This is a genomic window from Chitinophaga sp. CF418 (assembly GCF_900142925.1).
Classification (GTDB): Bacteria; Bacteroidota; Bacteroidia; order Chitinophagales; family Chitinophagaceae; genus Chitinophaga.
Window position 1 is genome coordinate 1 of sequence record NZ_FRCN01000007.1, and the last position, 115,343, is coordinate 115,343.

At 45.8% G+C, this 115,343-nt stretch carries 96 protein-coding genes and 1 tRNA gene (1 of these 97 running past the window's edge); 44 read left to right on the forward strand and 53 right to left on the reverse strand.

The genetic code is table 11. The annotated features are described in order from the left end of the window. The 14 genes from F3I09_RS16065 to F3I09_RS16130 form a co-directional block, all read right to left on the reverse strand. Positions 1-267, reverse strand: a 267-nt coding sequence (locus tag F3I09_RS16065; RefSeq protein ID WP_223233259.1) for a transposase, incomplete at its 3' end; no start/stop codon positions are given. A gap of 42 nt (positions 268-309) precedes the next feature. Next, on the reverse strand, positions 310-801 hold the full coding sequence (locus F3I09_RS16070) for a hypothetical protein (RefSeq protein WP_149696060.1): 492 nt from the start codon (positions 799-801) through the stop codon (positions 310-312). A 246-nt stretch (positions 802-1,047) separates the two neighbouring features. Beyond that, positions 1,048-1,266, reverse strand: a complete 219-nt coding sequence (locus F3I09_RS16075; RefSeq protein ID WP_149696061.1) for a hypothetical protein — start codon at positions 1,264-1,266, stop codon at positions 1,048-1,050. Positions 1,267-1,465: 199 nt separating this feature from the next. Then, complete coding sequence (locus tag F3I09_RS16080; protein ID WP_223233260.1) at positions 1,466-1,687, reverse strand: dihydrofolate reductase family protein; 222 nt, start codon at positions 1,685-1,687, stop codon at positions 1,466-1,468. Between the two features lie 28 nt (positions 1,688-1,715). Further along, a complete protein-coding gene (eptA, locus tag F3I09_RS16085; protein WP_149696063.1) occupies positions 1,716-3,245 on the reverse strand; it encodes a phosphoethanolamine--lipid A transferase EptA in 1,530 nt (509 codons plus the stop codon). Positions 3,246-3,631: 386 nt separating this feature from the next. Then, a complete protein-coding gene (locus F3I09_RS16090) occupies positions 3,632-4,996 on the reverse strand; it encodes an alpha-L-fucosidase (RefSeq protein ID WP_149696064.1) in 1,365 nt (454 codons plus the stop codon). 25 nt (positions 4,997-5,021) lie between these two features. Next, positions 5,022-7,100: an alpha-N-acetylglucosaminidase gene (locus F3I09_RS16095; RefSeq protein WP_149696065.1), complete on the reverse strand. Its 2,079-nt coding sequence runs from the start codon at positions 7,098-7,100 to the stop codon at positions 5,022-5,024. 6 nt (positions 7,101-7,106) lie between these two features. Beyond that, the gene (locus tag F3I09_RS16100; RefSeq protein WP_149696066.1) at positions 7,107-8,249 is read right to left on the reverse strand and encodes a family 20 glycosylhydrolase; all 1,143 of its coding nucleotides are present in this window, start codon (positions 8,247-8,249) and stop codon (positions 7,107-7,109) included. Positions 8,250-8,356: 107 nt separating this feature from the next. After that, positions 8,357-9,556: a DUF4998 domain-containing protein gene (locus F3I09_RS16105; RefSeq protein WP_149696067.1), complete on the reverse strand. Its 1,200-nt coding sequence runs from the start codon at positions 9,554-9,556 to the stop codon at positions 8,357-8,359. Between the two features lie 18 nt (positions 9,557-9,574). Next, positions 9,575-10,759 carry a DUF5000 domain-containing lipoprotein gene (locus F3I09_RS16110; protein WP_188133832.1) on the reverse strand — a complete coding sequence of 395 codons (1,185 nt, stop codon included), beginning with the start codon at positions 10,757-10,759 and terminating at the stop codon, positions 9,575-9,577. Positions 10,760-10,789: 30 nt separating this feature from the next. After that, positions 10,790-12,655, reverse strand: coding sequence for a RagB/SusD family nutrient uptake outer membrane protein (locus tag F3I09_RS16115; protein WP_149696069.1), 1,866 nt, complete (start codon positions 12,653-12,655; stop codon positions 10,790-10,792). An 11-nt stretch (positions 12,656-12,666) separates the two neighbouring features. Beyond that, positions 12,667-16,161, reverse strand: coding sequence for a TonB-dependent receptor (locus tag F3I09_RS16120; protein ID WP_223233261.1), 3,495 nt, complete (start codon positions 16,159-16,161; stop codon positions 12,667-12,669). 96 nt (positions 16,162-16,257) lie between these two features. Further along, positions 16,258-17,424: a FecR family protein gene (locus F3I09_RS16125; protein ID WP_188133833.1), complete on the reverse strand. Its 1,167-nt coding sequence runs from the start codon at positions 17,422-17,424 to the stop codon at positions 16,258-16,260. 135 nt (positions 17,425-17,559) lie between these two features. Continuing rightward, entirely contained in the window at positions 17,560-18,087 is a 528-nt protein-coding gene (locus tag F3I09_RS16130; RefSeq protein WP_149696071.1) for an RNA polymerase sigma-70 factor, read from the reverse strand. Between the two features lie 322 nt (positions 18,088-18,409). Here F3I09_RS16130 and F3I09_RS34070 point away from each other — a divergent pair, with 322 nt between their 5' ends. Then, positions 18,410-18,556, forward strand: coding sequence for a hypothetical protein (locus tag F3I09_RS34070; protein WP_188133834.1), 147 nt, complete (start codon positions 18,410-18,412; stop codon positions 18,554-18,556). A gap of 75 nt (positions 18,557-18,631) precedes the next feature. On the opposite strand, the gene F3I09_RS16135 is transcribed toward F3I09_RS34070, so the two are convergent. Continuing rightward, the gene (locus F3I09_RS16135; protein WP_149696072.1) at positions 18,632-19,069 is read right to left on the reverse strand and encodes a MauE/DoxX family redox-associated membrane protein; all 438 of its coding nucleotides are present in this window, start codon (positions 19,067-19,069) and stop codon (positions 18,632-18,634) included. Between the two features lie 159 nt (positions 19,070-19,228). On the opposite strand from F3I09_RS16135, the gene F3I09_RS16140 reads away from it, so the two are divergent. After that, positions 19,229-19,660 (forward strand): hypothetical protein, encoded by a 432-nt coding sequence (locus F3I09_RS16140; RefSeq protein WP_149696073.1) that lies wholly within the window; start codon positions 19,229-19,231, stop codon positions 19,658-19,660. Here F3I09_RS16140 and F3I09_RS16145 read toward each other — a convergent pair. Together F3I09_RS16145 and F3I09_RS16150 are read right to left on the reverse strand one after the other, a co-directional pair. After that, positions 19,591-21,564 carry an SEL1-like repeat protein gene (locus F3I09_RS16145; RefSeq protein WP_149696074.1) on the reverse strand — a complete coding sequence of 658 codons (1,974 nt, stop codon included), beginning with the start codon at positions 21,562-21,564 and terminating at the stop codon, positions 19,591-19,593. The two genes, F3I09_RS16140 and F3I09_RS16145, sit on opposite strands and share 70 nt — an antisense overlap. Before the next feature lie 148 nt (positions 21,565-21,712). Then, the gene (locus F3I09_RS16150; protein ID WP_149696075.1) at positions 21,713-22,288 is read right to left on the reverse strand and encodes a hypothetical protein; all 576 of its coding nucleotides are present in this window, start codon (positions 22,286-22,288) and stop codon (positions 21,713-21,715) included. A 170-nt stretch (positions 22,289-22,458) separates the two neighbouring features. On the opposite strand from F3I09_RS16150, the gene F3I09_RS16155 reads away from it, so the two are divergent. Together F3I09_RS16155 and F3I09_RS16160 are read left to right on the forward strand one after the other, a co-directional pair. After that, positions 22,459-23,109, forward strand: coding sequence for a tetratricopeptide repeat protein (locus F3I09_RS16155; RefSeq protein WP_149696076.1), 651 nt, complete (start codon positions 22,459-22,461; stop codon positions 23,107-23,109). A 55-nt stretch (positions 23,110-23,164) separates the two neighbouring features. Then, on the forward strand, positions 23,165-23,515 hold the full coding sequence (locus tag F3I09_RS16160) for a hypothetical protein (RefSeq protein ID WP_149696077.1): 351 nt from the start codon (positions 23,165-23,167) through the stop codon (positions 23,513-23,515). 628 nt (positions 23,516-24,143) lie between these two features. Here F3I09_RS16160 and F3I09_RS16165 read toward each other — a convergent pair. The 9 genes from F3I09_RS16165 to F3I09_RS34770 form a co-directional block, all read right to left on the reverse strand. Beyond that, a complete protein-coding gene (locus F3I09_RS16165; protein ID WP_149696078.1) occupies positions 24,144-24,947 on the reverse strand; it encodes an adenylate/guanylate cyclase domain-containing protein in 804 nt (267 codons plus the stop codon). Between the two features lie 15 nt (positions 24,948-24,962). Beyond that, on the reverse strand, positions 24,963-25,979 hold the full coding sequence (locus F3I09_RS16170) for an adenylate/guanylate cyclase domain-containing protein (protein ID WP_149696079.1): 1,017 nt from the start codon (positions 25,977-25,979) through the stop codon (positions 24,963-24,965). 14 nt (positions 25,980-25,993) lie between these two features. After that, positions 25,994-27,001: an adenylate/guanylate cyclase domain-containing protein gene (locus tag F3I09_RS16175; RefSeq protein ID WP_149696080.1), complete on the reverse strand. Its 1,008-nt coding sequence runs from the start codon at positions 26,999-27,001 to the stop codon at positions 25,994-25,996. 3 nt (positions 27,002-27,004) lie between these two features. Continuing rightward, the gene (locus F3I09_RS16180; protein ID WP_149696081.1) at positions 27,005-27,799 is read right to left on the reverse strand and encodes an adenylate/guanylate cyclase domain-containing protein; all 795 of its coding nucleotides are present in this window, start codon (positions 27,797-27,799) and stop codon (positions 27,005-27,007) included. 1 nt (position 27,800) lies between these two features. Next, complete coding sequence (locus tag F3I09_RS16185; protein WP_149696082.1) at positions 27,801-28,463, reverse strand: Pycsar system effector family protein; 663 nt, start codon at positions 28,461-28,463, stop codon at positions 27,801-27,803. A gap of 529 nt (positions 28,464-28,992) precedes the next feature. Next, positions 28,993-29,184, reverse strand: coding sequence for a hypothetical protein (locus F3I09_RS16190; protein WP_149696083.1), 192 nt, complete (start codon positions 29,182-29,184; stop codon positions 28,993-28,995). Positions 29,185-29,481: 297 nt separating this feature from the next. Continuing rightward, a tRNA-Pro gene (locus tag F3I09_RS16195) sits at positions 29,482-29,555 on the reverse strand. 321 nt (positions 29,556-29,876) lie between these two features. Next, positions 29,877-30,206, reverse strand: a complete 330-nt coding sequence (locus F3I09_RS34765; RefSeq protein ID WP_370512659.1) for a helix-turn-helix domain-containing protein — start codon at positions 30,204-30,206, stop codon at positions 29,877-29,879. 294 nt (positions 30,207-30,500) lie between these two features. Beyond that, positions 30,501-30,803, reverse strand: a complete 303-nt coding sequence (locus tag F3I09_RS34770; RefSeq protein WP_370512660.1) for a hypothetical protein — start codon at positions 30,801-30,803, stop codon at positions 30,501-30,503. Positions 30,804-30,983: 180 nt separating this feature from the next. Here F3I09_RS34770 and F3I09_RS16205 point away from each other — a divergent pair, with 180 nt between their 5' ends. The 5 genes from F3I09_RS16205 to F3I09_RS16225 all read left to right on the forward strand — a co-directional run bounded on the left by F3I09_RS16205 (position 30,984) and on the right by F3I09_RS16225 (position 34,015). After that, positions 30,984-31,538 (forward strand): YceI family protein, encoded by a 555-nt coding sequence (locus F3I09_RS16205; RefSeq protein WP_149696084.1) that lies wholly within the window; start codon positions 30,984-30,986, stop codon positions 31,536-31,538. A 270-nt stretch (positions 31,539-31,808) separates the two neighbouring features. After that, on the forward strand, positions 31,809-32,081 hold the full coding sequence (locus F3I09_RS16210) for a hypothetical protein (RefSeq protein WP_149696085.1): 273 nt from the start codon (positions 31,809-31,811) through the stop codon (positions 32,079-32,081). 114 nt (positions 32,082-32,195) lie between these two features. Beyond that, the gene (locus F3I09_RS16215) at positions 32,196-32,642 is read left to right on the forward strand and encodes a nuclear transport factor 2 family protein (RefSeq protein ID WP_149696086.1); all 447 of its coding nucleotides are present in this window, start codon (positions 32,196-32,198) and stop codon (positions 32,640-32,642) included. Between the two features lie 92 nt (positions 32,643-32,734). Next, entirely contained in the window at positions 32,735-33,466 is a 732-nt protein-coding gene (locus tag F3I09_RS16220) for a carboxymuconolactone decarboxylase family protein (protein ID WP_149696087.1), read from the forward strand. A 33-nt stretch (positions 33,467-33,499) separates the two neighbouring features. Beyond that, the gene (locus tag F3I09_RS16225; protein WP_188133835.1) at positions 33,500-34,015 is read left to right on the forward strand and encodes a cupin domain-containing protein; all 516 of its coding nucleotides are present in this window, start codon (positions 33,500-33,502) and stop codon (positions 34,013-34,015) included. Positions 34,016-34,091: 76 nt separating this feature from the next. On the opposite strand, the gene F3I09_RS16230 is transcribed toward F3I09_RS16225, so the two are convergent. Continuing rightward, a complete protein-coding gene (locus F3I09_RS16230) occupies positions 34,092-36,278 on the reverse strand; it encodes a DUF3857 domain-containing protein (protein ID WP_149696088.1) in 2,187 nt (728 codons plus the stop codon). Positions 36,279-36,290: 12 nt separating this feature from the next. Continuing rightward, entirely contained in the window at positions 36,291-38,195 is a 1,905-nt protein-coding gene (locus F3I09_RS16235) for a transglutaminase domain-containing protein (RefSeq protein ID WP_149696089.1), read from the reverse strand. A gap of 187 nt (positions 38,196-38,382) precedes the next feature. Here F3I09_RS16235 and F3I09_RS16240 point away from each other — a divergent pair, with 187 nt between their 5' ends. Further along, the gene (locus tag F3I09_RS16240) at positions 38,383-39,087 is read left to right on the forward strand and encodes a membrane or secreted protein (RefSeq protein WP_149696090.1); all 705 of its coding nucleotides are present in this window, start codon (positions 38,383-38,385) and stop codon (positions 39,085-39,087) included. 181 nt (positions 39,088-39,268) lie between these two features. Here F3I09_RS16240 and F3I09_RS16245 read toward each other — a convergent pair whose 3' ends face one another. The 4 genes from F3I09_RS16245 to F3I09_RS16255 all read right to left on the reverse strand — a co-directional run bounded on the left by F3I09_RS16245 (position 39,269) and on the right by F3I09_RS16255 (position 43,662). Next, positions 39,269-41,065, reverse strand: a complete 1,797-nt coding sequence (locus F3I09_RS16245; RefSeq protein ID WP_149696091.1) for a hypothetical protein — start codon at positions 41,063-41,065, stop codon at positions 39,269-39,271. 243 nt (positions 41,066-41,308) lie between these two features. Further along, on the reverse strand, positions 41,309-41,446 hold the full coding sequence (locus F3I09_RS34075; RefSeq protein WP_188133836.1) for a hypothetical protein: 138 nt from the start codon (positions 41,444-41,446) through the stop codon (positions 41,309-41,311). A 92-nt stretch (positions 41,447-41,538) separates the two neighbouring features. Continuing rightward, positions 41,539-42,954, reverse strand: a complete 1,416-nt coding sequence (locus F3I09_RS16250; protein WP_149696092.1) for an alpha-L-fucosidase — start codon at positions 42,952-42,954, stop codon at positions 41,539-41,541. Between the two features lie 132 nt (positions 42,955-43,086). Continuing rightward, positions 43,087-43,662 carry a YceI family protein gene (locus F3I09_RS16255; protein WP_149696093.1) on the reverse strand — a complete coding sequence of 192 codons (576 nt, stop codon included), beginning with the start codon at positions 43,660-43,662 and terminating at the stop codon, positions 43,087-43,089. 199 nt (positions 43,663-43,861) lie between these two features. Between F3I09_RS16255 and F3I09_RS16260 the strand changes: the two genes are divergently transcribed. Further along, positions 43,862-45,145 (forward strand): amidohydrolase, encoded by a 1,284-nt coding sequence (locus tag F3I09_RS16260; RefSeq protein WP_149696094.1) that lies wholly within the window; start codon positions 43,862-43,864, stop codon positions 45,143-45,145. A 116-nt stretch (positions 45,146-45,261) separates the two neighbouring features. Here the strand turns inward: F3I09_RS16260 and F3I09_RS16265 are convergent, their stop codons facing one another. Next, on the reverse strand, positions 45,262-46,755 hold the full coding sequence (locus F3I09_RS16265) for a S8 family serine peptidase (protein WP_149696095.1): 1,494 nt from the start codon (positions 46,753-46,755) through the stop codon (positions 45,262-45,264). A 775-nt stretch (positions 46,756-47,530) separates the two neighbouring features. Between F3I09_RS16265 and F3I09_RS16270 the strand changes: the two genes are divergently transcribed. Then, on the forward strand, positions 47,531-48,424 hold the full coding sequence (locus F3I09_RS16270) for a PfkB family carbohydrate kinase (RefSeq protein WP_149696096.1): 894 nt from the start codon (positions 47,531-47,533) through the stop codon (positions 48,422-48,424). A 70-nt stretch (positions 48,425-48,494) separates the two neighbouring features. Here the strand turns inward: F3I09_RS16270 and F3I09_RS16275 are convergent, their stop codons facing one another. The 4 genes from F3I09_RS16275 to F3I09_RS16290 form a co-directional block, all read right to left on the reverse strand. Continuing rightward, positions 48,495-48,785 (reverse strand): helix-turn-helix domain-containing protein, encoded by a 291-nt coding sequence (locus F3I09_RS16275; protein ID WP_149696097.1) that lies wholly within the window; start codon positions 48,783-48,785, stop codon positions 48,495-48,497. Positions 48,786-48,789: 4 nt separating this feature from the next. Next, the gene (locus tag F3I09_RS16280) at positions 48,790-49,020 is read right to left on the reverse strand and encodes a hypothetical protein (RefSeq protein WP_149696098.1); all 231 of its coding nucleotides are present in this window, start codon (positions 49,018-49,020) and stop codon (positions 48,790-48,792) included. Next, positions 48,987-49,847, reverse strand: coding sequence for a hypothetical protein (locus F3I09_RS16285; RefSeq protein ID WP_149696099.1), 861 nt, complete (start codon positions 49,845-49,847; stop codon positions 48,987-48,989). The genes F3I09_RS16280 and F3I09_RS16285 overlap by 34 nt, the downstream gene beginning before the upstream one ends. Before the next feature lie 179 nt (positions 49,848-50,026). Next, positions 50,027-52,804, reverse strand: coding sequence for a substrate-binding domain-containing protein (locus tag F3I09_RS16290; RefSeq protein ID WP_149696100.1), 2,778 nt, complete (start codon positions 52,802-52,804; stop codon positions 50,027-50,029). A gap of 221 nt (positions 52,805-53,025) precedes the next feature. Between F3I09_RS16290 and F3I09_RS16295 the strand changes: the two genes are divergently transcribed. The 5 genes from F3I09_RS16295 to F3I09_RS16315 are packed head-to-tail and all read left to right on the forward strand — an operon-like array spanning position 53,026 to position 61,720. After that, positions 53,026-54,354, forward strand: coding sequence for a sugar porter family MFS transporter (locus F3I09_RS16295; RefSeq protein ID WP_149696101.1), 1,329 nt, complete (start codon positions 53,026-53,028; stop codon positions 54,352-54,354). A 28-nt stretch (positions 54,355-54,382) separates the two neighbouring features. Next, positions 54,383-55,300, forward strand: coding sequence for a carbohydrate kinase family protein (locus F3I09_RS16300; RefSeq protein WP_149696102.1), 918 nt, complete (start codon positions 54,383-54,385; stop codon positions 55,298-55,300). Between the two features lie 42 nt (positions 55,301-55,342). Continuing rightward, entirely contained in the window at positions 55,343-58,423 is a 3,081-nt protein-coding gene (locus tag F3I09_RS16305; RefSeq protein WP_149696103.1) for a TonB-dependent receptor, read from the forward strand. A gap of 21 nt (positions 58,424-58,444) precedes the next feature. Continuing rightward, positions 58,445-60,163: a RagB/SusD family nutrient uptake outer membrane protein gene (locus F3I09_RS16310; RefSeq protein WP_188133837.1), complete on the forward strand. Its 1,719-nt coding sequence runs from the start codon at positions 58,445-58,447 to the stop codon at positions 60,161-60,163. Positions 60,164-60,196: 33 nt separating this feature from the next. Then, positions 60,197-61,720: a glycoside hydrolase family 32 protein gene (locus F3I09_RS16315; protein ID WP_149696105.1), complete on the forward strand. Its 1,524-nt coding sequence runs from the start codon at positions 60,197-60,199 to the stop codon at positions 61,718-61,720. A 683-nt stretch (positions 61,721-62,403) separates the two neighbouring features. Here F3I09_RS16315 and F3I09_RS16320 read toward each other — a convergent pair. Continuing rightward, positions 62,404-66,456 (reverse strand): glycosyl hydrolase family 28-related protein, encoded by a 4,053-nt coding sequence (locus tag F3I09_RS16320; protein WP_149696106.1) that lies wholly within the window; start codon positions 66,454-66,456, stop codon positions 62,404-62,406. Between the two features lie 248 nt (positions 66,457-66,704). Further along, on the reverse strand, positions 66,705-67,616 hold the full coding sequence (locus F3I09_RS16325; protein WP_149696107.1) for a glycosyltransferase: 912 nt from the start codon (positions 67,614-67,616) through the stop codon (positions 66,705-66,707). Positions 67,617-68,156: 540 nt separating this feature from the next. Here F3I09_RS16325 and F3I09_RS16330 point away from each other — a divergent pair. Beyond that, positions 68,157-70,544 (forward strand): ABC transporter permease, encoded by a 2,388-nt coding sequence (locus F3I09_RS16330; protein WP_149696108.1) that lies wholly within the window; start codon positions 68,157-68,159, stop codon positions 70,542-70,544. 360 nt (positions 70,545-70,904) lie between these two features. Further along, the gene (gene lepB / locus F3I09_RS16335; protein WP_149696109.1) at positions 70,905-71,816 is read left to right on the forward strand and encodes a signal peptidase I; all 912 of its coding nucleotides are present in this window, start codon (positions 70,905-70,907) and stop codon (positions 71,814-71,816) included. Positions 71,817-71,998: 182 nt separating this feature from the next. Here lepB and F3I09_RS16340 read toward each other — a convergent pair whose 3' ends face one another. Then, positions 71,999-75,289: a hypothetical protein gene (locus F3I09_RS16340; RefSeq protein ID WP_149696110.1), complete on the reverse strand. Its 3,291-nt coding sequence runs from the start codon at positions 75,287-75,289 to the stop codon at positions 71,999-72,001. Positions 75,290-75,439: 150 nt separating this feature from the next. Between F3I09_RS16340 and F3I09_RS16345 the strand changes: the two genes are divergently transcribed. From F3I09_RS16345 to pepE, 5 genes are all read left to right on the forward strand, one after another. Then, positions 75,440-76,675 (forward strand): outer membrane protein assembly factor, encoded by a 1,236-nt coding sequence (locus F3I09_RS16345; RefSeq protein WP_223233262.1) that lies wholly within the window; start codon positions 75,440-75,442, stop codon positions 76,673-76,675. Between the two features lie 64 nt (positions 76,676-76,739). Continuing rightward, positions 76,740-77,318 carry a Crp/Fnr family transcriptional regulator gene (locus tag F3I09_RS16350; RefSeq protein WP_149696111.1) on the forward strand — a complete coding sequence of 193 codons (579 nt, stop codon included), beginning with the start codon at positions 76,740-76,742 and terminating at the stop codon, positions 77,316-77,318. Positions 77,319-77,469: 151 nt separating this feature from the next. After that, positions 77,470-78,066, forward strand: a complete 597-nt coding sequence (locus F3I09_RS16355; RefSeq protein WP_149696112.1) for an NADPH-dependent F420 reductase — start codon at positions 77,470-77,472, stop codon at positions 78,064-78,066. Positions 78,067-78,248: 182 nt separating this feature from the next. Then, the gene (locus tag F3I09_RS16360) at positions 78,249-78,995 is read left to right on the forward strand and encodes an SDR family oxidoreductase (RefSeq protein WP_149696113.1); all 747 of its coding nucleotides are present in this window, start codon (positions 78,249-78,251) and stop codon (positions 78,993-78,995) included. A gap of 66 nt (positions 78,996-79,061) precedes the next feature. Continuing rightward, the gene (pepE, locus tag F3I09_RS16365; RefSeq protein WP_149696114.1) at positions 79,062-79,763 is read left to right on the forward strand and encodes a dipeptidase PepE; all 702 of its coding nucleotides are present in this window, start codon (positions 79,062-79,064) and stop codon (positions 79,761-79,763) included. On the opposite strand, the gene F3I09_RS34080 is transcribed toward pepE, so the two are convergent. Beyond that, entirely contained in the window at positions 79,753-79,914 is a 162-nt protein-coding gene (locus F3I09_RS34080) for a hypothetical protein (protein ID WP_188133838.1), read from the reverse strand. The two genes, pepE and F3I09_RS34080, sit on opposite strands and share 11 nt — an antisense overlap. A gap of 70 nt (positions 79,915-79,984) precedes the next feature. Further along, positions 79,985-80,800, reverse strand: a complete 816-nt coding sequence (locus F3I09_RS16370; RefSeq protein ID WP_149696115.1) for an AraC family transcriptional regulator — start codon at positions 80,798-80,800, stop codon at positions 79,985-79,987. 120 nt (positions 80,801-80,920) lie between these two features. On the opposite strand from F3I09_RS16370, the gene F3I09_RS16375 reads away from it, so the two are divergent. The 3 genes from F3I09_RS16375 (at position 80,921) to F3I09_RS16385 (ending at position 85,408) form a co-directional block, all read left to right on the forward strand. Beyond that, positions 80,921-81,286, forward strand: coding sequence for a hypothetical protein (locus F3I09_RS16375; protein ID WP_149696116.1), 366 nt, complete (start codon positions 80,921-80,923; stop codon positions 81,284-81,286). A 170-nt stretch (positions 81,287-81,456) separates the two neighbouring features. Continuing rightward, a complete protein-coding gene (locus F3I09_RS16380) occupies positions 81,457-82,827 on the forward strand; it encodes a 3' terminal RNA ribose 2'-O-methyltransferase Hen1 (protein WP_149696117.1) in 1,371 nt (456 codons plus the stop codon). Positions 82,828-82,864: 37 nt separating this feature from the next. Then, positions 82,865-85,408 (forward strand): polynucleotide kinase-phosphatase, encoded by a 2,544-nt coding sequence (locus F3I09_RS16385; RefSeq protein WP_149696118.1) that lies wholly within the window; start codon positions 82,865-82,867, stop codon positions 85,406-85,408. A 246-nt stretch (positions 85,409-85,654) separates the two neighbouring features. On the opposite strand, the gene F3I09_RS16390 is transcribed toward F3I09_RS16385, so the two are convergent. The 3 genes from F3I09_RS16390 to F3I09_RS16400 all read right to left on the reverse strand — a co-directional run bounded on the left by F3I09_RS16390 (position 85,655) and on the right by F3I09_RS16400 (position 88,255). Continuing rightward, the gene (locus F3I09_RS16390) at positions 85,655-86,920 is read right to left on the reverse strand and encodes an NAD(P)/FAD-dependent oxidoreductase (protein WP_149696119.1); all 1,266 of its coding nucleotides are present in this window, start codon (positions 86,918-86,920) and stop codon (positions 85,655-85,657) included. A 133-nt stretch (positions 86,921-87,053) separates the two neighbouring features. Further along, positions 87,054-87,677 carry a hypothetical protein gene (locus F3I09_RS16395; RefSeq protein ID WP_149696120.1) on the reverse strand — a complete coding sequence of 208 codons (624 nt, stop codon included), beginning with the start codon at positions 87,675-87,677 and terminating at the stop codon, positions 87,054-87,056. Positions 87,678-87,787: 110 nt separating this feature from the next. After that, on the reverse strand, positions 87,788-88,255 hold the full coding sequence (locus tag F3I09_RS16400) for a hypothetical protein (protein ID WP_149696121.1): 468 nt from the start codon (positions 88,253-88,255) through the stop codon (positions 87,788-87,790). A gap of 222 nt (positions 88,256-88,477) precedes the next feature. On the opposite strand from F3I09_RS16400, the gene F3I09_RS16405 reads away from it, so the two are divergent. The 5 genes from F3I09_RS16405 (at position 88,478) to F3I09_RS16425 (ending at position 95,224) form a co-directional block, all read left to right on the forward strand. Further along, entirely contained in the window at positions 88,478-89,032 is a 555-nt protein-coding gene (locus F3I09_RS16405; protein WP_149696122.1) for a DUF1795 domain-containing protein, read from the forward strand. A gap of 143 nt (positions 89,033-89,175) precedes the next feature. Then, positions 89,176-90,582: an arylsulfatase gene (locus F3I09_RS16410; RefSeq protein WP_223233263.1), complete on the forward strand. Its 1,407-nt coding sequence runs from the start codon at positions 89,176-89,178 to the stop codon at positions 90,580-90,582. Positions 90,583-90,590: 8 nt separating this feature from the next. Then, positions 90,591-93,374 (forward strand): glycosyl hydrolase, encoded by a 2,784-nt coding sequence (locus tag F3I09_RS16415; RefSeq protein ID WP_149696124.1) that lies wholly within the window; start codon positions 90,591-90,593, stop codon positions 93,372-93,374. Between the two features lie 27 nt (positions 93,375-93,401). Beyond that, positions 93,402-94,310, forward strand: a complete 909-nt coding sequence (locus tag F3I09_RS16420; RefSeq protein WP_149696125.1) for an AraC family transcriptional regulator — start codon at positions 93,402-93,404, stop codon at positions 94,308-94,310. Positions 94,311-94,390: 80 nt separating this feature from the next. Then, positions 94,391-95,224: an SDR family NAD(P)-dependent oxidoreductase gene (locus tag F3I09_RS16425; protein WP_149696126.1), complete on the forward strand. Its 834-nt coding sequence runs from the start codon at positions 94,391-94,393 to the stop codon at positions 95,222-95,224. Between the two features lie 473 nt (positions 95,225-95,697). Here the strand turns inward: F3I09_RS16425 and F3I09_RS16430 are convergent, their stop codons facing one another. Continuing rightward, complete coding sequence (locus F3I09_RS16430; protein ID WP_149696127.1) at positions 95,698-96,279, reverse strand: TetR/AcrR family transcriptional regulator; 582 nt, start codon at positions 96,277-96,279, stop codon at positions 95,698-95,700. Between the two features lie 139 nt (positions 96,280-96,418). Here F3I09_RS16430 and F3I09_RS16435 point away from each other — a divergent pair, with 139 nt between their 5' ends. Next, a complete protein-coding gene (locus F3I09_RS16435) occupies positions 96,419-97,237 on the forward strand; it encodes an SDR family oxidoreductase (protein ID WP_149696128.1) in 819 nt (272 codons plus the stop codon). 43 nt (positions 97,238-97,280) lie between these two features. Here the strand turns inward: F3I09_RS16435 and F3I09_RS16440 are convergent, their stop codons facing one another. Continuing rightward, complete coding sequence (locus tag F3I09_RS16440; protein WP_149696129.1) at positions 97,281-98,096, reverse strand: DUF6597 domain-containing transcriptional factor; 816 nt, start codon at positions 98,094-98,096, stop codon at positions 97,281-97,283. Positions 98,097-98,472: 376 nt separating this feature from the next. Between F3I09_RS16440 and F3I09_RS16445 the strand changes: the two genes are divergently transcribed. Next, on the forward strand, positions 98,473-100,230 hold the full coding sequence (locus F3I09_RS16445) for an ABC transporter ATP-binding protein (protein WP_149696130.1): 1,758 nt from the start codon (positions 98,473-98,475) through the stop codon (positions 100,228-100,230). Further along, a complete protein-coding gene (locus F3I09_RS16450; protein ID WP_149696131.1) occupies positions 100,211-101,971 on the forward strand; it encodes an ABC transporter ATP-binding protein in 1,761 nt (586 codons plus the stop codon). The genes F3I09_RS16445 and F3I09_RS16450 overlap by 20 nt, the downstream gene beginning before the upstream one ends. A gap of 5 nt (positions 101,972-101,976) precedes the next feature. Here F3I09_RS16450 and F3I09_RS16455 read toward each other — a convergent pair whose 3' ends face one another. The 5 genes from F3I09_RS16455 to F3I09_RS16475 form a co-directional block, all read right to left on the reverse strand. Further along, positions 101,977-102,375 (reverse strand): DUF1634 domain-containing protein, encoded by a 399-nt coding sequence (locus F3I09_RS16455; protein ID WP_149696132.1) that lies wholly within the window; start codon positions 102,373-102,375, stop codon positions 101,977-101,979. Between the two features lie 4 nt (positions 102,376-102,379). Then, positions 102,380-103,216, reverse strand: coding sequence for a sulfite exporter TauE/SafE family protein (locus F3I09_RS16460; RefSeq protein ID WP_149696133.1), 837 nt, complete (start codon positions 103,214-103,216; stop codon positions 102,380-102,382). Between the two features lie 11 nt (positions 103,217-103,227). Continuing rightward, complete coding sequence (locus F3I09_RS16465) at positions 103,228-103,884, reverse strand: FadR/GntR family transcriptional regulator (protein ID WP_149696134.1); 657 nt, start codon at positions 103,882-103,884, stop codon at positions 103,228-103,230. Between the two features lie 767 nt (positions 103,885-104,651). Continuing rightward, complete coding sequence (locus tag F3I09_RS16470; protein ID WP_149696135.1) at positions 104,652-105,578, reverse strand: acyl-CoA desaturase; 927 nt, start codon at positions 105,576-105,578, stop codon at positions 104,652-104,654. A gap of 61 nt (positions 105,579-105,639) precedes the next feature. Continuing rightward, positions 105,640-107,184 (reverse strand): YgcG family protein, encoded by a 1,545-nt coding sequence (locus tag F3I09_RS16475; protein ID WP_149696411.1) that lies wholly within the window; start codon positions 107,182-107,184, stop codon positions 105,640-105,642. Between the two features lie 202 nt (positions 107,185-107,386). Here F3I09_RS16475 and F3I09_RS16480 point away from each other — a divergent pair, with 202 nt between their 5' ends. The 7 genes from F3I09_RS16480 to F3I09_RS16510 all read left to right on the forward strand — a co-directional run bounded on the left by F3I09_RS16480 (position 107,387) and on the right by F3I09_RS16510 (position 113,430). Next, the gene (locus F3I09_RS16480) at positions 107,387-108,172 is read left to right on the forward strand and encodes an ABC transporter permease (RefSeq protein WP_223233264.1); all 786 of its coding nucleotides are present in this window, start codon (positions 107,387-107,389) and stop codon (positions 108,170-108,172) included. 18 nt (positions 108,173-108,190) lie between these two features. After that, complete coding sequence (locus F3I09_RS16485; RefSeq protein ID WP_149696136.1) at positions 108,191-108,967, forward strand: ABC transporter ATP-binding protein; 777 nt, start codon at positions 108,191-108,193, stop codon at positions 108,965-108,967. Positions 108,968-108,973: 6 nt separating this feature from the next. Then, a complete protein-coding gene (locus F3I09_RS16490) occupies positions 108,974-109,756 on the forward strand; it encodes an MlaD family protein (RefSeq protein ID WP_149696137.1) in 783 nt (260 codons plus the stop codon). Positions 109,757-109,851: 95 nt separating this feature from the next. Further along, positions 109,852-110,868, forward strand: coding sequence for a zinc-binding alcohol dehydrogenase family protein (locus F3I09_RS16495; RefSeq protein ID WP_149696138.1), 1,017 nt, complete (start codon positions 109,852-109,854; stop codon positions 110,866-110,868). A gap of 62 nt (positions 110,869-110,930) precedes the next feature. Further along, complete coding sequence (locus F3I09_RS16500) at positions 110,931-111,476, forward strand: hypothetical protein (RefSeq protein ID WP_149696139.1); 546 nt, start codon at positions 110,931-110,933, stop codon at positions 111,474-111,476. Between the two features lie 88 nt (positions 111,477-111,564). Next, on the forward strand, positions 111,565-111,828 hold the full coding sequence (locus tag F3I09_RS16505; RefSeq protein ID WP_149696140.1) for a hypothetical protein: 264 nt from the start codon (positions 111,565-111,567) through the stop codon (positions 111,826-111,828). 45 nt (positions 111,829-111,873) lie between these two features. Further along, the gene (locus tag F3I09_RS16510) at positions 111,874-113,430 is read left to right on the forward strand and encodes a sulfatase (RefSeq protein ID WP_149696141.1); all 1,557 of its coding nucleotides are present in this window, start codon (positions 111,874-111,876) and stop codon (positions 113,428-113,430) included. Positions 113,431-113,440: 10 nt separating this feature from the next. Here F3I09_RS16510 and F3I09_RS16515 read toward each other — a convergent pair whose 3' ends face one another. Beyond that, entirely contained in the window at positions 113,441-114,775 is a 1,335-nt protein-coding gene (locus tag F3I09_RS16515; RefSeq protein ID WP_149696142.1) for a sensor histidine kinase KdpD, read from the reverse strand. A gap of 163 nt (positions 114,776-114,938) precedes the next feature. On the opposite strand from F3I09_RS16515, the gene F3I09_RS16520 reads away from it, so the two are divergent. Continuing rightward, a complete protein-coding gene (locus F3I09_RS16520; RefSeq protein WP_149696143.1) occupies positions 114,939-115,196 on the forward strand; it encodes a hypothetical protein in 258 nt (85 codons plus the stop codon). Between the two features lie 43 nt (positions 115,197-115,239). Beyond that, positions 115,240-115,343: the 5' end (the start) of an acyl-CoA dehydrogenase family protein gene (locus tag F3I09_RS16525; RefSeq protein WP_149696144.1), read on the forward strand. The gene runs 1,261 nt beyond the window's last position; only the first 104 of its 1,365 coding nucleotides appear in the window; its start codon is at positions 115,240-115,242; its stop codon lies off the right edge, out of view.

Below are 115,343 nucleotides of genomic sequence, written 5' to 3' on the forward strand. Positions count from 1 at the left end.
CCTAATCGTTATTCCTCCTGGTTTTTCAATTTCGACAAATGGCCACTCTTCAATCGGTTGAGTCTTAATTACACCGGAAATAAAGCTGGTCGTCACGTTTTCTGATTTCACAACTGTTCGCTTTTGCCAGTTATAATAGGTTGATGTCGTGATACCATGTGTTTTACAGAAGTCCTTAATAGATAATTTTTCGCTTTCTTTTTGCTCCAACAAATATCTTATCTCTTCTGTGCTGCGTTTGCCTGGACGTAAAATTTTGCGTTCCATATGTCATTTTTAGAATCGCAATACTATTTTGATTAAACCAGACTAGCAAGACGCTCTATCTCGGGTGCATACGGCGATGTAGCCATCCAGTTTACGCAGGGGCGAATCCAGATCAACATTGATGGTGTCCAATAACCAGGAAATACCTTGACCGAGTGTAGTGCCTACAAGGTGTCTTCTTACTGCGTCGATATGTGCTACCCATGCCGTTGAGTGCGCCCCCATCGTATTGCTGAATGGCGAAACGGTGCGGCCGCCGATGATCACGTCCTGTATCTCATACTCTGGTGTCTCCCATTCCCCGATAATTTTTGTAAGCGCCTGCCGCTGTACAACAGGACCCGTTTTGTCGGGTATTGTTTCCGATGACAAGTCATGCATTTGTATACTGATATCTGCCGTGGGAACCGCAGTGGCTTGCATTTTTTGTATGGAATTTACCGCGGGCCTGGATACACCGGCAGAGGAGGGGCCATTTGCAACGGCGCGGCTGGAAGGTTGAACAGCGGGTTTATGCTTATCAAAATGTGGCATGTGATCGGGCGTTGGAACCAACACTGTGGTTGAAGAGTAATATACAACTTTCTGTGATATTGCGCTGATCTGAGATACAAAAAGGCGGGAGATGATTTCTAAGTATTATTTCCCCCGGATTTAAAAACGCCATCAGTAGATTCATAGACTGTAAATGTACGTCCAACTGACAGCGAGAACTCCCGGTAAAGGGCTTTCTTGAGTTTGAATGTTGGTAGCAGGCATTCGCCTAAGGAAGTTATAATATCATTTCTTTTTAGGTTTAACTACCTTCTTCGCTTTTTCTACACGCTTTTTATCTGAAACCGATTTTACGATTGTCTGTCCGTTTATAATTTGTTTTTGATCTTTAACCTTTGCAAGAGAATTTGCGTAAGCTTCGTTTACAAGTTTCTTGATATATGCTTTTGGGAATTTCTTTTTGTCTGTTACAAGAATGTAGCGATACTGATTGCCTTGTCCCAAAAGTATTTTGTCTGAGTCTGAAATTTCGTTGCCCCAATAAAAGCCAAAGTGAACATTTTTACTTGAACGTCCAACTGCAATGGAACAGATGGTGTGTCCAACTCTGACATTATCTATTTATAATTATCGGTTACTATGTTCTTTGATAGCGGAAAGTTACTGGAATGCACTGTTAGCGGCTGGCATACTTGTTTCAATGTCATTGCTGTCTTGAGTAATATACTAAAACTGCACCGCAGGCAAACGGTTTACACTCTACAAGTTTTAACTCTAATTCGTTTTTTAATGGATTGAAGGTTTGTTGTCCGTTACCTAATGCGGCAGGGTTTGCAAGCACATAATACTCATCGATTAAATCATGTTGTATTAATGATGATACAAATGAACAGTATTTTGGAGAAGCGGACAGGTTATCGTCCACGTCAACCGGAATTCATGATAGTCGTCCGCTATTTGAAAATGTTCAATTCCTCATTATAAACAGGACTTTGTATGCCCAAAAAATTTAACACACTGTGAAATACATATTCTTGTGACAATGAATTTTCTGTCTTCAGTTGTTTTAAACTGTTATCAGATGTCCAAACTATAAAAGGAATGTCATATTGTTGTTTCGGCGCGAGGCTTAAAGGCATACCATGCATGTATAGATTTTTTTCTCCTAAAGATTCGCCATGGTCGGAAACAAAAATCATTGCACTTTTATATTCCTTTAATTGTTTTAAATCTTCAATTACATTGTATAAAATATAATCGGTATAACCAATCGTATTGTCATAAGCATTGACCAGTTCTGTAGTAGAACATTTTGCTAATTCAACGCTATTACAGACTGGCTTAAAAGTTTCGAACTGAGGCGGATATTTTTTGCTATACTCAGGTCCATGACTTGTACTTGTGTGCAATATTATCAATACCTTATTTTTTGTACTTGCTGCTATTTGCTCTTTCAGGTTATTCAAAAGAACTTCATCGTAATCGCATCCATCGCCTTTACAATCTTTCATCAGCGCGTCTTTGCCCAGGTAATTTTTTATATGAACGGGTGGTTCTCCCCAGTTTGTGGTTCTCCAGACAACCTCTACGCCATTTCTATATAAATAATTGGGCAAAATCTCATACAACTCGCCGGTATTTTTATGTTCTAAAATACACTTTACACCTGCAGTAGTGTAGGTGGCGCAAGAGGTAGCATTAAAATGATATATACCAGGGGTTTTTGAAAGAAGCGGATTTGTATTTTTACTGTACCCGTATAAAGAAAAATTTTCACTTCTGGCGGATTCTCCTATCACTAATACTACAACCGATTTCCGGTTATCTTTTATGGTAGCGTCTGGCAATAATATTTCTTTTTCATTTTCCTGGTGTTTATGTATATAAAACAGAGAAAGATTTACTGTGTAACTCCACGGCATTGCAAGCCCACCTAATACTGGCGAATTTTTATCAACCCACAACCAATTTTGGGCATTGGCAAATACTACAATTAACATAAATAATAAAGTAGCTGAAGCGATGCCTAAAAATCGCTTGAATGTTACATGTACTATTTTGGCTTTAATGATAATAATGCCGGGAATGACACCAAGCAGAATTACATAGAGTAGTAATTTTATGGAAAAAAAACCAGCAGCCTCAGTATAATTGGTATTTAGCACATTGCCGACCATACCTCCATCTATTATAACACCGTAGGTATTAATAAAGTAAACTGCAATTGCGTTGACAATAAAGGATAATACCAGGATAATTTTTCCTACGAAGCGTAATAGAAAGAGCAGCAAAAAAAAGGCAAAAGCATTTGCAATCAGCGCCAGGATAATAAAACAAATAATAATGGTAATGCCGTTAAAACTTTTATAGTCAACATTATTAAAAATAAATTTGAAAAAGGGAAAATGAAAGAATAAGAAGTTAAGACAACTTATTAATAAAGAAAAGTGAACGATTTTTATATTATCTTTTAATAAACGCATAGGCCATTTTATAGATCGGAACAATTAAGCAAATTAACACAAAATATAATATTGTCAAATTTTTGTCGATTATCTGGCTGATTAATAATCCTCTTAAATACTTATCAACATACACCTGGGGAATCTCCTACTGTTCCAAACTGTTTTCCAATGACTTTAAATGATGAGAGAGCATTGTTTCGTGGTTATTCGGTAATAAGAACTGTTCTGATTTAATTAACTGATCCGGATGTCTAACATGTATTTGTCTTATAGCAAGCGTATTTTGCAAATGCCGGGCGCGACAAAACAGGACTTAGGATATAGCAGTCATAATATATAGGCAAAAAAAATGCCCGCAGATGGATATCTGCAGGCAATGGAAAACTACTAGAGGGGATTTGTAATTAATTTAATACCAGCTCAATAACGGGTACCTCTACATTTGGCTTTTGAGCCGGCAATTTCAGGATAAGATCGTTACCAGCATCCGTTTTATCGCGCAGTATTTCAGAATTGTCATGTGTAAACTGGCAATATTTCACTTTGCTCTTATAACCCGGCAAGGTCAGCGTGCTTCCCGGATATTCCATTAAGTGGACATACAGGCGTTTTGTAAGCGGGTTATAGGTGAGCAGTGTGTTTGGCGGCGCCTTATATGTATCGGGCGCATAGGTACAGCCATAAATAGCACGGTTGTTGAATTTCATCCAGTTGCTGATATTAGTTAACGCGAGCTGCGCACGGTCGTCGAAAACACCACGTGCGGTGGGGCCAACGTTCAGTATCAGGTTACCACCCTGGCTAACGGAGGTTATTAGCAACGCGAGCAGATCGTGGGTGCTTTTCCAGGTATTCTCATCCCTGAAATAACCCCAGGAGCCGGAAAAGGTCTGACAGGTTTCCCAGGTTTGTCCCCTGAATTTTTCCAGTTCCTCCGGCTTTACCTGTTCCGGGGTCAGGAAATCTGCTCCGTCTTCATACGCTTCCAGCCCCAGGCGATTATCCACCAGTATGCCTGGCTGCAGCTTGCGAATGAGTTTCAGCAACTCTACTGAGCCCCAGTCTTCACTGCTTTTACCATGGCCGTTATTGCCGGGATAGGAAAAGTCAAGCCACATGATGTCTATCTTTCCGTACTTAGTCAGCAGCTCAGTGATCTGGTTCTTCATGTACTGCCTGTATTTGGCAATGTCCCTGCCTTTATTCAGGCGGGCATAGGCAGTATCTGCATCACCAGCCGGCTGTTGGGGATGATACGCGTCAATAGGAAAGTCAGGATGATGCCAGTCCAGCAGGGAATAGTAAAAACCTATTTTAATACCTTCCGCTCTGAACGCATCCACGAACTCTTTTACAAGGTCTCTTTTGGCAGCCGTATTGGAAGCCTTATAGTCTGTATATTTTGAATCAAAAAGGCAGAAGCCCTCATGGTGTTTGGTGGTCAGTACTGCGTATTTCATCCCCGCTGCTTTGGCTGACTTTGCCCAGGCTTTAGGATCGAACATATCCGGATTGAACATATCAAAATACGGCTGATACTGGTCATTTGTCAAACGTTCCCAGCGTTTTACCCATTCATGCCTGGCTGCCTGTGCATACAAGCCCCAGTGAATGAACATGCCGAAACGGTCGTGCGTCCACCATTCCATGCGTTTTTGTTTTTGAGCCGGTGTTTCATTGCCAATGCGTTTCTTTTCCTGGGCCTGTGCCTGTAACATCGTAATTGCCAGCATGAGAAGAACGCCAAATCGATACAAGTTTTTTTTCATGATAGGAGTTTAGTTGAGTATGTCATTATTTTATTCGCTCGTTTGTTTTTACCCAGTCACGTTCCCATGCGAAGTAATCTGGTGGGGGGACGGCGGCTCCTTTCATCAGCTTACGCAGATAGCCGAAATATATTTCCCAGCGTTTTTTGTAGAAAGTATCCATCATACCGCCCCATTCTTTGTAGGCATATTCATGAAGATAATCCTCTTTCCGGTTGTTAGCACCCCAGTAGGTGATCAGCATCATGGCATTATGCAGGTTGTTTTCTTTTTCTGCAGATGTATTGCCTGCGCGCCAGGCCTGTTGCTGGTATGTTGACAGCCTGTAAAATGGATGTATATTCAACAGGTTATTCAGCCGTGTACATAGTTGTAAGAAGCTGTTGGCCGCCACATCAAAAGATACGCTGTCTTTGCTGTTGTACGCTTTTACAAGTTCGGCAAATGCGTAGTCAGCCTGATTGGACAGCACCTGCCGGCTGAAGTTGATACGGTCAAGGAGGTAGGTTTCGCTGTTCCTGAACCGGGGAGCGGCTTCAGTAAACAGACGGACAGCGGCTGCAAAACTGGCCGTGTCATAGTTCTTCTTTAATGTACCCCAGCTGGATACGGATTTGATTTCCAGTGCAGGTCTTGCACACAGGATATTTTCAGGCGGGCCTTCCTGGTAACCGGGAACGCTGTTGTAAGCTGTTTGCAACAGCAATTGCCAGGCCTGCAACAGGTGTTCATCCGACTTTCCGTAACGGGATTTTACGTAAGTTTTGATCCATTCGTCCACATTCACATGTTCTTGATGCCAGGCCAGTTCCATGAGTAATTCATAGGAAACAGGGTTGTTGTCAATCCCTTCAGGCATAATACCCACGCCTTTCATGTATTGCCCGAAGGTACCTGTACGGGCTCTGTGGGTCTCGTCCGCATAGCGTTGTAACTTGCCATATAAGCCCGGTCTTTCTCCGAAATTATTTACCATGCACCAGATAAAGGGCGTGCCTTCATAGCCGTTCCTTTTTTCCCAGTTGTTGGTAGTTTCGCCAAACAGTTCCTGTACAAGGATGGTCGATTTATCTACCTGCGCCAGCATTTCCTTGCGAGGGTTATCCTGCCAGCCCTGCAATACCCAGATAGCGCCGGGGAAATACTGCTGCATACTTTTCTGAATATTCACACCGGCTTTGGCCAGGTCAACGCCGGTGGTAATGCCGCCTTCATGAAAGGGATCGCCTGAGAACAGGTGGATGTTGCTGCCATAGAGCTTTTTCGTTTCCTCATAGAAGATCCCTGCAATACGGCTGAATGCTGTATCTGTAGGATCCAGTATATCCGGCCGGGTAAAAGCACCCCAGTTGCCCTGGGGTATGATACGTGCGGATGTTTTGTTTTTCAGAGAGGAGGGAACCATACCATAAAAACCAGGCATTACCGGTGCGATGCCCAGCGACTGCATACGTGCGATCATTTCTTGCACCAGTACTTTCCGGCTGTCTATCTGACTTTGGGGCATGGGACCTCCCCAGCCCTCAATGTTTCCCATTAGCCACCAGGCATTGAAAGCAGGACCGGTGATGTAATCGTCAATCTCCTTTTGGGTGTAGCCTATCCGTCTCAATACATTCTGCCATACCGCTTCTTCTCCATTTGCTACCAGCATGGTATTTATGCCATTCAATGCCATCCAGTCCAGTTCATGCTCCCAGGCTTTCCAATCGTAGAAGCTCATGGTGTAATTGTAGGTACAGTAGTTGAGTGCGTACCGGTATTGGGATGATGCTTCCTTCCTGAGCGCTGTTTGTACAACAGGAAGTGGAGATACGGGCGAGAGGTTGTCTCCCATATGCGACAAAGAACGGTTACAGTAATATTTCAGGTACCAGTTCAGGCCTACCGCTGCAGCATTGGGACCGGTGGCGCTGATAACGAGTTTACCATTACGGGTCTGCAGCTCAAATACCTCCTTACCTGGGATACTTAATTTTTCAAATACGAGCTCCTGGCTTAACCAGGGCGTTCTGCGTTCGGCCAGGGCTTTTACGCCGTCAAAATCGCCGGCCCGTAGTTGGAGGGACAGCAGTATTAACCATAAAAAAGAGTATTTCCGCATTATTTACTATTTACTTTGCTCTACCTTTCTGATCTCCGCGAATAATTTTTTGAAAGCATTCACATTATCCACCGCCAGTTTGTAATCCGATTTTCCGTAATAGGCTTTTATAAAATCGCCGGGCCCCATCCAGGAGGTTTCAAACACTCCCTTCATTCTTTCTGCCAGGGTTAGTGAGAAGTCTTCCCTTGTACCGTTCTTTCTGGCGGCGTATACCTGGGTCACCTGATCGACCGCTACATCTGCTTTGTAGCAGGGACTGGCTAATACATTAAATCCCTTCATTGCAAAATAGGCGGGTGTAGGTGGCGCGTCCTCGTACTTCCAGTCGCAGATGACAATATCTTTTGGTATCCTGTCAATAGCCCTGTGTGTATCATTCATGCTGGCCTGCCATCCCAGCAGGTTTGTTGTTTTGCCATCCAGCAGACGGTCGCTCCACATCCACATTTCACAATTCTTTTCTTTCAGATGATCGTGCAGTTTTGTTACGTAATCAGCGAAGATTTCGGAGCGGTCGCCACCACCGCAACGGGGGCATTTATTGTAGGCAATGATCCAGGCTTCGTCCAATCCCACATGGAGTACATCTGCTTCGCAAACGGCTACCAGTTCATCGATCATAGGGAAGAGTACCTTAAACAGGTCGGGATGCGTCGGACAAAGGCACTTTGTATAGAAGTCGAATTGTCCACCGTCTTTCCAGGGAACAGGAGGATTATAATCCGGCGACTCATCGAATTGAGGATATTGCTTTAATAAGGGCCCTATTTCCGTTTTTTCTGATTGGTGGGCCAATAGGTTGACGGTGGGGACAAAGCGGATATTTGCGTCCTTACAGGCCTTTACGATGCTTTTGAGATCCTGCTCAGAGAGAGCGTTTTTCTCCGATAGCTCAGGAGTGTTTTTAAACTGGTAAGAATATTCGATCCGCAGGGCAAGTGTATTCACGCCTTCTTTAGGCAATGCATTGCGGATAAAGTCGCACAGTACCGGTACTTCGGCCGGTGTCGGCACACTTAAAAGGAGACCTTTGATGGGCAGCTTATTCCAGGGGAATTCTTTGTGTTTTTGCGCAGTAGTAATAGCTGGCACACATAACACGCCACACAGGAAGATGAAGACCGGGACGAATTTTTTACGAAACATATATTTTATTGCTTTACAGGAATTAATTCTGGCATTCTAAGGTACAGAACACCTATCTGGTTTTGTACTGCAATGATGGATAATTGCGACAGCTTCAGGATATGTGTCTATTTATATCTAATCAGGTTGACCCTGCTTACCCTGAGGGACTGATCGGATGGCGATATCATGGTAGCTACAAAGCCCAGCGTAACGGTGGTGGCCTGTGTTAAAGTAAAAGGCACAGTAGCCTGCTTATCGTTGTTATCTTTTAGTTTGTAATAGCCCGCTGCGGTAGCGATATTTTCTACATCAGGTAGTGAGCTGCCTTCCGCCACGGTTACATAAGTCGCTTCTAATGTAGCGTCGATATTGGATATTGTTGCGTTGAACCTGTATTCGCCTGCAGGCAGGGTAACCGTCTGGTATATTTTACCGTTGGTAAGGGTGCCATCCCAATAGATCCAGAGCGTTAGACAGGCATTAGCGGTGCCATTGATGGCGTCATACGTGTACCGCTGGCCTGCTGCCGCATTATAGCTCCAATCTGCCAGTTGGCCCCAGCGCCAGTCAGAGGGCTTGGAAGGATCCAGTAAAAAAGGGCCGCCAGGATTCCGCAGGTAAGCCAGGGTTATGTCTTCTTTCAACGTTTTGGTTTCCCAGTCGGTGTAAAACGTATCTATTGCCAGTGTATCCGGCCGGTACATGGTACGATACTGGAAAGGTGTGTTGGAGGGATAATTAGCCCAGATGCTCATTTGACTTTCCATGACCGCCGGTATCAGTGTATCATGCAGTTTGTTGTCTGCATCTGTATATTTTAACTCCATACCCAGTACACCAGTGGTTGAATCTATATCTGACCAGCTGATATGGGCTTCGTTGTCCGTCCATTCCGCATTGTTAATACTCCTGTTCAGCAGTGCAGACTCGTAGGTTCTTCCATAGACGGTGCCTATGGTATGTGCTTTCATAGAAGCGTGGCCCACTTTATCATAATTGATGATCTCAAAATCGTAGGTTCTTTCTGCGAGGTTGCTGATCAGCAGGCGAATAGTATCGATACCCGCCGTACGCTTGATAGTCACTTCGGTGGAGTCAGCGTGGTTATTCCAGTAAACTTTGGATCTGACGATAGTAGGGTCTGATATCAGCAACCAGTAGAGTTCCACCCGGTTGCGGCCGGGATGTACCTGGACTGAATCTGCCTTGCCGGTGTACAGTATCTCTCCACCGGTCAGGTAGCTTTTATAATCGTCCTGTTTGCGGCAGGATATGATGCCTGCCATGGCCAGCAGGAGCCAGATGGTATTTCTCAATACGTGCATAAGAGCTGTTTTATTCAATTATTGATCATTGCCCCAGAAGGACATTTCTGCAATATTGGCTGCATAGCCACCGTCTGTCCATGTTTTCAATATTTTCACCCGTATGTATCTGACACGGGGAGCCGTCAGCGGTATATCCATCTGCTCTCCGGCAGCGGCAGCATCCAGGTCTTCCTGGCTGACCTGCCCTATAGGAAGATTGGATGGTTTCACAACGGTATGTTCCGCCAGTTTGGTCCAGTTATTCCAACTGCCGTCAGCAGGAGGGTTTACAGCGCCCCATATCTCAAATTGCTTCAGATTATTCTGTGCATATAAATATCCTTCCTGCTGGCGTTGCCATAGTCCGATGCGGCTTAGCTGTGCTGTAACGCCCATGTCAAAGGTGATCCACATCGGCATGCCATCCAGTTTGTCTGCAGAATGCCACATATCATAACCGCTGAATATGCCATTCCATAAGTTAGGCATCGGCAGGCCCCAGCCATAACCGATATCGCCCGGCAGATCTACTTCCCTGAATTTGCTTTTGTCCATCAGTTTTTCATAAAGGGGAGTATATTCCCCTCTAAGCGTGTCTGATTGATTTCCCCAGCGGTCTTTTACAAAAAATCCGAAAGCTCTTTTAGTGGCTGTAAACCCGCGGAGAGAATAGGCCGATCCGGGCGACGATGTATAGTGGATGTCTGTTTGTCCGAATATATCCAGGGAATCGTCTGTAAGTGTTACAATGGCAATATCTGCCTTACTCTCGTTTTTGAAAGTAATATTCACGCCGCCAAAATCCTCGCGCACAACCAGGCTGCGGAACACCGTCATCACAGCAGGTTCCAGTGGTTTTACACTGATGGTTACCGGACGCGATGCACGTTCACTCCGGCTGACCACATATAGGTTGATGGTATGTGCCAGTGTATCGCCAAAGCCATCGACGACTAAAGAGTTATTATAGAAGGATGCTTTTATTTCCCTTTTGATGCCGGGCCTGTTTTCATAGTCGGCCCTTACGTATAGTATACCTGCATTATCGGGTAGCGTATAGGTGATCCTGGCGGCTCCCGGTAAAGCAGTAACGCTTATGTTCTTTAATGTGTCGGGTGTTGGTCCGTCGCCAGACAGGGGACTATGCACCTCTTTCTGACAGGCGACCTGGCCCAATGCCAGCAGGGCAGTGAAAAAAAGCAGTAGTTTATGTGGTTGCATCTGATGAATCGTTTTTAGCATATGAAAGAATTACCAACCCGGGTTTTGTACCAGTCTTTTATTACCCAGCAGATCCCATACATCGAGCGGCCACAGATAATCACGCGTCTGGAATACCTGCTTATACAGCATCTTCGGACGATAATAGTAAACCGGATCTGCCTGTTCTATATCCCATCCCATGACCTGTTTATTTAATTCCTCAAAAGCCCTTTTCCAACGGCGCAGGTCCCAGAAGCGGCTGCCTTCAAAAGCAAGTTCTATAAGGCGCTCCTGCTGAATGATCTGTCTTAGACCTTCTTTAGTCTGAAACTTTCCCGGTTGACGGGAATAGTTTGTCCAGGATGTTTGTACAGTGGGTAGTGCTGCACGCTGGCGTACCTGGTTAATATAAGTGAACGTTTCTTCAACCGGCCCCCTGGCTTCGTTCAGTGCTTCTGCATAGAGCAGGTATAGATCGGCCAGGCGCATTTCCGGCCAGGGATAAGATTCAATAGATAAGCCCAGCCCGTCTAGTATCACATACTTCCAGTTGACCAGCTTTTTTGTAAAGTAGCCTGTAGCAGAATAATTGTAGATGCCTTTACGGGATTGCCATTGACCAGATTTAGCTTGTACATTGAAAGTGCCGTTTTCCATAAACCAACGCGCACCGTCAAAAGCGATATCTGCATAGAAACGCGGCTCGCGGTTAAAGTGCAATGATGCTGTCTGATATCCTTCCGTCAGGTATTCGCTTTCCTGGGCGGTTGCCGTCTTCAATGTGTACCTGTTCGCGTAATCCCAGGTTTTATCTTCGTTGATCGGTACGCCATTGGCTGTGTAGAATAACTCAGCCATTTTAAGGGTGGGAGCCAGGCTTCCAAGATTCAACTCATTTGCCAGTTTAGCGGGATCAAGCCTGGGCATGGCGTAACGTTGTAAAGTGTAGGTCCTGCTATTGGGATTATTCCAAATCACTTCCTGGTTCCATTCTTCACAGACGCTGTTACGTATGCTCATTTGTGTGACCAGCTTCTCGGAAAGACTGGTACCTAGTTTATTGAAAGTGTATAAGCGCATGCCGACTGCATGGCAGGCATCTATTGCCGTTTTGCATGCAGCTGCCGCCTTGTCCCATTTTGCCTCATCATAGACGGGGTTAAAGAGGAGGGAACCATCATAACTTTTAATATTGCTATAGTCTGTATTGCCATTGAATAAAGGACTGGCAGCTGTCACCAGCAGGCGGGCCTTTATAGCCAGTGCAATAGGTTGTGTAATACGCCCCAGTTCGGAAGAACTGTTTGTGATTTCAGCCGGAAGATCCCTGGCTGCTTCATCCAGTAATCCGGCTATATAATTTACAACCGAATCGGCCGACTGACGAGGTATCTGTACTTCATCGGAGGTGCTTGAAATAGGCAGGTTCTTATCTATGAGCGGAATGGGGCCATACCGGCGGAAGAGGCACCAATGATAGTATGCTTTCAGGAATTTAACTTCTGCGCGCCATCTTGTTTTCTCAAAAGCTGGTATATCTACCACCTTATCGATATTGTCCAGGAATATATTGCAATCGCGCAGGCCTTTGAACATGCTGCTCCAGATAGACATGTAAATATTATTGGCGCTCTGGTAACCCATGGCTATCTGCCAGGGGGCTTCCCCCATACTATAAGGACGTATCATCCAGAACTCATCACCCGCGCAGAATGCAGGGTTGCTTTCGATATCGCCATCTAATGGAAGGTAGGAATAACAGGTGAACAGGTATTTTTCTGCCTCCTGCCGTAATGCGAATGCATTATCAATGGTAGGCACATTGTCAGGCACTACATCGAGGTAACTTTTGCAGGAAGGAATGGTGAGTAATACGCAGGCAACTATTATGATCAGTGGAATTTTCAAGTTCATTGCGTTAAGTTTTAGAAGCCAAAGTTGATACCGATGTTATAGACCCTCTGTATAGGATACCCCAGGCCATCGCCTCCCATTTCAGGATCCCAGGTGGTAAATTTGCTCAATACAAACAGGTTCATGGCATTGGCATACATCCTTGTATTGCTGAGATGCAGCCTGCGTAGTAAGCCTTGTGGGAAGGTATATCCCAGCTCCAGTGTTTTCAGTCGCAGGAAATCGCCGCTGCGCATCCACCAGGTAGAGGACTGGTTGTTATTGTTGACGAAGTAGTCGCTTAACCGGGGCCAGAAGGCATACAGGTTACGGTCTTCTTCGCTCCAGTGATCTTCTGCAATGGCCGATAGCAATCCATGCTGACCGCCGCCGTTCAATACAAACGGAGAGATGCTTTCAGGCGCTACCCAGAATGAAGAACGGGCAGAACCCTGGAAGAAGCAACTAAGGTCCCATTGGTGGTAACCGAATGAGAAACCAATTCCGTATGTAATTTCAGGCGTGGTGGGCAGGCCTATGGGTACGTCATCAGCATCAGTGATCTTTCCGTCTCCGTTGACATCACGGTATTTAATATCCCCGCCCATTACCTGCTGGCCGAAGTTCTGTTCCGGAGAGTTGGCTACTTCTTTATCATCCACAAATAATCTTTCCGCGATGAGGCCAAACGTCTGGGAGAGTGAATGGCCTACCCGGTAGCGGGATGGCTCAGGATAACGGGGTTCTTCGTTCACCAGCAATTTACTGGTGGCATAGGTGAAATTGCCACGTATCTGCAGCCACATTTTATGTGGAAATGTTTTTGTGTAATCCAGCGAGAGATCCACACCCTTACCTTCCGCTTCACCCACATTGGCCTGTACGCTGGCATTCAGTCCCATGGTGTTAGGTATGGTATTCCTGGTCATGAGGATATTACTGCGCCGTTCCTTGTAAACGTCCACCAGTATATTCACCGCATTGAACAGGCCCAGTTCAAGACCGAGGTTTGTCTTGTAGGATTTCTCCCAGGAAATGTCCCGGTTCTCATAACGCCCTACGGACACGCCGGGACGGTAGTAATTATATCTTTCTCCGAAACTGGCGCCACGGGTGTCGTCACTCATATTGACATTCGATAAATAGAAAAAGCGTTCCTGGTCGTTACCAATCTGGTCATTGCCAACCAGCCCATAGGTGGCCCTTACTTTTAATTTATTGACTGTATTTACAAGCGGAGAGAAGAATGCTTCATTTGCGATATTCCAGGCTACCCCAACAGAAGGAAAGAAGCCAAACCGGTGATTTTTCGCAAAACGTTCAGACCCGTTGTAACCGAAGTTGAACTCCATCATATAACGGTTGTCGTATGCATATGTAAAGCGTCCGGACAGGCCCTGGTTGCGGTGTGGAAGAGAGCTTTGAAGATCGCCGGCATTGGCGGTCAGATAATTACGGAACAAGGTGATGAGCATACCTGATAATGCATGTTTCTCTGCGAACACATGGTTATAGTTCAGGGCGGCCTCCAGATATGTGGTTGTATTTACGATCTTACTGCCCTCTCTGTAGTTGAGATACTCAGTGCCATTGGTATTTAAAGATGTTAGTTTCGGTGTTTTGGTCTGAAGGTCGTATGTCAGCGTATAATAAAAGGGCGTGTACTGGCGGGATACATCAAAGTAGGAATAACGTTCTGTGTAGGCCATCATACGGGCATTCAGGCCCGGAATAAGGAAGCTGAAGTCCTGCTTTAGTTCCAGCTGTGCCAGCAAGGTGGATGTATTATATTGTTGATATCCTGATACGGCATTTGCATATGGATTGGTATACAGGTTACTACCGTCTCCCGGTGTTTGGCTGGAGCCTGGTTTTATAGCATTTCCGAACAACGGATGTTTTAACTGGGGCGCATAACTGGAAGGGAAAACAGTCGGGAACATTACCGGATTGGCCCATATCGCCTGTTTGAAAATAGTTGCGCCTCCGCCTACGGGTCCGTTATAATCGTCAAACTGTCCGTAGGTACGCACGATGGCCTGCGTAGTGGGGGTAAGATTGATGTTTACATTAGAGCGTACGGAGTAGTTCTTCAGTTTGATGTTGCTATTGAAATTATTGAGTTTGTCTACGTTCAATACGCCGTTATCTACATTGTAGGTGCCTGCAATGTAATACTGTGCTGCTTTACCTCCGCCGGTAAGGTTGACGTTGAGCCGTTGGTTGATGGTATAGTCCTTGATCAGTTGTTGGATCCAGTTATTGTTCGGATACAGGTAAGGATCATCTCCGGCAGCAGTATGATCTATCTTGGAAGGCGAATACTGTGTAATACCCAGCGGGTTCCTTGTCATAACCGCCTCATTAGCCAGTTTCATGTAGGTAATGTTGTCGGCAAATTTGAAATTGCGCGTATTGGTGGACAGTGAGTTTTCCATGCGGATGTTAAACTTTGTTTTTCCCTCTGTGCCTGATTTGGTGTTTACCAATACTACGCCATTAGCACCTCTTGCCCCATACAAAGAGGAAGCGGTAGCGTCTTTTAAAATAGAGAAGCCGGCAATATCATCTGGCTGTAGACGGGCGAGATCTGTTGCGGTCGATTCCATACCATCGATCAGGATCAGCGGATCTACTTTACCCGTGCCGAAGGTGGTAATCCCCCTGATGAAGAAGCTGGCATTATCCTTACCGGGTTCGCCGGTTCTTTGATAAGAGATAACGCCCGACAATCTTCCCGCCAGCATGGTTGTAAGGTTGCCTGTAGGTCCCTTCAATTCTTTAGGATTGATAGTGGTTACTGCGCTGACCATGGTTTGTTTCTTTTGTGTACCATAGGCCACAATGGTTACCTCTTCAAGGGTTTTGTCGTGGGGGAGCAGCACTACGTTGACAGTGGTGCGGCTGTTGACCGGTATCTCCTGTGTCAGGAAGCCAACCATGGAAAACAGCAGTACAGCGTCTTTTTTCGCGCGAATGCTGTAGTTACCGTTCATATCTGTTTTAACGCCCGTACTGGTACCTTTTACCACGACGGTAACACCGGGCGCCAGTTCATCCGGGGCATCGTTTCTGCCTTTTAGTTTTATGATGCCGGAGATGATGGTATCAGCTGCCGGTACGGGATGTTCTGGTTTAACGTCTCCGGGAAGCGTTTTTTCGGCCGTAACAATGATAGACTGATCAATGATGCGGTAGCTGACCGGCTGATCTTTGAAACAGATTTTCAGCACCGTTTCCAGCGGCATGTTGTCGGCGAGAATGCTTACTTTTTTCGTGTGTTGCAGTAATTCCCTTGTATAGATAACGCCAAAGCTTGTTTGCGTTTCTATTTCCCGGAATACTGTTTCAAGTGGGACATTCTTCAGGTTGAAATTGAGCCGTTGGTCCTGCAAATCCGAAGCAGATGCAGTATACAGGCTTAGCAGCGGCAATAGCAGGCAGCCTGCAGCTTTCATACGGCACAAGGGTGGCAATAAGGCATGGAATGCCCTGACCCCCTTTTTGAGAGTGTACAGTAATTTCATAATGAGCACATTAATGAATAGCGTGGCTAATGCCCGCTTTACATGACGGTGATTGACTAACTTTTGGTTGATCTGCTTTTCTTGTCTGTTCTTCCTTTATCGTTGATGATATGGTAAAACCGTTATACGTCCATCATCCCATTTGAATTTGGCCGCACCCGCAAGCTCCACCATTTCCAATAGTTTGGAAAGAGATACCTGCCGGCTGACCTTTAAGGTAATGTGCGTAGGTTTATAGTCCTGTGCATAGGCTACATTTACATCATACCAACGGCTTATTTCTTCCATCAATACCGGAAGATCTACATCCCGGAAAACAAACAGGTCGTTTTTCCAGGCCGTAACAGCCGGGATATCTGCTGGTTTTACCGTGATGGCGTCGCCGGTAGCGATAGCTGTTTGTCCGGGCTGTAGGAGTCTGTTTGTGCCTGCATGCTGTACTTTTACAGCTCCGGAAACAAGCGTGGTTTGTATGTTACAGGTTTTAGTTTTATCATACCGTGGATAAGTTCTGATATTAAATGTGGTGCCTAATACGATCACTTCGGTGGAATCTGTTGCTACAATAAAAGAGCGGTTTGCATTTTGTGCCACTTCCAGGTACGCTTCCCCGCTTAGCTGTATGCGCCGTTCTTTACCAGAGAAATGGACGGGATAACGTAGTGAAGAAGCGGCATTCAACCATACCTGGGTACCATCTTCCAGTACAATATGGTATTTTCCGCCTGCCGGTGTTAGCAGCTGATTAAAAGCCAGCAGGGCATTATTGTTACCGCCCTGGTAACTGATCCTGCCATTCGCTAACTTAATATGGGTGCCATTGCCTTGCGTAAAGGAGCTGTCTCCCTGTGGATTCAATAGTATGTGGTTACCATTGGCCAGTATCAGTGTTGCTTTTTTATTGCCAGGTTCCCTGTCCTTGACAGGCGCTGCAGCTATATTCGTTTTCTCCTGTCCGGATGGTTGCAGTATCCACAAAAGGCTGCCCAATAGCAGCGTAATGCAGGCAGCAGCCCAAAAGATCGTCCGCCTGATGCGCAGCGTGCGTTTTTCTTTCATCCGATCAAGGAATGCCTGTAACTGCCTTTCCGTATCGTATGACTGTATGGTTTTGAGAGCGTTTTCGCTGTGCGCGTTATTCCCAAAAGCCTCAAACCATTTTTTATGCGCTTCACCAGCATTGATCCATTGCTGCAGTTCTTCCTGCTCAGCAGCAGTGATCACACCAGTGTAATACCGGGCCGTGAGTGCTGCTGCGCGCAAAAGTGATGATATTTGTTGATCCTGGTTCTGCATACAATATTTGCCAGTGTACGTGTAATGAGACGGACGAGTAGATGATTTGGTCTACAAGATTTTTAAAAAAAAGCTGAATTCGTAAGAAAGTATCAGCTTGTGTTAATTTAATAACAAAGAGATGGCGATTGACAAGGCCCTGCTGGAAAGTAGTTTCCTGATAATAGATATACCGCGGGCGCGTTGGGTCTTTACAGTACTTACGGTTACCCCTAACTGGTCGGCTATTTCTTTCGTGGATAATCCATTTTCATAAGTCATCGTAATTACCTTTCGGCATTGTTCCGGTAACGTATGAACAGCCTGGGAAATTTCCCTTAGTGCTTCTGTGAAGTAGATTTCTTTCAGAATTTCATCTTCGGCGAGGGGGGATAGCTGTAATAATACTTTATGGTGCTTCTGCCTTATCTGGCGTTGTTCCACCTGGTCAAGGCATTGGTTACGGGTGGCAGTGTACAGGAAGGCCTTTATATTTTCAATATCTTCCGCCGTCTTCATATTCCATAATTTTTCAAAAACGTCTGCTACAACTTCCTCTGCCTTAAAGCGATCTTTCAGGATCTTTTCGGCAAAGTAGCATAGAGGGGAATAAAGGTCCCGATAAATAGTGGAAAAATGTTTGGCATTCATTATATAATGTCCATACCCTGTTAGTATCTCCTTGTCACTAAAAGTATAAATTTTTGAGATTAAAGGCAATTTTTGGAAAGAAAGAAAAAGGAGAGGGAAAGGGGGGGAATAAAGCCGTCAATGGAGACAGATACCGGTGATGTTTAAAGCTAAGTAATTTAGTGCATTCCATGTTCATAATCATGAAGTTTCATATAATCCGGATAAGGAAGATAGTATGGAATATTGAGGTAGTGGGTGATTAGTCTAAAGTGAGTGCTATATTAAAGGTCGGATTTTAATGGGCAAAATTTATATTTACATCAAATAGTTACCTCATTCTATGGAAGACGTTTTTTATCTGACCCGCGGCTGGAGGAATGCCACTTACATCCTGTTGGGTGCTTTAATATGTGTGTTTGTTAGCCTGTTGCTCTACTCATTCTTCGATCCTTTTCGCCTGGAACTATCTGCATATCATTCCTCATGAAGGAAAGGGTAAAAGGATCCTGGTATCTACATATGTAGGCGGTATGCGCCTTTTGCACGAGGGGTTGGTTGCCCGTTAGGGTACAGTGGCAGCCGAGTAGGAAATTAGCTTATTGTTTTTCATGATAAAGGCAAAAAGCGCCAGTGTTAGAAAAGCAACATTAAAGACCAGGTGCTGTGGCCAGGTTAACTCCCTGATTATTCCTCCGCAGGTACAGGGGTGTTCTTTGGTGAAGACAATAACGTAGAGAACATATACGGTAAACATTGCCATCAGTAATACCGCCCCGGCAAGCCCATAACTGCGGGTTTTATCTGGTATCAAAAGGCAGGCTACAAGGATCTCCATGACAGGAACCACAACAGCTACCGGTAGTGCAACGGTTTGCAGCACGGGGGATCGTCGTAGATCGTACAGATAATAATTGAATGAAATGAGTTTATTCAAGGCAACATATACAAACAGGAAAAACAGTGCATAACAAATGCATGCAATTAGGGTTCTTGTGCTCATAATCATAAGGTTAGGCAGAGCCGATAATAGCGACGATATAATGGCTTTGCTGAAAATGCTCAAACCGCAAGAGTAATATGCCATATCGGTGATGAACCGTATGTTCAACCCGCGCTGGCCAAATGGGGCGGGCCAAAGGAGAAATGGTCGATGGTCCCCATGAAATGGATACCGGTGAGTGTGGTGGTGTTGCCTGCACCCAATCCTTGCGTTTTTACGTTAAATACGGATGGTACAATTGGTTTTGGATATGGTGATTATAAAGAAGAGCAAATTGATAGTTCCGATGAGGGCCCCAAAAGCAGGGGACCGCTTCGTGGGCTCCGGCTTATCGATGGACAGGTATATGCAACCGGTATGGGCCGCCAGGTATACCGGCGAAGTGCAGCTGGCAAATGGACAAGGATAGATGAAGGTGTTGTTTTGCCACGGGGCGCAATTGAGGTGGCCGGGTTTAACTCAATAGATGGGGTAAATGAAAATGATATCTGGGCGGCAGGTTTCCTGGGAGAGATCTGGCATTACATTAACAATTCGTCAGGGATTTCGAGTCCTGCTTTTTCCGCCGCCGCAATATGTGCCTTTGCCTGATCCTTATCGATAAAGCCTTCTTCAAACAGGTATATTCGTGCCAGTTCAATATGTCCCCAATCATAACCACCGTGTATCGCTGTTTTAAAGTATTCTATTGCCGCTTTTAAGTCTTTTGCCGTACCTAATCCTCTCTGGTGAAAAATTCCCTGATTAAACGCGCCAATTTCAGACTCATCTTTCTGGTAATACCGGAGGGCCATTTCAAAATCCCCTTTTTCCTCGTACAGGTATCCCAGGTAACCGTAATCCGGTTCTCCAAGTTCCTCTGCCTGATGAAAGTGGTATAGTGCCTGCTCAGGATCTGTATCACTAAGTAGAAATCCTAAGTTATTGTGTGCCACTGCCAGACCATCCTCCGCTGCTTGCTGCAACAGGTTAATGGCTTTTTCTTTATCAGGGATAGTTCCTATGCCATTCTGGTAACACAGGCTCAATCCATTGAGTGCATTTGTATTGCGGGCAGCAGCTCCCTTCTCATACCAGTAAAATGCGCTGTCATTATCTACATATCCATCTATCATGTAATAAATATGCGCGAGGTTGTTCATCGCATAACCATATCCTTTTTCAGCAGCAAGTGTGTAGTGATAAATTGCTGACTGGTAATCCTGTCTATTATAAGCATCTACGCCAATATTATACAATTCTTCAACCGGCGTGTAGACATCTATAACAGTTTCCTCATCAGGCGTCTTTGCATATGCTAATAGCCTGCCACGCACTACCTCATCATAATAAAAACTGTAGCCATCACTTTCGGCATCCTGTTGTACCAGGTCTTTATTTGCTCTTGATATCCCATATTTATCAATCAGGTAAACTTTCTCCCCTTTGATAGCCCAGGCAAAGCCTTGATGAGGGGCTTTACGTACTATTAGGTCGAACTGTTCACCATCTTCAGTAAGACTGTAAAAACCATCTCTAAGTAGCATGAATACATTGTCATGCAACAGTTCTATTTTTTCATATTTAAAATCGATGATCACTTTTGCATCGTCCCCGAGTACACCCCATTTTCCGTTCTTCTGTGCAATGTAATGACCATTATACCCGACTTGGTTAAGATTTTCATATGTAGGTGCTGCAACAACTTTTCCCGAAGGATCGATCAGGCCCAAAAGACCATTGTGCTGAACAATCGCCAGATGAGAAGAATCAAAATCATAGGCCTCATCCCATTCCGCAGGAGCTATGATCTTACCTGATCTGTGCACATAGCCGTATTTCTGCGCCTTCATTACCACCGCAATATCCTGCTCACTGAATTCATAAAAGTCATCAAATTGAGGACTCAGCAATATTTCTCCTTCGGCACTTTTTAATCCCCATAATCCATTCTCATAGTAAATTTCTTCCTTTCTCAAATCCTGAGTGATATGTCTCCAGCCATAGCAATAGTCCGCGTAATTCAGCAGTTCCGCAAATGAGTGAAAAGCCATGCTTACATGTTTGAGCTTGTCGTAAGACAACAGGGAAATGTCGTTGTTGTCCATGGCACGGGTGATCATAGCATTGTTATACGCAATATCTGCCAGCCAGATAGCCGCCTGTTCGTGATGTGGTGCCTCATCCATGTTGAATACCTCACGGGCATTCACGCTAAAATAAGCATGTTCCAGACCGTCCAGGTATTTAAATAACTTATTTTTGCATTCTGTAAAGATGCTTTTATTGTTAATAAGAGACCTGGTAGCTTCCAGAAAGTTGTAGAACCTTTTCAGGTTTTCGATGCCAGATTTGGCATCATAGTATAAAATGTCATTTTCTTCAATAAAGCCTCCACTTATTAACAAGGGGTGTAATAATAGTGGCATCTCATACCCCCATTCCATCATCAGTATATCATTCCTGTCTTTTCCTGAAGGGGAGCTGGTATTACCTAAATATACGCTGTGTGACATTTTGCAAAGGTAATCATTCTTTAAATGGGGGCATTCTATAAGGTTAACAGCGGGAAGACTTCCTTCTCGCAAACAGATTGGAAATAGTTTTAACTATATCATATGTCTGGAAAAGGCATCCTCAAAAGGAGAAGAAAGGGTAGGAGAACTATTGGATCATAAAGATCAGATCTTCATAATCATGCGCCCCTACGAAAACAGGGATTTCGGCCCAGGGAGCTTTTCCTTTGTTATCGTTGATGGTTTGTTTCACGAGTTCCTGCACGCGGAGTATGACGAGATATTCCTGGAGTTCGCATGCCTGCCGCAATTGATCGTTGCGGTAACCTTCGGTTTCCATGTATTTTTTGTTGGTTTCCTGCAATGCTTCATAGCCCGTGATGGTGAGGGTTTTGGGTGATTCTCCGCTAAAGTCCGCCAGCCAGTCGAGGATGCCGCGGTTGACAAGCGACTCGTAAGCCAGTAAATGTAGGAACCACTGGTCGTATTGTATGGTAAAACTGTTCATTTCCAGGTAGAGGGCCTTAATGTCCAGTTCCTCGTCTTCCGTCATGACGGTGTAAAAATAGTTGAAATATGCCGTCAACGGCCCCTTTAGGTGCAACAGGTCTTTGCCGATCACATAATGAAAGTCGGATGGTGACAGTTGGCCGAGCATCGTTTCCGTTTCCCGGATCGCAGTTTCAATTTGTCCTGCCTGGATAAGTTCCTGAATTTGTAACATGCTACAAAGAAACGGGATATCTGGTAAATGGGAGAATTTTTTATAAGAACAAACCAGACTGCCCAGGTATGCCTTCTTCGTGTAATTCATTATCATGTGTAGATAGTTTGTAGTAGGGGACAATTTTAAAACCGGCTGCCGTAGTGTATTTTTGCTTTAAACAGTATACAATGGCAAATGAATGGTTCAGAAACAAAACATGGACTGAAGCAATAGCAGTTGACTTTGAAAACCATTTACAACAGGCGGATGCCGGATTTCGAATGACAGCCCTGAAAATTCAGGGCGATAACTGGTTAGGAAGCCGCGATGTGGTTACACAACAGGCAGGCGTCGGGTTATTGGAAAAGCTGCTCACTGAATATGCACAGGAGATATACGAGGTAGCAACGGTTCAGGAGATGCTCGGTGAATATTATTACAAACTGGCGGATTTTGAAAGGGCGGAAGTATACCTGTTACCGGTTCTCCAGTTTTATAAAGAACATAAACGCGTCGGTGTGGTCGGTAAGGCCGATCTCATATTGGCTGAAATTATTTTGCTTAGTAAGGCCAGTGACCGGTTGGATGAAGCATACCAATTGATCCATAATTATCCAAACACAGGGGGAAGCCTGAGTTGGGATCATGAAGAACACTACTATTATGAGCAATTAGCGCATGTATGTTACCGCTTGGGGAAAAAAGAAGAAGCTGCGAATTGTGCGCGGAAAGCTATAGCAGTGGCTGAAACAATGGAGCTTGACTTCATGACCGGTAAAACCGCCGCCATAGAAAAATACTATCAGCAACTACCCTCGTTGGCTGAGATAGCAGGGTAATATACCTATGAGCCACGATCTTATTGAATTAAAAGAAAAAATGAAATCACTGTAAATGGAAAAACATAAGAACATTCCTGAGGCAGCCACCTGGAATGCAGCAGATAACCAGTGGGAGCTTGGACAGAAAGATGAACAGGGAAAGGAAACCGGCATCTGGGAAATGTGGCATACGGAAGGATATTACTGCGGTACCACTGACTATGGAGACGGTACGCCGCCTTTTCTTTTCAGGCGCTTCCATCCAGATGGCACACTGGCCCAGGAAGGTAACTGGTATGGCGGTAGCAAATGGCTGGGCACCTATCGTTGGATCAAAAGTTGTCAGATTGCAAAAGACGGTAGAATGGGTTATCCGAATGATCGCAGTACTAAAGTTGGATTCCGGCTTGTATTAATTCCTTAGCTAAGCGGCAAAGACGGGCAACGGCGATTACAGAAACCCACATGTGAAAATAATAATCTAATCCCCCAACTTTTTCACTTGATCCATAATCCTTGAAAATACATTTTTAACAAGAATATTTCGAACTAAAAACCCTTCAAATCCAACGATCTGAAGGGTTCATTTTTTATAGTCGGGACGACTAGATTCGAACTAGTCTCTGATTATAAGTCTGGTGGCTCGCTTTCACGGATGAGTTTTCGGTTACTCACGGATTTACTCACTACTAAATTTAGTTCGACTTACACACTCCACAGTCGGGCAGACTGGATTCGAGAAGCTTTTGCAAATAATTATTCAATTTCATACACATCTCTTCTGTTGTATATTTACGGATTACTAACCGCAGTACAGGTGGGAGACTATGTAAAGAGCTTTATACGATTTATGTTAGATCGATATGTGGCTGTTTTATGCAGATAGGTTGATGTTTTCTTATTTGTTTTAATCCTAGCAAAGAAGATGAATTCCGCTTTCACCGACATAGTAAAGACAGGATTTTTGAACATCTGATATCGTTCATTCCTTCTTTTACTCCTCATACGCTTATGAATAGACTTCGCAGCTGCGGTATGTTTTAGCCAAATTATTAACTCCTCATACGGATTGTACCCAAACATGTATATTCAGAGACGCCCTTTAGGTCTGTTAGAGGTTGGCTTTGTAGATACCACCTTTGTCCATCATCGCCTGTATAGTAACCTCTCAATGCAGTCCCATAAGATGTATACCCTAAATGCGTCCTGTCAATATGCGATGAAACAGCGCTATTTTCCAAGAAGCTGATGCTTTCATTTGGCGTAATACTTTCCAGGCGAAACAGCTCTGTCAGCGGTTTTCCTATCATCGTATATTCATTATAAAAACCGCTTTTGTTTTTGAAATAGTTTACCCTGCCGAAATGGAAAGCAACCTTACTTGAAAAATCTCCGCCTGCTGTAGCTTTGATGATGTCTTTAGCACAGGCATCAGCACACTTTAGCAGTTCCACAGGTCTTTTGTCAAGAAATGGCTGGCCGAAAACAACAATCAGCCCATCCCCAATAATCTTATCGATTTCACCGCCATGTTTGTAAATGATAGGAACAACCTTTTGGTAGTATGTATCGAAATAACTGCTGATCTCTTCTCCGGTGTAATTCGCGAAGCGAGTTGAAAAGCTGCAGACATCAACGAAAAGCAGGCAAACGCTGGCAGCTGCGCCCTTTTCAAAATAGGTCACAAAATTTTCGCCAAGCCCTGAGAGGGCTATTTCGTCAAAGCCCTTCTTTTCCAGCTCAGAAATATTGTCCTGAAATATCTGAGTGAGTTCCTTTAATGAAAAAAGGGCACTCAGTTTAGATTCCTTGCTGTACTTTTTATTGAGATATCTCACAAAATTAAGATCGGCCATGAAGTCATTATCATTTTATAGGTTCCAGGTAAAATGCTGACCAAAAACCCTGCTGTCAACATCTTTAACGGTAAATTCATCTCTCCAATATCCAGCTTTGTAAAGATCGCTCCTTAACCCTTCTGCTTTAAAGCCAGTTAAAACGCGCTCAGTAATCAGTATTGGTGGATAAGTAGAATTGCGTGTTTTTTTTTCAAAATGTACAACAAAATCTTTATCTGAATAAAGCTGACCTTTATCCATCTTGATTTTCCTTAAAAATTCAGCTTCCGACATGGATACAGTTTTCCCGTCAAGATATTCCGGCTGCATTGAGCCTGGGCTTCCAAAAGAATTTGGGGCAGGTCTGCTTAACCCCGCTGGGTATGGGTCCAGATTGACGTAATCCCACAAGCTCCGGCTGCCAAACTGGGTGTATGGTTTTATGGTAACATCATAGTAGGTTTCGGTAATCGTTTTGTTCCCTAAGTCTGTAAGCCGCGATGCCATATTTGCAGGCTTGCCTGCCCATACCAGGCCTCTGTTAGCAGCGTTGGCATTTCCCCTGCGCGGAACACCTACTTTGATCACCTTCATTGTGCCGTAATCAATGCCAATCCCGCATTTGAAATATAAGCCTTTGAATTTCTCGTTGATTACCTTATCTGCGATATGATTGATGCTAACGGCACAGCTTACCGCATTGGTATAACAGTCCTTAGTATCAAAAACAATCATTACTCGATCGCCTATGATATTGCGTGTATGACCTCCGTGAAGTCGTCCAGCCTTGATCACAGATTTAACAAAAGCAGTATAAAGTCTGCTTATGGTTACCTGCGGATAGTCTTTGTTCAGGTTCACTGATCCCCGTATATCTACATACAGAACACAGGTGTCAATAATCTTTCCCCACTTAGTTTTGCCGCCTTCATAACTCAAGCCTGGATCATTATCGTACGGCACGCTCGTGGTAGTTGAATATTCGAATTTCGTGCGCAGCAGGTCATCTACATCCGCTGCTATTTCATCCATTGTAGGTTTTACGCTCATATTAAAATATTAATTTAGTCAAACGCCCACACCACATTTCTTCCAAAAACCTTTACTTCGACATCCCTGATATCCTCAGTGAAACTATACCAGTCAATTTCCGGGGGCAGGAGGTTTTGGCTAAGACCTTCTGCAATCAGTCCGTTCATTACCCGCCCTGTCATCAGTATAGCTGGATATTGTACTGTATCCGGTATACGTTCAAATGACAGCATATGCCCCCCAGTGGTAAAGTATCCATCGGCATGATCATAGGTAGCAAAGCTATTTGCAAATTCCTCTTCAGTAAGAACTGCCGTCTCTACAGTTTTCAGATATGTTGGAAGTGCCGGAATATTTTGAGCGGGCATCCCTAGTGCTGCACGTCGTTTGTTGTCATTGTACCGTTGAACCGCAGCAGGGTTAAACGGATTCCTTTTTACACGATACAAAGTTCTTGTATCCGTTTTATTCGCCAGGTCTGTAAGTCTTGAAGCAATATTCGCCGGCTCACCTGCCCATACGAGACTTCTGTTTGGCTCCCTTTCTTTGTCTTTGCGTGGAACACCAACTTTAATAACCTTCATCAAACCGTAGTCTATACCAATTCCACAGCGAAAATTTAAGCCTGTCATCTTTGGCGCCATTACCAAACTTACAATATGATTGATCGTAACCGCGCAGTTGACAGCATTGGCAAAACAGTCCTTCGCAGGAAAAACAATCATCACACGGTCACCTATAATGTTTCTGGTATGACCGCCATGATCGCGGCCAGCTTTAATAACAGATTTAGCAAATGCGGTGTATACCTTGCCCATATTAACCGGACCTAATGTTTGAGATAGCTTTACCGAATCTCTAATGTCAACATACAGCACACAGGTTTCCAGTTCTTTTCCTCTTTTTACAGCTGCTCTATCGTGGCTAAGATCCTGATCATCTGCAGCGGGGACGTACTGTGTTTTTGCATATTCAAACTTAGTACTGAAAATATCTGCAATATCGGCATTTACATCAGCTAAGAGCGATTTTGTGTCCATATCTTATTTTAAATATTCAATAGAAAATACCCCCTGTATATTGTCCACACCTGGCAGTGCGCCTGTCTTTGTATAACTAACACCCCAGGGCAGCCCACTGGCATCAAAAAAAGTATGCCCCGCTGCAAGCGATCTGCCCTGATTTTGCCGCTTCAGCTGTTCATCATACAAAGCATTCACTTTCGTGCCAGGATAAAAGGTTACTGTCTGATCTACAGCTACGCTTTCCAATCGAAATAACTCAGTAACTGGCTTACCTATTATAGTATATTCGTTATAGAGCTGGGTTTTGTTTTTATAATAGTTTACCAGACCAAAATGAAAAGCAACCTTACTTTCAAACTCAGGTGTTGATGCCGTTGCATACAGTATTTGCCGCGCACAAAGGTCTGCTTTTAGGAAGCAATCTGCTTCAGATCCTTTCAGAAAAGGTTGACCGAAAACAGCGACAATTCCATCGCCCATAATCTTATCTATTTCACCGCCGTTTTTATAAATTATCGGGATGATGATTTTATAATACTCATCAAAGTACCTGCTGATCTGTTTCCCGTTGAGATTTTTAAATCTGGTTGAAAATTTGCAGACATCGATAAAAAGCAGAAAGACTGGCGCAGCAGCACCGTTCTCAAAATACTTTTCATAATCGCCCGGAAGCAGTTCGACTGCCCGGTCGGTAAACGCCTTTTCAAAATAGTTGGGGTCCTTGATATTAAGATGTTCAAACAGGGATCTTTCTTCTTTGAAACTTTTATCATATTTCAGGCGCAGCTGCCTGTTAACTTCCAGGTTGGCCATATCAGTAGCGGATTAAACCTTTGAGTACATAAATTATGACTGTAACTACCAAGATAGCAAGGCTGATCACAAACGCCCATACCGCTTTCCCAACAAAGACATATTTTCTGTCTGCAATGCCGGAAAGTGTATGAATTTGTTCCGTCAGGTGATCAGTATATTTATTCTCATCATCTAAAATGGCGTGTGCAGCGGCCTTATATGCTGTACTGTTACTATAATTCGCTTTGATGTTTCTGAAATACAGTATTGAATTGCCGCCGTCGTTATCCAGCCGGGGCTTTATTGCCATGAATGCATAGTAGATCGAGAACAGGCAGGAGATGCCAAACAGTACTACCAGAGAGATAATACATATTTCACCTTTGCCATTAATGGCCTGAAAAACTGATGCAGCGTTTGTATAAACTATAGTAAATAGCACCCCATAGCTCGTAAGGATGATTCCTGCCTTTCCTTCGGAAAAGCGAAGCCACTCTACAATATTTTGAAGTATCAGCCAGTACCTTTCTCCATGATCTGCGGTCTGTAACGGATTTTGGCTAGTTGTACCTGCTGGTGCATTAGGTGCTCCTGGTCGGCTGCTGGCGGGTGAAGGGGTAGCGGGATTGTTGTTAGGTCCGGGATTTCCTGTGGAACCCGCGTTGGATAAGGGCGTTGTCATTTTCTTAGAAACAATGATTTTATGTTCGACAATAAAAAGTTTACATATAAAGATAAGTAATTTTGGAGAGACAGATTTATTCCTGCTAGAACCGGTATATTACTCTGCGTGATAACATAGATCAGCGTAGGATAATTAGAAAAGAACGGAGCCACAGTAAATGCAACTTGATGTATGCCGTTATTCAATCTATCATAAAGGACTTTTAACCTAAATCGGGGAAGGCGCTGCCGCCGCGCCATTCCCCGTACCCTATCCCGGCGGGGTTCCAAACAATGGTTAGGCATTTTGTTTATAGGTTGATTTATTTCATAGTGATGACTTGTTTTAGTGAATTGTTGGATCAATCATGTCAAAGTGGTACAAGGCGGGTCAAGGCAAGCTTATTCCGTTGGATATTTCGTAAAATTTATTTAAGAGTCTTGAAAAAATGTAGGTAGCCAGCTATGTTTTGGTAATACCAAAACTTTCATTCACTTATGGCTTCGCATTCGTTCCCTTTTTCATGCTGCCGCATTCAATAGGAATATTATGTGTAATGATTTCCCGTTACATTTTCCGATTCAGAGTTCCATTGACCTTTGGGGATTTTGTCTTTCAGGCTAATTTCGACAGGCTCGCCTCCGTTCACGGTGATTCGTGCATATACCACCGCCAGCTCCTTTGCGCCTTTGACATTACGAACAATAAAGTCAATACCAAATGAGTTTTGTGCATTCATAACAGTTCAATTTTTAGGTTTTTAATGCCGTTTGTTATCACTCCCACTATCCACTCACCGTAAAGCGGTGAAATCATCACGCAAACGGCATCAAAAGGCACCAGAAAAAATGGTTTTACTTTTTGAATGCCAAAGAGTTACAACGGTTTTCGTGAGTAATATTCGGTAAAAAATTTACTCACGGATTTACTCACGAATAGAATGATATGAATTGATATAATTTGCCAGGCTGAAAAAAGAAAAAGCCCGCAAATACTGACTATTTGCGGGCTTTGAATCGAATTGAAGTGTGTTTTGTCGGGACGACTAGATTCGAACTAGCGACCCCTTGCACCCCATGCAAGTGCGCTACCGGGCTGCGCTACGTCCCGAACCGGTACGCGCCGCTTTTTCAACGGCGGGATGCAAATGTAACAATAAATTTCATTTTTAAAAATTTTTAAGCACTTATTTTCCAGACCCTACGAACCTATCGGCAGCGTTTTATGTAGTTGACTATCAGTTTACTACAGGATGCATTAAATGGCAGCCGATGTTGTCTTTTGGCGATTATAGTTCGCTCCTCCGGCGAAAATTGAATTTTTGCAATTTCCCTTTAATGGATGCCAACCGGGTCCAAGGCCCCTTTTGGGTTCGAAATATTCTTTCATGACTTTAATACCGATCTTTTTTTGGCCCTCGATCCTTAGGGTTTATAATCTTGAATTAAATGACTGGCGAAACTCCAACGGCGTTTGGCTGGTTTTTGTCTTGAATACCTTATTAAACGACTGTGAATGTTTAAAGCCTAATTCATAAGCAATCTCTGATACGGATAGATCGGTTGTAGATAATTTTTCCTTTGCAAAGTCCATTAACTTGTCTTGCAGAAACTGTTGAGTCGTCTGTCCTGTAATAGCCCTCAGTAAGCGGCTTAAATAGTTTGACGAAATATGCAATTCATCAGCTATGAATTGAACTGTAGGCATTCCTTTTACTGCCAGATCATTACGTTTAAAGTATTCACTGATCAAGAATTCCAATTTCTCCAGAATTTTATGATTATCTTTTTTCCTGGTAATGAATTGCCTTTGATAAAACCGCTCAGCATATGCTAATATTAATTCGATCTGTGCCAGTATTATATCCTGGCTACAGGCATCGATTCCACTATGATACTCCTGAGATATATTTTCGAAAATATTTATGATAATTGTTTCCTCATTGGCTGAAAGATGTAACGCCTCATTAACGTTGTAATTGAAATATTCGTATTGTTTAATTTTTTTTGCCAGCGGTGTATTCCAGAGAAAATCAGGGTGGATAAGTAATTGCCATCAGGTATGATTAGATTCCTGTATTGATGCGTCGATACTTATTAACTGCTTCGGCAGCATAAAATGTAAAACGCCTTTGTTAAAATCAATTTCCTTCTGTCCATACCAAAATTTTGCGTTGACGTTCTTTTTTAGTGCAATGGTATAAAAATTTCGAATTAAACTCGTAATACCACTATCTGGCATCCAACTCGCCTCTTCGCACTTTGTAATGCTTAATAAAGGATGCTCTGGCTCAGGACGATTACTCAATTGGTGAAACTCAGCAATTGTATTGATATGAATTTTATTCAGCACTTGCATAGCGAAATAATGATCTTTTTCTGAAAAACCTACGTATTTGCAAATTTAGGCCAGTTTTTTAAAGCTTCAACTCGTTTTATGCTTAGGGCAGATTAGACTACAGTAAAGTCAGATTGGGCTACATGACTTTGCGATTCGTTTTCGAACATTGCATTTTTATTAATCATCAAAAAAACAACAATGAGTAACGTAAAGTGGATATCAGATCCTTTACATAGCGAATTAGGCTTTAAGATCAGGCACCTGATGATCAGTAATGTCTCTGGTTTCATTAAGCACTTTCGGGTAGAAGTAGAAACCCTTGAAGAAGATTTTAGCAAAGCTTCCATATTGCTAACAGCGGACATGAGTACGCTCAGTACCAATAATGAGCAAAGAGACAAGCACCTGCATTCAAAGGATTTTTTTGAAGTAGACAATTATCCAGATTTAACATTCAGATCAACGAATATTGAAAAGATTAACAATGAAAAATTCGTTTTAAGTGGTGAATTAACTTTAAAGGGCATAACAAAGCCAGTCGTTATGGATGCGGAATTTAACGGTATAATAAGAGATCCTGAAAGAGGTACAAAAGCCGGTTTTACTATTACAGGCAAAATTAATCGTAGTGGCTGGGGAGTTAGTTTTAACCGTGTTTTGGAATCAGGAGGGGTTGGATTGGGAGAAGATGTAAATATCATAAGTGAAATACAGTTGGCAAAACAGGAAGCGACTGAATCAATCGCGATTTGAATATTGGCAATTATTCAATACGTATTATCTAACATAGATATTTGAGTAATTGAATTTGGATAATGGTTTCCAAAAATGGTTCGAAGTTTATCCAGTCGTCCCCAAAAAAAAAGAAAAGGTTCTGATAAAATCAGCACCTTTTTTTATGTCATATTACGTATACATACTCAGAAGTGAATTAATCAACAAGTATTATTGTGGCCAAACAGATGATATTGTACAACGCTCATCAAAGGATGCAAAGTTGCCGATGGACCTCAATCGGCAATAATGGTAGTAAAAGCAGTAATCTGTATACCAATCGGCGCGTTTTCAATCTGGAACTTCGCAATAGTAAATTGCAACGGAAAAGTAATTGGAAAACAAAGTATTAAAATCGAAATCATACAGAAGATCAAATTGAACGACGGAGTAAAAATGGGTTTGGCGTTTTTCAGAATCCTGATGTGCAGAAACGAGGAAAATAAAATTATCTACTGGAGGCCTGAGTATGTAAATAGGGCTGTAACAAAATTGGTTGATTTCTTTGGTAAAAACTTTTGATAAAGGGGGAAGGACAGATTACCGGATAATGAATACTGCAATTACAGAAGCGAATGGTGAGGTTAGACATAATCGGAAAAGTGGTCTATTATATACGTTTAAATAATCATCGATATGAAAACGGTAACTCTCAGTCTACTCTTGACCATTATAGGTATGCAATGGTCCTTTGCACAAAATTCTCCTGTTGACCAGGAAATCATTAAACTTTCCAGGGACAAGTGGCAGTGGATGGCTGACAAAAATGTAGGTGTTCTGGACAGCCTTTTCCATGAAAAATCCATGTTTGTTCACATGGGAGGATCATGGGGAAAACAACAGGAACTCAATGTGATCAAAACCGGTGGTATCTGGTACAAGAAAACGGACATCCACGAAGTTTCTGTGAACATTATCGACAATACGGCTATTCTCCTGAACAGAATCGATCTGTTGGCCATTGTTGGCGGCAACGAGGTCACTAACCCGTTTATGGTTACAGAAGTTTATATTAAACAGAACGGATCATGGAAGCTTGGCTCATTATCGTTCACAAGGTTACTTACTCCTGGTGGTAAATAATTTCGGCGAGATGGTTCCGCAGTTGCTACACCCGATCCTAAGAAGACAAGACTGGATGTCATAGAAAAGGGTACAAAAAATATTAAATAGCAATGAAGAAAAATAGAATACTCATAGCATTAATTATCACCCTAAGCTCCATTTCTGTTACGTTGAATGCGCAGACTACCCAAAATGAAAAGTTGATATTAAGTTCCAAGGAGCAAAGTCTTGTTGCTATTGCTGCCTCTACTGCAAAAGGTAATCTTTCAAAGCTGAAAACGGAACTAAATACAGGACTTGAAGCGGGTTTGACTGTCAACCAAATAAAAGAGATTATTGTACATATTTATGCCTATGCAGGTTTTCCCCGTAGCATCCGTGGCTTGCAGACATTTATGGCCGTATTGGATGAACGAAAGGGCAGAGGTATTAATGATGTGCCGGGTGCAGAAGCGTCGCCAATAAATAATGATAGCAGCAAGTATGAACGTGGTAAGGCGATATTGGAAAAATTAACGGGTGTCCCTGAAACCGGCCCTAAAAAAGGTTATGCGGCTTTTGCCCCTATAATAGAAATTTTTCTTAAAGAGCATTTATTCGCCGATATTTTTGAAAGGGACGTATTGACCTATGCAGAAAGGGAATTGGTAACCGTATCGGTATTGAGCAGTATCGGGAGGGTAGAGCCGATGTTACAAGCACATTTGAAAATCTGTCTGAATGTCGGCTTAACGGTTGAGCAACTGCACCAGGTCGTGGCTATCATTAAATCTACAGCCGGTAAAAAAGAAGCCATAGCTGCCCGAAAGGTATTGGATGAGGTGTTAGAAAGCAGGAAGTAAAATCTGAAGCTGTTGAACTAAAGAATATTGACAATGAGAAATACAAGATTAACAGAAAGTATCTTGACTGTTTCGGCAATATGTGTTGCAGTAGTAGTATTGTCCTGTAACAATCGTAAAGGGCAGCAATCTGATATCGTTAAAACAGATGCGGATATGGTTTTTCCAAAGGGTGAAAAAGTAACAAGCAATAATTTTACAGGAACGGTATGGGTAAATTATCTGATAGAATCCGATACTGTGCACAATGTAAACATCGGATCGGTAACGTTTGAGCCAGGCGCAAGAACCAACTGGCATTACCACAAAGGAGGCCAAATACTTTTGGTAACTGATGGAAGAGGTTTATACCAGGAAAAAGGAAAGCCTGTTGAGATCATTAAAAAAGGTGATGTAGTGAAATGTTCGCCAAACATAGAACATTGGCATGGGGCTACGCCCACAGACGGCATGACTCATATTGCTATAGGGACCAATACAAATATAGGAGGCGCAGTATGGCTGAAACCGGTAACAGATGGGGAATACCATAGCGGCGAAAAACAGTAACCGTGGCTTACCAACCTGCAAATCAACAACCTGGCAGTGCTACTTGTGCTGCCAGGTTGTTCTTTGACAGCAATGGTTAAATCTTCTTTAACAGTACTTTCTGTTTGTTAAAATCAGACGCTGCATCCATAAACGCCATCATTTGCACCCAGTTTACAGATTGTTCATGCTGATGCTTATAGACCTTTTTAATTGTTACTACAAGCTTTCCATCTTCCATTTTAGTGGTGCTCTCAAATGAGCCTGTATCATTGTTAACAGATTTGTTCAGGTTCTCTACACCTTCCAGCTGATAACCCTGGGGAATGTTAATGAGAATATCGTATGATACTGTACGGGGGAAAGGCATATTAATATCATAAGTACGTTTACGTTCCTCCGGCGAGAGTTCTATCTGTTCAGTGATCAGTTTACCAATATCCAGCATATAGTTATTGCCTGCTTTCTTCACAAACCCATCCACTGTGAATGATTCATGCATGGTCAAAGGCTTGTTCTGTTTCTCCAGCCCCTGCTCTGCTACTTTAAAATAAGTAACAGCGGTGGGTTTGGTACCGTACTCACTGGCTATATTGGCGCTCACCGTTTCGTCCATATCTTTGCGGGCTTTACTGAAGGCTACGTCAAATTCATTGGCTCTTTTCCTGTACGAACCGGAAGCCAGCAGGTCTTCATCTCTAGACGAAGATACATGCAGGTTTTTGCGTTCTTCACTCAGCATATCTTCATACAATAGCATGTCGAGATAGTTGTAGCGATATTGCCCTGTCACGCGAATAATACGGTCTATGCTTAGCTGCTGCATATTGTCTGCTGCAAAGTTCACATTAATCTTCTCAGCATCTATGTTCTGATCGGCACTGCTCATTGGCAGGTTGATTTTTTTAAACGAGGCATCTTTCTCTCTTGAGCTACCGCTTACGCTTACAGTGTAGGCCTGTTGGCCTTCCAACCGGGGAGGCAGCTCATCGGGGAAGCTCTGCATGCTGCTCATGGAACAGTACATGGGTTTATCGTCCGGATAGGCAATGATGAAGTAATCCAGATCGTCCAATGATACTACGTCTTGCAGGGTACCTACCTGGCGGGGCACAGCAGCCGCCAGTTCAGTAGGAATATCATAGCGGATTAGCAGTTGCCTGAATACGTTGGATGTATAGTGTTGCCGTGGGGTGTAAGTCTTTCTCTGTTGTCCTACTTCAATGGAAGTACCTATAGAGGTTTCTTTATAAAGAGATGCATAACGGATGTAATAGTAAGCCAGCTCGGCGATGGTCCTTTTGTTCACATCTCTTTCCCTTACGCCGGTCCTTGTTGCATAATCATGCAACACAGCGGGAAAGCCACTTATAACAGCTCCGAGGGTAGCATATGCGGCATTTACACTGATAATCTCATATGTCAGGAAACGGCGGATGCGCTCTTCATTCATTCCGTTCGTGATTTCTTTACTTTTTAACCCATTGTAGGTCAGGCGCAGGGTCGGTAACGCCCTTTGCTCGTAGAACCAACGCTCGTCTGTTACTTTGGGTACATCCGTTTTGTGAATGGAGAATACATAATCGTCTCCCTCCTGGCTGCGATGCAGCGCAGACTGTTCATCATTCAGATAGCGCCAGGATACGCCCATTTTCCTGTCCACATTCACGTTTAGTGAAAAGTCAAGCATGGGGTATTTTTCACCTATTGAAAAATCCAGGGGATCGGGAGATGCGTAATAGCTGCTGGCATCTTTATTTGTTCTTACATAGAAGTCGATGATGTCTCCTACCTGCAGATCAGAGATGGCGATCTTTTGTTTTTTGTCGTCCTGCTCATCTTTAACGCTCACAGCGTCGTTCATATCAATGTCTCGTTGCTGGCCATTGGGTTTAATCACGCGTATGCCCATGTAAGAGGTGAGTTTAACACCACTGTACCATCCGCCACTTTTCAGTTTCTGCAGGTTAAACTCAGAGTAATTTTCCAGGGCAGCTTTGTCCTGAATTTTGATACGCTCGTGCAGCGTGACTGCGATATGATCTTTGCGGCGGTTATGATCTGCGCCTAATGTGAAATTCATCGCAATGATCACAGCCGATTCATTACTGTATTTTTGGGGAATATCTGTTCTGGCGAAAGCAGGGTCTTTAGCGTCCCATATTTCCTGTTTCACCTGTGTGGCTTCTTCCTGGTACTCTCTTTCTTGTTTTGACTGGGCCCGGGCCTGGTAAATTGTACAGAGTAGAAGGGAGGAAAGGAATACAAATTTGTACTTATACATAGGTAATAGAATTTATTGTCGGGAAACGGTGATCTGCTCCAGGTATTTCTTTGACAGAGCAGTAATGGCTTTGTTCCATTCACCAAAGCTGGCTTTTGCCAGATAGGTATTATTAATTTTCAGTTGTTTGCGATAGCTGATCTTATTGCCAACGGTTTTATAAGTAATATCAAAGCTGAAATTGGGAGATGTAATGTGCAGATCTTCTGGCAGCATAAGTATTTTGCAACTGTTGGGAATGGTGAGTTCTGTTTCAGTGATATAATTAGATTTTGTGCCAAAGCGGAAATCGGTGGTGCGCTTCACTGTATCGATCGTGGCGTTGTTAAATTCTTTATTATAATCAATATCAATGTACATTTCTTTGCCGAACGATGACACAGCGTCCTGATACAGGAGGTCAAAATCTACTTCCAGTTTGCCGTCCCGCTGGTCCAGAGGAGAGGTAGTTACGTTGGAAATTTTATAGTGGCTGTTACTATTGGTGATGTAATGTTCCAGCGCTGTTTGCACCCGGTCTTTTTTAGTGAGGTTGACAGTATAGAGCAGATCTGATTTACTTTCGCCGTTATACTGATATTTTATCTTACCGTTCATATTGTTGCCATCTATGGTCAGGGATTCTGTGAAGAGGCGGATGTTCTGCTCCGGGGTGACCGCAGGGATATTTTCCAGTAAGCAGTTGTCACCATTCTCTATCATTACCTGACGACCTGCTATGCGTTCTGCGTAGATGCCAGGCTGCATATACTTCTCTGTAGCGTCGAGGAACCACCATTTGTTGTTGTACTTCAGCGCACAGATCATGTGGTTGTCAGCATTGAGCGAAGGTATGCTGTGATCATACATGATGTGATTGGTCCCTATCCAGCATAGGCGTGCATCCAGGCCACAGCGTAGCAATAGTTCTTTGGTGAGATTGGCCATGCCTTTACAATCCCCATATTTTTTTCGCATCACCTCATGGGCTTCATCGGGTTTAAAGCCGGCCAGGCCGTCTTCAAAGGCAATGTAGCGAATGTTTTCTTCTACCCAGTAAAAGATGGCTTTCATCTGGGCAAACGGATCTGTAATGCCGGTGGTGATCTCACGGGCTTTGGCGCCCAGGGCTGTGGTATCTGGGTGTAGCTGGGTGGTCAGGTTATGACACCATTGGTAAAGATCGTTCGTCGTATTGAAATAAGTATTTTTTTCTCCGTTATAGTTAGCCGCTTTGCTGCGCACGAGGATATGCGGGTATATCCAGGTAGGGCCAGGGCTCATGCTTGTCGACTTCATGGCAGGGAGCTCAGTGGCGGTATAAGTATAGACGTCGGCGTCTTTATCTTTATTGTAAGTTTTTTCGGTTTTAATGTGTTGCCCTTTGAAATGGAAGGTATGAATTTCAATGTCCATCCAGCGAGGAACAATAACGGTGACCTTCTTTTGCTTTTCCGGATAGTCTTCGTTCAGATAGACGGTGGTGAGATAACGGGGATCTTTGATCTCTTTTTCTATGGTCACTTCACTGTGGGAACCCTGTCGGGTAAAGGGTAGGGTAAAGTGACAGATTCTCAGATCTGAATAGAAGTATTCGTCTATGTTTAGATAATCGAAGGCAGGTTCTATACTCCTTGCTTTTTTACCATCTACAGTAATAGTCACATTTTTAATCTCCTCCTGGCCGTTATAGCTTTCAGAGAAGGGAATGGCGGAGCGGAAACCGTTGCATATAAAGTCTTTGTAGAGGGTTTCTTTGACGGTTATCTGCTTTTGGCGGGTATCGTATTGAAATTCGTACGTTTCATCTACGTTGGCCAGTTCTATGTTATCATCGGTTTTCTGGGCGTGTACAGAAAGGGGATAGTATAAGAACAACCATATACTCAGACAGAGAAGCCGTCTGACATGAAAACGGATTAGCACCTGAAGCTTCATAGTAAGGGAAGAATTGGTAATTTTGAACACTAAAGTACTAAAAAAGAGATTATTTTATATTAAATAATAAAGTAGGTGCTTTATCTGGAGAAGGCACAGATCCTCTACGAAAAAACTAACTTGATAAGAAGCCGGAGGATATCCCCCCAGCTTATGCCGTATATTTATACACATAAATCCACCAATTATGAAAACACTTATCAAACGCGTCTTCACGTTACTATTAACCATTGTAACCATTGCCCAATCAAACGCCCAATCGGAAGTGCTCGGTGCATGGAAATCTACTGCTGGTACTACTACTTCACTGATGCTGGTTACGCCCGCTTATTTCAGTATCACGGTATATGATACTGCTGGTTTTAAATCCACGTTCGGAGGAACCTGGTCAGGATCATCTGATAACACCGGCGTCACTAAAATCGAGTTTAATTCAGCGGAGCCATCACAAGTAGGAAAACAACTTGGAGCCACTGTTGACTTCCATGGGGACGAGCTGGTAACTACATTAAACGGTAACAAGACTACCTGGACAAGAGTTGATAACGGCAACAGCGAAATGACAGGCGTGTGGCAGATAACAGGCAGGGAAACGAATGGTACAATGAGTGCTATGAACCCCGGCGACAGAAAGACGATCAAGATACTTACCAGCACCAAATTCCAATGGATCGCGATGAACACGAAAACTGGTGAATTCTTTGGTACAGGCGGAGGCTCTTACACTTTTGCAAACGGTGTTTATACGGAGAACATCGAATTCTTTTCAAGAGATAACAGCAGAGTTGGTGCATCTCTAACCTTTAAAGGCAGCGTAAATGGCGATAAGTGGGATCACAGTGGCAAGAGCTCAAAAGGTGATCCTATCCATGAAGAATGGACGCGCAAATGATGATGGCAGATAGCAGAGTAAATGCCTGGCATCCAATGGTGAAAAACGAAATGACTACTGGCAGATGGCTTGGGTTATAATGAAGAAAGGCGTTTTAACACGCCTTCCTTCATTATAATGAGGTGTTTTCCGGGTGGTGTTCCGGTAATGAAATAAGCGCCCCGGAAAGGGAAATAAAGCGTTATTTCTTCTGATCCTGATCTATCTTCTTCAGCATTTTATTCAGCGGTTTTATTTTGCTGAAAACATGGCTTAATGCCCCGGGTTGTAATGAATTATTACTGTGGCAGGTAAAGCAGGTGAAGCTGGTAGACTGGAAATAAGTTTCCATTGTACTGTTGGCCAACACGCTCGTACCAATAGCGCCACCTGAGGTGGAATCTACCGGATATATACTGCCCGTTGGAGCTGCTCCGCCAAATGTCCATACAGCACCAATAAACAGGTAGTTTTTCCTGAGATCTTTACCTGGTATCATACTCATTATCGAGTTATTAATAGAGATAAGCTCAGTATTGGATGCAGAGGCACTTGTATCCTGCTGGTTAGGAACTGTACCTATAGCTGTTCCAAAAGGGAACAGGCGCTGTGTATTGCTGGAGGCTATAGTATTCCCTGTAGTCGCTATCAGGTTGCTGGCTGAGTCCACATTGATATAAGGTACATTATAGGAACCACCAGCAGCATTGCTGTTAAAGAGCCAGGAGCCGGCATCTGCGGCAACGGTCTGCACCTGGCCTTTGCTGTTGATATACTGATATGCTGCATTCGGTGTATTGCTCTGGTGCTCAAAGGTGGCCCATATCATCTCCGGATGTCCCGCTACACTTCCGACAATATGTATACCCACCAGTGCGAGCTTCGCCTTTTGCTGTCCAACAGGTTTCCAGAATGTATTCGAAGAAGCATCGTATGTCGGGATCATCGCATCCATCAGGAAATAGTCTTCCGGATTAGCCAGGCTGTCAGCTATTACCCACGAGGTTTTCAATTCCATCGCCAGTGCGTTTGAATCAGTAGGGACAAGGTAGCCATGGCTCTTTGCATAATTTACAAGACATGTCCTTTCTGGGGCAGTGGTTGGAAACTGCTTGCTGGAAATACTATCATTTTTGAAATTCGGATCGTTAATGGCAGTCAGGTAGTAGGCATACATGTCGTTCACCATGGTGATATAATATACCAGGGAATTATTTTGTGCGATCAACGCGTTGGATGTAGCCTGATCTATTCCCGCATCTACTTCATTACCGTTGATGTCGAGGATGACTGTGCCATTGCTGGTAGGAAAAGCATGGAGCACATTTTCAGGATGAACCAGCTTCGTAACGATGGACGGCTGTTCAATTTTATTGCCTGTTTTATCTTTTAACAGAACAGGTCCGTTAGCGGCCTTCTCTACGTTGCTCAGTTCTAAGAGTTTACCGGCTTTATTTTTTACCAACACTTTTTCTCCTGCTTTATGGACCATTACTTCAAACAAGCGGCCTTTTTTGTCTCTGAAAACCGGTAATCTGTTGGGGCCGTTTTTCTCTACGCTGCTCGTGGCCGGAGGTATTATTCCCGGCGTATGTTTCTCCAGCATTAACCCACCGGCAGGATCGGATACTACGTTATAAAATACCGGAGAAGCCATCACGGTTCCTGCATACTCCTGTGAAGAAGAAGTGATCCACAGGAACATACGTTCTGACCATTGATAGAAGTCACAGTTGTTCTGATGTCCGAAGGTGACGCTGTTTGGAGGAGTTACCGCCCCGTTTTCAGTAGCTGCGCCACTTTTAAACCAGGTATTAAATGTGTCTTTTGATACAGTGCAGGTAGCCATCGCATCCTGAGGCAGCTTAATGCTGGAATAGGGTGTATTCTGACCTACGCTTTCAGTGGTTTTGTTACTGTTACTGCTGTTGCAGGCGCCCAGCCATATGAGGGTAACAGCTGCGATGAGGGAAATACCGACAATTACTTTTTTTTTCATGTTGTGTGTTTTTAAACGTGTGGTGATATACAGGGAATCGATTTTGAATTGAAGTAACAGCCACGACTGATCTGGTTATACTGAAGGCTAGTATAGATAAAAATAGGGTGGTGATGTTACTTGTATTTTGGGTTATATGTTTTCAGGAAGTGGAGAAAATGTCTTCTTTAGTTGAGTTGTCGTAATAGGGATAAATATAGTATATATTAACTTAAAGGACCAATAATTTTTTTTATTGGTCCTTTAAGATTTTGCATTCAAACTGTTATACGCTCCGCTTTTATGCAACTTACCATATACACCGCCATAGGTGCCATCCTGGCGATAGCGTATTTGCCCGCCTGCCCGTTTGATGGCATTGTCTCTGTTTCGTATGTTCATGAGCGTTTTTACATGTTATATGACAGGTTGCTTCCGATATAAAAAAAGGCGTACCACGATGTGATACGCCCTGAATATAAGTTAGTTATTACTTACGCACTGATCTTAAACGCCGCACTGTATTTCAAACCGCTTTTCTCCTGTATGTTCTTCGGGATCTTAATAGTCAGCTGACCATCCTTCAAAGTCCATTGCAGTTTCGCTTTTGTACCTAACAGTGCCACACGGCTGATCTTTTTGATATCCTGTACGGCAAAAGTAACTTCTGCCGGCAGCTTCACGTCATCACTGTCAGAAAGATAATAAGCATAGATAGAATGCTGGTCTTTCGATTGTGTGAAGTAGATATTCTTATCGGAATAAGGCGCTACCGGTCTTGATCCATGGATGCCTTCTCCGTTGATGTCCATCCATTTGCCCATGTCTTCCAGGCGTTTGTATGCTTCGGGCGCCCAGTCCCCCTTGTCGCTTGGACCGATATTCAGAAGGAAGTTACCACCTCTTGACACGATCTTCACCAGCAGTGATACCAGTTGCAGGGAAGGCTTGTAGGTATCCCGCGGACTATAGCTCCAGGAATAACCCATTGTCATACAGGTCTCCCAGGGATAAGGTAATGGCTTGTCAGGAATAGATTGTTCCGGTGTGGTATAGTTTTCAAACTCACCGGGAACGGTTCTATCCACAATGATCAGTCCTGGTTGATGACTGCGGGCCATATTGGCAATACGCGGCATGTCAATGCTTTGTTTGCCGTCAGGTCTTACCCAGCCGCCATCCAGCCAGAGAATATCGATAGGACCGTAACCGGTCATCAGTTCCTGGATCTGATTGTAGGTGAAGTCGTTGAACTTCTGCCAGCGATCAGGGAATTTCTTAATATCGTAGTTTACGTGTTCGTCTTTAGGCGGATAATATTTCCACCAGAAATACTGGCTATGCCAGTCCGGTTTGGAGAAATAAGCGCCGATCATAAAGCTGTCCTTCCGGAAGGCGTCAAAGATCTCTTTGGTCACATTGCTGCGCGGATTCTTTGAGAAAGGGGTATTGGGACTGGTGATCTTATAATCGGTTTCTTTCGTATCGAACATGCAAAATCCGTCATGGTGTTTGGTCGTGAAAACCACATAGCGCATACCCGCGGCTTTGGCCGCTTTCTCCCATTTTTCAGGGTTGAAATCTACAGGATTAAAATCATACTGCAGATGTTCGTAAGCGTTTCTGTAGGTGTTATAATCATCGCTGTAAGGGCCTTTTCTTACCACCCAGTCAACGGGGCAGATGCTCCAGCTTTCCACCTCTCCCCAGAGGGTATAGGTACCCCAGTGCATGAACAGCCCGAAGCGCTGATCCTGCCATTTGGAGAGTTTTCTGATCACTAAAGGATCTTTTGGAGCCTGATAGTCTTTCGACATTTCATGTACCCCTTCTTTTTCCTGTGCTGATGCATGTTTTCCCGGCAAGATGCCTGCTAATAACAGCGGGAAAATGACCAATAATTTCCTCATGTATAGACCTGTTTAAATAAAATTGTGATGCAGCTGTAAGATCCCGGAATTGGCTTGTCCAGGATGTGCATATTTTACCAGATGCTGATGACCTTTTGTCTTTTTAAGGCGGCTACAGAGGGAAGGTACACTTTAATGCCGGAAGGTCAGGTTGAAGGTGATGGTAACATTTTCGCCGGTGGTGAACTGGCCGAAGAGGAAAGTAGGCGGATCGATGTCGAAGTCACGCATGTCGATCTGCTTGGTCCCTTTGATGGTGATGCTTCTGTCTGTATTGATCTGGGTGGCGCCCACGATGTCAATACTTTGTGTCACACCAGCCACCGTCAGGGTGCCGGTACAGACGATGACAGTACCTTGTTTGGACACAGCGGCTGAGGTAAGATTGAAGGTGATAGTGGGATACTGTTTCGTTTTCAGTGCCCTGTAAGCAACAGCATCCAGTCCCGTTCGTTCGCTCTTTAAGCTTTCTGCAGGCATCGTAAAATTGAGTAAGGTCAGTCCTCCCAGTTCGCCATCTTCATAGAAGGTAAAGGTGGCATTACAGGCAATCTTGGAGGTCTTCATTTCCCAATCATGCATAGTGGATGTCCCGTTGATAGTGAGTGTGAAATCATTCTTCTGCTGATACTGTACCTGTGCGATTGTGGCTGTCGTCAATTGATTTGCAACAAACAACAGGGTCATTGTTTTAATGAGTGTCTTCATAGTGTGAATTCCTGATTTGATGCTGCAAGTTAGCGGGGTGGTCCGGAGCGAAGCATGACGGTTATCAGCCTGAACACTGATTGATACTTCCCGTCAGGCTGATAATATGCAGGATAGACCCATTGACAGATTTCTGGTGGGAAATGGGGAAAAATTGTTATATTTTGTCATATCAATCAACCAAAATCTGTTATTGCTTATGAAATCCGGATTTATTGTACTCCTGACATTTGTACCCATGCTGGCGATGGCTCAGCTAAAAGAACTGGATAAAAACGTTGCCAGTGTTAAAGACTCCGTTATATCCTGGAGAAGGTATCTCCATCAGCATCCGGAGCTGTCTAACCGGGAGTATAAGACCGGGGCTTACATAGCGGCCCGTTTAAAGGCTTTAGGCCTTGAGGTACAGACCGGTGTAGGTAAGACCGGTGTTGTGGCACTGCTGAAGGGCGGCAAACCAGGGCCGGTAGTGGCATTGCGTGCCGATATCGACGCATTGCCTGTATATGAAAGGGTGGACCTCCCTTTTAAATCAGTAGACAGTGCTGAATACCTGGGACAGCGGGTACCTGTTATGCATGCCTGTGGTCATGATACCCATGTGGCCATATTGCTCGGTACGGCGTCTGTATTGGCTGCTATGAAGAAAGATGTACCGGGAACCGTAAAGTTCATCTTCCAGCCGGCAGAAGAAGGCGCGCCTGGTGATGAGGAAGGTGGTGCTCCGTTGATGATCAAGGAAGGTGTTATGGATAATCCGAAGGTTGAAGCCATCTTTGGCCTGCATATCAATTCACTGACGCCCATTGGTACGGTGAAGTATAAGTCAGGTGCTGAAATGGCATCCAGTGACTGGTTTGTTGTAAAAGTAAAGGGAAAACAGGCACATGGTTCCATGCCCTGGAATGGCATCGATCCTGTGGTGGTGGCCGCACAGATCATACAGGGTTTTCAAACCATTGTGAGCCGGCAGGTAGAGCTGACCAAGGCGCCGGTAGTGATCACTGTGGGCAAGATACACAGTGGTGTACGCAGTAACATCATTCCTGAAGAACTGGTAATGGAAGGAACTATCCGCACTTTAGACAGCAAAATGCAGGCAGATGTACATGAGAGGATGAAACTGACTGCAACGAAGATTGCCGAAGCATCAGGCGCTACGGCAGAAGTGACCATTGATACTAAAACAAAAGTAACGTTTAATGATCCGGCATTGGTAAAACAAATGCTGCCGTCAATAGAAGCCGCAATAGGGGCGGAAAATGTAAAAGAAGCTGAATGGACAACAGGTGCTGAAGACTTTTCTTTTTACGGTGATAAGGCGCCTGCTTTCTTCTTTTTCCTTGGCGGATTGCCCGCGGGAAAAGATCCTGCTAAAGCGGCTCCGCATCATACGCCTGACTTCTATATTGATGACTCCCGCCTGGATGCAGGTGTGAAAATATTCTGCCAGCTGGTATTTGATTACGGGAAGAAGAAATAAGCTTCTTCCATCAGGTACCTGAATAAGAAGAGGGAGTATCGTATTGGTGAATGCCCAAAGAAGTGTCCAACTTTTTGAGGCCATTCCACAATACGATACTCCCTCTCTTTCTGATATTAATAACTAACCGCTTTTCCTGCATTTACCTGTCCGTTACCGAAGTAGGCATCTTTACCCCGCAGTCCATAGTCGTCGGATGATCCGCGCAGTATGAGATCTGCGAGTATGGGGTTCATGTGCGGGTATTTACCATACAGCAATGCAATGACTGCACTGGCATGAGGAGCCGCCATACTGGTACCGGCAGACCAACCATAAGAGAACTGACCAGTTGCTTCATCCCAGAAGCCAATATTGAAGACAAAATTAAACACATACTCATAGAATACAATGCCGCCAACATTGACGATCGTTGTGTTCAATGGGTCTGCCCAGTTACCGCCTGGTGCAGCATATGAAATGAATTGTTTACCGTAGTTCGTAAAGATAGAAGGTCTATACAAAGTAGTATCCTGGTTAATACCCCATCCCACCGGACCATTAGATGCGATAGACAATACACCCAGTGCAGCAGCAGGGTAGGTAATGAATCTCTTTTCCACGTCATAGTTGAATGCATCATTGCCAGCTGCAGCAACCAGGGTCGTACCATTTAAGGTAGCAAACAGGGTCGCCCTGTTGATTGCTTTTACCAGGTCTTTTATGTCCCTGTTATATTCCACCACATAGTCATCGGATGGATCGTCAGGAGTACCGTTATCGTCAGTGTAGGTCTTACGTGGCAGTTCTCCGCCAAGGCTCATGTTGACTACATCAGCGCCGTGACTGGTAGCATAAAATATACCATCAATGATAGCGCTGAACGGACCAGAACCGGCGTCAGACAGTACTTTCACGAGGATTAGTTTTACCTCAGGCGCAACGCCTACTACACCATTTGCATCGTCCAGTGCAGCAATAGTACCAGCAACATGTGATCCATGGCTGAAACCTTCTGCGCCATGGTATTGTACTTCTTCCCCTTCAATAAAGTTATGGGTAAGGATGATGTTAGGAGCAATCTCAGGGTTGTTCAGGAGGAAACCTCCGTCAAGCACAGCTACTTTAGCGCCCTTGCCTTTATAGCCTTTAGACCAGGCCTGTGGCGCTTTTACGGATTTCAGGCCCCACTGGAGAAAACTGTAGGGATTGCTGGCAACTACTTCCGATTTGGCGCCTGCATTAGAAGATGATGATCCCAGTTTGTCGGCACGGAATACTTTACCCGGGAGCCTCCAGTTCATTACAACATCTACCACCACTGATTCTACATCAGCTACTTGTCTTGCTTTTTCCGGGAAAGTAGGGTCCGGAGTTTGCACACGGATCAACCCTAAGTCCTGATTGGCTGTTTTCAGTTTGAAATTTCTTACATGTAATTTACTCAGGCTTTCAGAGATAGCTTCAAGTTTAGCACCTTCTTTGGCGATAATGATAAAGCCCCTGTCCTGATGTTTACTGTCGAGGACGTTGCTACGGATACGGAGGATTTTGTCATCTTTAGTACAAGAGACAATTATCATCAGCATCATAAGAGGGAATGCCAGGGCAAGGAGTTGATTTCTTTTCATAGAGAGCTTTTTAAGTGATTAACAGAGTGGTTTTTTAAGTGATTAACAGATTTTTTTGTTTGCGGAACGGTTTTGAAATGCTTGACAGCATGGTTTTGTAAAGCTGCTTACAGCGCAGTTTTAAGAATAATTAACAGAAAGTTTTTTTGTTTATGGGCGGGTTTAAAATGCTTAGTAGAATAAATTTTTTAAACCCGCTTACAGAACGGTTTTTTCAAGTGATTAACAGATTTTTTGTTTACAGAACGGTTTTAAAATGTTTAATAGAATAGTTTTTTAAGGCTGCTTACAGAACGGTTTTTAAAAAGATCAATAACAAAATAAAACTTGATTGGAAACGGACAGATTGTTGCTTGGCTGAAAAAAAAAGGTCTAAGTGAATGTAAAAAAATTATTTAGAAAAATCATCACGTTTTATCGGTCTCTTTTGAAATAATATTAATGCAATATGTGAATTGCAGATAATGTATGATTAACTGACATATACTTTTTTATTCTATTGTTGCTGCACATATTTTGCTATTACTGTTACATGATATCAGCAAACTGTTATTACGCTGCAATATGTATGAGCGTAAATTGAGTATTAAGGTTGGCGGCTGCATACCTTCGGGGGAATTTTATGGAAAAATGGGCGCTGGCGGTTTTTATAAATAGATGAAAATCAATTAAAATGCTTCCCGAAAAGACTATAATGCCGCAGATCGGTATCTATTAGCTATATTTGACGCTTATTTAGCATATTAGTTGGTATAATAATTACATAAGAAAGTACATGTACGATATTTGTTGCGTAGGACATATCACGCTGGATAAAGTAGTAACCACAAAGTCTGTGGTGCATATGGCGGGAGGCACTTCTTTCTACTTTTCCAATGCTATCAGTCATATGGATGTTAAGTATAGACTGGTAACAGGGCTTGCAGAAAGTGAAATGAATAGTGTAGTGGAATTGCGCGCGAAGGGCATTGAGGTGGATGTGGTACCGAGCAGGCACACTGTTTATTTTGAGAATATTTATTCTGAAAACCAGGATCATCGTACACAACGGGTGTTGCAGAAAGCAGATCCATTTTCTATTGAGGCATTGTCACATACCGATGCCCGTTTCTTTCACTTAGGCCCTTTACTGGCCGACGATATTCCGGTAGAATTAATTAAGTCATTGTCTGAGCGCGGAAAGGTGGCGCTTGATGTACAGGGATATCTGCGTAAGGTAGAAAACCATAATGTACATGCAATAGACTGGCCTGCGAAACAGGAGGCATTGAAATACATACATACGCTGAAGGCGAATGAGCATGAAATGGAAGTACTGACAGGCCTGAAGGACGTACGTAAAGGTGCGAAAGTGCTGGCCGAATGGGGTGTAAAGGAAGTAGTGATTACATTGGGTAGTATGGGTTCTGTGATCTATGCAAATGGTGTATTCTATCATGTTCCTGCCTATGTACCGACCGCTGTAATCGATGCTACAGGATGTGGTGATACTTATATGGCGGGGTATTTATATCAACGTATAAAAGGTGCTTCACTGCAGGAAGCAGGAGAGTTTGCCGCCGCCATGGCTACGCTGAAGATCGAGTCTTCCGGTCCATTTACAGGTACAAAAGAAGATGTGCTCGAGTTGCTGGCGAATAGTAGGGAGAAGGTATTCGCGGAGCTGTAAAAGAGTTATTATATAGAAGAAATCCGGTAGTGGGGTAAGACCTTGCTACCGGATTTTTTATTATCCGATGTTATTTAATGAATGACAGGAGTTTATCTTGGAATCCTGGGAAAAGCTCGTTGAAAGTTTTACGTTTTTCTTCACTCATATCCGTCTCCGGGTCAATAGCCGTTAAATAAATAAACCATACATCAGTATCAAATACCTTTGCTATCTTATTTAACGTTTCCTCGCTCGGTCTTGACTTATTACTTTCTATGAAGGACAACGCAGTGGCAGATATGCCTACTTTGCTTGCGAGTGTAACTTGCTTCATGCCTGTTTTCTCTCTGATTTTCACAATGGCTTTCCCAAGATTCATTCTCTTAAATTTTTAAATGTTCTATAATTTCATGACTGGCGACGGCAATACAAAATCGTAAAATAATTCTGAGGAACATTTGCCAGCTCACTTCATAGTCTTTCTGATTTATTTGTTCTCGTAGTATAATCAGATCTTTATAAAGTTCTCTTTCCTCTGGTGTTAAACTTTCTTTTTTTTCAAGATGCTCTATTGCTTTTTCTACCAGCTCAAGCTGCTCTTGTTTTTTTGCCATTTGATATTTTTAAAAAGGTTGATTAATAGTATTTCATTTGTTATGGGTGTTTGTGAAATACTATGATCAGCATCTTTTCCGTCAAATGGAGTTATGCGTAGTGATCTTATAATTGTGCGAATATGGTGTCTTATATCTAAGATAAGATAATGATGCTCTAACCTGCGAAGTTGTTTGATTTTACGCTTTATCCAGTCCTGAGCTTGCTGAAGCAGAGCGTTAAATGCATTAGTCCATTCTTCCCTATTTTTATTTTTTTGAATTACATCTTTATGTTGAGATATTTCTTGGTCAAGGAGCTCCCAGAATGTAAGATGCTTGGGAATGGAAATATGACTACCAGCTATATCTGTGACGGGAAGCTGATATAACTGCAGGTCAATGATCAATTGATGAATTGAAGGATTGGTATACTTTTTATTTCTGCCTGCTAATTTGAAGTATAATCTATTGTCACGATCCTGGATTAAAAGGTTGTCTCGTACAATTTCAAGGTAACGATTACCTATAGTCATGATGATCTCAGGACGATAAGTAATACTAATACAATTTTGTAAATTGGCCCAACGTTCTTTCAACTTAGGGTTGATATGCTCAATATCTAATGACAGCGTCTCATAGTAATTAAGATCCTTCCAATTCTTATAAAGAGTGATGGCCTTCGTTAGGGATCCAATGGGATGAAAATGATATTTCCAATGCCAAGATTTATTAAATTTAACGGAATTTATAGTTTTAGGTATGAGAACTCCATTATCGTACATGGACTGTATACTGTCTTCAATGAACCCCTTTTCGCCAGAAAAATCTGCTTTGAAATTGCTCATGATTAAATTCTTTTCAGGTGTAAATATAAGGGGAAAATTATTGTCTTTAAGTCGTACTTATATATAATTTTATCTTACTAATATGTATAGTATTGATTAAGTATAAATATTAAACTTTATAAAGATTGTTAGTACGAATCTCCGTTGTCCCTTGGCGTGCGGAGCATATTTTTTTATTGCTATACGCCCGGTTTCTTAAATGCCTGTTCCCTGAATGTTTTCGGCGTCTGCTGGCATCTGGCTTTAAATACCGTAGAAAAATATGCAGGAGAGGAGAAGCCACAGGTATATGCTATTTCAGAAATGGAAGACTGTGAATTGGCAAGCAGATACTTCGCTTTTTTTACCCTTGCATCCAGTATAAAATCGTTGACGTTACAGTCCAGTAGTTGCTTTACCTTACGGTATAACTGCATCTTTGAAATAGACAGCTGTGTGCATATATCTTCCACATTGAACTGATCGTTCCCCAGGTTTTCTTCCACTATCGCGGTGAAATCATTGATAAACTTTCTGTCCGGTTTATTGGATTGAACAGAATGCACCCTTGTTTCCGGTTCTGTGATATAGTGATCTTTCAACAGTGCGCGGTTACTGAGCGTACTGGCAATACTCTCTTTCAGGTATTGCATATTGAATGGTTTGCTGATATAAGCATCTGCCTTATGTTGCATGCCCCTGATCCGCTGTTCTTCGCTGTTATTGGCGCTTAAGAGGATGACGGGAATATGGGAGGTCCTGATATCTTTCTTTATTGTTTCCAGCACTTTGATGCCGTCTATACCCGGTAGCATGATATCACAGATGATAATATCGGGGACGTGGCGGAATGCCAGTTGTAATCCTTCTTCACCGTTACTGGCATGGAATACTTCGTACGATTCGCTGAGATAGCCTGCCAGGAAACTGTTCAGGTCAGGGTGATCTTCTATGATAAGCAGGGAATGAGACTGGTCCTGGCGGGTAGCTGGTACAGTGGCCACAGGCCCCATATTTTCCAGTTCTTCCACATAGTTGTGCAGGGATTCATTGATGACATTGATATGCTCTTCTTCCTGCTGTATCTCTTCCTGTGCGAATGGTGCGCTGGTGGCAGGTAATGTGATCGTGAACATAGTACCGGCGCCTTTTTTACTCTTTACAGAGATGTTGCCGTGATGCAATTGGATGATCTCCCTGCTGAGGGCAAGCCCGATACCCGTGCCTTTGTGTTCACTTTCCCTGCTTTGATAGAATAGCTCAAAAGCATGCAACAGGGTATTCTCATCCATGCCGGCGCCATCGTCTTCAATACGCAATATGGCTTCTTCACTGTTGCCCGACAGTTCCAGGTATATATGCACCTTGCCGTAGTCGGAGGTGAATTTAAAGGCGTTGGATAACAGATTATACAGCACCCGGTCAAAGAGGCGCTGGTCCAGCCATGCTTTAGTACCCGGCTGACGGCTGATAAGCCGGAAGTCTATATGTTTTTTGACAGCGATACCTTTGAATGCTTCCATAATCTCGGTTACAAAAGCGGAAAGCTCATTTTCAGAAACCTTCAGTTGCAGTTTACCGCTTTCTATTCTGCGGAATTCCAGCAGCTGGTTCACGAGTCGCATCAGGCGGACCACGTTCCTGCGCATCAGTTCCAGGTGTTGCTTCTGGACGGACGACAGCTGTCTGCCTGCCAGCAGGTTTTCCAGGGGAGCCTGTATAAGAGTGAGCGGTGTACGGAATTCGTGTGAGAGATTGGTGAAGAAGGCAAACTTTGCTTCAGTGGCCTTTTCCGCCTTGCTGGTCATTTCTACCAACTGGTCGCGTTGCAGGAGTATTTCGTCCCGCTGTTGCTTCAGCTGGTGATTGATACGCCTATTGGTACGCAGGATGAAGAACAGCACGATACCTAAGAGGAAAGCCACACAGAGGGAGGTGGCCACTATGCGCAGGAGGTGTTGCTGATCCTGGTACAGGCGGCGTTGTTCCTGTAACAGGGACTGCTGTTGTTCTATTTCCTGATGCTGCACCTGTATCTTATCGATCTGGAGGCGCATCAGCTTTACATTCGTGCTGTCGATCAATACCGTCTGTAGCAGCGTATTCCTTGGCGGCTTCCCACCTGCCAGGATATTGGCGGCCATGGCAATAGCTTCCTTGCCACCACTGGGATATAACAGGGAAGCGCTGAGCACACCGCGCGATACGAGGTCAATGCCCGCATCCGGATAAGGAGAGGCATCTACCCCAATAATCCTCACATCCGGAATGCCCTTCTCCCTGCAATATTGATACATGGCGTAGGCCATGACGTCATTCTGCGCAAAGATGATATTGGCCTGGCGGATGGCAGCGTCATTCTTCCGGGCCGCTTCCTTTGTTTTATCGGCTACCCAGCTTCCTTCCAGGGTAGCTGTCAGTTGTAAGCCGGGATACTTCGCCAGCGTCGTACGGAATCCTTCATGCCTTTCCACGGTAGGAGAGGATCCCCGTAGTCCGGTTACCTCAATAATACGGCCCTTTCCATTTAACTGGGCGGCAATATACCCGGCGGCCAGTTTACCGATATTACGATTATCTCCCCCTATGTAAGCAGTGAACGAGTCGGTAGCGGCTTTACGGTCAAGTATGATCACCGGGATGCCCTTACCATATACTTCTGCGATGACGGGTGCCAGGGGCGTTGCTTCATTGGGGGATACCAGCAGGATGTCGATCTTCTCTTTCAGCAGTTCCCTGATCTGTGCCACCTGCCGCGGGCTGCTGCTCTCCGCGTCCTTATATAAGAGTTTCATCTCCGGGTGGTAGAACAGCTCCCTTTTCATTTCCGTGAGCATATTCCGCCTCCAATCGTCATTGCCTGTACACTGGGAGAATCCGATACGGTATTTCGGTTCCGCCTCACGACGGCAACCCAGACTACATAAAATGGCTGATAGCAGCAAAATATAGATATATCTCGTAAAGATGGCTGACAACGTGGATCTTTTTTGGACTGTGGAATGTTTCAATATCTAAAGACAATGATACAAAATTGAAATGATCTGGTATTGATCTTTATTGTTTGTCTATTTAAATAACTGATAATTATTAAATTATATTTTTTTAAGGAAGTTACAAATTTGATAGTAATGGAGACGCAGTCGTAAGGCAGGGCATGGCTGATTGAGTAGGTTTGGGGCATAAACGATTCTGCGTTATGACTAATAAAACGGTGTTTTTCTGGGCTTTTGTAGTGGCCCTGGGTGGTTTCCTCTTCGGTTTCGATACCGCGGTTATTTCCGGTGCTGAGCAGTCTATTCAGCAATACTGGGGTTTATCTGAAGTGCAACATGGTCTTACGGTATCTATCGCTTTAATAGGTACGGTATTCGGCGCCCTGGGAGGCAGCATTCCTTCCGACAGGCTGGGACGAAGGTCTACGCTTTTACTGGTAGCGGCCATTTACCTGTTCTCCGCCATTGGGACGGCGCTAGCCACCAACTGGTATCTTTTCCTCTTATGCCGTTTTATTGGAGGGCTGGGAGTAGGGGCATCTTCTGTTACTGCCCCGGTTTATATCTCTGAGGTATCGCCGGCGAAGTACCGGGGACGTATGGTGGCCCTGTTCCAGTTCAATGTAGTGTTTGGCATCCTGGTGTCGTACCTGTCCAATTACCTGATAGGTATGGGCGGCGACAGTTCCTGGCGGCTGATGCTGGGCATCCAGGCAGTACCTGCGGGCCTTTTCCTGGTGTTGCTGAAGTGGGTGCCTGAAAGTCCCCGGTGGTTGCTGATCAAGGGGCTCAGGGAGCCGGCTGCTATTGCAACCCTGAAAAAGATCAACCCGGAAGGTTATATGTCAGACATCGAAACTATCCGGCAGTCAAAACAGGTACAGGCAAGTCAGGTACAAAGTGAAAAGCTGTTCACGGCAAAATATAATACGCCGGTGATGCTGGCGGTATTGTTTGCCATGTTCAACCAGGTGTCCGGCATTAATGCCATCATCTACTATGCTCCCCGCATTTTCGAAATGTCAGGACTGGGCGAGGGATCTTCACTGCTTTCCACTGTTGGGATAGGCATCGTCAACTTCATTTTCACCTTAACAGCTATCCGCTTTATAGACAGGATAGGCCGGCGTCAGCTGATGCTGATAGGCACCATTGGCCTGATCGCTACACTGGGCCTGGTAGCAGTGTCCTTTTATATGCATACCGGCGGTATTGCCGTGGTGTCTTATCTATTGATCTATATCGCATTTTTCGCCTTCTCCCAGGGGGCTGTGATATGGGTATTCATCTCAGAGATCTTCCCCAACCAGGTACGCGCTAAAGGACAGACATTAGGCAGCTTTACACACTGGATCATGGCGGCTGTCATTGCTTTCACGTTTCCTTATCTGGCCAGCCGTATCGGGGGCGGACATATCTTCCTTTTCTTTTGTGTGATGATGGTCCTGCAGCTGGTATTCGTATTACGTTGGATGCCTGAAACCAAAGGCAGGACATTGGAAGAGATTGAAATGACGATGGTGGTACACTAAATGAATTTTTCAAATCCTGATTACAGCTATGACAAATTATAACATCGTAAGCCTGGGAGAGATCCTGTGGGATATATTACCGGAGCAGGAATTGCCGGGAGGCGCTCCACTGAATGTTGCCTATCATCTGCATAAGCATTCACAGCGGGTGGTATTGGTATCGGGAATAGGGAATGATAACCACGGACAGCGTTTGCTGGACATTATGCAGGAGCATGGACTGGCTACTGATCTTATTCAACGGGACAACAGATATGATACAGGCAAGGTGTATGCCCGTATGGATGAAAAAATGGATATGCAGTATGATATTGTGTACCCGGTAGCCTGGGATCATATCAGCTGGGATGCTACGCTGGAAGCGACGTTCCGGAACGATGACCTGCAATATCTTGTATATGGCAGCCTGCTGGCCAGGAACGACATCTCCCGCAATACATTGGAAAAAGCCTTGCAGTCCAAAGCCCGTAAGGTACTGGACATCAATTTGCGCGCACCTTATTATTCAAAGGAAACATTGGAATGGTTGCTGCTCAGTTGCGACCTGTTGAAGCTGAATATTGGTGAACTTGAATTGATCTCTTCCTGGTACAACCAATTTACAACATCAGAAGACAGGATACAGGCGCTGTCTGAGCAATTCAACATTCCCACCATCATCGTTACGCTGGGTAGCAAAGGGTGTATGGGATATATACAGGGAGAATTTTATTACCAGGAAGGACAACCGGTGAAAGTAGCAGATACCATCGGCAGTGGAGATGCTTTCCTGGCGGGATTTCTTACCTCTCAGATCCGGAGTTGTACGCCGGCATACAGTCTTGCCTATGCCAATGCACTCGGGGCCCTGGTAGCATCGAAGCCGGGGGGCTGCCCGGATTATCATCCGCAGGAAATAACAGACATGATCATAAAAAAACAAACATACGTCAGCACGGGACAATAAATGCATTCCACGTATTTCCACCATCAGCTAAAAATTCCAATTATGAAAAGATTATTTTACCTCTTACCTATGCTGTTGTTCAGCATACTGGCAGTAGCACAGCAAAAACTCTATCAGGGTACTGTTACCAGTCGTCAGGGCAAAACGCCTTTACCTGGTGTGACTGTACAGGCGGGCAAGTCGAACGCTATTACAGACAATGCCGGTCATTTCTCTATCAATGCGGCTCCGGGCGAGAAGCTCACTTTTACCTACCTGGGTATGAAACCAATGACGCAGGAAGTGCCTGCGAATAATGCTGTACTGTCAATCGAACTGGAAGACAATGCTACTGATCTGAACCAGATAGTCGTGACTGGTTATCAAACGCAGAAAAAAGCCGACCTGACGGGGGCTGTAGCCGTTGTGAATGTGGCCGAGATCAAAGATATTCCTTCAGGCAATCCGCTGAAAGCCCTGCAGGGAAGAGTGCCCGGGGTAATGATCACGAGTGACGGTGCTCCCAACAGCGCTGCTACCGTGAGGATCAGGGGGATCGGTACACTGGGGAACAACGATCCTTTATATGTGATAGATGGTATTCCGACCAAGCGTGGATTGCAGGAACTGAATCAGAATGATATAGAATCAATACAGGTGTTGAAAGATGCCTCTTCTGCTACTATCTATGGTTCCCGTGCAGCAAACGGTGTCATCATCGTGACTACGAAAAAAGCGAAGAAAGGTTTTAGTAAGATCAATGTAGATGCTTCGTCTTCTTTGCAGTATTACAGTACAAAGCTGAAGACACTGAATACAGATGGTCGTGGACGCGCGTATTGGCAGGCGGCTGTAAATGATCACTCAGATCCGAACAATAACCAGATCTATCAGTATGACTGGAATGGTGATTACAGCAATCCAGTGCTGAACAGGATCATATTGCCGGAATACATTGATGCTGCGAAGACGATGAAGCCTGCAGATACTTACTGGTATGATCAGATAGCGCAGACATCTCTCTTACAGAGCTATAATATTTCATTGACCAATGGCGGAGAGAAAGGCAACTCATTCTTTTCCGTAGGTATGTACAACAATAAGGGCATCGTTAAAGATACCCGTCAACAGAAGCTTACTGCCCGTTTTAATACAGATTATTCCTTCTTTAAGGGTCGGTTGAAAATGGGAGAGAACCTGTCTGCTACTTATATCAAAGACGCATTGGTGCCTGCAACAGATATTCTTTTTGCGGCGCTTGTACAACAGCCGGTAGTGCCTGTGCATTCGGTAGATGGCGGCTGGGGCGGTCCTGCTCCCGGTATGACGGACAGGCAGAATCCGGTGCGCCTTATTGAAGATAATAAACAGAATAAAAGCCAGTTCGTAAGATTATTTGGTAACGCTTATGCTGACCTGGAGATCATTCCACGCCTGCATTTCAGGTCAAGCTTTGGTATTGATTACAATGGTACTTTCCAGCGTGTACTGCGTAAGTCATATACTTCCGGTTTCCTTTCTGATAAGACCAACCAGGTGAATACATCGCAGGATTACAATGGTAACTGGGTATGGCAGAATACCCTCTCTTACAATGTTGCATTGAAAAAACACCGCGTAGACTTCCTGCTGGGAGAAGAACAGATCAAATACATGGCGCAGAACTTCTTTGCCAGCCGGCAGGGATATGCGCTGGAGAATATAGACTATGCGTACCTGGATGCAGGCACTACACAAAAAGATAATGGCGGCAGCGGCAGTGGGTATACTTTGTTGTCCTATTTCGGTAAGGCGAATTATGTATATGATAACAAGTACCTGGCTTCTGTAACATTGCGCAGGGATGGTTCTTCCCGCTTCGGAAAAGAGAATCGCTTTGGTACCTTCCCTGCATTCTCCCTGGGATGGCGTGTCAGTGAGGAAGGCATTGTGAAATCTGCCTTGCCCTTTATTTCCGATCTGAAACTGCGTGCAGGCTGGGGAAGAAGTGGTAACCAGGAGATCGTGAACAATGCTACCTATACACTGTATTCGGCCATCTATGGTATTGATCCTACCTGGGACTTTGACAGTGGCAGTGCTTATGATCTTAATGGCAGTGGTACCGGGCAGCTTCCTTCAGGATATACTTTGATCAGACAGGGCAATGCTGCTTTAAAATGGGAAAGCACGAAAGAAACGAACCTGGGGATTGACTTCGGTTTACTGGACAACCACATTTCCGGATCGGTTGATTATTTCATCAAGAAGACCTCTGATATCCTGATCAATCCTGCTTACCTGGCGGTGATCGGTGAAGGTGGTTCCAGGTATGTGAATGGCGCGTCTATGGAGAATAAAGGCCTGGAAGCGTTTGTGACTTATTCCGGTGATATTGCTCCCGGACTTACGCTGACAATGACGGGTAACGTTGCTACTTACCGTAACAGGATCACTTACCTGCCGGATGAAGTACTGACTTCATATCCCGGTAATGGTCAGGATAAAACCATCCTGGGGCGCTCTATCAATTCTACATTCGGTTATGTGGCAGATGGTATTTTTCAGTCGCAGAAAGAAGTGGATGATCATGCCAAACAGATTGGAAAGGGCGTGGGTCGCATCCGTTACAGAGACCTGAATGGCGATAAAGAAATCAATGACAAAGACAGGGATTACATCGGTAAGGGAGATCCTGATTTTACGTATGGATTGAATGTGGCACTGGAGTATAAACACTTCGACCTGTCGTTCTTCCTGCAGGGTATACAGGGTATACAGGTGTACAATACCTATAAGACTTATACTGACTTCGCTTCTATCTGGACAGGCACTAACTGGGGCCAGCGTACATTAGATGCATGGACACCGCAACATACAGGTACGGCTATTCCTGCTCTGACGCTGGTAGACCGTAACAATGAGAACCGTACGTCTACCTATTTCCTGGAGTCAGGGTCTTATCTGAAGTTAAGGAATATACAGTTGGGATATAACTTCAGGCATCTCTTCCACGGACAGTTCCAGACAGCGAGGGTTTATCTGCAGGGCAGCAATCTGTTCACGGTAAAGAGCAAGCGCTTTACAGCCACTGATCCGGAGAATCCTAACAATGCTTATCCTATTCCTGTTATCGGAACGGTGGGGCTGAACCTGTCATTCTAGTACCTGTTAAACATGATTACCATGAAACGTTTTATATATCTGCTCACATGCTGTAGCCTGTTATTCGTCAGCTGCAGCAATTTCCTGGATCAGACGCCACAGGCGGTGGTGTCTGGCGATGATCTCAATACGCCTGAGAACGTAGATAAGATGGTAACTGCCGCTTATGCTGCGTTAGGCAATGACCACTATACTGCGCCCTATTCAAATATGTGGCCATATGGTAACCTGCGTAGCGGCGATGCTTATAAAGGTGGTGATGGTGCAGGCGATATCAGTGAATTCCATTTTTATGAAACCTTTGCTTTGAACAGGATAGACAATGGTCTTACGGATCTGCTGTGGTTCCGCCTGTATGTATGCATTGGTCGTACAAATGATGCATTGGCACGTCTGAATACCATCAGCGAAGACGCATTCCCTGAAAAGGTGGTGAGGCAGGCAGAAGTGCGGTTTCTCCGTGCGCATTATTATTTCCTGCTGAAGGTCCTTTTCAAGTATATGCCTTACATTGATGAAACAGTGGCGAAGGAAAATTATCCGGCCATTTCCAATAAAGCGCTGGGGAATGACGAACTATGGACGAAGATCGCAGATGATTTTCGTTTTGCAGCTGATAATCTGCCAGCCACACAGCCGCAGATCGGCAGGGTGAATAAATTTGCTGCAAAGGCATACCTGGCTAAAACTTTGCTGTATCAGGCTTACAAGCAGGACGAGAACAATACAGTAACCGGAGTCGATGCAGCTACTTTACAACAAGTGAATGCATTGTGTGATGAGGTGATCAACTCAGGACATTATCAGCTGAATAGTGACTTTGCGAATAACTTTAAATCTGCCACCGAGAATAGCACGGAATCAGTCTTTGCTATCCAGTATTCAAGAGAAGATGGAACACCGAAAGGCAGACTGGATTATGGTCATGCGCTGAACTATCCGATGAATACAGATTACGGTTGCTGTGGTTTTCATTCTCCCAGTTATAACCTGGTCAATGCGTTTAAAACTGATGCTACCGGATTACCAATGTTCAATACCTTCAATGATAAGAACATCACCGGTGGCAGCGATTTTCAGACCAATACATTTGATCCGCGGCTGGACCATACAGTAGCCATACCCGGTCATCCTTACAAGTATGATCCCGGGTTTATCTACCAGCGTTCCTGGGCCCGTGCTCCGGATGTATATGGCAGTTATCTGAGTTTGAAGGAGGCGGTATTGCCTAATGATGCAGCGTTTCAGAAGATACCTCCTTTTATGTCGAGTTCCAAGAACTGGGATATCATCCGTTATGACGATGTACTGTTGTTTAAGGCGGAAGCGCTGGTAGAGCTGGGACGGCAGGATGAGGCACTGGCTCTGGTGAACAGCATCAGGACGAGAGCGGGCAACAGTACGGGGCTGCTGAGGCAGTCAGATGGTACCTTTACATCCAACTATAAAGTAGATGTATACAAACCGGGTATCAACTGCACCTGGTCGCAGGACTTCGCCAGACAGGCCGTACGTTGGGAGCGCAGGCTGGAGTTTGCCATGGAAGGGTACCGTTTTTTCGATCTCGTACGCTGGGGCATTGCGGCCGAATATCTGAATGCTTATTTTGCAGTGGAAAAAACACGGAGCCCGCATCTGGCAGATGCTGCGTTTATCAAGGGAAGGGATGAATATCTGCCGGTACCATTGAATCAAATGAACTATAGTAAAGGGTTATATAAACAAAATGCTGGTTGGTGATCTATACTGGCCCATTAAAACATTGTCCATTTTATGAATAAGCAACTATTTACTTTCTGGCTGATATGCCTGTTACCATTCACTTTGCTGGCCCAGCAACAGGCGGTTCCCACTCCGCAGTGGCGTCCTGTGTATCATTTCACTCCGGCGAAGAACTGGACGAACGATCCTAACGGGTTGATCTACCTGGATGGGGTGTATCATCTCTATTACCAGCACAACCCTTATGCAAACGTATGGGGACATATGAGCTGGGGGCATGCTACCAGTACGGATCTGCTGAACTGGAAACATTTGCCTATAGCAATTCCGGAGATAGAAACAAAAGACACTACTACCTGGATTTTCTCCGGTTGCGCCGTGCTGGATAAAAACAATACCAGTGGTTTTGGCAGCAATGGCAAAGCGCCGCTGGTGGCTATCTATACGGCAGATCAACCTAAACAGCAGAAGGAGTCACAGTTTGTGGCGTTCAGTAATGACGGTGGTCTGACCTTCACCAATTATGCGGGCAATCCGGTAGTGGATATTCATAAAAAGGATTTCCGTGATCCCAGTGTGATATGGATGGAGGAGCAGCAGCAATGGGTGATGACAGTAGCGGTTCCGCAGGAGCATAAGCTACAGTTCTACAGTTCAAAAGATCTCAGGAAATGGGACTTGCTAAGTGAATTCGGCGACCAGGGTGATACCCGTAAGATCTGGGAATGCCCGTCTTTGACGCCGCTGTACGTGGATGGCGACCCTTCAAAGAAGAAATGGCTGATCATGATCTCATCCGGTAACCAGGATGCGGCTACGGGTATGCAGTATTTCACGGGTGATTTTGACGGGAAGACGTTTAAGAATGATAATCCGGCGGAACACCAGCAGTTCGTGGATTATGGCAGGACATTCTATGCTGCTATTCCTTATAATAATCTGCCGGACGGAAAGCATACCATGCTGGGCTGGTTGATGCCTTTCGAGACGCAGACCTATCCATGGCGCGGGCAGATGTCCATTGCAAGGGACCTGCTGCTGAAATCAACGCCGGAAGGCGTGTGTTTATATCAACAGCCTGCATCGGTGTTGAATGCCTCGCTGGAGAAGTTGCCGGCGTCTAAGAAGCTGGTAAAACAGGGGGTGGAGATTGATAGTAAAGAGGTGTCATTTAGCAGGGGGAAACAGTTCAATACAAATACCAACTGGATAGATGTTACGTTTACGCCTGGCACAGGAGAGGAATTTGGGCTTAAAATAGCGCAGGACGGTATGCTTAAGGAGGAAACTGTCATTGGGTATAATAAGGCCCGTAATGAGCTTTATATTGCGAATGTGAAAGGTGGGAAGGTAGCGCAGACGGATAAACTGAGCGTGAAGCCATCTGAGGGGAAGATCAGGTTGCAGGTGCTGTTCGACAAGTCTTCTGTGGAGGTATTCGTGAATGGTGGCGAGCGGGTATTGACGACCCTGGTATTCCCTGGTGAAAAAGCTACCGGATGGGGGGTGTTTTCTAAAGGGGGAAAGGTGATGGTGGATACGTTGAAAGTGTGGGATTTAGATAATTTACGCTAAGTAGTTCCGGTTTCAGTATGGGATGTCGGTCGGCGCCTCTCTGGAAGGCTATAGGGCCTTGTCAGGCGAATAGGGATTTGAATACGGATTGAACAGCGAATCTCTATCGAATGAACGGCCCCTGGTATCTGTATAGTATGTATTCGGTACTACAAGTGTACGAGTAGCTTTAACTTACGTTCAACTTACGTTCTGAACGTAAGTTAAAGCTACTCGTACTATAGTGTTACACTGTTGATACCGGAAAGACCTTTGTCACAGGTCCAACCCAAAGCCATGGTAAAGGCATGGATAAAGCATGGGATTGCAGGCCATTTTTGACCCACCTAACGGAGCGCATCCGGATCTCATATTTCCTGTACATGACCAGCATACAAGTTGCATATGATTAGGATATTCCTCCGTCTTTCCTCCGTTTTTCCTCCGTTTTTTAACGGAAGAAGAACGGAGGAATATCCTGGTCATATGCAACTTACATGCTGGTTTGATGTAAGCTTAAGCGATCAAAGCGGCAAAAATCCTCAGTTTGCACAAGAGCCTGCCCTGAATGCTCAACCTCACGTTTTTGCATTTTGTCCTCACATTTTTGCAGTTTGAACACACGATTTTGCGTCCTGTATACATTGTTTCAAACCGCCTTGAATTCTTTCCTGATATTGCCTTGTAGCGATAGAAAAGTGCCCTTACTGAACGATGATCTTCTTCACTTCACGGTAGCCTTTCTGATCGATCACTTCCAGCATGTAATAACCAGCGGGCAAAGCGTTCTGCAATGACAGGGGATAGGTGCCGGTCGCTTTGTCAACATTGATAGCTGTGGTGAATACAGGCTGGTGCAGTGAGTTGAACAGTACAACACGGTATTTACCTGCTGTATGGTTCACCAGTTGAAGGTTCAGCTGATTACCGGTTACCGGGTTAGGATAAGCGACGATTTCAGCGGTATTGTCAACCAGTTTAGCTACGCTTGCTGTACCGCTAAGGGTCAGTGTGAGGTAGTCAACATTGAAACCGTCTGTCTCCACCACGATGCGCAGTGTTTTAATACCAGTGGTGAGGGCCGGTGTAGTGGCAGTCAGTGTCTGGTATGTTTGCCAGCCGCCGGTGTTAGGGATGTTGATGGTACCTGAGATATTCACGCCATCCAGTTCTACATGTAAGCGTCTGCTGCCGTAAGGAGATGCAATACGGGCCTGGAGTGTGTAGGAACCGGGTGTGGTGATGTTCACCGTATAGTTCAGCCATTCGCCGGCAGCGGTATAACCTACATCGTAGCCGCCGTCGCCACAGGCTTCCACGTCAACGCCTTCGGATCTGTATAAGCCGCCGCTGTTTGCAGGGTCTGCGTCTGAGTAAGCGATACCTTGTCCGCCGTTGTCGAAGTTCTCAGCCTCGATCCTGCCAGGGATGGCAGCAGGTGTGCCGCCATAGGCGTTGTTAGGCGCTTTCACGGTGTCGATGCAGCTGGCAGTTTTATTACCATCTACGGTGGTGACAGTGATCGTAACGATGCCCGGTGCTATGGCGGTTACTTTACCGCTGGTATCGACAGTAGCGATACTCGGATTGGTGGATGACCAGGTCTTTGCTTTGTTGGTAGCATTGGCAGGCAGGACGGTGGCTGTTAACTGTTGTGTGCTGCCTATACTGAGATTGCCGGAACCCGGTGTTACACTTACGCTGGCAACGTTCACCCGGCCAAATACGTAGAACTCATGGATGGACCAGTAGTTGCCCTTAGAGCCTGTCTGTACGATACGGATGTAGCGGCCCACTTTTTCAGGGAAGGTGATGAGTGTCATACCCTGAGGACCAGTACCTGATGCAATAGGACTGCCCCAGTTGACGCCATCGTTGGAGATGTAAGCGCTGTAACCGGCGGGAGAGTCGGAGGGACTGTCGGTAGCATCGAGTACAATTCTGTTGATGGTATTGACTGTTTTCATGTCTACGGTGAAGGTTTGTCCGTTCACCTGGCTGCCCTGTGTATCCCAGCGGGTTACAGCGTTGCTGTCCAGCGCATTCTTTGCGTTATTGGTATTGACAGAAGCAGAAGCCGTCCAGCCCTGTCTGTCCATGGCGCCAGCTACAGAAACAGACCAGATATTACCCAGGTTGTTCTTCCATAAAGCGGCTTTGTAAGCGTCGATATTGGAGCTGTCTACGATGGAAGACTGTGCGGAGAATTTAGCTTCTGCACCGGCGTTCAGCAAGGTGCCTACCGGCCAGATAGTGGAGTTATGCAGACTCAGTGAACCACTACGAATGACACCCCAGTTCTGGAAGCCGGGTTCTGCGAAGTTGGCGGTCTGCATATTAACAGCGCCTCCGGCAGATACGATAGACCTGGCAGGATTACCCCAGTAGTCGGAGTTATACAGGTTGATCTGACCGGTGAAAGTATTGGTGGTATTGAGGTAGCTGGTAGAGGTATCCTGGTTGTTGTTCAGGGCTACTATCTGGCTGTTGATGAAATCAAATCCGCCTGCGCCTAACTTCTCAAAGCTGATCGCGTTTTTAGTGCCATCCAGTCCGAGGCCCATACTGATGCCTGAAGCGCCGCTGCCTTCATTGGCGAGGATCAGGCCATGGTGTGCACCGTATACGAAATCGTTGTAGAGGATCTCATTCTGTGCATTGCCCAGGATGATAAAATCCATGTTGTTCAGCTGATAAGAGTAGATGGCAGAATTATCGCCCTGTGGTGAGTTGGGCCAGCTGCCGAATTTTGATTCGGCTCCTGCTGCGTACGCGATGGTGTTGAACTGGGTGTTGGAGATTTGTCCGCCGCTGGTACCACCACCTACTTTGATCGCATTGTGGAATACGTGTCCGGCCAGCCAGTCAACATAGTGATTGTTACACTGGTAGGTGAACATATCTATACCATTGTACACAGCGCGGAGGCCGATATTAACGATATAAACATCGCTGCCTGTTACCTGTATGGTGTAGGGATAGGCAGGGAAATTAGGTGCGAGAGAAGCCATCTGTTCCGGGTAGTTGATGGTAAGGCCCTGTAGTCCGCTACCGGCAGATAATTTGATGAAAGGCGTGCCGTTAGGATTGCCTTTATCAGCATATGGTTCCAGTACGCTGCCTGGTCCGGTAGGCGTGGTGCTGTTGTCGGCAGCTCCTTTGAGTTCTACGTTGGCAGGTACTGTGAGGTGGCCGGTCACTTTATATTTTCCGGGAGGAAGGAATACGATACCGCCACCGTCTGTACCGGCTTTAGTGAGTGCATTCTGGATAGCGGTGGTATTGTCGGTCACGCCATCAGGTTTGGCATTGAAAGGCGCTGCTGTAGCGAGGTACAGCACCTGACGGGATGGCTTGTGTGTAGTTTGTGTGATGATAGGATAAGGAGGCAGTTTCTTCAGTGTCAATGGCGTATGGTCAATGGCATTGGTGTAGAGTGAGTTGTTCTCAATGCTTACTCCATTTTTGAAACGGTTGCCGGTGACGATACCTCTTGCATTAGCGCCCAGTACTATCTGCGGAGCTTTGTTATTGAAGTCGCAATCGGACGCAGCGAAAGTGCCGCCGCCGATGTTCACGTTACCGCCGGTAATGGTACACTGTTGCAGCATGATCCTGGCCACGCAGGTGGGATCAGCGGTAATGGCGTCAACAGATCCACCGAAAGTACAGGTATGCAGCTGTAAGGCGCCATTGGTGGAGGACCCACCGCCAATAGCGAGACCGGTAGCGCAGTTGATCGTCGTGCAACGGGCGAACATGATACCTACATTGCTCACTACTTCGGCATAGATACCGGTTTTACAATTGGTAAAGGTCATGGCGTAGTTCTGTCCGTTAGGGACGGCTGGCGCACTGGGAATAGAGGTCACCGCATGGAAGCCGATAGCATAACCTTCGATATCCACGAATGCAGTGTACGACCAGTCGTTCCTGCGCATTACGATACCGGTACCATTCTGGTAGATCCAGTTAGCGTAGGAACCACCTGCGGCAGGGGCATTGGGCAGTCCCGAGCCAGCCCAGTAAGCGGGAGAGAGGTTGATGTTCTCTATCCTTCCCACGTCAACGATATTGTCTATCTCTACACCTCTGGACAAGGGCGTACCATATACGCCGTTGATCACAGGACAGGTGCCGCCGTTCGTTCTTGAGAAGACGATACCGGTATAGGCGTTGACGAATGTGACGTTCCTGGCATTGCAGAATTCATTACCAAAGTAATTGGGCGCTCCGAATACGATGGCCGGCGGATAGGGTGTGATATTATCCGGCAGTTGTTCCGGATACCAGATGGCCAGGTCGCGCACCGCAGCAGAGGTCTGCATGGTAATGAAAGGTGTTGCATTTTCATCGCCACGGCCGGCATAAGCCATCAGGATAGTACCGTTGATAGGCTGGCCTTTTGTGGGTTTCTGCCATTCACCGCGCAGGGTGATACCTTTAGGTATGAGCAGGGTACCACGGATCAGATATTTGCCGGCAGGCACATACAAAGTTCCTCCGCCTAAAGCGCCTAAAGCGTTGAGACGGTCCTGGAAGATGTTGGTAACATCTGTCACACCATCGCCGGTGGCGCCGTAATCGGCAACGGAGTAGGTAATGACAAATGCGTCTGTAGTTGGGTATGCTGGTTGGGCTAATCTCCAGTTCTGGGAGAAAGCGGGCGTACCGGTCATACCTGTCATGATAATGGAGAGGACAACGGCGAAGAGAAAGGTCATTCTCCTGCGTGTCGTGGCACGGGTTGTGTTCATATGGTTTTTGTTTAAGGGAATTGGATTGCAAGGTTTTTCGATAGGTACAACAGATGGGTGCTGTACAGTAAAATGGTTTTCTAAAGGATACTTTGTAATGGATCAAACAGTACCAGATTTTCGCATTTCAGGTGGCTGTTTTATGGTGCGAAGATAATGGATAAAATCGAAATAGATCGATATGGTGTAAAGCAACAGCGTCCACTACCCGATCGGATAGTGGACGCCGTTGCTTTGTTGTGTTAAAGTTATTTAGCCTGGGCTGGAACAGGAACTTTTGCTCCGCGGAATCTTTTCAGAAACTGCTTGGCCAGCGATCTTCTGATCTTCCAGGTACGGTGTAATTTCGCAAATGTGAAGTTCTTGTATTTGGCATCCCAGAAGTTGGTATCGTAGGCTGCCCAGATAGTATGTCCGGAGTGGATCGTCTTTCCGAGGAGGTCCCATGGTTTTGGCGCTCCTGCGAAATGGAAGATCACATTGTCTGTTTGTTCCGGTGGCGTTTGTTCCGGTGTCCAGATATTGTTAAAGCGGCCTTCGAAGTAGTGAAATTTACCGGCACAGAGACCGTTAAGGATGGTCTGGTCGTGTGATGGAAATTCCTGTGGATATTGTTCGAAAAGTTGCTCTATGCTCTGATCGATATTTCGTTCTTTCCAGGCCTTCAGATTGAACAACAGTACGCCTGCATTGAAGCAGCGCTGTTCTCCGTCAACGCCTAATTTTTCTATCAGGAATTTTCCGTCTAATGCATTCTTGAACGGTCCTCTTGGCGCGGCGGCCAGGAAGTGATCGTTAAATTTGATATCCTGTAGTGAGAGGATGTCGAGCAGAATAAGCAGATCGGCGTCGAGGTAAAGTGCGTAGTCTGCGTTGATCACTTCAGGTATGAGGAACTTGCCGTATGTGGTCCAGTTGCCATGCAGGGAGTTGAGATGACCGAATCTTTCAGGGGCATCGAAGTCATGAAATTCCGTATTACCGCGGTATTCTTCTTCCTGCAGCAAGCGTAGGATATTATTTTTATGCTTTGAGGTAACATCTGAACAGATAAAGTGAAGTGTCAACTTTTCTGTGTCCCCGCAGTTTCTCACGAGAGAGGTGAGTGTAGTACCCAATCCTTCAAATGCGAGAAGGTCGATTACAAATGCAATATGCATATTGAATTAGGTTGTAAATGAATAAAGACGGTGATATATGGTATAGTATTATAATTGAATGTTTTATATACTACAGAAGTATATAGTTATAACAATACAAATATATGAATGAAATTTATAATTCCTATATTTTGGGGGATTTTTGTTGAGGACGGTGGTGTTGGGGGGATTGGACGTCATGCGGTTCGGTTTGAGGTGGGATCACTGGCTGTAGTTCTTTGAAGTTCCTTGCTATGCGGCGGTGTTTGGCGGATGGGCTGTGGGAATGATATTAAACTCCTGGTGGGGCGTGTCAGCGTACTTCAAATAACAAAGGCCAGTGATCTCCTCCTCAAACCGTCCGCCGTTATTGTCGTCCAATTTGGGGGAAGAGATAAGAGGGGGCTGCCGTATGCGAGGGGGAATAATCCGGGAATGGACATTATAGTGTTACGAAACCGGACAACATAAGGGTGTTTTGATGGTATAAGTAGTTGATAGTCATGGTTGGAAGTAATTGGCATACTTTCGGTGCGCTGAGATGCTACAACCCATACCATTATGATCAGGAACTATTTCAGAATTGCCTGGCGCAATCTTTTGAAGAGCAAGGGGTATTCCCTTATTAATATTGGCGGACTGGCGATGGGCATGGCGGTGGCTATGCTGATCGGTTTGTGGATCTGGGACGAACTTTCCTTTGATAAGTATAACAGGCATTATGACCGTATTGCCCAGTTGATGCAGACGCAGGATTTTGGCGGGCAGATAGATACCTGGCGGACCATGCCCTATCCTGTGGGGGATGAGCTGCGGGAAAGGTATGGGAGTGATTTTAAGCAGGTAGTGATGTCTTCCTGGGATTTTTATAAGGTACTTTCTGTTGGCGATAAGAAGCTGCGTAAGATAGGGAAGTTCATGGAGCCTAATGGGCCGGCATTGATGGATATTAAGATGTTGCGCGGTTCACGGGATGCGTTGAAAGATCCTTCTTCTATTTTGTTATCTGCATCTACTGCTGCTGCCTATTTTGGGAATGAAGATCCCTTGGATAAGGCCATACGGCTGGATAACAAGGAGAACCTGATCGTAAAAGGCATATACGAAGACCTGCCATATAATTCCAGCTTTAATGATATCGGTTTTATCGCTCCCTGGAGTGTCTATATCAAGAATGATCTTCCGGGGCTGAAAGATAATAAAGATATCTGGGGCTTTAATGCTTTCCTGGTATATGTGGAGCTGGCGGATAATGTAAGTGTGGCCAGTGCGTCAGCGAAGATCGCACGGTTGAGAGAGGAGCATCTCAGTGAAGAGGATAAGCGTTTTAAGCCGGTTGTTTTCCTGCATCCGATGAGCAATTGGCATTTGCATGAGGAATTTAAAAATGGGGTGAATGCGGGTGGTCGTATACAGTTTGTATGGTTATTCGGCGTCATTGGGTTGTTTGTACTATTGTTAGCTTGTATTAATTTCATGAACCTGAGCACTGCACGTTCAGAGAAGCGTGCACGGGAAGTAGGGATCCGTAAGGCTATCGGCTCGCTGCGTACGCAGCTGATAGGTCAGTTCTTCAGTGAGTCTCTGTTGGTAGTGGCGTTGGCGTTTATATTGTGTATCGTTATCACACAGTTGGCGCTGCCTTTTTTTAACAATGTGGCTGATAAGAAGATGTCTATCCTTTGGACTAATCCTATCTTCTGGTTAACGGGTATCGTTGTTACGCTGTTAACAGGACTGGTGGCTGGTAGCTATCCGGCCTTCTACCTTTCATCTTTTCAACCTGTCAAAGTATTAAAGGGGACCTTTCGTGTTGGACGTAATGCGGCTTTGCCCCGCAGGATACTGGTGGTGATGCAATTCACCGTTTCGCTGGTACTGATCATCGGTACTATCACCGTATTCAGGCAGGTGCAGTTTGCCAGGACGCGACCGGTGGGGTATTCCCGTGAGGGACTGATATCTATGGAGCTGAATGTACCGGATATTCATGAGCACTTTAATGCGGTACGCAGTGAGTTGATAAATAGTCGGGCGATTGTTGAGATGTCAGAGGCGAGCGCTCCTACGACTACCATATGGCAGACGAATGGGGATATTTCCTGGAAAGGCAAAGATCCTAATCTGGCGATAGATATGCCGAATGTTACCGTGTCGTCCGAATATGGTAAGGCAGTGGGCTGGCAGTTCAAAGCAGGGAGGGATTTTGCTACGAACTTTGCGTCAGATTCCGCTGCATTTGTGGTGAATGAAGCGGCGGTGAAGTTCATGGGGCTGAAAGATCCTGTGGGAGAGATTTTGCAATGGGGAAATCGCTCGTTCACCATCATCGGTGTCGTTAAAGATATGATCATGGAATCACCTTATCAGCCGGTACGGCCGGCGGTTTTTCATATGAACAGGGATAACCTGGGGATTATGCTTATCCGTATTAACCCTGCACTGGATGCACAGACAGCATTGGCAAAGATCGAGGCGGTGTTTAAGAAGTATAGTCCTGAACAACCGTTTGACTACCGGTTCGTAGATGTTGAGTATGCGAAGAAATTCGGGACGGAAGTGCGGGTAGGGAAGCTGACGGGGTTCTTTTCGCTGCTGGCGATCTTTATTAGCTGTCTTGGATTGTTTGGAATGGCGTCGTTTATGGCGGAGCGGCGGACGAAGGAGATCGGTGTGCGAAAAGTATTAGGGGCGTCAGTGTTTAACCTGTGGACGATGTTGTCGAAGGATTTTGTAATGTTAGTGGCGGTGGCGTTTTTGATTGCGATGCCAATGGCGTATTATTTTATGCGTGAGTGGTTACAGAATTATCAATATAGATCGGAAATATCGTGGTGGATTTTTGCAGTGGCGGGGTTAGGGATATTGGTGGTTACGCTGGTGACAGTTAGTTTTCAGAGCGTGAGGGCAGCGTTGATGAATCCGGTCAGGAGTCTTAAGGCCGAATAAGCTTTTTGTTTTTTGAAGAGCCGCGTCTTTGGATGCGGCTTTTTTTGTTGGATGTGGTGAGGGGAGTGATCTCCACCTCAAACCGTCCGCCGTTATTGTCGTCCAATTGGAGGAAAAGGTAAGATGGGACGACCATATGCAAAGGCGACTTTGTGAGGTATATGTCGGCTTAGTGTAAGTTTTATACAGAACACATAGTAGTGAAAAACCAATGTAGATAGATGTAGATAAATAAGTGGCTTGATAAGATGAACTAATGAAAGAAAAAGGCATTAGAGAAATAATCATCTTGTTGTGTAAATCGCATAATGTATTTAACTTAGACAAAGAACATTCCCTTTACCTTTTGACTTTAATCCAATGGATAATACGCTTCACACAAAACCTGTACAGGAAATCCCGGTTGTAAAACCAAGAAATCCCTGGATAGCGTTACTATTTTCTCTTTTTACACCAGGTGTAGGACAGCTTTATAACGGCCAATGGAAGAAGGGCCTACTGATCTTCCTGATAATACTAGCCTTCCCGGTGGTATTTGGCATTACGCGGTGGATCACATTTTTTTCCGGGTTTATAATATGTGTACTGGGCCAACTCCTGATCTACCTGTACAATATAATCGATGCCGTTATAAGTGCAAGACGGCAGGCATTATATTCACTTAAGCCGTACAATACCTGGTTTTTTTATGTCGGAGCTGTTGCGGTTGTAATAGCTGTACGTTCTATATTTGACCTACAGTCATTAGGCGTTATCAATTTCGTAGTACCTACGGCTTCCAGCGAACCTAATGTTAAAATCGGCGACAGATTAATAATCGACATGAGAGCATATAAAAGAGAACCTGCGAACTATGGAGATCTGGCTGTATTTAAGCGGCAAGGGATATACCGCATTTACCGGGTTGTAGGATTGCCAGGAGATCGATTGGAAATAACTGGAGGGAAAATTATTATCAACGGCGTACCTGCAAAAACGAAGATGATCGCTGAGCGGATTATAGAAAATGGCAAGCAGGTGCAGGAATATGAGGAGGTATTGCCGGCGGGGCATAGACATCATATTTATCTTACCCCTGCTATGCGCAATGTGGATAAGGATAATTTCAAAGTGACCGTTCCTGCGGATGCCTACTTCCTGGTAGGCGATAACCGCGATCAAGCACTAGATTGCCGTTACGAAGATGCGGTTGCCAAAGATTCATTGGCAGGCAAAGTAGTGTTTTCTTACTGGGGTAATACGCAGGACAGGATAAACGTAGACCTCAGGTAATTTCATGCTGAACATACTTAGCAGTTTCTTCTCCCGGCACAAGAATGTTGCCATTCCTGTAAACTATTGTGTATGGCTCTGTTGTGCACTTTTGAGCGGCAAGCATCTGTCCGGATTTGGACAATCTTTGTCGGGAAGCGAACAGTAAAGTACTGTTAATACCCACAATACAAGCATCGTCTTTACTTCTTCCGGAACTGAAATGTTCCCCACAGATCGGGTGACAACATTGCTTCAGAAGGAACATCGGCAGTGATGCCGGTGGCTTTGTTGCTCCAATAAAGACGGGAGGTAGTCTCGCCGTCATTACCCCGTAAAATGCCTATATCTCCTTTAATTTTAAGTCCGTCGGCAGGTTGGATGTCCAATGCCGACAAAGGTATGGAAAGCTCGTAATTGCCCTCAGAAGTGGCAAACTGGAGCTGGCTGGTGAGATTGTCGACCCTGTCGAAGGTGATGGTCCTGGACGGAGAAGAGAACGGCACTTTATCTTCTGAGCGGGTACCCGGTACTACGGCGCGGTAGAGTAATGCCTGTGGTTTGCCGTTGATGACGCTGATCAGCAGGCGGCAGTCGCCAGCGATGGGTGTACGCCGATTGGGATCGGCTTTGGTATTGGCACTGCCAATCATAATGTCAAGCGCTCCACCGGTTTTGAAAGGCGCCTGGGGCATTTCACCGGAGTTGTCTGCCAGGTGCGGATTGCCGGTACGGAAGGCCGCGTACAATCTTCCACCGGAAACGGCCAGTGCGCCGCTAACATCGTAAGGTTGCGCGCTGGAGTTGAAGTATCCTTTTACCCCTCTCTTGTCGATGTCTGCCCAGGAGGCGGATGACCAGTCATTTAGTTTACCGTCTATGGCAGGCTTTTGAGAGAGGATGTTGACCTGTAAGGTTTTGGGACCTGTTGCCAGTTGACGGGCGGCCTGTGTTGAGGCTATCGCGGCAAGACTTCTGTTGAGTGAGGACTGGTTTACGGTGATGGTCATGTCGGGCAGCCGGCTGATGTTGTCCATACCGTCCAGTCTTACGATGGCGCTGCGTGCGCCGTCCACCAGGTAAACCTTGCCATCGGGGGTAGCGGTGATGCTGGGCCAGAAATTCTCTTCACCCAGGGTGATACTGTCCAGCGGCATATTCCTTTGTGCAGAAGGCATACGCCAGATCCTGCCGCTTCTCATATTCTGGAAGAGGGATGCTACGAAGAGACCATCCGCAGTAAAAATATAGACATTCCCGTGATTGCCATTGATGGCCCATAGGGGGCCTACGTCTGTGCCTTTGACATTGAAGAAACCTCCAAGCAGGCGGGTGGTGCCTGTGAGCTGTCCCGCCAGATCTGCAACAGGTGCATTGTGAGATGCATGCAGTCCGGGCCAGAGATCGGGGTAACTCCATACAGGTGTTCCGTTCTTTGTACCGCTGACAGAGAGCGGGGAGAATGGTTGCATGCCTAAAGTGAGCACACTCCATCCATCGGGGCCTTCAAGTAACTGATCGCCACCTGAGGAAGCAGGGGATTGTACATCTTGTGCGAGTACTTTTCCTTTGGTAATGTCGTATAGTGGTACGCCGCGGCTGGTGGCGCCGGTAACGGCGAAACGGACGGCTTTATCGTTGATCCTGGCGATACAGAAGGACAGGTCGGGCATGATGGTGACACCGCCTGTTTTGCCCAGCTGGTATTTTACTTCGCCGGGTTGTACGCGGCCGTCACCGTTCTGGTCCTGCCACATGAAGAATGCCTGGCTGGAGCCTCCTTTGGCATTGAGGTTAACGCCTTGGGGCCATGAGGACCTGAAAGCGTCTCCCTGCAGGAGGTCCCATTGTGAAGCTTGTCCCATGGCTGCAACAGGATATGCAATACCATCCCGCCTGATGAAGAGGACGGCGACAGGAGCGCCGCTGGTGGGATTGCTGTTGTAGCAGTTGGTGAAGTATTGTTGTCCGTTGTAATAGAGCGGTGTTTCCGGTGCTGCATTGCGATCTGGCAGTGGCAGGTCATTGGTCCCGGGGCGGTAGTAAACCTGTTTTAAGGTGGAGGTACCCGTCTGCCAGTTCAGGGAGAACTCCATCGCGCCATGGGCATCGTCAGCGTAATAGAAGCGGGACTTGTCCTGCGGATCGAGGGTGCCGCCGCCTCCGTATTTCGGAGGACCGTAATAAGCGTGCAGCAGTTTGCCATCCAGCGACCATACGCTGACCCTTTTGGGCAGGTAGTCGGCTTCTGTTACCCATAGTTGTTGTTGGGCGTCGATGGTGATACCGGCAGGATTGTTCATGTGCTGCGGATTATATGGGCCGGCAGCAGGAGTACCGGGAGTACCGATCTGCCGGAGGTATTTACCTGCTGGAGAGAATATTTTGACAGTGTGGCTTTTGCCACGATCGCTGATATAGATGTTGCCTGTTTTATCAAGCGTAAGCGCATAGGGCGCTTCCAGGCCATTGTCAATTAGTTTTTCCGGTTTGTTACTGCGGAGGGAGCCGGTAAAACGCAATAAATCATTTCCCGAAAGCAATAACAAACGTCCTGTTGCGTCATAGCACATACCTGCAGGCGCAGTGATCTGTATGCTGTCTGTTACTTTGGCCTGGTTTACATCGATGATCAGTATGCGGTTCCTGTCACGAAGGCTGATGAGCAGGATGCCATTGCTTACTGCCATGCCGGAGATGGCTTCCTGTACGTCATCCAAAGGGATGGCGCCCAGGGAATATTTGAGGATCTGTTTGACGTCGTAGTCGTTCTTTTTGTTGGCGCTTAGGGCATTGAGGCGGAGTTCTGCAATGCCGGACTGTTTGTTGGTTTCCCATGCGGAAGCCACATACAGATCGGTGCCGGGAATGGCTTTAGGGCCATTGTCTATTGCCATGAAGGGAGCGGCAGTCCAGACGCCGCCTACCCAGGTACGGCCTCCCCGTTTGCGGCCATTCATGTCTACCCAGGCCATGCCATCGGGGCCTTCGGTGATGTAACAACCTAAGAGCACTGCGGATTGTCCGGTAGGGGAAGCGCCTGCAGGGACAAATAAAGCCGCCTGCGGAGGTGTATGATTGGCCAGCCAGGCGCCGGTGTGATCTTCTGTTCTCCAGGGGGGAGTGCCCGTTGAATAAGTTGCCAGCTCATAGTGAGCGTTGATAGCACCTCTTACCAGTCCGCGGACCTTGTATTGTCCTGGCGTAACCATCTTGCCGGGAACGTTATAAACGCCATGTCTTGCAGCGTCAGCATCTCTTCCTAGATCATCGAGGCCATCCCATTGTACTGTGTTTTTACCGGCGGAAAACCATGTTTCAGCAACCAGATTGCGTACGCGTATTCCTGCACTGTTCTCAACAACCAGGGTAACGTAACCGGCTTGTTTTAAAGTGAATTGAATGGGTATGGCGGTGGGTGATTGTTGAGCGAAGATGTTGTACGTTACTGATAAAAGTAGTAGTGCAATAAACAGCAGGTGTTTCTTTGACATGGCTGGCATGGATTAGCATTATGGGTGTGTAGGGCAAAGATAATGCCGGGGAGTTGCAGATGCAATCCTTTTACTACAATCCTTTAGTGTAGCCGCCTGGCCGGTAGCCGGCTTATTTGCTGGCATAATATTTAGACTATACTAAGTATCATGTTAGAAAGATTATTGACGCTGATGAATAAAGTTACCCTGATAATAGTACTGTTTTTAGCCCTTCCCGGCTGCCTGATTGCTCAGCGCAGGGATGATGACCAGGATGAGGATACTGTACCCCGTAAGGACATAATAGACCTGTTTAAGGGAGCCATCCACTACAAACCGAAGCCGCCTCAAAAAGTGAGCAAGCGTAGCATATATTATTCATTGTTGCCGGTGCCATCCTCAGTGCCGGGAGGTGGTGTAATGCTGATCACCTCTACGAATGCGGCCTTTTACATGGGGCCGCGAAAGACAACCTACCTGTCAAACGTATCATTTACCCCGTCTTTTTCCTTCAAAGGACGCTTTTCCTTTGCCCTGCGGTCTAATATATGGCTGGAGGGCAATATGTACAATATGGCGGGGGATATGCGCTTTATTATCAATCCGCAGTACACCTGGGGGATGGGGAATGGCGTAACTGATGAGCAGAAGCAGTTACTGGGGAATAATTATTTCCGGTTTTATGAGACCTTTTACCGTAAGGTCATGCCTAAATGGCTGGCGGGACTGGGGTATCATATGGACTGGCATTCCAATATTGGCATCCGCGATAATGACAGCCTGCCACTGTCGAAGTTCGTGAGCTACAGGTATGGAACGGATGTGAACCAGACGGTGTCTTCAGGGATCTCTGTCAACCTGCTGAAGGATTCCAGGAAGAACTCCATTAACCCGCGGCCTGGGTATTATTTTAATGCGGTTTTCAGGATCAATCCCAAGTTCCTGGGTAGCAATGACAACTGGGAATCCCTGTACCTGGATTACAGGAGGTACATTCATTTCGGTGATGAAAGGGAGCAGAATGTACTGGCTTTATGGGGATTTTATTGGACAACGCTTAGTAATAAGACGCCTTACCTGGACCTGCCAAGTATTGGATGGGACCCGAATAACCGGAGCGGCAGGGGTATAGATCAGAACCGGTTCAGGGGAAAAGGACTGATAGACCTGGAGGTAGAGTACAGGAAGGACATTACCAAAAACGGGTTGCTGGGTTTTGTCGTATTTGCGAACGCGAATACTGTGACAAAGCCGGATAGCTACCGGTTTACAGGATTGCATCCTGCTACAGGGGCTGGTTTACGTATCAAGTTCAATAAAAAGTCAGGTACTAATATTGCGTTTGATTATGGCATTAGTAAGTATGGCAGCACGTTTAATATAAACCTGGGAGAAGCGTTCTAAACAGGGCTTTCGCTAATTTATAACTATGCAGTAAATTTAGGCCGTAATACTTAAGCAATACCGCATGTTTGATGTTTTTCAGCAATACCTCCAGTCGAAAGGTAGCTTCACACAAGAAGACCTGGCGTTGATCCAATCCCGCAGTTTTATTAAGAAACTACGCAGGAAACAATACCTGTTACAGGAGGGCGATGTGTGGAAATATTATGCATTTGTGGCTAAAGGATGCCTGCGGAGCTATTACCTGGATGAAAAGGGCATAGAGCGAATTATGAAGTTCTCGGTGGAGAACTGGTGGGCGGGCGACAGGGAGAGCCTCGTGAATGGAACACCGTCTACCACCAACATTGATGTGCTGGAAGATGCGGTAGTGGTCATGTTCAAAAAAGAGGATTTTGAAGCATTATGTCAGCAGATACCGGAATTGAATAAGGTGGTCAATACACTGGTGCACAGGAGTTATATAGCCGCCAATCACCGAATTCATGCAGCTATCAGTTATACGACTGAGGAGAAATACAGGGATTTCATCGAAAAGTACCCGGATCTGATGAACAGGGTACCATTGCATATGATCGCATCTTACCTGGGAGTGACACCGGAGACGCTCAGCAGGGTACGATCGCAACCCGCAAAGAAGTGATTATCAAAGTTAGTATGTATGAGCCTTGACATTTGTCAAGGCTTTTTCTTTAAAGTTTTAAAGGCTTTTCCGTATCAGTTGTCATTGGAACGGGGCTCCATTTTGATGCAATTTTACATCGTTGATCATCAAATAAAATCAACGATAAGCCATGAAAACAAAAATAGGAATAATAGGAGCAGGTGCAATAGGGCTGGCCTTTGCAAAGCAGGCAGCAGCGGCAGGACATGAAGTAATTATCAGCAATAGCAGGGGACCTGCGTCACTCGATGCAGTTATAAAGGACCTGAAAGGTATACAGGCGGGTACTAAAGAAGCTGCTGCACAGGCAGACGTGATAATGATAGCTGTACCCTGGCAGCATCTGGATGCGGCAGTAGCAGGACTTGACCTTTCCGGAAAGATTGTGTTTGACCCAGTGAACCCCATTATCACTCCCGGTTTCATTTTACCCGATCTCGGAGGAAAGACCTCCAGTGAAGTAGTTGCTGCTAAAGTGCCTGGTGCGGCGCTGGTGAAAGTGTTCAATACTTTACCGCCGGCGTTGATCACCGCTAATCCTGCACAGAACGGAGGCAATAGGGTAGTGTTTTATTCAGGAGATGACAAGGCCGCAAAAGAGGTTACGGGCAGATTGTTAAGCAGTATGGGATTCGCAGGAATAGACCTGGGAGGCCTTGTACAGGGTGGCAGGATGCAGCAATTCCCCGGAGGACCGCTTGCCGCTATTCATCTGGCGAAATATTGAGGATGATACGGCGCGTGTTGGGAGTGTAAAGTATCCCCATAACATCTTCCGGAAGAAAAACTGAGAAAGTGAGAAAGAGATCGCGGAATGGTGTTGAGAGTGTAAAGTATACCCATAACATCCCGGAAGAAATAAAATAACAAATAGTAAAACAGATCAATAACAAGTAAATATTAAATATCATGTCAAACTTAGCAAATAAAATAGCCCTGGTAACAGGAGGCAGCCGTGGGATCGGCGCTGCAATCGTTAAACGTCTGGCTGCTGATGGCGCACGTGTTGCATTCACTTATGTGAGTGCTGAAGACAAGGCGAATGCACTGGTAAGTGAAATAAACAGGGCTGGTGGTAAGGCTATTGCGATCAGGGCTAACAGTGGTAAAGTAAAAGAGGTTGAACATGCTGTGGAAGAAACAGTGAAACAACTTGGAAGTCTGGATATACTGGTGAACAGCGCTGGCGTAACTGTATACAGCCCTGTAGATAATGCTGAAGATACGTTGCCGGCACTTGAACAACTGCATGCTGTAAACGTTACAGGTGTTGCAGCTGCGGTACGCAAGGCTAGCAAATACCTGGGGGAGGGAGGACGTGTGATTAACATAGGCTCTTCTACTGCCGACAGGATGAGTTTCGCGGGTTTTGCAGACTACGCTGCTTCCAAAGCTGCTGTGGCAGCCTATAGCAGGGGATGGGCACGCGACCTTGGCAAAAAAGGAATCACCGTTAACACTGTACAACCTGGTCCGACCGCTACTGACATGAATCCTGATAACACTGAATTCGCAAGTGTTGTAAAGGCGGAAACAGCATTAGGCCGTTATGCGGCTCCGGAAGAAATAGCTGCGGTGGTCGCGTTTTTAGCAGGTCCTGATGCCTCGTATATCACCGGATCTACGATCAGGGTGGACGGAGGTCAGAACTCATAAGTTGGTGTAAAGAAAAAGTATAACCGGTAGCCGATGGTTACCGGTTATCTTTTTATATTGCAGGTTATGAAAAATGTTGTTTTAGCCAGTACATCCACACTACATGGGGAAACTTACCTGTCCTACCTGCTGCCGTTGATCAGAGAGCTTTTTGCCGGTGTTCCTGAAGTGATCTTTGTTCCTTATGCCCGTCCGGGAGGCATCTCGCACGATGAGTATACAGAAAAGGTGACTACCGTATTTGCGACGGCAGGACTGAAGGTGCGGGGATTGCATACGTTTGATGATCCGGCGGAGGCTATCAGGAATGGGGCTGGATTTTTTACAGGAGGTGGGAATACCTTCCTGCTGGTGAAACAACTGCATGAACTGGAATTAATGGACGTGCTGCGCTGGGAAGTGGAAAAAGGAAAACCTTACCTGGGTACAAGCGCGGGAAGTAATATCGGTGGTGTGAATATGCAGACAACGAATGATATGCCGATCGTCTATCCGCCCAGTTTCCAGACAATGGGGCTGGTACCTTTTAACCTCAATCCGCATTATCTCGATCCTATTCCGGATCTGCCGCATATGGGAGAGACCAGGGAAACGAGGATACGGGAATTTCAAGAGCAGCAGGACCTGACCGTGGTTGGATTACGTGAAGGCAGCTGGATCAGGGTGAGGGAAAAGAAGATCACGCTGGAAGGAAGTATGCCGGCCAGGATATTTCAGAGAGGGAAGGAAGCGTATGAGCTGGAGATCGGGGAGGAGATTATTTTTTGAATGATGCTTCAGTAACGAAGTCTCTGGACACAGCACAGATGAATACGGTGTTCTGTTCAGATAAAAGAAAAGGCCACATCAGACACGCGATGTGGCCTTCAACGATGCGTTTGCCGGTTGCGCCTGTAGCACCGAAGATGATGAGTTTCATTATAGTTTGTTTTTGTTAACCCAAAGCTATAATGTGTTCAGGGCGAAAAATAGAACGAAACCGCCAGGGGTTATTTTGTCAGGATAGATAAGTTTTCTATGAGTTCTTTAGATCTTTTCTGGAACTGGAAAGGAGAAAAGCCTGCAAATTCTTTGAAGGCCCTGATGAAGTGAGATTGATCTGCGTATTCATTTTCAAAGGCGATATCGGACAGTTTATCGTAATCGCTTTGCCTGAGCAGATGCATGGACGCCTGGAAGCGGGAGATGCGGGTAAACAGTTTGGGCGTAATGCCCACGTGTTGTTTAAACTTGCGTTCAAAACTTCTTTCTGATAGCTGTAAGTCTTCTCTCAATTCTCTGACAGAGATGTTGCCGTTTGCCCGTTTTATACGATCCAGGACATGTTGCATAACTTTATCGGTATACTGTGTATTCCTGTTGATCTGGGCAAGCAGATAAGAGCAGAGTGTGTTTATCTGTGCCTGGCAGGAAGGCAGGTTGGATAATTGTTCTGAGAGGCGGAATCCCTGTTCGCTGGCCATCAGGTCGAGGTCAAGACAGGTATCTGTGAGTTCATCTGCGTTTAGTCCGAAGATGGATTTCAGTGCATGTGGGTAAAAGAAAATACCTATTGTATTAAACAGGCCGCTTATCCGCAGTTCGGCATGCCTGGTGGCTTGTCCGTAGAGGATAGTGCCGGGCAGTTGTTTATTATTCTGAAATAAAATGCCTTTGTCCTGGTGCTGGAAAATAAGTCCGGGGCAGCCGTCGGCAATGGTCCTGAAGGAAGCGGCGGAGATATTGGTATCATGGCTTTCAAGCACCCAGAAAAACCGGATGTAATCTCCCAGGTATTCTGGCGGGGGTATTTGTTTGAATTGCATACCCATTGTATTTTCTGCTTAAAGGTACTATGTATTGACAGATCTGCAAGCTGTAAAGCCTGGGGAACTTATCATGCGTCCTGGTTTTTGTTTCCGGGGGATTGTTTATAAATTGGCTGGATGGAATTACAGGTCTTAAAAGTATTATTAGTAAGGTTCCTGGAAGGGGATCAGCTGAAGGAAGAAGAGGGGGAGCAACTATTGGCAGGACTGGAGCAGCTGATAGAGCGGAATGAACTGCACCTGCTGGTGGGAATAAAGTATTGTATTGAGGAGGAGAAAGTGTTGTCGGAGTATGATCTGAAGGAGGTTTACTGGGAGGTGCATATGTTCTATGGGCATCACGAAGATGATCATGATCATCATGATGAAACAGCGACGCCGGTGTGGCAGGATTTTATTTATAAGTGGGGATGGTTGCATGCGTTGCTGACAGGGTTGGTAGCGGCGTTGGCGTATATGTTGATACGGAGGTATGGTTTGTGAGGGTATTGGCAATTGAATGGTGTCGTAGGAGAGATTCATGGGCAATCAAACACATGACCCCTATGGGTCGATGTTTCAAAGGTCCTGAATTAATTTTAAACGTTTTTTATACCTGCGCAAAAAGATTTCGCACACCGTGCCGACATTTGGCCCATCAATTTTTATAACGAATGTTACTGACGATTACGACAAGACATACACCTGCAACTGACCTGGGATATTTGTTGCATAAACATCCGGCCAAGGTACAGGAGGTAGAGTTTGGGAAAGGGAAGGCGCATATTTTCTATCCGGTGGCGAATGAAAATGAATGTACCTGCGCGCTGCTGCTGGATATAGACCCTGTGGGATTGGTACGGAGCAATGGTAACCAGTTTGCGCTGGAACAGTATGTGAATGACAGGCCCTATGTGGCATCTTCCCTTATGAGTACTGCTATTGCGAAGGCATTCAGCTCGGCAATAAATGGCAAGTGTAAAGATAAGCCTGAACTGGTGGATGTGCCTTTCCCACTGGAGGTAAAGCTATCCGTGCTGCCGGTCAGCGGAGGGGAGACGATGCTATACAGAATGTTTGATCCGCTGGGATACATGGTGACAGCCACGCAGCATCTGCTGGATAAACAGTTTCCGGAGTGGGGCAATAGCCGCTATTTTACGGTTACGTTGCGACAGAATATCACCTTAAAGGATTTATTATCACATCTTTTTATACTGATCCCGGTGCTGGATAATGACAAGCATTACTGGGTGAACAGGGAAGAAATAGAAAAGCTGCTGGTGAAGGGAAAGGGATGGCTGGAAACGCATCCTGAAAAGGAATTGATTACGCGGCGTTATCTGCGTCACCAGGCATCATTGGCGAATGATGCATTGGCGGTGATTATGAAGGATGATATGCCCGAAGAGTTGCTGAAGCCTGATGTGGTTGCAGAGAAGCCTAAGCCGGGATTGCATGAGGAGCGTTTACAGCGGGTGTGTGAAGAGTTGCTCAGCACCCCTGTAAAATCAGTTGTTGACCTGGGATGTGGTGAGGGGAAACTGTTGAAGCTTTTATTGCCTCATCAGCAGCTGACGCATATAACGGGAATGGATGTAGCTTCTCAGCGACTGGAAATAGCTTACAGGAGATTGAAGATAGACCGCCTGCCGGATAATCAGCGGAAGAGATTGCGGCTTATACAAGGTTCACTGACTTACCGGGACAGAAGGATTGAGGGATTTGAGGCCGCTGCATTGGTAGAAGTGATCGAACACCTTGATCCTGACAGGCTGAAGGCATTGGAGAAATGTGTATTTGGTTATGCGATGCCAGGGAAGGTAGTAGTTACTACGCCTAATAAGGAATGGAATGTGACTTTTACAGAGGATGCGGATCAGATGCGGCATGGCGATCACCGGTTTGAATGGACACGTGCTGAGTTTCAGCAATGGTGCGACAAGCTGAGTGCTGCATATGGATATGCATATGTTATTAAGCCGCTGGGAGATGAAGTTGAAGCGATAGGTGCGCCTACCCAGATGGCAATATTTACAAAGTAGGGGCGCAAATATTTATCAGATAATATTAATTGAATTTATGAGGATACAAATACCGGAGTTATCTTTTGTGGTGATGATAGGTGCCAGCGGCTCCGGCAAGAGCACTTTTGCCAGGCGATGGTTTGGTAAAGCTGAGGTGGTAAGCAGTGACGCCTGCCGGGAGATAGTGAGTAATGATGAGAACAATATGGATGCGTCTGAAGATGCTTTCGACCTGTTGCATTATATAGTAGGTAAAAGATTAAAACGGGGATTGCTGACAGTGGTGGATGCCACCAATGTGCGTCCGGAAGACAGGAAGAAGCTGGTGGCGCTGGCGCGGGAATATCATGTACTGCCCGCCGCCATTGCCCTGAATATGCCCGAGAAGGTCTGCCTGGAACGGAATCAACTGAGGACAGACAGGAACCTGCCACCGCATGTGGTGACATCGCATGTTGGCCTTTTGAGAAGAAATATCAGCAAGCTGAGAGAGGAAGGCTTCAGGAAAATATTTGAGTTGCGTGATGCAGCGCATGTTGCAGCTGTGACTATGATAGAAAGGGAGCCGTTGTGGAATAACAAGCATAGTGAACAGGGGCCATTTGATATTATTGGCGATGTGCATGGCTGTTATGAGGAGCTTTGCAACCTGCTTACCTTGCTGGGACATACTGTGGATGCGACTGCATACAGCGTACAGGTGAATAATGGCAGGAAGCTGATATTCCTGGGGGATCTGGCGGACAGAGGTCCGGCCACGCCGGCGGTATATAAGCTGGTGATGAATGCAGTGAGCGATGGCGTAGCGCTGTGTGTGCCTGGCAATCATGATGTTAAGTTGCTGAAGTTCCTGCAAGGGAAGAATGTACAACTGATGCATGGGCTGGAAAGGACCGTAGCACAGTTGGCGGGAGAAGACGCCGCTTTCAGGGAGCAATTAAAGCTCTTCCTGGATGGGCTGATCAGCCATTACGTATTGGATAATGGTAAACTGGTGGTAGCGCATGCCGGATTGAAGGAAGAGATGCAGGGAAGGGCTTCTGCGGGTGTACGTGAATTCTGCTTGTACGGAGAGACGACCGGAGAGACGGATGAATTCGGGCTGCCGGTACGGTATAACTGGGCGGCCAATTATAGGGGAAAGGCGATGGTCGTGTACGGGCATACGCCGGTATATGAGCCGCAATGGTTCAATAATACCATCGATATAGACACGGGTTGCGTATTTGGTGGTAAGCTGACGGCCCTGCGTTACCCGGAAAGGGAGTTGCACAGTGTACCAGCACTGGCTACTTATATGGAGTCTTCCCGGCCTTTGAGAATACCCGGAGAAGGCAATAACCTGCAGCATGAACAGGATGACGTACTGGACATCGAAGACCTGACCGGCAAACAGTTGATACCTACACGTTTGCTGAACATAGTAACTGTGCGGGAGGAGAATACAGCTGCGGCGCTGGAATCTATGAGCCGCTTCAGTATTCATCCGAAGTGGCTGATCTATCTGCCGCCAACAATGTCACCTTCTGAGACGAGCACCCTGCCTGAATACCTTGAACATCCTACGGGCGCTTTCAGCTACTACAGGAAGAATGGGATCAAACAGGTGATCTGTGAAGAGAAACATATGGGCTCCAGGGCCGTGGTGATCGTTTGTAAGGATAGTGAGGTGGTAAAACGCCGTTTCGGTATAGATGAAGATAGTATAGGCACCTGTTATACGCGTACCGGCAGGGCTTTTTTCACTGATAAAGAGACAGAACAGGCCTTCCTGGGGATGGTACATGCAGCGCTGACCGAGCGTAACTTCTGGGAGGAGATGGAAACAGATTGGGTATGCCTGGATAGTGAGCTGATGCCCTGGAATGCGAAGGCGCAGGCATTGCTGCAACAGCAGTATGCCGCTACAGGAGCTGCTGCTGTAAATGCGATGACAGAGACGATCGCAGCATTGACAGCGGGGGCGGAGAATCCTGCTATCGCGTCTTTACTGAAGGATTATGAACAGCGTGCGGTGATGTGTCATCAGTTTACAGCTGCTTACCGGCAGTATTGCTGGGAGGTGAAGTCCCTGAGTGATTATAAGCTGGCGCCGTTCCACCTGTTGGCTACAGAAGGGAAGACTTACTTTGATAAAGATCATGTCTGGCATATGGAGCAGCTGGGCCGCTACTGCGGAGGAGAAGGGAATCCACTGATGGCTACCAACTGGAGAGCGGTGAATCTGGAAGATGCGCAGAGCGTTGCGGATGCTACCAGCTGGTGGGAAGCACTGACAACTGAGGGCGGAGAAGGTATGGTGGTGAAGTCCCTGTCATTCATAGAAAGGGGCGAGCGTGGTTTGCTGCAGCCAGCTATTAAGATCAGAGGTAGGGAATACCTGCGGATCATCTACGGGCCTGAATATACGCTGGAAGCTCATCTGACCCGGCTGAAACAAAGGGGGCTGGGGGCCAAAAGGGCCCTGGCGCTGAAAGAGTTTGCGCTCGGTGTACAGGCAATAGAGCACTTTGTGGCGAAGGAGCCGTTGAGGAAAGTGCATCAATGTGTGTTTGGGTTGCTGGCGTTGGAGAGTGAGCCGGTGGATCCGAGATTGTAATTGAGGATGTTAGCATACCGCTTGGGAATATGGGGCCGGATTGCCGATGTGTGATTATAGAATGTATTTGCATATGGACCCGGGGAATTTCGGGCTACAAACATGTAATCAGGGATTTATTTGCACGTGGCCCCGGGGGAATTCCGGGCCACAAACATGTAATCAGGGATTTATTTGCGCGTGGACCCGGGGTTAAAACCCCGGGCTACAAACACACGACCCCGTAGGGGTCGGAGGTTAAAATTATCACTGACGGCCTCTTATTTTAGCAGCTACAGCTATACCAGTGCTAAGCGCCGCTTCTACAGTACCGGGGCTCGTGCCATCATACAGGGCTTCACCGGCAAAGTAGAGGGTATTTTCAATGCCTGCATTCAGCAATGCCTGTGCAGTTACAGATGCAGGTGTACCATAGCTGTATCCTCCTGCAAAATGAGGATCAGCTGACCAGTTGGCGATATGACTGCTGACGAGTTGTTCCTTCAGCGTTTCTACCGTTTCATTACAGAGTGTAGCCAGAGAGCTGATAGATAGTTCCAGGAGCTGTTCGTTTGAGAGGGTAATGTAGGCGACAGATGGAGGGCCTCCCAGCCATCCCGTAAGTATATTCACCCTGGAAGGGCTTTGTGTCCACCAGGTAGGGATGGGCGTTTCTCCCAAGAGAAAGGCCATCTGTTTGGTATGTTTTTCCCAGAAGGGTGTTTTGAAATGCAGTATTGTTTTGATGATAGTTCCCCAGCCAATATCATTGGCTGCTTTGATATAATCAGGAATGGCAGGTGAGAAGGAAATTGTGTTCTTCTGCAGTGCGCCAAGGGGAATAGTGACGATCAGTTTATCTGCTGAAAAGGATGCACCACCGGCGGTTTGCACCTGTACTTTGCCGGCAGACCATTCAACAGCTGTGACAGTAGTATTGGTAATGATGTTGCATTGCTGTTTGCGGCATTCCCCGGCCAGGAAATCTGTCATGGCTGTGTACCCTTTGTCTATCCTGAAGTTTTTTTCATCTTCGTTTGTCCATTCATTGTACAGGTATTTTACGCTCACTTTTGCAATGTCTGCCAGGTCGAATCCCTGTACAAATCCCTGGATATTCTTTCTCAGGTCAGGATGTTGTTCGTAAGGGTAATGCTGGTCGAGGAAGTCCTGCATGGTCATGTCTGCAGGGCTTTTTTCCATTTGTTCCAGCAGCTCATCCCAGTTGGGGATCATTTCATGCTGTGCGACCCATTGCCTGTTATTGACACGAAACATCTGGCCGCTTACCTGCTGGTATCGTAGTCCTGCTTCCTGTAATAATCCTAATGTAATGGGCAGCTCGCCGTGTACGAATTCAGCGCCTGTTTCCGCTTCTTTGATCCCATCACGGTAGATGGTATTTATACGTCCGCCGGTAGTGTTTCTGGCTTCCAGTATGGTTATTTTGTACAGTCCGGATAATTCTCTTGCGGCAATAAGCCCTGCGGCACCTGCGCCTATAATGATGATCTCTTCTGATGATTTAGCCATATACCTGCTGATTCTGATATAGCAAGTTATGGCTTTTTATGTTGTTTAAGCATTGTTCCGGAGGGCCATTTCAATAAAAAACGGCTTATACTCCTGGTAGAGCACAAGCCGTTTTTATCCGGATAGCAAAAGATTATTGTTTTTTAAATCTCATGATCTGTGTAGAACGTTTGTCGGAGTATACAGTTGCTCCATCTTCAACAACTGTATCACGCAGGATGAACGCAGAAGCTATAACAAGGGTATCGCCTTCCCATTTGTATTTGGCACCTGATGGAAGTGAAGCAACAGAGTCGCCTAATGCAGGACTGTTTACAAAACCGCCTGAAAAGTAGATAGAGTCTGTGCCGATCAGCTTGTAGCTGGAAGTGCCGCTGGATTCAGGCATGTCTATTACCCATGGCATGTTGGAATAGCCGGACTGTTCTCCATTCATGTAAGTCTTACCGTATACGGTAGCATTAATGCTGTAGGCAAATTTGCTTGAATTAAATTTGTTAGCATCAATGGTAACGGTACCCTTATTGTTGTTTGTCTGGTAAGTACATGTGGCTATGGAGCTGACTTCCTTAATATCAGAATCGGTATCGCCATAAACATTCCTGACTTCTGCATAGGTGTCGGCTTTCATAGCAATGAAACTGTAAGTGCCTTCGAGGCCATTTTTAACTTCGTTGTTTACGTCGTCGTCATTTGAACAAGCAACAAGAGAGGATGCTACAACGGCTAACAATAATGCTGATTTTACTGCTTTCATAAGTATATGTGGGTTTGAAAATAAGCGCACGCAAAGATATGTAATTACAAATAGATTGTAAAAAACAATTATTTGTAATAATGAATTGTGAGTAGTAAACCAGCCAGGTATTATCTTTTCAGGACTTTTTCGACTTCATAAAGGCGTCTTCTTAATTCGGTGAGTTCTTCTTCCAGCAGGTCTACTTTTTCACTCAGCAGGTACTGGTGGTAATCGGGAATGATGGAGAGTTCGCGCAGTTTAGGGAAGAGGTCATGTTTGAAGAAGGTCAATCCCGTTTCTTCTCCATGAAATTCATGCGCGGTTTTTGTAAGATGATTGTACAGGCAGTAACGGAGCCCATCGGAATTGAATGTCCAGGGGCTGATATACAGCAGTTCCCAGTTGGCGATCCTGAGCAGTTCCAGCTCTCCTTTGGCATTTACAAACTGGTAGATGGTAGATTCAACATAACCATTGGATTTGTAGGTATCTGTTGTCATGAGAATGTAGGAGTACTCGGGTAAAGCTGATATTGATTCAAGATTGTGTAATGGGCTATGACTTCCATCTCTGAATATTGCGTAGTATCTGACCATAAAATGCTATCTGTTTGAATATTCGTATCACATAACTTGCAAAGGCAGTGACAATAAGATTAGGTTGAAAATAATATAATTAATATGAAAATCACGTATTAAATATAGAAAATGGGTAATAATCTGTGAACGGGAATAGTATAGGCGGCTTGAACAGTAATGGCAGATATACTCATTTTAAATAAAATGCTCTTATCTTTATGGATTAATAAACACGAATTTATGAAGTACTTTTCATTATTAATCGTTGCCGGGGTATTATTGTTTTCGGCTTGTAAGAATGGCAATAATCCTCCAAAAACTGCAAAGGAAATATTGGAGGAGGCAGCGCCGAACATGAATGCAGGCGCGGGTAAATTCACTATTGACGGACCTAAGGACTGGAAGCGGATAGATACTACCTTGAATGGTGTTAAATCAACAATATTCCTGGCGCCGGAAGAAACAGATGGTTTCAGGGCCAATATAAATGTAGTGTCAGAGAATATGGGAAAAGATTCCCCACAGGCGTATTTTGACAAGACGGTGAGCTCTATGGAAAAATACCTGGAGAAATTTGCGGTAGCAGATAAAGGAGATAAAGATATTAACGGTATCCCTTCCAAATGGCTGAAATATACAGCTGTACAAGGAGGGAAGCATGTAGCTGCGGTATTATACATAGTGCCAAAGAATGGTATTGCTTATGGCATTACAGGTATTACAAAAGCTGGTGCAGGAGATAAATATTTTGCGGTATTTGATAATACTGTGTCCACATTTAAGGTGACCGAATAACCGATATTATTATATTATTGAAACGTAAAGGCCGGGCATTTTGTCCGGCCTTTTGTGTTTTATAGTTTATTACTCTATTAATTTAGTAGGTTTTTATAAATTGAGCTTCGTTAACAGCGTATTTAAGTTAATCAATGCATTTTATGAAACGGAATTTCTGGATGGCAGTTCTTACCGGGAGCGCTATGTTGGCGGGCATAATGGCCGAGGGCCAGACGCGTAAGCCTAACATTATTTTTATTATAGCAGATGATCTGGGATATGGAAACCTTAGTTGTTATAATCCTGAAAGTCCTGTGAAAACGCCGAACATTGACAAGCTGGGAAGGGAGGGGATCCGGTTCACGGATTTCTATTCAGGCAGTACGGTATGTGCGCCGTCCCGTTGTGCACTGCTAACCGGGAAGCATATGGGACATGCCTTTATCCGGGGTAACAGCCGTTTACCATTGCGGCCGGGGGACAGTACACTGGCGCAGCTGCTACAACAGAATGGATACCGTACCGGGATGTTTGGCAAGTGGGGCCTGGGTGAGGAAGGTACCACCGGCTCTCCGGAGATAAAGGGTTTTGATGAATTCTTCGGGTATCTGAACCAGCAGCATGCGCATAACTACTACAGCAATTACCTGTTTGAAGTGAAGAATGGTAAGATGAGCAAAGTGCCGCATGACACGACCGTATACACGCAGGATGAGATCATGACACATGCGGTGTCGTTTATCAGGGATAACAGGGATCAGCCTTTCTTCCTTTATCTTCCTTTTACCTTACCTCATGCTGAGTTGGCGCCGCCAGCTGCTGATATGCAGGCATTTCTGAACGCAGATGGCAGCAGTAAGTTAGGGCCGGAATCGCCATATGAGCAGAAAGGAGGCACTTATCGCAGTCAGCCGCAGCCACATGCCGCCCTGGCGGCCATGATTGCAAAACTGGACAGGAATGTAGGGGAGATTGCAACGCTGGTAAAGCAATTGGGGCTGGATGACAATACCTATATCTTTTTTACCAGTGATAACGGTCCTCACAAGGAAGGAGGAGCTGATCCGGAGTATTTTAATAGTAATGGTCCATTGAGAGGTATCAAGCGTGATCTGTATGAAGGTGGGATACGGGTACCCATGCTCGTCAGAGCGCCAGGTAAAGTGTCTGCCGGACAGGTTAGCAGTATTCAATGGGCTTTCTGGGATGTTTTGCCTACGTTGACCGATCTTACACATTCGGCTACTTTATCCGGAATAGATGGATTATCTTACAGGAAAGCATTGAATGGAAGTAAGCCCGGACGGCAGCATGAATACTTTTACTGGCAGTTCAATGAAGGCGGATTACAGGAGGCCCTGCTGAAAGGCAACTGGAAACTGATCCGCTTCAAACGCCAGGGAATGCCTGCCCGCTTTGAGCTGTACCGTCTTTCTGCGGATATTGGCGAAGCGCATGATCTGGCTGCAAAATATCCCGGGAAGATAAAAGAACTTTACAGGTTGATGCTGCAATCAAAGACACCAGCCGAACATCCGGAATTTGACTGGTCGGCGACAGAACAATAAATGACGTTATGAAAACTGCAATCCAAAGAACCGGCAGGCTGCTGTTAACGGGCCTGTTCCTATTGTTTGTCTGGCCTGCCGATGCACAGCAGGAGGCCTGGCCCGCTATAAAGAGAGAAACAAAACCCTGGACCCGCTGGTGGTGGATCGGTAGTGCAGTGAATGAAAAGAACCTCGCTTCTTCATTGGATGTATTGCGGCAGGCGGGTTTTGGCGGGGTTGAGATTGCGCCTATTTACGGGGCTATCGGGTATGAGCCGCAATATGTCAGTTATCTTTCACCACGCTGGACAGCGTTACTACGCTACACAGTTTCTTCGGCAGGAGAGCGGCAGATGGGGGTGGATCTCACCACCGGTACGGGCTGGCCATTTGGCGGTCCGCAGGTGACGAAGGCCTATGCCGCTTCCCGTTTTATTATACAACAATACCATCTCACTGGCGGAAAAACACTCACACAACCTATAAGGGTAAACGATGCCAAACAGGAGGGCGCAGCACTGCAGGCGCTGACCGCTTATAGTGGCAATCAGACAGTCTCGCTGACAGATAAGGTAGATAAAGAAGGACATTTACATTGGTCGCCCGCCATCGGTGAATGGGAGCTCTACGCCTTGTTTGACGGCAGGACCTTACAGCAGGTAAAGCGTGCGGCGCCGGGAGGGGAAGGATATACGCTCGACCATTTATCGGCAGAGGGCCTGCGGGTATATCTGCACCGCTTTGATACTGCCTTTAAGTATAAAGCGCCGGGAGTGCGGTCTTTTTATAACGACAGTTATGAGGTATACAATGCCGACTGGACGCCTGCGTTCCTGACTGCGTTTAAAAAGAAGAGAGGGTATGACTTATCGAAGTATCTGCGGGAGCTGGCAAGTGATGATAGTACAGACCTGGTGGCGAGGGTGAAGTCTGATTACAGGGAGACGATGTCTGAACTGTTGCTGGATAATTTTACTCGTCCCTGGACACAATGGGCGCATGGATATAAGGGCCTGTCGAAGAACCAGGCGCACGGATCACCGGGCAACCTGCTGGATCTTTATGCGGCGGTGGATATTCCGGAATGTGAGACCTATGGTTCAACTTATTTCCCGATTCCCGGTTTACGAAGGGACAGTGCGGATATCCGGAATGTGGATCCTGATCCGGTGATGCTGAAGTTTGCGTCTTCCGCCGGACATGTGGAAGGACATCCGTTGATATCCTGTGAGACGTTTACCTGGCTGACGGAACATTTCAAGACCTCCCTGTCGCAATGTAAGCCGGAGGTGGAGCAGGCTTTCCTGGCGGGAGTGAATCACGTATTCTATCATGGTAATACTTTCTCTCCGCCGGAGGTACCGTGGCCCGGATGGCTGTTTTATGCTTCCGTGAATTTTGTACCAACTAATAGCTTCTGGCCGCATCTGCCGGGGCTGAACAAATATATTACCCGTGTGCAGTCGGTGTTGCAGTCGGGCGTGCCTGATAATGAACTGCTGGTTTACTGGCCGGTATATGATGCCTGGTACCGGGCAAAGGGGCGGGATATGCCGCTGATGGTCCATGATATTGACAAATGGTTGCAACCTACGGCATTTTATAAGCAGGTGAAAACACTGCAGCAGGCAGGGTATTCTCTGGATTTTATTTCAGACAGGCAACTGGCCAGGGCAGGTGTGGGCAAGGGGAAGGATAGTGCTGGCGTGCAATTATCCGCCTATAAAATAGTGCTGATACCGAAGGCCAGATTGATGCCGGTGGCAACGATGCAACAGATCATCCGGCTGGCGGAGGAGGGATCTACCGTGGTGATGGAATCCCTGCCGGAAGATGTGCCAGGGCTGAGTGAACTGGATAAACGAAGAAAAGCATTGAAGACCTTGCTGGCTTCCCTGCAATTCAGACCAGATGCAGATGGACTGGTAGTGGCACAACGTGGAAAAGGTAGGCTGATCCTTGCTGCTGATGTACAAAAGGCGCTGTGGCAAGTGGGCCTGGAACGGGAGAAGCTGACCGATAAGGGACTTAAATTCATCCGCAGAAAAGAAAACAATACAAGCTGGTACTACCTGGTTAACCATACGCCACAAAAGATAGATGAGTTCTTGCCGCTGAATAAAGCGGAAGGCGCTGCGATACTGCTGGATCCGCAAACAGGTCGGACAGGCAGGGCCAGGAGTAGGCAGGAGGAGGGAAGGACCCTGGTAAAACTGCAGTTGCTACCCGGCGAGGCAATGATCGTGCATACCGGTAAAGGTGTGCAGGAGCAGGGCGTGCCTGACTGGGCCTACCTGGACACGCCGGAAGCGCCGGTAACATTGTCCGGTGGCTGGCAATTGACCTTTCCCAATGGCGGGCCTTTTATGCCGGATTTTCGTCAACTGGATAAATTGACACCCTGGACAGTCCTGGGCGATTCCGCTGCCAATGCGTATTCTGGATCCGGGGTATATACTACGACTTTTACGTTACCGGAGAAGCAGGCCGGGGAATATGTGCTGGATATCGGGGAGGTGCATGAGAGTGCGCATGTGTGGGTAAATGGACATGATGCGGGCATTCTCTGGGCTATTCCTTTCAGGGCCAGGATAGGACAATTCCTGAAGGCAGGCATTAATGAGATCAGGATAGAGGTGGCCAACCTGATGGCAAACAGGATCCGGTATATGGATCAGCACCAGGTGTCCTGGAGGCGGTATCATGAGATCAATTTCGTGAATATCAACTATACCCCTTTTAATGCGGCAGGCTGGCCGGTACAGCCTTCGGGACTGACGGGACCGGTTACCATCACCTTGTATCAGTAGTTTGTTTGAATTTTGTAACTTCGCTGTATGGCAACAACACAAACACTGGAGGAATTCTATCAGCAGAAGTTTAACTGGTTACCGGAGAATCTTCAGCAGGATATAGGGCATTTCAATGTATTCAGACTGGAAGACAGCCTGGCAGGAGTGCATGGTACTACGCCTTTTAAATATAGCCGCCGGGATTTTTATAAAATCAACCTGGTACGGGGAAAGACCCTCTACCATTATGCTGATAAAAGTATTGAACTTGATGGTACTGCCTTAATGTTCTTCAACCCACATGTGCCTTATACCTTCGAGCCACTGTCAGAGGAGCGGACAGGGTTTTTCTGCATCTTTAAGGAGGGATTCTTCACTGAGCGGATGAGGGGAAACATCAATGAGCTGCCGATGTTTACACCGGGCGGGAAACCTTCCTATATGCTCAACAAGGAGCAGGACGGGCATATCAGCCAGATCTTTACGAAGATGCTGGATGAGATAGGCTCAGACTATAAATATAAGTATGACCTGCTGATGAACTATGTGACCGAAATTATCCATTACGCCATGAAAATGACGCCTATGGATACTTTATATAAGCATCCGGATGCCAAATCGAGGATCACTTCTGTATTTACAGAGTTACTGGAGCGGCAATTTCCAATAGAGTCTACTTCCCAGCGGTTTACCTTGCGGTCGGCCAAGGACTTTGCGGACCAGCTATCGGTGCATGTGAATCATCTGAACCGGGCTATCAAGGAAACTACAGGCAAGACCACCACAGCGCATATTGCCGAACGGCTGGTGGGGGAAGCCAAGGCGCTGCTGAAACATACGGACTGGAATATTTCAGAGATCAGTTATTGCCTGGGCTTCGAAGAGGCTGCCCACTTCAACAACTTTTTCAAGAAACTGACCAAGGTAACTCCTTCTTCTTTTAGAACTGTTTGAATTTTGCAATCATTGCTTTGATGGGTGTAATGATTAGTGATACTGGCTGTAGTAGTTTTGTATCACTAAAATCACGAACGATGAGCAACAAAAAAGTATGGTTTGTAACAGGTGCATCGAAAGGACTGGGGCTTAGTCTGGTGAAGCAATTACTGGCAACGGGTCAGCTGGTGGCTGCTACTTCCAGGAAAAAGGCAGATCTGATCAATGCTGTAGGTATTGAGTCTGAACAATTCCTTCCTTTAGAGACGGATTTAACGAATGAGGCAAGCGTTGCGGATGCTGTAGATAAGACAATTGCAACGTTTGACAGGATTGACGTGGTGGTGAACAACGCTGGTTATGGCATTGGCGGGAGTATTGAAGAACTGACAGATGATGAAACGAGAGAGAGTTTTGATGTGAATGTTTTCGGTACCTTGAATGTGATCCGTAAGGCGATGCCGTATCTAAGGGCACAGCGGTCGGGACATATCATTAATATTTCTTCCATTGCAGGTATTGCGCCGGCTACGGGATGGGCAGTATATGGAGCTGCAAAGCATGCCGTGATAGGATTGTCGGAAGTGTTGGCGGAAGATGTGAAGGAGTTTGGTATTAAGGTAACGGTGGTGGCGCCGGGTGCATTCCGGACCAGTTTCCTGACTGAGGAATCGCTGGTGATCGCTAAAGAGCCTATTCCTGCATATACAGCGATCCGGGACTCTCATGCGAAGTATAAGAATATGGATGGTACACAGATCGGGAGTCCGGAGAAGGCGGCTAATGCGCTGATCGCTATTGTAAATGAACAGAAGCCACCGGTATATCTGCTGTTGGGGTCTGATGCATATGCGAGGGGATTGGCTAAGCTGGAGTTGTTGAAGAATGCGTTCAGAGAGCAGGAAGAGTTGACGGTGTCAACGGATTTTTGATTAGTCGATAAGGGAATTGTTTATAAAACGAGGTTGCATCATTAGTTTTGATACAACCTCGTTTCATTTATAAGTAGCTGCGGGATGTCGGTCGGCTATGACCCTCAGGAGCTATTATAAACGCTAAGTAGCTCCGGTTTCAGTATGGGATGGCGGTCGGCGCCTCTCTGGAAGGCTATTTAGCGTTGTCAATCGAATAGGATTTTGAATGCAGATTGAACGGCATCTGTCGTGCCGCCGGAGAGCCGAAGGCCCGCCATTCCCATCTGAAACCGGGTGCTACTTTCGCTCTCCCTATTACTGGTTATACTGTCCCGTTATCATGACCATCTGAAACCGGGTGCTACTTTCGCTCTCCCTGTTACTGGTTATGCTGTCCCGTTATCATGCCCCTGACCCTAACCCCGACGAGTTTTTTGTGTGGCTGTAGACAATGATTATCTCTTTTAGATTATCCTTTTTATGTGCCCGATTTATTTTATAACGGACAATGTTATTCTGATAATATCGTCGAATACTTTTTTGTCGGCGCCTGATTTGGAATGTACACTTAGGCCCCAGAGATTATTCATGATAAATCTTGCGAGGGAGCGGGGTGGATTGTCTTTGGAGATCTGTCCCTTTTCCTGTCCTCTTTTAATGGCTGTCGTGAAGGCATTTTCCAATGCTTCCCTGTTCTCTTTTACGATAGCAGCTACTTCTTCATCGTGTGGGGCAAGCTCCACTTTGGAATTGACCATGAAACAGCCTCTCTTTTCTTCTCCTGTGAAACATTCTGCTTTTGTACGCTGGAATAGCATTTTAAGCGTTTCAGGAATATTTTCAGATGTTTCCAGGAGCTCAATGACCTCTGCAGTAACGGTATTCCTGTAACGTTGCAGTGCGCTGATAAAGAGGCTTCTTTTATCGCCATAGGTATCGTACAGACTGGAACGGCTCAGTTTCAATTCATCCAGTATTTCCTGGGGAGAAGTACCATTGTATCCTTTATGCCAGAAAAACAGCATCGCGTTGTTCAGCATTTCCTCTTCGTCGAATCTTTTTGTTCTTGCCATAGGTGATACTATTATAATGCAAATATACAAAACGGAATTAAAATTCCGGAATAGAAAATATTTATTAGGAACTTTTGTTCCGTTATGTATATATTTGCGGAACAAAAATTCCGTTATAATATAAATTCTATCATCAGATATGAAGAAGACAGTATTTATTACAGGCACCAGCGATGGTTTAGGGAAATTAAGCGCAAAGTATTTTGCAGGACAGGGATGGAATGTAGCAGCGACTATGCGTACACCGGAAAAGGAAACAGCATTGACGCAATATGAGAATATCCGTGTTTTCAAACTGGATGTGACGAATGTAGAACAGGTGCAGACGGCGGTTAGTGAAGCGATAGCTGCATTCGGAAAGATAGATGTAGTGGTGAACAATGCGGGAGTGGGAAGTTATGGTGCGCTGGAGGCTGCGTATGAGTCGGTGATAGACTGGCAGTACAATACAAATGTGCGCGGTCCTATTAACGTGATCCGTGGTTTCCTGCCTCATTTCCGGGAAAACAAGGGAGGGATGTTCATCAATATCAGCTCCTTTATGGGTGTTACGACAGCGGTGCCTGTGGGGTCATTGTACAACATGTCCAAGTTTGCGCTGGAAGGTTTGACAGAGGGGCTTTATTATGAGCTGAAGCCGTTGAATATTGAGTTGCGCCTGGTAGAGCAGGGTGGCTCGAGCGGGAATAATTTCAGGGACCGTATTGTCTGGAATAAACATCCTGAGATCCGTGAGTATGATGATATCACTAACAAGGTTAAGTCAATGATGGCTAATGTAGATCCGTCACTAATGGATGACCCACAGACGATCGTAGACGTGATCTATGACCTGGCCACCGGTAAGAGTCAGCAGTTCCGGACTTTGGTAGGTGCACAGGGTAAGCAGCTGATGGCTATGCGTAATTCCATGCCTATTGAGAATTATCTGGAGACGATCGCCGGGCTTTATAAGTAAGATATGATTGGGTTGGCTCCTGATTTTGTAAAAAAGTGAACTGTCAGATATTGACAAAGACGTTATTGATCCATGTATTGCTATTGAAATATGCTTTGGGAGATTGTTGGGTATACTGCCGGAATGTGCGGATCAGGTGGGACTGGTCGTAGTAGCCGGTTTCATAGCTGCCGGCGGTATAATTTTCCTCAGGGTGTGCCTTTTGCCAGGCTACAAAATGATTGAAGCGGATGATATTGCTGACGGCTTTTGGCGTTAATCCCACCTGCTTTTTAAACAGGGCGTCGAGATATTTTCCTGATACACCGGTGCGGTGCAGGAGCTGATCTACAGACACATTTCCTTTGTGCAGCATTATTTCGCCTATTGCGGCGTGTACATAATCGTAAGCGCCGGAAGGCTGTTCCAGCCTGGTGATCATCCCGGTAAGCAGTCTTTCGAAATGCCGGAAGGTTGTATGTGGATGCGCTGTGATACAATCCATAAAACTGCCGGCAGGAAGAATATCACTCAAAGGTGTGATACCAGAAGACGGATCGGGGACTGGCATTTTCAGAAACGCGGATAATGTATGCGGATAGAAACGGATACCGTATAGACGTGCTCCCGGCATGAGTTGCAGCGTGTAGCTGGTGAGTGTTTGTCCGGCAATAAAAGCGGCAGGCTCTTCGATCCACGCAGTATCACTGAATTTTCGTTTGGCTACATGAGGGTGCAGATGGAAGATAATCTCATGATGCCCGTCGGGTAGGATATCCTCCTGGTAAGGCTGCGGAAGGTTTGCAGGGACTTCCAGGTACCAGCAGTTTTTGACCAGATGGGTCAGATTTTGAGGAATATAGGTTTCTATCAGTATCATAATATAACACAAAAATTATCACTAAAATTGACAAACGGGAATAGCTTATTCGGATAAAATCCGTAATTTCATTACTCACTAAAGAAAAGGAGGTATTCATGCAATCTACAGAATATTCATGGAAACCTTCGGTTGGTATCGCCTAACCGGGTTGCTCCATAAAAAATATCTGGGACGCGGACGCGTCGAGGTCCTTCCGGTTATGCCGGGAGGACTTTTTTTTCTGATCATACAATATTTGTTTCTACCGTTCGTCCACTTATCAAGCGCATTAACCCAACGCCCTTATACCTGCGTATTATAATGCTCTATTTTTAGTTTAAATTGGCCTTTTGCAGTAAATAGGTCTGCCAGCTGCCATATATTTGTTAATGATATGAAGAAGACAAATACGCCTGTTGCCACGACAGGGAAAGGAAATTCAGGATTGATGTCGTTGTTGCGCCCTTACAGAGGACAATTATCCTTACTGATCCTGATGGCTTTATGTAGCAATGGATTGAGCCTGGTTCTGCCAGCGCTGACCGCCAAGGGTATCGATGCCTATTCCAAAGGGACATTGGTAGTGAGGGAGCTTGTAACCGAGTTCATCGCTGCCGCCGCTGCTATTTTTATTTTCACTTACCTGCAAAGTATCATTCAGACCTATATGGCTGAAAAGGTGGGACGCAGGTTGCGGACTTCTCTTGCTGAGAGAGTTTCGCGGCAGGATTATTCGTATATACAGCAGGTAAATCCCTCGAAACTGCTCACGAATCTTACGGGCGATGTAGACAGCATTAAGGTCTTCATATCCCAGGCTATTATTTCCATCGCCTCTTCTGCCTTTATGATCATCGGCTGCTGTATACTGCTGCTGAGTCGGGACTGGAAGCTGGGGCTGGTCATACTTTCTATTATTCCTTTTATAGCGATCGCTTTCTGGACGGTACTGAAAAAAGTGCGGTCGATGTTCCGCATCAGCAGAGAGGTGGTAGATAAGCTGAATAAGACGATTAACGAGAGTATTACTGGTGCGGCCCTGATCAGGGTAGTGAATGCACAGCAACTGGAATATGACCGTTTTATTGCGCCGAATGGGGAGTCAAAAACGCTGGGCATTGCGATAGTCCGCATGTTTGCCGGCCTGGTACCGGTTATCAGTTTCCTGGCCGGTATGTCGATATTGTCAACGCTTCTGCTGGGAGGACATTTTGTGATAAAAGGGGAGATGTCGCTGGGCGACATTGCCGCTTTCAACAGTTATATCGCCCTGCTGATCTTTCCGATCATCGTGATCGGGTTTATGAGTAACCTTATCGCACAGGCATCGGCTTCTTACCAGCGTATCAGCGAGGTGTTGTATGCACCGGAAGTGCAGGATAAGGGAACTGTAAAGAAGCAACTGGAGGGCGATGTGGCGGCGGAGAATATCGTCCTGTCCATGGAGGGTAAGCCGGTGCTGAAAGATGTCTCTTTCTCGGTGAAAGCGGGTACCCGCACAGCTATTATCGGTCCGACAGCCGCGGGTAAAACGCAGCTGCTGAATGTGATCGTAGGATTGCTGAAGCCGGAGAGCGGGCGTGTATGCTATGATAATACTGACCTGAATGAATATGATAAAGCAGGCCTGTTACAGCAGGTGGGACTGGTATTCCAGGATAGTATTGTGTTTAACATGAGCCTGCGGGAGAATATAGCGTTTAACGAGACCGTAAGCGAGGCTACCATGCAGCAGGCGATTGCTACGGCAGAGCTGAAAGAGTTTATAGCAGGATTGCCTGAAGGATTGGAAACGGTGGTATCGGAGAGAGGTACGAGTCTTTCCGGCGGGCAAAAGCAACGTATCATGTTGGCGAGAGCGCTGGCTATTAATCCGCGTATCCTGCTGCTGGACGACTTTACTGCGAGAGTGGATGCCAATACCGAGCAAAGGATACTTGAAAACGTCCAGGAAAATTATCCGCACCTGACGTTGATATCTGTTACACAAAAAATATCATCTGTAGAACATTTTGACCAGATCATTCTGCTGATGGATGGCGAAGTAATAGCTGCAGGCGCCCATCCGGAGCTGATGCAGACATGTCCTGAATACGTACAGATCTTTAATTCCCAACGTAGTACCAGCAATTATGAATTACAACCTGAATAATACAGATAAAACAGAACAGAAAAGTACTTCAGGTAAGCGTCTCCTGAAATTACTGGCATATATCAAAACGGAGCACAAGGACCTGATCAGGGCATTCTTTATTATGATGGTCAGCCAGTCGCTGACGCTGACTGCGCCTTTTGTAATTGGTTATACGATCGACAATTATGTACAGACGAAGGACTTTTCGGGCATTCTCCTGTGCTCCGGTATCCTGCTGGGTATGTACCTGGTAAACTTTGGGTTTTCCTACTGGCAGAGCAGGATGATGGGAGGAGTCGGTCAGCGTATGTTGTATAACCTCCGGAATGCGGTGTTTGTGAAGCTGCAGGAGCTGCCTATTGCATTCTTTAACCAGAATAAAACAGGGGATCTCATTTCGCGTATCAACAATGATACGGACAAGATGAATCAGTTCTTCTCACAATCCCTTGTGCAGTTTGCCAGTGGTATTATGTCGATGACAGGAGCTGGTATTTTCCTGTTGTGTATTAACATGAAACTGGGTGTGGCTACATTGTTGCCGGGCCTCATGTTACTGGTTTTCACCCGGCTGATATCTCCGCTGGTGAAGAGTAAGAATGCCGCCAATATGAAGAGTACGGGAGGATTGAGCGCAGAGATACAGGAAAGCCTGAGCAATTTTAAAGTGATCATTGCTTTCAACCGTCGCGATTATTTCCGTAAGCGTTTTGACCAGGCCAATCAGCAGAGCTACCGTACGGCAGTGTCGGCAGGGTTATTCAATAATATTTTTACGCCGGTCTTTTCTTTCTGCTCGCAGATGGCCATGCTGGCGGTATTGGTATATGGCATTTATCTGATCTCCGTAGGACAGTTTACCGTGGGATTGCTGATCAGTTATCTGTCTTATTCTAACCATTTTTATAACCCCATTCGTCAGCTGGCAGCCTTGTGGACGAACTTCCAGATGGCGATGGCAGGATGGGACAGGATTTCGCAGATCCTGGAACTTGAATCTGATCTGAAGGTGGTAGCGGCAGCGTCAGTGAAGGAAAATGCTCCGCTGATCAGTTTCAACAATGTAAATTTCCGTTATCCGGGAAGTAAGGACATTCTGCGGAATGTAAGCTTCAATATGGAACGCGGCAAGACCTACGCATTGGTAGGGCCAACAGGCGGAGGAAAAACGACTACTGCTTCCCTGATAGCACGACTGTATGACCCTACAGCGGGAGAGGTGTTGCTGAACGGTAGGGATATCCGCTCGTATACGCCAGAAGAACGGGCACATAAGATCGGTTTTATCTTACAGGAACCATTCCTTTTCTCGGGTACCATCCAGGAGAATATCGTGTATGGAAACGAGCGATATGCTGCATATACCACCGCTCAGCTGGAAGAAGTCATTGCGAAGTCAGGACTGGATACACTGCTGGAGAGATTCGAGGAAGGCCTGGCTACAAAGATCGTATCTGGTAATGACGGCATCAGCCTGGGACAGAAACAGCTCATTGCCTTCATGAGGGCGGTGCTCCGTGATCCGGACCTGCTGGTGCTGGACGAGGCCACTGCCAATATAGATACTGTGACTGAACAACAGCTGGAGGCTGTATTGCAAAAGCTGCCGGCCCATACTACCCGTGTGATCATAGCACACAGATTGAATACCATTGAGACTGCGGATGAGATCTTCTTCGTGAATAATGGAGAGATCGCCCGTGCGGGGTCCTTCAGTCATGCCATGAACATGTTGTTGCATCACGAGCGTAGCTCGTGATGTCATCAGCCTCCCAGTCCGCTGAAAATGCTGAATGTGATGACACTTAGGACAATGAGTGTGATTACCACATACAACTTATCCTTTTCCATGGCAAAAGCCAGCACAGAAAAGGCGATACGGGTGATAGGAGTCGCCAGCAGCACTACTACGCCCAGCTGGATGATGGCTCTGCCATCCAGTTGTAATACGCCCTGGAATATACCAGGTAAGTGTCGTACGTATTCCGGCGCACCGGTGAATTCTGTGTATGCGGGCAGGGCAGCGCCATGATTGATTAAGTAGATAATCCCCCCAATGAAGGCGATGATGCTGGAGGTGATTACGCCCCAGCGTAACTGCTGACCTATGAACATTTCAACGTCCCTTTCCTGCCAGAATGATTTCGAGAATAATCTTTTCATTTGCTTATAATTTCCCTGTAAAACCGTTATAGATCATTTCCAGCGCCAGTGCACTGATCACAACACAAAAGAGGATCCTGAGTTTGCGTGTATTCAGTTTCATCAACAACTTTGAGCCACCGAATGCCCCTGCGAGTACGCCCAGTACTACCGGCATGGCGATGCCCGGATCGATATATCCGCGTTGGAGGTAGATCACCGCACTGGCGGCAGCCGTTACCCCGATCATAAAGTTGCTGGTAGTAGTAGATACCTTGAAGGGTATGCGCATGACGCCATCCATTGCCAGTACCTTGAGTGCACCTGAACCAATACCCAGCAGACCGGAAACCACGCCGGCCACTGTCATCAGGGCATAACCACCTGCCACTCCGCGTACTTTATAGGGTACGTCCTGACCATTCACCGGGTAAGTGCTGTTAAGCCGCATGATGTTAGCTAGTTTGCTACCACTACCACCATCTCCATGCTCAGTTTTCTTTCTTAAGGTCATAACGGCAGAGAATAACAGCACAAAACCAAAGAGGATGGCCACCAGGTGCGTAGGCGTATATACAGCCAGTATTGCACCGACAATTGCGCCGGTAGTCGTTGCTATTTCCAGGAACATCCCTATGCGGACATTGGTAATACCTTCCTTAATGTATGCTGCTGCCGCTCCGGATGAGTTGGCGATCGAGGCTACCAGTGAGGCGCCTACTGCATAACGGATGTCGACATGAAAGACGAGTGTCAGCAGGGGTATCAATACAACGCCCCCTCCCAGACCTGTAAGAGACCCCAGCATACCGGCCGTAAAGGCGCCGACCAGGAGAATTAATGTAAATACGAGAATGGACATGACAATTTTATTTAGAAATTATTTTCAAGGATGGCCTTTACAGTCTGAATGGCCTTGTCGGATTGTTGTTGTGCGATGGCCGCGGCGAGCTGTACGTGCAGGTCGTGCGTTTGCTGGAACTGTGATACGTGCGGCTTTTCCCTTTGCCGAAAGCCATCCATGATCACGCTTGTGAAGGTCTGGTAGAGATCTGCCAGCACGCTGTTGTGGGAGGCTGTGGCCACGGCTTTGTGAAAGCGTATATCGGCGTCGGCACAGGCATCATAATTATCCGCAGTAATAGCCTGCCATCTTTCCTCCAGCAGGGACTGCAGGGTGTCGAGGTCCTCCTGACGCCGGTGCTGTACGGCCAGCTGTACTATTTCCACTTCCAGCAGTTGGCGTACATGATTCACTTCCTGCATAGCGGCCCGTCTGAGTCTTTGATCCAGCGGTTCTGCGCTGGTTCTGGGTTCACAGACGAAAGTGCCTGCGCCTTGTTGTACTTTCAATATTCCGGCATTGGAGAGCGTCTTGATCGCTTCCCGAATAGTAGATCTCCCTACGCCGAACTGCTCCATTAGCACAGGTTCCGGTGGGATGAGCTCTCCTGGCTTGTATTTTCCCAGGGAGATGTCCTGTTGTAGACTATATATGACCTGGTCGGCCAGTTTAATTGCTTTTGCCATGATTAAACGTCTGATGTTTTACAAAGGTATGATGTTTGATTGAAACATCAGATGTTTAAATCAAAGGTTTGCTTGTAATAAATAGGGCACCTGGGGGTGATCTGGTACTAAATAAGCTTGCACTACAGTACAGATTCGGTTGCAGCTATAGCCTATAGGCTCTCTACTATAGCATTACAGGCACTATTCTATAGCGAACGCTATACAAAAGCAGGTGTAAAGCAGGACTATAGCGCCTGTAGGGTATAGGTGCGGGTATATTTGAAGCGATTCCCACCTGAAGCCATCATACTTATTGACTTCCGCTTATGTTTTGGGAGTGCTGTAATGTGTGCGATACTATTGTGCGATTCCTACCTGAAGCCATCATGCTTATTGACTTCCGCTTATAGCCTGGAAACTGTAATACCGGGCTGTAAGGCATTCAGAAATGCTTACCATCATCGTCCTGACAAGCAGGACCCAATATACTATCGTAGGGAGAGCGGAAGTAGCAGCGGTTTCAGATGGGAATGGCGGGCCTTCGGCTCTCGGGTGACACGACCGATGCCATTCAATCCATATTCAAAATCCTATTCGCTTGATAACGCTTAATAGCTATCCAGAGAGGCGCCGACCGCCATCCCATTCTGAAACCGGAGCTACTTAGCGTAAATTTTTAACAGCAAACAAACCATGCCGAAGCTAGAGAAGATAGGAGTTGTAAAAACAACTGAGGCTCAGTGCCTTACACACTGAGCCTCATTATTTAAAGAAGGTGAATGATTCTATCTATTGGCATCTACCAGTCTTCTGTTAGCAGCCCTAACCTCTGCTTTCGCCTCTTCAGTAAGCAGATTACTGGTCTTTACTTTTTCCGGAACACCCCTGATCTCCCATACAATACCAAAAAGGCCAAGTGTACGAAGAATATAATAGGTGATATCGATCTCCCACCAGAAGAAGCCCTGACGGGTTGCACTCTGGTAATAGTGGTGATTGTTATGCCATCCCTCACCCAGGGTAACGAGCGCCAGGATCAGGCTGTTTTTAGAGAAATCGCCTGTGTTATACCTGGGTTTGCCCCATTTGTGCATCAGGGAGTTGATAGTGAAGGTACCATGATACAGGAAGATGGTACTCAGGAAGAAACCGATCAGCAGGGTAGAGAGACCGGCGCTCCAGTCGAACCAGCCAGCACCGTTCACTTTGTTACCCACAAAGTACACCGCTACAGCCAGTACCAGTCCGGGAACGAAGTGATATTTATTCAGCCAGAACAGTTCCGGTTGTTTGAAGTCTTTTACCAGGTCGTAGCGGGTTGGTTTATATTCTGGTCCCATGATCCAGCCCATGTGAGCATACCAGAAACCATATATATTAGCTGAGTGCGGATCTTCAGGAGTATCGCTGTGTTTGTGATGGATGCGGTGATTAGCTCCCCACCATAACACGCCTTTCTGTAAACTGCTCTGCGCACCTCCCGCCAGAATGAACTGAAACACACGGGAGGTTTTGAACGTTCGATGGGAAAAATACCGGTGATACCCGCCTGTTACGAAGAACATACGAGCTACATACAATGCGGCACATAAAATCCAGTCAAATGCTGTCACGTGCGTGAAAATTGCCAGAATAGGCAGCAGGTGCATCCCTAAAAAGTCAAATTGACGCCACCAGTTAGGTCCTTTCCTCAGTTGTTTTTCAGAATTCATAGATGCAAAAATATCCCTATTCCGGACAATAAACAATGATCATGATCAGGGATCGGATTTTTTACCAGCTGCTACCGGCTCCGCCACCTCCTGAACTGCCGCCTCCCCAGCCACCAGACGAGGATGAAGAGCCGGATGAGCCTGAAGAGGAACCGGAAGATCCTCCTGAAGATAACTTAGCAATAACATAAGTTTCCTCATGAGTATAATTACAGTATTTACAGAGGTAATGCTGAATACCTTCTCCCTCGCGGCTGGTCGTAGCCCGCCTTACTATTTTGCGGCTACCTGCGATATAGGTGAGTGCATTGCAGGAGGGACAGTTTTTGGCGTCGGTACGGAGGTTCCGGTAACCCAGCACCTTTTTATCATGACAATTTTTGCAGCTCCATACATCGTAAATGACAGCACCTACTTTATCTTCTGCTACCTGTACAGGCTCCAGCATCTCCAGTTTTTTTCCTTTTTTAAGTAGCTGCATCGGCTGATGGCATATTTCACAATCGTAGGGATCATAGCGCAGCTTGTTCATCCGCGCGATGTGCCATCTCGAATAGGCCAGCAGGGGAACAGGAAAGATGATGGCGGACACCCAGCTATTGGCATGGGCAAGGTTTAATGTTTCGTATTGTACATGGCGGTCGAAGCCTCCCAGTAAAATACCGGCGTTTTTATTGATGGCAAAAGCACGGTAGCTCAGATAGGTCAGCAGGTTGAAGTACGCAATAACCGGAAGCATCCACCAGCGGTATGAAAATCCCGGGATATTCACCAGTATAAGCAGCAGCACAAATGGCAATGCATAGATCCAGATCTTATGCCATATACTTGTCTTGAATAACCGGGCGAGATCCTTATGTTTTTTGGCAATGCCAGGTCTTACCACGAAGATGGTGGCAAATAACGCGTAAAGTACATACAGGATCAGCGAACCGAGACCTGGTTGCTCATGTTCCGGTTCAGGTGCAGTGACATCGGAATCAGCGAATGTTTGCTGTTGAGCAGTACCTGCGGTTTCGCCCATGTCGACAGGAGCCTCTCCGGGGGCGGCTGGTATCGCATTGCTTGTCCCGGCAGCCTGTGTGGAATCTGTAGCCGGCTGTAGTACATTCACCAGCGCTGTCATTCCTTTCAGCATGCCTTCATCGATATTGTTCTGCTTAAATGAAGGCAGCATTTCGGATTGTTGTATCCGGAAACAGATTACGTCGGGCAGGTCGCCCTCCAGACCATAACCGGTTTCAAATTCTATCCTGTGCTGGTCATTCACCAGTAATACCACCAGGCCGTTGTCTTTTCCTTTCTGCCCGGGTTTCCACAGTCTGAAAACATCGTGTGCTACATCTTTTGGTACTTTATCGCCGATGGTATTCAGCAGTATGATTGCCACCTGGGCGCGGCCTGACTGGTCGAGTTGCCGCATCTGATTATTGAGTGCGGCTTCAGTTTCCTGGCTGACAAGGTGATCGGGGTTGCTTACATAGCCACCATGCTGCATGGGATCGGGGATCTTTTCTATTGTAAAGTCTGTGTTCTTCTTTTCTCCACAGGCCAGGGCAAACAGCAACAACAGCAGATACAGGTGGCATCTTTTTAAATGAACCATAGAATTGTATATATTCTTTTCAAAAATAATAAACAGTATCTGGAAATGCTATGTTTCTTTGTACAGGTTGGGTAGAATATTACCCAATCAAGTATATTTTTATTGCTGTTTCTGCCTGAAAATCATCATTTCCCACCATGGCATGAAATTCCATCTTTTATATCAGGGATCATCATTTCCACTACCTGTATCAATTAACCCAATGCGTACTATTATGGCCAGTGTGCTTACATCAGCTTTTAATAAATACATGGAAGTAGTTGGCGACCAGGTTGTTTTCACCGGCCAGTTTGCCCGTAATATTTTCCGCGATGGATTTGAATGGGGAGAATTCCTCCGTCAATGCTACATTGTAGGGTACCGCTCTATCGGCCTGGTGGCGATTACAGGTTTTATCATTGGTTTCGTACTGACACTGCAGACACAGCCTACACTAAAAGATTTTGGTGCAGAGAGTTATGTGCCCGGTATGGTATCTATTTCTATTGTCCGTGAGATCGGTCCCGTTATCATAGCGCTGATCTGTGCAGGTAAAATAGCCTCCAGCATAGGCGCTGAACTGGGAAGTATGAAAGTGACGGAACAGATAGCCGCCATGGAGGTATCCAGCGCCAACCCGATACAATACCTGGTGGTGACACGCGTCCTGGCCTGTACCATGATGCTGCCTTTACTAACGATTATGGCTGATGCACTGGCCCTGCTGGGTGGCTGGGTCGGTGTGAATGTACAGGAGCATGTTAGTATGGCATTGTTCTTTCGGAAGTCTTTCAATGCACTGAAATTCAGTGACTTGTTGCCTTCTGTGGTGAAGACATTTTTCTTCGGATATGCGATCGGTTTTGTGGGCTGCTATAAAGGTTATCACTCGTCCCGGGGAACAGAGAGCGTGGGCAGCGCTGCTAATTCCGCCGTGGTGAGCGCTTCATTATGGATTATACTGATAGATGCTATTGCGGTGCAGGTCACGAACCTGATCTATTATTAAATGTTTAAGCAGACAAGTATGAATGATACACTTGTACAGGAAAAAGCAACGCAGACTGCCGTCGATGATGATGTTGTGATACGTATTGAACATCTGAAAAAATCGTTCGGCGATAATGAAGTATTAAAGAATATTAACCTTGAACTTCATAAGGGAGAAAATATAGTAGTACTTGGGCGCTCCGGTCAGGGTAAATCCGTGACCATTCAATGTATCGCCGGACTACTGGAGCCGGATGACGGCAGTTTAAAGGTATTGGGTAAAGAAGTGAAAGATCTCTCTGATGACGAGCTGAAGGAACTGCGGAGCAAGCTGGGATTTCTCTTTCAGAGCGGCGCCCTGTATGACTCGATGACCGTGCGTGAAAATCTGTTGTTCCCCCTTACCCGTGTGCTGAAAATGAAAGATGAAGCTGAGATGGAACAGCGGATAAAGGATGTACTGGAAAGTGTTGGCCTGGAAGAAGCGATCGATAAATATCCCGCCGATCTTTCGGGGGGGATGCGTAAAAGGGTAGGACTGGCGCGTACATTGATACTCCGGCCGGAGATCATATTGTATGACGAGCCTACTACCGGATTAGATCCTATCACTTCCCGGGAGATCAGTGAATTGATCGTGAAGCTGCAGGAAAAATATGAAACATCTTCCATTATTATCACGCATGATATAGCCTGCGCCCGCATAGTGGCGGACCGTATTGCAGTGATGAATGATGGCGAATTTATAGCGACAGGTACATATGACGAACTCACTAAATCGCCGGATGAACTCATTAATAACTTTTTTAAATAGTAAAGTATGCAGCAGAAAACGCAACAAAAGATTAAGGTAGGCATCTTTGCTACAGTTATGCTGGGGTTATTATTAGTGGGTATTTTCCTGATAGGAAGAAATAAGAACCTGTTTCAAAGAACTTTTGTGCTTTACGGAACCTTTAAGAACGTCGGAGGCCTGCAGGTGGGCAATAATGTCCGTTTTGTTGGCATAGATGTAGGCACCGTGGTGAGTATTGATATATTATCTGACACAACAGCCCGTGTTGCTCTGCGTATCAAGGAAAAGGTAAAGCCCTTCATTAAGAAGGGAGCGGTGGCAGGTATCAGTACAGATGGCCTGATGGGAGATAAGCTGATCACGCTCAGCTCCGGTACGGAAAATGCCACGCCGGTGGAGGATAAGGACACCATTCAGGCAATTGATCCTATGAACTATGACCACGTGTTGGACAGGCTTTCCGGCGTGGCTGAAAATGCAGAAGTGATCACCGAACAGCTGGCAGGCATCGCCACACAGATCAACCATGGAAAAGGAAGTATTGGCAGGTTATTGTATAGTGACAGCCTTGCGACCAGCCTGGAGGGTACTATGACGGAAGCAAAGAAAACAGCCAAGTCCATAAGGAAAGGCTCGGAAGGTTTTAGTGAGAATATGGAGGCCTTAAAACATAATTTCCTGTTAAGAGGTTATTATAAGAAGAAAGAGAAGGCTGCGAAGAAACAGGCGGAAGAGCAAAAGAAGGAGGCAGACGGTAAGAAAAAGGCCGGTAAGGATTCTACCAGTCTCAAAGTGTCAAAAGAATAATTACGCAGAACGGTTCTTTACATATGTGGCCGTCCGGTTTTTATACCGGGCGGTTATTTTTTTATTATTTTAGCCCGGTACAATATAAACACTTTATGAAAATACTCACCTGTACCACACCCGGTAAGTTTGAATATGGAGAAACTGATATGCCTGTATTGACCGCTGATCATGCTATTATCAGGATCAAAAGGATAGGCATCTGTGGTACCGATCTGCATGCATTTGAAGGAACACAGCCTTATTTTTCCTATCCCCGTATCCTGGGTCATGAGCTGGCGGGGGAACTGGTTTCTTTTGATAATGCGCCGGGTTTTACTGCCGGTGAGCCGGTTACCTTTATACCCTATTTTAATTGCGGGACCTGTGTTGCCTGCCGGAATGGGAAGCCCAATTGCTGTACAAACATCAAAGTATGCGGTGTACATGTAGATGGTGGTATGGTGGAATATCTCTCTGTGCCATCGGCATCCCTGGTGCACGGGGAAGGCCTGAGCATGGATGCGCTGGCCCTGGTAGAACCATTGGCCATTGGGGCACATGGGGTGCGCCGTGCCGGTGTTACACCCGGAGAATTCGTTCTGGTGATAGGGGCTGGTCCTATAGGGCTGGGTATTATGGAATTTGCGCGGATTGCCGGTGCACAGGTGATCGCTATGGACATTAACCAGGGCCGTCTCGACTTCTGTAAAGAAAAGCTGAAAGTGGCCCATACTGTTAATGCGAAAACGGAGGATGTTATGGCCACTTTAAAGCTGATTACCGGAGATGATATGCCGACGGTGGTAATAGACGCTACAGGCAGCCAGCAGGCTATAAATAATGGCTTTGCTTACATGGCGCATGGAGCCCGTTATGTACTGGTTGGTCTTCAGAAGGGAGAGATCTCCGTCAGCCACCCGGAGTTCCATAAAAGGGAAGCCACCCTCATGAGCAGCCGGAATGCTACCAGGGAGGATTTTGAACATGTGATCCGCTCTATGAAAAGCGGGGAAGTCGATCCTACCATTTATATTACCCACCGGGTTCGTTTCGGGGAGGTAAAAGATGAATTTGAAAGCTGGCTGAACCCGGCTAACGGCGTTATAAAAGCGATCGTGAATATGGAATGATATTTTATAAACTACACTTTTTCAATAACTTGTATTATATTGTCAGGTAAATTTCACATTTAATGGAAGAATTAATTGCCGGTAAAGGATCGAGGGTACAGCACGCACGTTATGGCCCCGGAGTGATCATCGGCGTAAAGTACGCGCAATATGTTGTCACCTTTATGGACCAGGGCATTATTGAGATAGATAAAACAGACCCTCTTTTTGAAATATTACATATAGAAAATCAGAGCATTGAGCTGGAAACAGTATCATCTGTTGAAACCTCCCTGCTGAAAATATTACGGCTCTGGGGAGGCCTGACAGAGATTGTTCCTCTGGGTGAAAGATGGGAAGGAGGCATAATGACACTGCAACCTAAAGATCCCTCATTGAAGCCCAAGGAGATACCTATTGAAGCGTTTTTTCATAAAATAGTAATGGTCCGCGACCGCCTTCGTGTGTTGGAACAGCAGATAAATAGTCACAAGCAATTAAGCGATGAAGACAAAATAAATCTGCAGCAATATGTTACCAGAATATACGGATCACTTACTACCTTTAATGTACTTTTTAAGCAGAAAGAGCACTGGTTTACAGGAGAAAAAGGGGCAAAAGAAGACTAAAGAGCAATGAAATATTTTTGCAACCACATGGCCTTAATTTTGTTATATTTAGATTACATACAACTGTTCTTCCTAAACAAAATGCCGTATGAAAGATTTTACATTAGATTTTGATTTGAAAGGAGACAACTATGTAGTTGTTGTTCAACCTCACGAGTCAAAGGGGATAGAGCACTATAAAGCTGTACTCGATGAGGATCACTCTATCGATTATCTGTTACAGGGCAATGGCGACCTGCAGCCTAATGCAGACTATGCAGCGGATCCCCAATTAGTGAATGCAATTGCCACACGTATACTCGAGGTCGTACATGTGGAAGATCGTGGAAAAGGCGCCACATCGTATATCTGAGAATAGTTACAGGCACTGGGATACTATGGCTAATTGAGTATCTTTATGGCTATGTGGAAAAATGCCAGTATCGGATCTGTATTTGTAGCACTAATTGTACTCCTTGCGACCGCTAAACTGAGCGGACAGTCGAAACGACCAAATATCATCTTTATTCTTTCGGATGATCACACTTCCCAGGCCATTAGCGCCTATGGTAACAGGTATGTGCAAACGCCGAATATCGACAGGATTGCCCGTGAAGGGATTTTGTTCAACCACGCGATGGTCACAAACTCCATTTGTGGCCCCAGCAGAGCTACCTTACTGACGGGTAAATACAGCCATAAAAATGGATACCCGCTGAATGAAAAGCAGTTTGACAACACCCAGCGGACCTTCCCCGGCATTCTGCAGCAAAGCGGTTACCAGACAGCCTGGATAGGCAAGATGCATCTGGGTACATTGCCAAGAGGTTTTGACTATTTCAACATCCTCCCGGGACAAGGCAAATACTATAATCCGGACTTCATTACTGCACCCAACGATACGGTGCGGATGAACGGATATGTTACCAATATTATTACAGACCTGTCAGTATCCTGGTTGAGCCACCGGGATACTGCCCGTCCATTTATGCTGATCGTAGGTGAAAAGGCTACGCATCGCGAATGGCTGCCAGATATTCCCGATCTGGGCGTTTATGACAGTATCCGTTTTCCCCTGCCCGCCAGCTTTAGCGACAATTACCAGGGCAGGCAGGCTGCTGAAAAGCAGGACATGACCATTGCGAAAACAATGCGACTGAAGGAAGATCTGAAAGTACATCTCAACTATGGTAAGAACGGCTATGGTGAATACAGCCGTTTTACGCCGGAACAATATGCCCCGTTCCATGAATACTATGAGAATAAAATCAGCCGTGAATTTGATTCCCTGCACCTCACAGGCGAGGGGCTGACCGCCTGGAAATATCAGCGTTATGTGAGAGATTACCTGGCCACGGCCCGTTCACTTGACAGGAATATAGGCCGTCTGTTACAGTACCTGGACAGTACAGGTCTTGCGGAAAATACGGTTGTGATCTATGGCTCCGACCAGGGATTTTATATGGGAGAGCATGGCTGGTTTGACAAACGTTTCATTTACGAAGAATCCCTCCACACTCCTTTCGTGATGCGCTATCCGGGTGTTATTACTCCCGGCTCAGTTACCAGCGGTTTTATGCTGAATATTGACTGGGCGCCTACCTTACTGGATATTGCCGGTGTAAAGGCGCCTGCGGATATGCAGGGTACTTCCTTTATGCCCCTGGTGAACGGTAAGGGAGATACGCTGAACTGGCGGAAGGAAGTTTATTACCACTATTACGAATATCCGGAACCTCATCACGTGTCGCCACATTTCGGTATCCGTACGCAGCGGTATAAGCTGGTGCGTTTTTATGGCCCGGCGGATTATTGGGAGCTGTATGATCTGCAAAAAGATCCGCAGGAATTACATAATATCTACGGGGAGAAATCGCAGGCACGAAATATCGCTGATCTGAAAAAGCGCTTAAAGGCCCTGATTGTGCAGTATGAGGATAAAGAGGCGTTGCAGCTGTTTGGGGACGGGAAATAATAAGTACTACTTATAGTAGTGTAAAGGGGAGGTCTATATTAAAAATGGTGCCCTGGTTCTCTTTGGAGCTGACATAAATGCTGCCGCCGTGTTCCTGCACCAGTTGTTTACAGATATGTAGTCCAAGGCCATTGGACGGTTCATTGTTCAATCCCTGGCGGCTGGAAGCAGTAAACTGGTCGAATAGTGTGGGGAGCAATTTCTCGGGAATACCAATACCTGTATCTTTGATGGATATACGTACGCCGCCCCTGTGCTGCTGCATACCTAATGTTATATAACCTTCCGCTGGTGTAAATTTCGCTGCATTGTGCAGCAGGTTATCAACCACTCTTTGCATCTTCCCGGTATGGATGCGGGCTTTCAGCTCCTGTTGCGGCAATTCCAGCCCTATTTCCCTGTTAAAGTTCGATTTCTGCAGCCAGTTGTCCCGCACGTGCTTCAGCCAGTCATTAAGTGATACATAATCTGTCTGCAAAAGGTCAAGCTCCCGCTGTTTGGCTGCCATGAGCAATTCCTCAATGATCTGGTCGGCCGTTTTACAGGCATCCATAATCCAGTAGAGGTATTTTTCCTCCTGGTCTTTCGTATAGGGGTATTCCTGCATGAGGTGTGTTACGGACCTTATTCCGGAAATAGGGTTCCGCAGGTCATGTGCCACAATAGCCAGTATTTTATTCTTTAGCTGGTTGGCTTTTTCAATTTCCCTGTTCTTGTCCTCAATAGTTTTGAGCTTGATAAAATAGTTCGCATGATATGAATATATGAGGCGGGAAATAAACAGAAAGCAGGTAATGATCAGCCAGAACACCACATAATTGAGTGCCCGGGTATCGGGCGACACCTGGAACATATGGAAGAATAACACAAATGTAACAATGGTGGAACCCGCTATCAGCAAGAGGTTGCGGAGTGAGAGAACCAGCAGTACGCCCACGGTGATCATGCCTAACAGCAACATTGTCATTGTGTTTTTCGGGTTATGTTGCGCCACAAAAGTAAGGGCCATACACGTGCCGATAAATGACAATGAGTAGAGGATGCTGATAAAATGGTATTGATTTTGATGCTTTGGAGCAGACTTCTTCCAGATAAAAAAAAGCAGGCCAGCAAAAAGGAAGGAAGCGCTGATAGAATAGTTGTTAATGATCCGGTATTCGTTAAACTGATTGGATGAAAGCATTGCCTGGTAAGGGACGAACCAGGATATGACACGTGCCGTCGTCGCGGTGATGGCAACGATGAGTGCGAGAAGTGCTGCAACTTTTATGTTCTGCAGCATCGTATGGTGATCGAATTCCTCCCGGTATTTTTTTTCAATGGGAGAGAATAGGTATAGTTTCATCCGCGTTTACATAATGGAAGGTGTTCGCCCAAAGATACCTGTTTAGATCTGAAAATTTATAGTAGAGCCCGAGATCCTGTTCCCCGAAACCCCTGTGAATTGGTGTTAACGTCATATTTTTTTTATTGAAAGTACCTTTTAGGAGGGTTAAACCTAAGCCATCATGCAAGAATACACAACTTTGGAAAATCCGACGGCAGTAGTCCGTCATCTAACCAATGCCCTGGGAAGAAATAAGATCAGAGAAATAAGATTTGGTTACAGGCTGGATAATGAAGAACCTGCCATTAAGTTCAAGATCTGGTTACGTTTCCCCTACAATTTGTTTGCCCGCAAGAAGGTAACGGAAAAGGTGGAACATGAAATATCCCACATCCGTTTGTCAACAGACTCCTCCAAATTAATATTCCAGGTGGAGTAAACATTTGACAGTTTTGGGTAATTTAATGCACTAAATCTATCCCATGGCAGTTAAATTATCCACCATAAGACAGGCCTTCCACTTGCTGAAGAGCATTGATTTTGAACAATTAGAGCGTTTATCAGAGAAGATAGATCTGCCGAAGGT

Excerpts from the sequence above, each read along its gene's own strand:
- F3I09_RS16460 (WP_149696133.1), bottom strand. The coding sequence starts at position 103,216 with ATGTCCATTCTCGTATTTACATTAATTCTCCTGGTCGGCGCCTTTACG.
- F3I09_RS16115 (WP_149696069.1), bottom strand. The coding sequence starts at position 12,655 with ATGAACTTGAAAATTCCACTGATCATAATAGTTGCCTGCGTATTACTC.
- F3I09_RS16215 (WP_149696086.1), top strand. The coding sequence starts at position 32,196 with ATGAAAACGGTAACTCTCAGTCTACTCTTGACCATTATAGGTATGCAA.
- F3I09_RS16420 (WP_149696125.1), top strand. The coding sequence starts at position 93,402 with ATGGCAACAACACAAACACTGGAGGAATTCTATCAGCAGAAGTTTAAC.
- F3I09_RS16510 (WP_149696141.1), top strand. The coding sequence starts at position 111,874 with ATGGCTATGTGGAAAAATGCCAGTATCGGATCTGTATTTGTAGCACTA.
- F3I09_RS16145 (WP_149696074.1), bottom strand. The coding sequence starts at position 21,564 with ATGTCACACAGCGTATATTTAGGTAATACCAGCTCCCCTTCAGGAAAA.
- F3I09_RS16355 (WP_149696112.1), top strand. The coding sequence starts at position 77,470 with ATGAAAACAAAAATAGGAATAATAGGAGCAGGTGCAATAGGGCTGGCC.
- F3I09_RS16310 (WP_188133837.1), top strand. The coding sequence starts at position 58,445 with ATGAAACGTTTTATATATCTGCTCACATGCTGTAGCCTGTTATTCGTC.
- F3I09_RS16380 (WP_149696117.1), top strand. The coding sequence starts at position 81,457 with ATGTTACTGACGATTACGACAAGACATACACCTGCAACTGACCTGGGA.
- F3I09_RS16305 (WP_149696103.1), top strand. The coding sequence starts at position 55,343 with ATGAAAAGATTATTTTACCTCTTACCTATGCTGTTGTTCAGCATACTG.
- F3I09_RS16140 (WP_149696073.1), top strand. The coding sequence starts at position 19,229 with ATGAAATGGATACCGGTGAGTGTGGTGGTGTTGCCTGCACCCAATCCT.
- F3I09_RS16390 (WP_149696119.1), bottom strand. The coding sequence starts at position 86,920 with ATGGCTAAATCATCAGAAGAGATCATCATTATAGGCGCAGGTGCCGCA.
- F3I09_RS16475 (WP_149696411.1), bottom strand. The coding sequence starts at position 107,184 with ATGGTTCATTTAAAAAGATGCCACCTGTATCTGCTGTTGTTGCTGTTT.
- F3I09_RS16410 (WP_223233263.1), top strand. The coding sequence starts at position 89,176 with ATGAAACGGAATTTCTGGATGGCAGTTCTTACCGGGAGCGCTATGTTG.
- F3I09_RS16150 (WP_149696075.1), bottom strand. The coding sequence starts at position 22,288 with ATGTTACAAATTCAGGAACTTATCCAGGCAGGACAAATTGAAACTGCG.
- F3I09_RS16415 (WP_149696124.1), top strand. The coding sequence starts at position 90,591 with ATGAAAACTGCAATCCAAAGAACCGGCAGGCTGCTGTTAACGGGCCTG.
- F3I09_RS16485 (WP_149696136.1), top strand. The coding sequence starts at position 108,191 with ATGAATGATACACTTGTACAGGAAAAAGCAACGCAGACTGCCGTCGAT.
- F3I09_RS16245 (WP_149696091.1), bottom strand. The coding sequence starts at position 41,065 with ATGAAAAAAAAAGTAATTGTCGGTATTTCCCTCATCGCAGCTGTTACC.
- F3I09_RS16320 (WP_149696106.1), bottom strand. The coding sequence starts at position 66,456 with ATGAACACAACCCGTGCCACGACACGCAGGAGAATGACCTTTCTCTTC.
- lepB (WP_149696109.1), top strand. The coding sequence starts at position 70,905 with ATGGATAATACGCTTCACACAAAACCTGTACAGGAAATCCCGGTTGTA.
- F3I09_RS16520 (WP_149696143.1), top strand. The coding sequence starts at position 114,939 with ATGCAAGAATACACAACTTTGGAAAATCCGACGGCAGTAGTCCGTCAT.
- F3I09_RS16275 (WP_149696097.1), bottom strand. The coding sequence starts at position 48,785 with ATGAATCTTGGGAAAGCCATTGTGAAAATCAGAGAGAAAACAGGCATG.
- F3I09_RS16255 (WP_149696093.1), bottom strand. The coding sequence starts at position 43,662 with ATGAAGACACTCATTAAAACAATGACCCTGTTGTTTGTTGCAAATCAA.
- F3I09_RS34080 (WP_188133838.1), bottom strand. The coding sequence starts at position 79,914 with ATGAAACTCATCATCTTCGGTGCTACAGGCGCAACCGGCAAACGCATC.
- F3I09_RS16250 (WP_149696092.1), bottom strand. The coding sequence starts at position 42,954 with ATGAGGAAATTATTGGTCATTTTCCCGCTGTTATTAGCAGGCATCTTG.
- F3I09_RS16185 (WP_149696082.1), bottom strand. The coding sequence starts at position 28,463 with ATGACAACGCCCTTATCCAACGCGGGTTCCACAGGAAATCCCGGACCT.
- F3I09_RS16375 (WP_149696116.1), top strand. The coding sequence starts at position 80,921 with ATGGAATTACAGGTCTTAAAAGTATTATTAGTAAGGTTCCTGGAAGGG.
- F3I09_RS16480 (WP_223233264.1), top strand. The coding sequence starts at position 107,387 with ATGCGTACTATTATGGCCAGTGTGCTTACATCAGCTTTTAATAAATAC.
- F3I09_RS16095 (WP_149696065.1), bottom strand. The coding sequence starts at position 7,100 with ATGCGGAAATACTCTTTTTTATGGTTAATACTGCTGTCCCTCCAACTA.
- F3I09_RS16190 (WP_149696083.1), bottom strand. The coding sequence starts at position 29,184 with ATGAATGCACAAAACTCATTTGGTATTGACTTTATTGTTCGTAATGTC.
- F3I09_RS16490 (WP_149696137.1), top strand. The coding sequence starts at position 108,974 with ATGCAGCAGAAAACGCAACAAAAGATTAAGGTAGGCATCTTTGCTACA.
- F3I09_RS16240 (WP_149696090.1), top strand. The coding sequence starts at position 38,383 with ATGAAAACACTTATCAAACGCGTCTTCACGTTACTATTAACCATTGTA.
- F3I09_RS16210 (WP_149696085.1), top strand. The coding sequence starts at position 31,809 with ATGGTAGTAAAAGCAGTAATCTGTATACCAATCGGCGCGTTTTCAATC.
- F3I09_RS16430 (WP_149696127.1), bottom strand. The coding sequence starts at position 96,279 with ATGGCAAGAACAAAAAGATTCGACGAAGAGGAAATGCTGAACAACGCG.
- F3I09_RS16285 (WP_149696099.1), bottom strand. The coding sequence starts at position 49,847 with ATGAGCAATTTCAAAGCAGATTTTTCTGGCGAAAAGGGGTTCATTGAA.
- F3I09_RS16330 (WP_149696108.1), top strand. The coding sequence starts at position 68,157 with ATGATCAGGAACTATTTCAGAATTGCCTGGCGCAATCTTTTGAAGAGC.
- F3I09_RS16340 (WP_149696110.1), bottom strand. The coding sequence starts at position 75,289 with ATGTCAAAGAAACACCTGCTGTTTATTGCACTACTACTTTTATCAGTA.
- F3I09_RS16470 (WP_149696135.1), bottom strand. The coding sequence starts at position 105,578 with ATGAATTCTGAAAAACAACTGAGGAAAGGACCTAACTGGTGGCGTCAA.
- F3I09_RS16090 (WP_149696064.1), bottom strand. The coding sequence starts at position 4,996 with ATGAAAAAAAACTTGTATCGATTTGGCGTTCTTCTCATGCTGGCAATT.
- F3I09_RS16265 (WP_149696095.1), bottom strand. The coding sequence starts at position 46,755 with ATGAAAAGAAATCAACTCCTTGCCCTGGCATTCCCTCTTATGATGCTG.
- F3I09_RS16405 (WP_149696122.1), top strand. The coding sequence starts at position 88,478 with ATGAAGTACTTTTCATTATTAATCGTTGCCGGGGTATTATTGTTTTCG.
- F3I09_RS34075 (WP_188133836.1), bottom strand. The coding sequence starts at position 41,446 with ATGAACATACGAAACAGAGACAATGCCATCAAACGGGCAGGCGGGCAA.
- F3I09_RS16315 (WP_149696105.1), top strand. The coding sequence starts at position 60,197 with ATGAATAAGCAACTATTTACTTTCTGGCTGATATGCCTGTTACCATTC.
- F3I09_RS16445 (WP_149696130.1), top strand. The coding sequence starts at position 98,473 with ATGAAGAAGACAAATACGCCTGTTGCCACGACAGGGAAAGGAAATTCA.
- F3I09_RS16500 (WP_149696139.1), top strand. The coding sequence starts at position 110,931 with ATGGAAGAATTAATTGCCGGTAAAGGATCGAGGGTACAGCACGCACGT.
- F3I09_RS16370 (WP_149696115.1), bottom strand. The coding sequence starts at position 80,800 with ATGCAATTCAAACAAATACCCCCGCCAGAATACCTGGGAGATTACATC.
- F3I09_RS16260 (WP_149696094.1), top strand. The coding sequence starts at position 43,862 with ATGAAATCCGGATTTATTGTACTCCTGACATTTGTACCCATGCTGGCG.
- F3I09_RS16385 (WP_149696118.1), top strand. The coding sequence starts at position 82,865 with ATGAGGATACAAATACCGGAGTTATCTTTTGTGGTGATGATAGGTGCC.
- F3I09_RS16165 (WP_149696078.1), bottom strand. The coding sequence starts at position 24,947 with ATGGCCGATCTTAATTTTGTGAGATATCTCAATAAAAAGTACAGCAAG.
- F3I09_RS16400 (WP_149696121.1), bottom strand. The coding sequence starts at position 88,255 with ATGGTCAGATACTACGCAATATTCAGAGATGGAAGTCATAGCCCATTA.
- F3I09_RS16230 (WP_149696088.1), bottom strand. The coding sequence starts at position 36,278 with ATGTATAAGTACAAATTTGTATTCCTTTCCTCCCTTCTACTCTGTACA.
- F3I09_RS16450 (WP_149696131.1), top strand. The coding sequence starts at position 100,211 with ATGAATTACAACCTGAATAATACAGATAAAACAGAACAGAAAAGTACT.
- F3I09_RS16440 (WP_149696129.1), bottom strand. The coding sequence starts at position 98,096 with ATGATACTGATAGAAACCTATATTCCTCAAAATCTGACCCATCTGGTC.
- F3I09_RS16325 (WP_149696107.1), bottom strand. The coding sequence starts at position 67,616 with ATGCATATTGCATTTGTAATCGACCTTCTCGCATTTGAAGGATTGGGT.
- F3I09_RS16515 (WP_149696142.1), bottom strand. The coding sequence starts at position 114,775 with ATGAAACTATACCTATTCTCTCCCATTGAAAAAAAATACCGGGAGGAA.
- F3I09_RS16350 (WP_149696111.1), top strand. The coding sequence starts at position 76,740 with ATGTTTGATGTTTTTCAGCAATACCTCCAGTCGAAAGGTAGCTTCACA.
- F3I09_RS16070 (WP_149696060.1), bottom strand. The coding sequence starts at position 801 with ATGCCACATTTTGATAAGCATAAACCCGCTGTTCAACCTTCCAGCCGC.
- F3I09_RS16425 (WP_149696126.1), top strand. The coding sequence starts at position 94,391 with ATGAGCAACAAAAAAGTATGGTTTGTAACAGGTGCATCGAAAGGACTG.
- F3I09_RS16170 (WP_149696079.1), bottom strand. The coding sequence starts at position 25,979 with ATGAGCGTAAAACCTACAATGGATGAAATAGCAGCGGATGTAGATGAC.
- F3I09_RS16300 (WP_149696102.1), top strand. The coding sequence starts at position 54,383 with ATGACAAATTATAACATCGTAAGCCTGGGAGAGATCCTGTGGGATATA.
- F3I09_RS34770 (WP_370512660.1), bottom strand. The coding sequence starts at position 30,803 with ATGCAAGTGCTGAATAAAATTCATATCAATACAATTGCTGAGTTTCAC.
- F3I09_RS16280 (WP_149696098.1), bottom strand. The coding sequence starts at position 49,020 with ATGGCAAAAAAACAAGAGCAGCTTGAGCTGGTAGAAAAAGCAATAGAG.
- F3I09_RS34070 (WP_188133834.1), top strand. The coding sequence starts at position 18,410 with ATGGAAGACGTTTTTTATCTGACCCGCGGCTGGAGGAATGCCACTTAC.
- F3I09_RS16225 (WP_188133835.1), top strand. The coding sequence starts at position 33,500 with ATGAGAAATACAAGATTAACAGAAAGTATCTTGACTGTTTCGGCAATA.
- F3I09_RS16495 (WP_149696138.1), top strand. The coding sequence starts at position 109,852 with ATGAAAATACTCACCTGTACCACACCCGGTAAGTTTGAATATGGAGAA.
- F3I09_RS16105 (WP_149696067.1), bottom strand. The coding sequence starts at position 9,556 with ATGCACGTATTGAGAAATACCATCTGGCTCCTGCTGGCCATGGCAGGC.
- F3I09_RS16455 (WP_149696132.1), bottom strand. The coding sequence starts at position 102,375 with ATGAAAAGATTATTCTCGAAATCATTCTGGCAGGAAAGGGACGTTGAA.
- F3I09_RS16295 (WP_149696101.1), top strand. The coding sequence starts at position 53,026 with ATGACTAATAAAACGGTGTTTTTCTGGGCTTTTGTAGTGGCCCTGGGT.
- F3I09_RS16345 (WP_223233262.1), top strand. The coding sequence starts at position 75,440 with ATGTTAGAAAGATTATTGACGCTGATGAATAAAGTTACCCTGATAATA.
- pepE (WP_149696114.1), top strand. The coding sequence starts at position 79,062 with ATGAAAAATGTTGTTTTAGCCAGTACATCCACACTACATGGGGAAACT.
- F3I09_RS16505 (WP_149696140.1), top strand. The coding sequence starts at position 111,565 with ATGAAAGATTTTACATTAGATTTTGATTTGAAAGGAGACAACTATGTA.
- F3I09_RS16100 (WP_149696066.1), bottom strand. The coding sequence starts at position 8,249 with ATGTTTCGTAAAAAATTCGTCCCGGTCTTCATCTTCCTGTGTGGCGTG.
- F3I09_RS16395 (WP_149696120.1), bottom strand. The coding sequence starts at position 87,677 with ATGAAAGCAGTAAAATCAGCATTATTGTTAGCCGTTGTAGCATCCTCT.
- eptA (WP_149696063.1), bottom strand. The coding sequence starts at position 3,245 with ATGCGTTTATTAAAAGATAATATAAAAATCGTTCACTTTTCTTTATTA.
- F3I09_RS16120 (WP_223233261.1), bottom strand. The coding sequence starts at position 16,161 with ATGAAATTACTGTACACTCTCAAAAAGGGGGTCAGGGCATTCCATGCC.
- F3I09_RS16110 (WP_188133832.1), bottom strand. The coding sequence starts at position 10,759 with ATGCAACCACATAAACTACTGCTTTTTTTCACTGCCCTGCTGGCATTG.
- F3I09_RS16175 (WP_149696080.1), bottom strand. The coding sequence starts at position 27,001 with ATGGACACAAAATCGCTCTTAGCTGATGTAAATGCCGATATTGCAGAT.
- F3I09_RS16435 (WP_149696128.1), top strand. The coding sequence starts at position 96,419 with ATGAAGAAGACAGTATTTATTACAGGCACCAGCGATGGTTTAGGGAAA.
- F3I09_RS16180 (WP_149696081.1), bottom strand. The coding sequence starts at position 27,799 with ATGGCCAACCTGGAAGTTAACAGGCAGCTGCGCCTGAAATATGATAAA.
- F3I09_RS16220 (WP_149696087.1), top strand. The coding sequence starts at position 32,735 with ATGAAGAAAAATAGAATACTCATAGCATTAATTATCACCCTAAGCTCC.
- F3I09_RS16235 (WP_149696089.1), bottom strand. The coding sequence starts at position 38,195 with ATGAAGCTTCAGGTGCTAATCCGTTTTCATGTCAGACGGCTTCTCTGT.
- F3I09_RS16130 (WP_149696071.1), bottom strand. The coding sequence starts at position 18,087 with ATGAATGCCAAACATTTTTCCACTATTTATCGGGACCTTTATTCCCCT.
- F3I09_RS16155 (WP_149696076.1), top strand. The coding sequence starts at position 22,459 with ATGGCAAATGAATGGTTCAGAAACAAAACATGGACTGAAGCAATAGCA.
- F3I09_RS16270 (WP_149696096.1), top strand. The coding sequence starts at position 47,531 with ATGTACGATATTTGTTGCGTAGGACATATCACGCTGGATAAAGTAGTA.
- F3I09_RS16205 (WP_149696084.1), top strand. The coding sequence starts at position 30,984 with ATGAGTAACGTAAAGTGGATATCAGATCCTTTACATAGCGAATTAGGC.
- F3I09_RS16465 (WP_149696134.1), bottom strand. The coding sequence starts at position 103,884 with ATGGCAAAAGCAATTAAACTGGCCGACCAGGTCATATATAGTCTACAA.
- F3I09_RS16360 (WP_149696113.1), top strand. The coding sequence starts at position 78,249 with ATGTCAAACTTAGCAAATAAAATAGCCCTGGTAACAGGAGGCAGCCGT.
- F3I09_RS16135 (WP_149696072.1), bottom strand. The coding sequence starts at position 19,069 with ATGAGCACAAGAACCCTAATTGCATGCATTTGTTATGCACTGTTTTTC.
- F3I09_RS16160 (WP_149696077.1), top strand. The coding sequence starts at position 23,165 with ATGGAAAAACATAAGAACATTCCTGAGGCAGCCACCTGGAATGCAGCA.